This window comes from Bradyrhizobium sp. 154 (assembly GCF_023073875.1).
GTDB lineage: Bacteria > Pseudomonadota > Alphaproteobacteria > Rhizobiales > Xanthobacteraceae > Bradyrhizobium.
The window spans coordinates 1-111,857 of the sequence record NZ_JADPKG010000041.1 but is presented as its reverse complement, the minus strand read 5'-3'; the positions used below and the strand labels follow the sequence as shown (position 1 = coordinate 111,857).

Genomic DNA, 111,857 nt, shown 5'->3' with positions numbered 1-111,857 from the left:
TGCTGGCGGCGCAGTTCGAGAGCTTGCGCGACCCGCTGGTGATCATGATCTCGGTGCCGATGGCGATCGTCGGCGCGCTGATCCCGCTGTTCTTCGGCGTGGCGACGATGAACATCTACACCCAGGTCGGCCTGCTCACCCTGGTCGGCCTGATCACCAAGCACGGCATCCTGATGGTGGAGTTCGCCAATGAGCTCCAGGTCAGCGAGCGGCTCGACCGCCGCTCGGCCATCGAGATGTCGGCGCGCATTCGCCTGCGCCCGATCCTGATGACCACGGCCGCGATGGTGACGGGTCTGATCCCGCTCCTGACTGCGACCGGCGCCGGTGCGGCCAGCCGCTTCTCGATCGGTCTGGTCGTCGTGGCCGGCATGTCGATTGGCACGCTGTTCACGCTGTTCGTGCTGCCGGCGGTCTACGTGGTGCTGGCGACCGACCATCGCGCGGCGGCCGATTCGGAGCGGAACAAGCAAGTCAACGAGCTCGACCTCGGCTCCAACAAGGCCTTGCGGCCGACCTGAGGCTGTAGGCGCGCGAACCAGAGGGCGGCAGCGGTTTCCGTTGCCGCCCTTTTATTGTGTTTTTTGTGCCCCGGCGCGTAGTGAGGCGCCGCACCGGCCATCGGGCGGCCGCTCCCGGGTGCTTGCGAGAGACAAGGTCCGCTCTTCTTGGTAGTTTCCAAGGGATGAGCCTTTCCGTTGTTCCCGACACCCCGCAAGCCAGGACGCTGCCGACCGCGGCAGCGGATGGTGTCCCTGCCGGCGCGGGGATGGGGCAGGGGATCAGGAGCCGGTTGTTCACCAAATATGTCGCGCTGTTCGTGGCCGTGGTCACCGTCGCGCTCCTCGCCAACGGCCTGTTCGAGGTCTTCTTCTATTATCGCGAACACAAGGCCTCGCTGATCCGGGTCCAGCATGAGCAGGCCGAGGCGGCCGCGGCCAAGATCGGGCAGTTTGTCAAGGAGATCGAGAGCCAGCTCGGCTGGACCACGCAACTGCCCTGGTCGGCGGGCTCGATCGAGCAGCGCCGGTTCGACGCGCTGCGGCTGCTGCGTCAGGTGCCTGGGATCACCGAGTTTGCCCAGGTGGATTCGACCGGCAAGGAGCGGTTGCGGGTCTCGCGGCTGGCGATGGATGCGATCGACAGCGGCATCGACCTATCGAGCGACCCAAAGTTCACCGAAGCAGTCGCACACAAGGTCTATTACGGACCCATCTATTTCCGCAGGGAGTCCGAGCCGTACATGACGCTGGCGCTGGCCGGTGCGCGCAAGGATGCCGGCGTCAGCATCGCCGAGGTCAACCTCAAGCTGATCTGGGACGTTGTGTCCCAGATCAAGGTCGGTGAGCGCGGAGTTGCCTACGTGGTCGGACCGGGAGGGCGCCTGATCGCGCATCCCGACATCAGTCTTGTGCTGCGCAACACCGACATGTCTGGTCTCGCGCAGGTGCGCGGCGCTCAAGCCGGGGGCGGCGTCATGCCGGACGCATTGCAGGAGGCGACGAACATTCAGGGGCAGAAGGTTCTGACGGCCTCCGCCCCGATCGCGCCGCTCGGCTGGACAATGTTCGTGGAATTGCCGGTCGAGGAGGCCTACGCTTCGCTCTACGCCTCGTTACAGCGGCTTGCGATCGTGCTGCTGGCGGCTTCGATTTTCGCGGTGCTTGCGGGGATCTTTCTCGCGCGCCGCATGGTCGGTCCGATCCAGGCGCTGCGCAGCGGCGCCGAGCGGATCGGCGGCGGCGACTTCTCCCAGCGCATCTCGATCAAAACCGGCGACGAGTTCGAAGGTCTCGCCGACCAATTCAACGAGATGGGCGCGCGCTTGCAGGAATCCTACGCCGACCTCGAAAACAAGGTCGAACGGCGCACAGCGGAATTGAGCGAGTCCCTGCAGCAGCAGACTGCGACCGCCGACGTGCTGAAAGTCATCAGCCGTTCGGCGTTCGACCTGCAAGCCGTGCTGAACACGCTTGTTGGCTCGGCAGCCCGCCTGTGTGACGCGGACGAGGGAACGATTTTCCGGCCCAATGATGGCGTTTTCTATTTGGCGGCAAGCTGCGGGCTCGGCGCGGAGCAGGAAAACAAGCTTCGGACTTTCGCGTCTGTACCTGAACGGGGAAGTGTGGTCGGCCGCACGCTGCTCGATGGCAAGACGGTTCATGTCCCGGATGTGCAGGCCGACCCGGAATACGCGCCTTCGTCCGCCCGAAGGCGCGCCAACGTACGTACGATGCTGGGTGTGCCCTTGCTTCGAGAGGGCACACCGATCGGCGTGTTCGTTCTGACGCGACACGAGGTGCGGCCGTTTAGCGCGAAGCAGATCGGACTCGCCACGACCTTCGCAGACCAGGCCCTTATCGCGATCGAGAATGTCCGGTTGTTCGAGGAGGTCCAGGAACGGACCAGAGAGTTGTCGCAGTCGCTCGACGACCTGCGCGCCGCCCAGGATCGCCTGATCCAGACCGAGAAGCTCGCGTCCCTCGGCCAGCTCACGGCGGGCATCGCCCATGAGATCAAGAATCCGCTCAACTTCGTCAACAACTTCTCAGCGGTGTCGACCGAGCTGCTCGACGAGCTCAAGGAGACCCTGCAGTCGGCCGCGCTCGACGGCAAGATGAAGGAGGAGGTCGATGAGCTGACCGGCATGCTCAGGAGCAATCTCGAGAAAGTGGTGCAGCACGGCAAACGCGCCGATTCCATCGTCAGGAACATGCTGCTGCATTCGCGCGAGGGCTCCGGCGAGCATCGCGTCGTCGATATCAATGCAGTCCTGGAGGAGAGCCTAAATTTGGCCTACCACGGCGCGCGCGCCGAAAGACCGGCCTTCAACGTCACGCTCCAGCGCGAACTCGATCCCGCCGCCAGTATGGTCGATATCTATCCGCAGGAGATCACGCGCGTCTTTCTCAACCTGATCTCCAACGGCTTCTACGCAACTGCCAAGCGCAAGGAGAGCGCCGTTGACGCCTTCGAGCCGATCTTGCGCGCGGCAACGAAGAACCTCGGCGAGAGAGTCGAGATCCGGATCCGCGACAACGGCACCGGGATCCCGCCCGAGGTGAAGGAGAAGATGTTCAATCCATTCTTCACCACCAAGCCGGCCGGCGAGGGCACCGGGCTCGGCCTTTCCATGAGCCATGACATCGTCGTGAAACAGCACGGCGGCACGATCGACGTGAACACCGAGCCCGGTGTATTCACCGAATTCATCATCACGCTGCCGCGCATGATGGCGGCAAGTGGAACTACTGGAGACAAGACTTGAACGTTTATATCCTGGTCGTCGATGACGAGCCCGACGTCGAGGCGCTGTTCCGGCAGCAGTTCCGGCGGGAGCTGCGCGCGGGACGCTTCCAGATGGAGTTTGCGTCCTCTGCGCCAGATGCGCTGAGGCGCGCGGCCGAAGTTCGCGATCCCTCGCTGATTTTGATTCTCTCGGACATCAACATGCCCGGCATGAGCGGGCTCGACATGCTGCCGAAGGTGCGTGCCGCGCATCCGGATGTTCCCGTCATCATGATCACGGCCTATGGCGATGCCGAAACGCGCCGCAAGGCGATCGAGCGCGGCGCCGTCGGGCTCCTCACCAAGCCGATCGACTTTGCGCTGTTGCGGCAGGAGATCGACACGAGGCTCGAGCAAGCCGCATGACTGCGACCATCCTCTTCGTCGATGATGAACCGGATCTCGAGGCGCTGATTCTGCAAAAATTCCGCAGGCAGATCCGGGACGGGCTCATCGACATCATGTTCGCGCGCGACGGCCTTGAGGCGCTGCAATCGCTTGAGCGGAATCCGCATGTCGATATGGTGGTCTCCGACATCAACATGCCGCGGATGGACGGACTGTCGCTGCTCACGAAGCTTCAGGAGGCCGAGGACAAGAAGTCGACCATCATCGTCTCCGCCTATGGTGACATGAGCAACATCCGTACCGCCATGAACCGCGGCGCGTTCGACTTCCTGACCAAGCCGATCGATTTCGCCGATCTGGAAGCCACGATCGATAAAACCATTCGCCACGTCGAGATGCTGCGCGAGGTGCGGCGGCGCCAGATGGAAGCCGAGCGCGCCCATGCCTCGCTGTCGCGCTTCTTCTCGCCGGAGATCGCAAGGCGCCTGGCGGCGGATGTCGCCGGCGACGGCATGGAGGTGCAGTGGCGCGACGTCGCGACCATCTTTACCGACATCACCGGCTTCACCTCGCTGGTGGAGAGCGCACCGCCCCAGATGCTCGGCGAGCTCCTCAATGAATATGTCGGCGGCATGACCGAGATCGTCTTCGCACATGAGGGGACGGTCACGAAAATCATCGGCGATGCGATCCAGGTGCTCTTCAACGCGCCGGGGGACCAGCCGGATTATGCGACGCGTGCAGTCACTTGCGCACATGATCTCGACGCCTGGGCGGAGGCCTTCTCGGCGCGTTGGAGGGGCAGAGGCGTGAATTTCGGGACCACTCGGATCGGCGTGCATGCAGGCCCGGCGCTGGTCGGTAATTTCGGCGGCAATCGCTTCTTCGACTACACCGCCTACGGCGACACCATCAATATTGCGGCGCGGCTGGAGGCTGCCAACAAGCATCTGGGAACGCGCATGTGTGTCAGCATCAGCGTCGCCACGTCGGCCGATAACTTTCAAGGCCGCCCAATAGGCGAGCTGATGCTGCGCGGACGCAGCGAGCCGCTGCGCGCGTTCGAACCGCTGTCGGAGGCCAAATTCGAAGCGTCGGAAACGGCGCTATATTCCCAGGCTTTTGCCAAGATGGAGGCCGGCGACGTCGCCGCCATGCCGGCATTCGCGGCGCTGGTCGGCATGAACGCCGACGATCCCCTGGCCGGCTTTCACCTGAAGCGCCTGCTCAACGGCGCCAAGGGCATTCGCATGCAACTGGAATAGGAGTCCGTCATGATTCGTGAGTTCTCTGCCGGCAATTATCGTTTCATTCCGTCCGTGTTCCAGTATTCGGCGGGTGCCGCCGCAGATGACGGCTACGAGATCGAGCGCGTCCGGTTCGATCGCCTGGTGCCGCTTGCGGAAGGATTTGCGCTGGCGGCAAAGCTCATCCAGGAGGCAGGGCGGCCGCTCACGGCGTTCTGTGCCTGCGAATTGCGCTCGCCGGCGGCCTTCAGCGAGGAAGGTTTTCGCGCGTTCAACCTGCACTATGTGAAGACGCTGTCGGAATGGGGGATCTTCGACGGCACCAACAATCCCGTGGCACGCAGCAATGTCTGTCCCGAGATCGATCCGCCGTCGGAGCCGTCGTTCTACGCGTTCTCCTTCACGCGCCCGACCCCGTCGAAATCGCCGAGCTTCGTGATCGCCGGCGGAGCCGAGGCTCGCGAGGGCAGCGGCACCTATGTCGAGCGCACGGTACGTTACCGCGACCTCAGCCCGGAAGGGCTGCGGGAGAAGGTACGCTTCACGACGACCGCGCAGATGGAGAACCGGATGGCGGCCTTCGGCTTCGGCTGGAAGGACACCACCGGCGTGCAGGCCTATTCGGTGCATGACTTCCATCACGCGCTGGTCGACGAGTTGGTGCGCCGCGGCGCGTTGCGCTCCGGCCTCACCTGGCATTTTGCCCGACCACCCGTGGTCGATCTGGAATATGAGATGGACTGCCGCCGCGTGATGCGGGAGATCGTCATTTAAGATCCTCATCCTGAGGAGCGGCCGCTAGGCCGCGTCTCGAAGGATGGCTACAGGGACAGTCGGGCCTTCATGGTTCGAGACGCGCGTAAGAACGCGCTCCTCACCATGAGGGACAGCTAGCGCTGGCGCGGGTCGAGCGCGTCGCGCAGGCCGTCGCCAAGCAGGTTCAGCGACAACACCACGAGGAAGATCGCGAGCCCCGGCCAGATCGCCATCCAGGGCGCCTGGGTCAGGAAGCGCTGTGCGGCATTGAGCATGCTGCCCCAGGACGGTGCCGGCGGTTGCTGGCCCAGGCCAAGGAACGACAGCGCCGCTTCGGCGATGATGGCGGCGGCGATCGACAGCGTCGCCTGAACCAGCAGCGCCGGAAGGATGTTCGGCAGGATGTGCGAGAATGCGATCCGCCATGGCGGATTGCCGAGTGCGCGCGCGGCCTCGACATAATCCTCGGCCTTGACGCTCAGCACCTGGCCGCGGGTCAGGCGGATGAAGATCGGGGTGGCCGAAATGCCGATGGCGATCATGGCGTTGCCGAGGCTGGGGCCGAGGAATGCCGCGAGCGCAATTGCCAGGATCAGGAACGGGCAGGCGAGCATTGCGTCCGTGATCCGGCTGATCAGTGCGTCGGTGAAGCCGCCGCGATAGCCTGCGAGGAGGCCCAACGGGACGCCGATGCCGAGCGCGATCGCAACCGAGATCAGGCCCGCGAGCAGCGAGGCTCGCGCGCCGTAGACGACGCGGCTCAGGATGTCGCGGCCGAGTTCGTCGGTGCCGAACCAGTGCGCGGCGGTCGGCGGCTTGCGCACCAGGCTCCAGCTCGTCGCGATGGGATCGAAGGGAACGAGGACCGGCGCAAGCACCGCAAGAAGGATGAACGCGATGATCACGATGAGGCCAAACACAGCGGCCTTGCGCTTGAACAGGCGCCGCCGCGCGCGGCGTGCCGGGCTGTCCAGCTCGTGAGCTTGCGTGAGGGGACTGGCGAGCGTCGTGTCGCTCATGGCACTAGCCCCGCAGCCGCGGATTGACGAGAATATAGGCGACGTCCGCAATGAGATTCAGCGTGATGTAGACGGTGGCTGTCACCAGCACCACGCCCTGCACGACCGCATAATCGCGATTGAACACCGCATCCACAATCAGCTTGCCGAAGCCGGGGATGGAGAAGATCTGTTCGGTCAGCACGGCGCCTGACAGCAGCGTGCCGAGCTCGAGCGCACCGAGCGTGATGATAGGTGTCAGTGCGTTACGCATCGCGTGCTTGAGGATGACCGAGCGTTCCAACAGTCCCTTGGCGCGCGCAGTGCGGACATAGTCGCTCTCCATCACCTGGAGCATAGCGCTGCGGGTGTGCCGCATCAGGATCGCGGCAATTGCATTGCCGAGCACGAAGGCGGGCATGATGGTGGCAGCCAGGCTCGCGCGCCAGTTTTCGGTGAGCGGCACATAGCCCGAGGCCGGCAACCAGCCGAGCTCGATCGAGAACAGGAAGATCAGCATGATGCCGAGCCAGAAGTTCGGCGTGGAGATGCCCCATAGCGCGAAGAAATTGGCGCCATAGTCCCAGACGGTGCCCTTCTTCACCGCCGCGACAATGCCGGCGGGGATGCCGATCAGGAAAGCGATCAGGATTGCCATCGAGCCGAGCTGTAAGGTCACCGGCAGCTTCTGCGCGATCAGCTCGCGCACCGGCATCTTGTTGCGCAGCGATTCGCCGAAATCGCCGGCGAGTACGCCCTTGATCCAATAGGCGTACTGCACAGGGATGGGCTGATCGAGCCGGTACTGATGCCGGATCTGTTCGATCACGGCAGGATCGCGCTCTTCGCCCGCCATCACCAGCGCAGGATCTCCCGGCAACAATTGCTGGAGCGAGAAGATCAGCACCGAGACGAAGAACAGTGTCGGCACGATCTGCACAAGGCGGCGCGCGAGGAACTTCAGCATCCCTTCATTGTCACTTCAGCTTGAGGCCGATAACGCGCACGAGCCCGTCAGGCATCTGCCTGTAGCCTTCGAGCTTCGTCGCATGCGCGATGATGATGCGGCGGTGGTAGAGGTACAGGAGGGGCTCTTCGTCCTGGACCAGCCTCGCCAGGGCTTCGTAACTGGCTTTGCGCTTGGTGGGATCGGTCACCGATCGCGCATCCTCCAGCGCCTTGTCGGCCTGCGCATTGTTCCAAGCGCCGTAATTCTGCGGCGCGCCGCTGTGCAGGAAGACGAAGGTGTTGCCGTCGGGATCGACGCGCCCGCTCCAGGCCAGCATGAAGGCTTGGTAATCGCCGGCCTCAGCCTGCTTCAGCCCGGTTGCGAATTCGGTGACGCGGAGCTTCATGTCGAACCCGGCTTCGGCCGCCATGGACTGGATCACCTGCGCCGGCGTTTCGGTCTCCGCGCCCTTCGATACCAGGAAATCGACGCTGACCGGCGGTGTCACGCCGGCTTCCTTCAGCAGCGCCTTGGCCTTCTCGACGTTGCGGGGACGGACCGGCAGGGATTTCTGATAATAGGGATGATCGGGATTGACCCATTGATTGCCAACCTGAAACTCGCCGTTGAACACGACCTGGTTGATCGCCTCGCGGTCGATGGCAAGGTCGAGCGCCTGGCGCACCTTGGCCGATTGGCTGAGTGGCCCCTTGGCCTTGTCCTTGCCGATGTTGAGCGTGATGCCCTGATACCCGAGCTCGATGGCGGTCGCGACCTTCAGCCGCGAATCCGCGCGGACCTCCTTGAGGTCGGTGGCGAGCACGCGCTCGATCAGGTCCAGTCCACCGGATTTCAGGTTCGCGAGCCGCACCGTGGCATCGACGATCGGCTGGAACACGATACGATCGATGAAGACGTTGTCCTTGTTCCAGTAGTCCGCGAACCTCTCGAATACGATGCGGTCCTGCTGCACGCGTTCGACGAACTTATAGGGGCCGGCGCAGACCGGACGCAGGCCGAACTTATCGCCGGCTTCCTTCGCCGCCTTCGGCGACATCATCATGCCCGCGCGATCGGTGAGCTGCGCGAGCAATGGCGAGAACGGCGACTTCAGTACCAGCTTGATCGTGAGGGGATCGACGACCTCGACGTGATCGACCGAGGCCAGCTCCGGCTTGCGGAACGAGCCGGGAAAGGTGAGGTGGCGTTCCAACGAGAACTTGGCGGCCTCGGCATCGAACGGCTCGCCGTCGTGGAATTTCACACCGGGGCGGAGCTTGATGACGAGCGCCTTGCCGTCGTCGTCCGTTTGGCTCGATAGCGCGAGCTGCGGCACGATGTTGAGCTTCTCGTCGATGTCGAACAGCTTGTCGCAGAATGCGGAGAACACGATCCGGCCGACATAGGTGCGCGCCATGGTCGGATCGAGGATGTCGGGGTCCTCGGCGAGGCCGATGCGCAGCGTGGTCTGGGCTTGCGCTGTTACGACCGACAGCAGGAAGGCGGTGGCCGTTATGGCCAGGCGAAACATGTTCATCGGGCAGTCCCCATTGCTTCGGCTACGTCGTGGTGGGTGCGGTGCCTTGTATACCAACCCCGGAAACCGCTGCGCCTTCCGTCTTTCGGCTGAAAGCCGCGACCAATTTCGCAAGTGCTGGCGAAAACCCGCCGGCTGCCGGCAGGATGGCGTCGGTAGACGGTAGCTCTGCCGTACGGTGACAGGCGGCGGCGTGGCCCGCGCTGTCTGCCAGGAGCTCCGGCGCTTCAATGCGACAGCGCTCGACAACGAAGGGGCAGCGGGTATGGAAGCGGCAGCCCGCCGGCGGATTGAGTGCGCTCGGGATCTCGCCCGTCAATAGGACGGTCGTTCGTTTCGCTTTCGGCTGGGGCAGGGGGATCGCGGACAACAGCGCCCGGCTATAGGGATGGCGGGGCGCTGCGAACAGCGCGTCCGCCTCCGCCGTCTCGACGATCTGGCCAAGATTCATCACCGCCACGTGGTCGGCGATATGCTTGACCACCGCGAGGTCATGCGACACGAAAATATAGGCGAGGCCGAGCCGGTCCTGGAGCTCGCGCAGCAGGTTGAGGATCTGCGAGCGGATCGAGACATCCAGCGCCGAGACCGGCTCGTCGCAGACGATCAGCTTCGGCTCGACTGCGAGCGCACGGGCGATGGCAATGCGCTGGCGCTGGCCCCCGGAGAATTCATGCGGATAACGGCGCTCCAGCCGCGGCTCCAGCCCGACCAGCCGCAGCAGTTCGGCGACCCGCCCGCGCCGCTGCGTCGGCGGCACCAGATCGTGCAGCGCCAGCGGCTCGGTCAGGATCTGGCCGACGGTCATGCGCGGATTGAGCGAGGCGTAGGGGTCCTGGAAGATGATCTGGGCTTCGCGGCGGAAGGCGCGGAGCGCATTGGCGTCGAGGGAGAGAAGATCGCGGCCGTCAAAACGAACCGTACCCGCGTCCGGCTCGATCAGCCGCAGCACCAAGCGGCTGACGGTGGATTTGCCGCAACCGGACTCACCGACCAGGGCCAGCGTCTTGCCGGCCTCGAGCGAGAAGCTGACGCCATCGACGGCCTTGACATGCGCCCGCGCGCGGCCGAACAGCGAGCGTTCGGCGACGAAATGCTTGACCAGGTCTTGGACCTCGAGCAGTGCCATCACGACACCAAACGTTCGAGCGGCGCACGGATGCAGCGCGAGAGGTGGCCGGGGCTGACTTGCAGCAGTGGCGGCGGCGCCCTGGTGCAGGCGTCCAGCACGAACGGGCAGCGCGCGGCGAAGCGGCAACCGGCGGGCAGCCGTGCCATGTTCGGCACCATGCCTTCGATCGTGGCGAGCTGCTCGGCGCGATGATCGAGCCGCGGGATCGAGCCAAGCAGGCCGACCGTGTAGGGATGCTGCGGCGCCGAGAACAATTCGTCGACAGGCGCGCGTTCGACGATCTCACCGGCATACATCACCGCGACCTCGTCGCAGACTTCGGCGACGACGCCGAGATCATGCGTGATCAGGATGATGGCGGCACCGCTCGCCGCCTTCAACTCGCGCATCAGCTCCAGAATCTGGGCCTGCAAGGTGACGTCGAGCGCCGTGGTCGGCTCGTCCGCGATCAGCAGGCGCGGATCGCAGGCGAGCGCCATTGCGATCATCACGCGCTGGCGCATGCCGCCGGAGAGCTTGTGCGGGAATTCGTCGATCCGTCGCTCCGGTGAGGGGATGTGGACGCGGCGCAGGAGCTCGATCGCCCGCTCCCGCGCATTGCGCCGCGAACCGCCGCGATGGCGCTGGATCGTCTCGATGATCTGCTCGCCGATGGTCAGGCTCGGGTTAAGTGAGGTCATCGGCTCCTGAAAGATCATCGCCAGACGGTTGCCGCGCAGGTCGCGTAGCGTCTGGTCCGGCGTCTTCAAGAGGTCGAGCCCCTCGAAGCGGATCGCTCCGGATATCTCCGCGCTTCTCTTCGGCAGCAGGCCCATGATCGCCAACGAAGTCACGCTCTTGCCGCAGCCGGATTCGCCGACGAGGCCGAGCGTCGCGCCATTGGCGACGCTGAGATCGACGCTGTCGACCGCATGCGTGATACGGCCGTCGTCGCCGTGGAAGCGGATGCGCAGATCCTTGATCTCGATGAGTGGGGTGGCGCTCATGACTGTCTTGCGCGGGCTGCGGTGATGCTGGCGTCGATCACGCTGCGATCGGTGTTGCCGGCCGGATTCTGCCGCGTCGGCATGGAGGCGCGGAAGTGCACCCAGAGCTCCTGGCTGACACGCTCGAGCCGTTCGAGCTCCCCCAGCGGATCGGGATGATCGTCGGCCCGAATGTCGAGCGCCGGCCATTCCTCCTCGCCGTGGATCAACAGCGCGGCCGACTGCTTGCCGCGCTTGTCGCCGCCGGCGGCTTCGCCCGCACGCATGGCCGCGAGCAGGCGGCGCGGAAAGGGCAGGCTGTCGTTGGCAATGTAGGTCTTGGCCGTCTCGTCGAGCACGTCGGCTCCCGTCAGCATGTTGCCGGCGATCGAGAAGCCGCTGCCTGCGATGTGCCCGCACCATTCGACGCAATCGCGCCCGGTGTGCGCGGCGATGTCGCCGCTAGCGTCCATGATGTGGATCTGCCGGCTTTCGCGGCCGTCATCGGTCGCGAGCAGGGCGGCGAGCACGTCGTGTGCATTGAGGCCTTCGCGCAGCAGCTTGACACCGTCGATGCCGTAATAGGGATTGACGAAGGCCTGCGTCGCGATGGCGCCGAGGCCGGCGGCAATGTACGGAACACGCGCGCCGACCGCGAAGAAGCGGGTCGCGACGACAATGCCGAACTGGCCGGTGGCAGCATCTCGCGCGATGATCGACCAGGTCATGTGCTGCCTTCAGCGTCCCGCGGCATAGCCCTGCATCCCGCGCGGATTGGCGGCAGCGCGTCGACGGGGGCCGACGCGCGAGGCCGCGGTAAGACGGCCTTCGGACCAGTCGGGACCGACCTCGACGATATGCCCGCGCTCGCGAAGGTTCTCGATCGTGGCCTTTGGCACGCGGTTCTCGACCACGAGCACGCCCGGGCGCGCAGTGCGCGGCCAGAACGAGATCGGAAAATGCTCGGAGTGCCAAGCCGGCGCGTCGATCGCCTCCTGGAGGTTGAGGTTGCAATGGACGTGGCGCAGGAAGAACTGTGTGATCCACTGGTCCTGCTGATCGCCGCCCGGCGAGCCCCAGGCGAGATAGGGCTCGCCGTCGCGCAGCGCCATGGTCGGCGACAGCGTGGTGCGCGGCCGCTTGCCCGGCGCAAGCGCGGCGGGATGGTTCTCCTCCAGCCAGAACATCTGCGCACGGCTGCCGAGGCAGAAGCCGAGCTCGGGAATGATCGGCGAGGATTGCAGCCAGCCGCCCGATGGCGTCGAGGACACCATGTTGCCGGCCTCATCGATGATGTCGAAATGCACGGTGTCGCCGCGCACTTCGCCGAAGCGGCCCACCGTCGGCTCGCCGGCGCCGAGCGCGCCGACCGCCTCGCGCTGGCCCTCGGCACGGCGCAGCCTGACCACGCCACCAAAACCCTCGACCGTGCCGGGCACGAAGTCGAGCGAGGCCTTGTCGGTGACGAGCTTGCGGCGCTCGTCATTATAAGCATCCGACAGCAGCGTCGTGATCGGGATCTCGGTGAATTTGGGGTCGCCGTAGAATTTTTCGCGGTCGGCGAATGCCAGCTTGGCGCATTCGATCTGGAAATGGATGAACTCCGGCCCGGTCGGATCGAGCCCATCGAGCGCAAAGCCTTTCAACAGAGCGAGCTGCTGAAGCGTCACCGGCCCCTGGCTCCAGACGCCGGCCTTGCAGACGGTGTAGCGACCGTAATCGTAGGTGAGCGGCGCCTCGATCGTCGGCTGCCACCGCGCCATGTCGTCCGCTGAGAGGACGCCGCGATGCGGCGAGCCGCTGACGTCCATCACCTCTTGCGTCCGACAGAATTTGTCGATTGCTTCTGCGACAAAGCCTTGCGACCAAGCCTTGCGCGCGCGCTCGATCTCGGCGTCGCGGCCGCCGCCGCCGCTTTCGGCTTCGCTGAGAATGCGGGAGTAGGTCGCAGCCAGTGTCTTGTTGGTGAACAGCGTACCGGGCTTTGGCACTTCACCGTTCGGCAGGTAGACGGCAGCCGAGGTCGGCCAATGCTTGCGGAACAACTGCTCGACGGTCTGGATTGTGGCGCAGGCGCGCTCGACCAGCGGATAGCCGTCACGCGCATAGGAGATCGCGGGCTCCAGCACGTCGCGCACACGCATCGTGCCATAGTCGCGCAGCAGCATCATCCAGGATTCGAAGGTGCCGGGGACGCAAGCGGCGAGCAGGCCGGTGCCGGGCACCATGTCGAGTCCCTCGCTCCTGTAGTGCGCGATGGTGGCGCGCGCCGGTGCGGGGCCCTGGCCGCAGATCACCTCGGTGCGCCCGCGCTTCACGTCATGGACGATGATGGGCACATCGCCGCCGGGGCCGTTGAGATGCGGCTCGACGACCTGGAGCGTGAAGGCTGTGGCGACGCCGGCATCGAAGGCGTTGCCGCCCTTCTCCAGAATGGCCATGCCGACGGCGGTCGCGATCCAGTGCGTGCTGGCGACGACCCCGAAGGTGCCTTCGATTTCCGGTCTCGTCGTGAACGGATCGGGATTGATGTTGCTGGCCATAGGCTACCTCATTTGCGGCGCGCGCAATTGATCACAGGGCCACCCCGCCGCCAAATGCGCAGGTTGCATGGCACGCGCGCGTCACGCCGGGATCGGCGCGGTGTTGACCGCGTGGCAGGCGACGCCGTCGATCAGTTCGGGGGTCTCCTTGCGGCAGCGATCGAACGCCAGCGGGCAGCGCGGATTGAAGGCGCATCCGGGGGGCGGATTGATCGGGTTCGGGATCTCGCCCTTGACTGGAATGCGCTGGCGGCCGCTCATGGCGAGATCAGGCACGGCACCGAGCAGCATCTTGGTGTAGGGCATGCGCGGACGGGCGAACAGCTCGCGTCCTTCCGCGATCTCGACGATGCGGCCGAGATACATCACGCCGACCCGGCTCGCCATGTGGCGGACCACGGCGAGGTTGTGGCTGATGAACATGTAGGTCAGGCCGAATTTGTCCTGGAGGTCGCGCATCAGGTTCAGGATCTGCGCCTGCACTGAGACGTCCAGGGCCGAGGTCGGCTCGTCGCAGACGATGAACTCGGCGTCCGATGCGAGCGCGCGCGCGATCGCGATGCGCTGGCGTTGGCCGCCAGAGAATTCATGCGGAAATTTCAGTCGGTCGTCGGGGTGCAGGCCGACGAGGCTGAGCAGCTCGCCGACGCGCGACTGGATGTCACGCTCACCCTGGATCAGGTCGAAGGCGCGGATCGGCTCGGAGATGATGGCGTCGACCCGGAAGCGGGGGTTCAGGCTCGCATACGGATCCTGGAAGATCATCTGGATGCGGCGGCGCAGCTTGCGGCGTGCGGGAGCCTGTCGCGGATCGGTCATCGACACGCCGTCGATCAGCACGTCGCCGGAGCTCGGCGGCAGCAGGCCGACGACCATCCGCGCCACCGTGGTCTTGCCGGAACCGGATTCACCGACCAGAGCAAACGTCTCGCCCTTCCTGATCTCGAAGGTGACGTGGTCGACCGCCTTGAGATATTCGAGATGCCCGCCTTCGAGCACGCGGTTGAGCCATGGCTTCGACACGTCGAACACCCGGCGCAGATTTCTAGCCTGGACGAACGGTGCGCTCATACCGCGCTCTCCGCCGGCACATTGTCATAGAGGTGGCAGGCGACCGACTGCGCGCCACGTGGGAGCGGCTCCGGCCGCTCCACGCGGCAGCGGTCAAAGGCGAACGCGCAGCGCGGGTTGAACGAGCAGCCCGGCGGGATCGCCGACAGGCGCGGCATCGACCCGGGAATCTGCACGAGGCGCTTGTCGTCTCCGGCCAGCGTCGGGATCGCGCCCATCAGCCCCTTGGCGTACGGGTGTAGCGGGTTCTTCACGACGTCCTGCACGGGACCGATCTCGGCGATGCGGCCGGCATACATCACCGCGACGCGGTCCGATGTCTCTGCGATCACGCCCATGTCGTGGGTCACCAGCATCACGGCCGTGCCGTGGTCGCGCCCGAGCCGCTTGATCAGCGAAATGATCTGCGCCTGCACGGAGACGTCGAGCGCGGTCGTCGGCTCGTCCGCGATGATCAGCTCCGGTTCGGCGCAGATCGCCAGCGCAATCACCACGCGCTGGCGCATGCCGCCGGAGAATTCATGGGGATAGCCGTCGATGCGTTTTTCCGGCGCTGGGATGCCGACTTCGGCCAAGAGTTCGACGGCGCGGCGCCGCGCCGCTTGTTCGGAGAGATTGAGATGGGTTCGGATCGTCTCCACGATCTGGTCGCCGACCCGGTAGAGCGGATTAAGCGAGGTGAGGGGATCCTGGAAGATCATGCCGATGCGCTTGCCCCGGATGCGGCGCATCTCTTCCGGCGGCAGATTGTCGATGCGCAGGCCCGCGAGATGAATCTCGCCGCCGGCGATGCGGCCGGGTGGATCGATCAGACCGATTACCGAGAGGCCGGTGACGGATTTGCCGGCGCCGGATTCGCCGACGACGCCGAGCACCTCGCCCTTGGCAATGTCGAAGGAGATGCCGTCGATGGCGCGCAGCGTGCCGCGGCGGGAGGCGAACTCCACATGAAGATTACGCACGGAGAGAACAGGTACGGTCATGAGCGAGGCGTACTCATCTGAGCTTCGGGTTGAGCGCGTCGCGCAGCCAGTCGCCGAGCAGGTTGATCGAGAGGATCAGCGCTGCCAGCGCAAGCCCCGGGAAGGCGACGATCCACCATTCGCCGGCGAACAGGTAGTTGTTGCCGATCCGGATCAGCGTGCCGAGCGAGGGCATGGTGTCGGGCAGCCCGACGCCGAGGAAGGACAGCGTCGCCTCGGTGATGATCGCAAGAGCGAGATTGATCGTGGCGATCACCAGGATCGGGCCCATCGTGTTCGGCAGCACATGCCGCAGCATGATCTTCGGTGCGGGCAGACCGATCAGCTGCGCGGCGGCGACGTAGTCCTTGTTCTTCTCGACCATCACGGAACCGCGCACGGTCCGGGCGTAACCCACCCAGAAACTGAGGCCGATCGAGATCACCAGCACGACCAGCATGCTGGTGGCATCCAGCCGGTTGCCAAGGATCGATTTGGCGACGCCATTGACCAGCAGCGCGATCAGGATGGCGGGGAAGGTGAGCTGCACGTCGGCGATGCGCATGATCACGCCATCGACTGCACCGCCGAAATAGCCGGCGATCAGGCCGAGCGCGATACCGAGCGCACCGGCGAAGATCACGCCGGCCACACCCACGGCGAGCGAGATGCGCATGCCGTAGAGAATGGCGGAGAACACGTCGCGGCCCTGCTCGTCAGTGCCGAGCAGGAACGGGCTCTGGCCGTCGGCGGTCCACAGCGGTGAAATACGCGAATTCATCAATTGCAGTTGTGCCGGATCGAACGGGTTCTGCACCGCGAGCGCGGATGCAAAGATCGCAAGCAGGAAGAACAAGACCGTGATGGCCGCCGCTACCATGGTGAGCTTGGAGCGCCGAAACGAATAGAAGATATCGCTGTCGAGCGTGCGGCTGAGCCAGCCGCGGGCCGTTTGCGCTGGCTGCGTGCTCTGCCCATTGGAATTGGAGACGACTGCGTCGGACATACAGGCTGCCTTACGTGGCGCGGCCGACGGTCGCGCGTAGACGCGGATCGACCACGGTGTAGAGGATATCGACCACCAGATTGATGGTGACGAAGATCAGCGAGACCATCAGCAGGTAGGCGGCCATGATCGGGATATCGACGTTTTGCACGGCCTGCACGAACAGAAGTCCCATGCCCGGCCATTGGAACACGGTTTCGGTGATGATCGAAAATGCAATAACCGAGCCAAACTGCAATCCCGCCACCGTGATCACGGGGATGAGCGTGTTCTTCAGCGCGTGGCCGAAATGGATGGCGCGGGTGGTCAACCCGCGCGCGCGGGCGAAGCGGATATAGTCGGTTCGCAGCACCTCCAGCATCTCCGCGCGCACCAGCCGCATGATCAGGGTCATCTGGAACAGGCCGAGCGTGATCGCGGGCATGATCAGCGCCTTCAGGCCCGAAAGCGTGAGCAGGCCCGTAGTCCACCAGCCGAGCTTCACCACCTCGCCGCGGCCGAAGGAGGGCAGCCAGCCCAATGTCACCGCGAACAGATAGATCAGAAGAATACCGATCAGGAAAGTCGGCAGCGAGATGCCGATCAGCGAAACCGCCTGGAATAACTTGGCGAGCACGGTGTCGCGCTTGAGCGCCGAATAGACGCCCATCAGGATGCCGAGCACCATTGCAAAGACGGTCGCGCAGATCGCAAGCTCCAGCGTCGCGGGCATGCGCTCCATCAACAGCGTCGAGACCGGCTGGCGGAACTGATAGGACACGCCGAACTTGAATTGCGCGGCATCGGCGAAATAGCGCACGAACTGCACCGGCACGGGATCATCGAGGCCGAGCGACTTGCGCACGGCTTCGCGTTCGGCCGCCGACGTGTCGATCGAGACGATCTGGTTGACGGGGTCGCCGGCGAAACGGAACATCGAGAAGGCGATGATGCCGACGGCGAACATGACGCCGATGGCCTGAACGGCGCGGCGAAGAGTGAAAGCGAGCATGCCTTCCACTGTCCTTGAGTGTGTGTCTGGCCGACGCCTTTGTCAGCCGGAAAAGGAAAGGTCCCGGAGGCCTGATGCTGCCGGGACCTTGTGTTCAACGGAGGCTATTCCTTCTTGGTCGCCCAGTGGAACATGACGAGATTGTCGGCGCGCTGCGGCAGGTTGACCTTTTTCGATACGCCCCAGGCCAGCGCCTGCTGGTGCAGCGGGATGTACGCCCAGTCCTTGTTGGCGATTTCGTAGGCTTGCTTGATCAGCTGGTTGCGCTTGGCGGTGTCGGTTTCAACCAGCACCTTGTCGGTGATGGCGTCGAACTCCTTGTTGCAATAGCCGCCGAGATTGGCTTCGCCGCGCGAGGATTTCGCATCGTCCCGGCAGCCCATGATGTCGTAGAGCACGTTGTGGGAATCCATCGTGCTCGGCGTCCAGCCCAAGAGATAGAACGAGGTCTGGTAGCCGCCTTGCTTGAGCACCTTGGCGAAGTATTGCGCCTTCGGCTGCGCCAGGAGATTGATCTTGATGCCGATACGGGCGAGCATGCCGACGACGGCCTGGCAGATCGCCGCATCGTTTACGTAACGATCGTTCGGGCAATCCATGGTGACCTCGAAGCCATCGGGGTAACCGGCCTCGGTCAGGAGCTTCTTGGCGCCATCGGGGTCGAATTTCGGCCGCGTGAACTCCTTGGACAGCGCGAACAGTTCCGGCGCAATCATCAGAGCTGACGGCGTCGACAGCCCGCGCATCACGCGCGTCTTGATCAGCTCGATGTCGATAGCCTTGTAGAAGGCTTCGCGGACGCGGACGTCCTTGAACGGATTCTTGCCCTTGATGTTGGAGTAGAGCAACTCGTCGCGGGTCTGATCGAAGCCGATGAAGAGGGTGCGCAGTTCCGGCCCTTTCAGCACCTGGGCATTCGGGCTGGAATCGACGCGGGAGATGTCCTGGATCGGCACCGGCTCGATGACGTCGACTTCGCCCGAGAGCAGCGCGGCAACGCGGGTGGCGTCGGAGGCGATCGGAGTGAAGGTGATCTCCTTCAGGTTACCATCCATCTTGCCCCAGTAATTGGGGTTGGCCTTGAACACCGTCTTCACGCCGGGCTGATGGCTTTCGATGATGAAGGGGCCGGTGCCGTTCTCGTGGAGCGAGGCGTAGCTCGGCGTGGTTGCCGCCACCGGCGTCGGATCGACGACGTTGTTCTCCTCGGCCCATTTCTTGTCCATGATATACCAGACATCCCACGACGAATGCAGGATGGGATTGGGCGAGGGCAGGACGAAATCGACGGTGTAGTCGTCAACCTTGACGACCTTGACGTCGGGTGCAAGGCGGGTCTGCATATTGGACCCCTTCTTGCGGACGCGATCGGCGGAGAACAGCACGTCGTCGGCGGTGAACGGATCGCCGTTATGGAATTTCACGCCCTTGCGCAGGTGGAAGCGCCAGCGGGTCGGCTCCGGCGTCTCCCAGCTTTCCGCCAGCGCCGGAATGATCTTGAGATCCTTGTCGCGCGCGGTGAGGCCCTGATAGACGTGGCCGAGATGGGCGTGGGTGGTGCTCTCGTTGAGGGTATAGGGATCGAGCGACTTCAGGTCGCCCTGGTTGGCATAGCGTAGTGTCTGGCTCGACGCCGGCGAGACCGAGAACGCAGCCATACCGGCGAGCGTCGCCACAAACAGACTTCGACCTACTGACATTCTTGACCCTCTCCACACTGCCGTGCCGGTGATTTTTGATTTGTTCGGCCGGCCGATCAATCCATGTTGCCCAGAGTTCTCGACCCGTGCAAGCGCCATTCCAGCAAGGAACGCGCCAAGTTGCACCGCTGTGCAGCAATGCTGATCGTGCCGCCTGGCTTGGGCGGCTTACGACTTTGGACTTGGTTGACCATATTCGGCCGTTGCGGGTCGGGACATGTCGCGCCGGCATCAGGCGCTTGCGTCGCACCACAACTCGCGGCGATACTGCCGGCAGGCCGCTCGAATCTCATCCGGAGGGGACATGAAGGTTAATATCGAAATCGACTGCACTCCCCTCGAGGCCCGCCAATTCTTTGGACTGCCCGACGTGTCGCCGATGCAGACGGCGGTGATGGACAAGCTGCAGCAGCAGGTCCTGAGCAACATCGACAAGGTCTCGCCTGAATCGTTGGTGCAGAGTTGGTTTACATACGATCCCAAGCTCGCCGAACGGTTTCAGGACATGTTCGTCGCGATGGCAGGCCTCGGCGGCACGCGCAGCAGCGACAAGAGGAAATAGTGTCATCAGGGCCGGACGGGACGCGGGATTCCGGCCGGCTTCGTCCGCCGGGTATCGGGCTGCTACTTGCCGAGGCTCGGGGTCTGCTCGAATTCAATGCGAGCCTGCTGCTGTCACCGCTGCTGATGCGCGCGCCCAGGGGCGACGGCCATCCGGTGCTGGCGCTGCCGGGCTTCCTCGCCAGCGATCTCTCGATGGCACCGATGCGACGCTATCTCAGCGAGCTCGGTTATGAGGCACATGCCTGGCGGATGGGCCGCAATCTCGGCGGGCTCGGGCGGATGCGGGATTCGCTGCGCATGCGCTTGGCCGAGATCCACGCCGCGTCGCGTCGCAAGGTCAGCCTGATCGGATGGAGCCTCGGCGGCGTCTATGCCCGCGATCTCGCACTTCAGGCGCCGGAGATGGTCCGCTATGTCGTCACGCTCGGCAGCCCTTTTGCCAACGACGTACGGGCGACCAACGTCACGCGGCTGTACGAGGCGCTGTCCGGCGAGCGGGTCGAGGATTTTGCCGAACAGCGCGAGGCGCTCGCCGGCGATCTGCCGGTGCCCACGAGCTCGATCTATTCGCGTGCCGACGGCATCGTGAACTGGCGGACCTGTCTGCTCCGTCCCTCTGCCCGTGCCGAGAACATCGAGGTGCACCTGGCGAGCCATATCGGGCTCGGGGTCAATCCCGCGGCGCTATGGGCCGTGGCGGACCGCCTGGCGCAATCGGAGGGGGAATTCCGGCCATTTGACCGGGCCGGGCCGTTTGCCATTGCATATGCCCCGGCGGAACAGGCAGTATCGGCCTGACGAGAAGCGCCGACCAAAGGCGCCCGTCTAGTCTTGCGGGAGGGAATTATGGCTGACGGGAAGAAGCTGTCGTCGCTGGACGCGTCGTTTCTCTATCTGGAAACGCCGGAAATGCCGATGCATGTCGGAAGCATGGCAATCTTTCGCCTGCCCGACGACTACAAGGGCGACTTCTTCGAAGACTTCAAGGCCATGATCGTCTCGCGCCTGCACATCGCGCCGATCCTGAAGGCGCGGCTGGAGAAGGCGCCGCTGGACATCGATCATCCCTCCTGGGTCGAGGACGATCAGTTCGACATCGATCGTCACATTTTCCGGGCCAGCCTGCCGCAGCCGCGCGACCGCGCCACGCTCGAACGCATCGTCGGCTGGATGCATGCCAAGCTCCTGAACCGGGCCCGTCCGCTCTGGGAGTTCTACGTGTTCGAGGGCATGAAGGACAACGAGGTCGGCCTTTATTCCAAGATGCATCATGCCGCCATCGACGGGGGCGCCGGTGCAGCCTTCACCAACATGATCTATGACATCTCGCCGATCCCGCGGAAGGTCGATCCGCCGACGGCTGGATCCAAGCCCGGACAGGAGCCGCGCGATATCGCGGCCAACCTGCTCGATTCCTATCAACAGCTTTTCAGCCAGCCGCTCGACGCGTCGGCGGCCGCGAAGAACCTGCAATTGCCGCGTACCGGCAAGAGCGACATCGGCTCGATCCTGTTCGACAATGCGATGTACCAGATCGAGAGCGCGGTGCGGTTTGCCGGCAACATCCCGACGGTGCTCAAGAGCGTCTCCGACGTGCTCGGTAAGGTCGCAGATCCGAAATCGCGCGAGAGCCTCGCCAGCATGGTGTCGCCGCCGACCATGCTCAACAAGACCATCTCGTCGGAGCGGAGCTTCGCCGGCGTATCGATCTCGTTGTCGCGGGCCAAGGCGCTGGCCAAGCAGGCCGGCGGCAAGCTCAATGACGTCGTGCTGGCGCTCGCCTCCGGCGTGGTCCGCCGTTATCTTCAGCAATATGGCACGCTGCCGGCGAAATCGCTGACTGCGGCGGTGCCGATCTCGCTGCGCGAGGAGGGCAACACCGAGGCCAATAACCAGGTGTTCGGCATGATCTGCTCGATCGCAACCAACATCGACAATCCAAAGGCGCGGCTGGAAGCCATCATCGCGCAATCGGCCAAGTCCAAAGAGATGTCGCATCCACTGCGGGCGCTGATGCCGCAGGTCTCCAACATCTCGATGCTGGGTGCCCCGATCATGGTGCAGATCCTGGCGCTGCTCTACGGCCGCTCCAACCTGTCCGACGTGCTGCCGCCGGCCGCCAATATCACGGTGTCCAACGTCCCGGGACCGCGGCAGACGCTCTATGCTGCAGGGGCCGAGCTTCTGCACATTTTTCCGGTCTCGATCTCGACGCATGGGCAGGCGCTCAACATCACCGTGCAGAGCTATCGGGACCAGCTCGATTTCGGCTTCATCGTCGGCGCCAACATCATTCCGCATGTGCAGGTGATGTGCGACATGCTGCCGGAAGAGTTCGCCGCACTGGAGGCGGCCTATGCGCCGCCCGCGGCCGACATCAAGCGCGCTGCGGAATAAGGAGTTCGCGATGATTGAAATGCCGCCGCTCAAGTTCGCGACGACGAACGGAATCCGCATGGGCTATTACGAGGCTGGCCCGGCAGACGACAAGCCGCCGGTCGTGCTGTGCCACGGCTGGCCCGAGCTCGCCTTTTCCTGGCGCCACCAGATCAAGGCACTGAGCGAGGCCGGCATCCGCGTGATCGCGCCCGACCAGCGCGGCTACGGTGCGACCGACCGGCCCGAGCCGGTCGAGGCCTACGACATTGAGCACCTGACCGGCGATCTCGTCGGACTGCTTGATCATCTGCAGATCGATAAGGCGATCTTCGTCGGTCACGATTGGGGCGGCTTCATCGTCTGGCAGATGCCGTTGCGGCACATCGACCGGGTCGCCGGGGTAGTCGGCATCAACACGCCCCACACCAATCGCGCCTGGGCCGATCCGATCGAGCTGTTGCGCGCACGCTTCGGCGACAAGATGTACATCGTTCAATTCCAGGATCCGGCGCGCGAGCCGGACAGGATTTTCGGCAGCCGTGTCGAACAGACTTTCGATGCGTTCATGCGTAAGCCGGTGCCGCGCCCGGCCGACACCCCGCCGGAGGAGGTGGTTGCCGGTGTCGGCGCTTCGCCGCGGCTCAATCTGGCATTTCCGCAGATGATTGCCGGCTATGATGCGAGGCACGATCCGCGTACGCCGATCCTGTCGCCGGAAGAGAAGAAAGTCTTCGTCGATGCCTTCACCAAAACGGGTTTTACCGGCGGCATCAACTGGTACCGCAACATGTCGCGCAACTGGGCGCGCTCCGAAGGGCTCGATCATACGGTCCGCGTGCCGTCGCTGATGATCATGGCCGAGAACGACGCGGTGTTGCCGCCATCCTCCGCTGATGGCATGGACAAGCTGATTCCCGATCTCGAGAAGTATCTCGTTAAGGACAGCGGCCATTGGACGCAGCAGGAGAAGCCGGAAGAGGTCAGTGCCAAGCTGATCGAATGGCGTAGAAGGCGGTTCGGCTAGGCCGTTATTGCGAGCGCAGCGAAGCAATCCAGGAATGTGCCCGCGGAGGCAGTCTGGATTGCTTCGTCGCTTCGCTCCTCGCAATGACGAGATCGACGCCTGAGGCAGGGGGAAGCACTTCTGATGTCATCCAAGAACCGACTGGACCCGATCCCGCATCCGCCGACCAAGCCGGTGGTCGGCAACATGCTGTCGCTGGACTCGGCCGCCCCCGTGCAGCACCTGACGCGGCTCGCAAAAGAGCTGGGTCCGATCTTCTGGCTCGACATGATGGGCTCGCCGATCGTGGTCGTCTCCGGCCACGACCTCGTCGACGAGCTCTCTGACGAAAAGCGCTTCGACAAGACGGTGCGCGGTGCGCTGCGGCGTGTGCGTGCGGTCGGTGGCGACGGCTTGTTCACGGCCGATACCAAGGAGCCGAACTGGAGCAAGGCGCACAACATCCTGCTCCAGCCGTTCGGCAACCGGGCCATGCAGTCGTATCACCCGAGCATGGTCGACATCGCCGAGCAGCTCGTCCAGAAGTGGGAGCGGCTCAACGCCGACGACGAGATCGATGTCGTCCACGACATGACCGCATTGACGCTGGACACAATCGGCCTGTGCGGCTTCGACTACCGCTTCAACTCGTTCTACCGCCGCGATTACCACCCGTACGTCGAGTCGCTGGTGCGCTCGCTCGAAACCATCATGATGACGCGTGGCCTGCCCTTCGAGCAGCTTTGGATGCAGAAGAGGCGCAAGACCTTGGCCGAAGACGTCGCCTTCATGAACAAGATGGTCGACGAGATCATTGCAGAACGACGCAAGAGTGCGGACGAGATCGACGACAAGAAGGACATGCTGGCCGCGATGATGACCGGCATCGACCGCGCGACCGGCGAGCAGCTCGATGACGTCAACATTCGCTACCAGATCAACACCTTCCTGATCGCGGGCCACGAGACCACCAGCGGCCTGTTGTCCTACACGCTCTATGCACTGCTCAAGCATCCGGACATCCTCAAGAAGGCCTATGACGAGGTCGACCGCGTCTTCGGTCCCGACGTCAATGCGAAGCCGACCTATCAGCAGGTGACGCAGCTCACCTACATCACGCAGATCCTGAAGGAGGCGCTGCGGCTGTGGCCGCCGGCGCCAGCCTATGGTATCTCGCCGCTCAACGATGAGACCATCGGCGGCGGCAAGTACAAGCTCAGGAAGGGCACGTTCACCACCATCCTGGTGACGGCGCTGCATCGCGATCCCTCAGTCTGGGGACCGAACCCTGATACCTTCGATCCCGAGAATTTCAGCCGCGAGGCGGAAGCCAAACGGCCGATCAATGCCTGGAAGCCGTTCGGCAACGGCCAACGGGCTTGCATCGGCCGGGGCTTTGCCATGCACGAGGCTGCGCTTGCGCTCGGGATGATCCTCCAGCGCTTCAAGCTGATCGATCACCAGCGCTATCAGATGCACCTGAAGGAAACGCTGACGATCAAGCCGGAGGGTTTCAAGATCAAGGTTCGCCCGCGCGCCGATCGCGAGCGCGGTGCCTTTGGCGGACCAGTCGTGGCAGTGGCTTCGGCACCCAAAGGACGGCGTCAGCCGGCCGCCCGGCCCGGCCACAACACGCCGATGCTGGTGCTCTACGGCTCCAATCTCGGCACCGCCGAGGAACTCGCGACGCGCATGGCCGACCTCGCTGAGATCAACGGCTTTGCCGTGCGTCTCGGCCCGCTCGACGATTACGTCGGCAAGCTGCCGCAGGAAGGTGGCGTACTGATAATCTGCGCCTCCTACAACGGCGCACCGCCTGACAATGCGACGCAGTTCGTCAAATGGCTCGGCAGCGATTTGCCGAAGGACGCCTTTGCCAATGTGCGCTACGCCGTGTTCGGCTGCGGCAACAGCGACTGGGCAGCGACGTATCAGTCGGTGCCGCGCTTCATCGACGAGCAATTGTCGGCACATGGCGCGCGCGCCGTCTATCCGCGCGGCGAGGGCGATGCGCGCAGCGATCTTGACGGCCAATTCCAGAAATGGTTTCCGGCGGCTGCCCAGGTCGCGACCAAGGAATTCGGCATCGACTGGAATTTCACCCGCACCGCGGAGGACGATCCGCTCTATGCAATCGAGCCGGTGGCGGTGACCGACGTCAACACTATCGTGGCCCAGGGCGGTGCTGTCGCGATGAAGGTTCTGGTCAATGACGAGCTTCAGAACAGAAGCGGGCCCAATCCGTCGGAGCGTTCGACGCGCCATATCGAGGTGCAACTGCCGTCCAACATCACCTATCGGGTCGGCGATCATTTGAGCGTGGTCCCGCGCAACGACCCGACACTGGTAGATTCGGTCGCCCGCCGCTTCGGCTTCCTGCCAGCCGATCAGATCCGGCTTCAGGTCGCCGAAGGCCGCCGGGCGCAATTGCCCGTCGGCGAGGCCGTGTCGGTCGGCCGTCTGCTCAGTGAGTTCGTCGAGCTGCAGCAGGTCGCGACACGGAAGCAGATCCAGATCATGGCGGAGCACACGCGCTGCCCGGTGACGAAACCAAAGCTGCTGGCGTTTGTCGGGGAGGAGGCTGAGCCACTCGAGCTCTACCGCACCGAGATCTTGGCCAGACGCAAATCGGTGTTCGACCTGCTGCTCGAATATCCGGCCTGCGAATTGCCGTTCCACGTCTATCTCGAAATGCTCTCGCTGCTCGCGCCGCGCTATTACTCGATCTCGTCCTCCCCGTCGGTCGACCGGGCGCGGTGCAGCATCACCGTCGGGGTGGTCGAAGGACCGGCCGCTTCCGGGCGCGGCACCTACAAGGGCATCTGCTCCAATTACCTGGCGAACCGGCGAGCGGGTGATACGATCTACGCCATCGTGCGTGAGACCAAGGCCGGCTTCCGCCTCCCCGACGAGTCATCCGTGCCGATCATCATGATCGGACCGGGCACGGGACTTGCCCCGTTCCGCGGGTTCCTTCAGGAGCGCGCTGCGCGCAGGGCGAAGGGGACTGCTCTTGGTCCGGCGATGCTATTCTTCGGCTGCCGCCATCCCGATCAGGATTTTCTCTACGCAGACGAGCTGAAGGCGCTGGCGGCAAGCGGCATCACCGAGCTTTTCACCGCGTTCTCGCGTGCCGATGGCCCGAAGACCTATGTGCAGCATCTCCTGGCCGCGCGGAAGGACAAGGTCTGGTCGCTGATCGAGCAAGGCGCCATCATCTATGTCTGCGGCGACGGCAGCAAGATGGAGCCCGATGTGAAGGCAGCCCTTGTCGCGATGCACCGCGAAAAGAGCGGTAGCGATGCCGCGGCCAGTGCACGCTGGATCGAGGAGATGGGCGCGAGCAACCGCTATGTGCTGGACGTTTGGGCGGGTGGGTGACCACGGGCGCGATCGTGCTAAACGTCAGGCATGATTCCCTGGGAAAAGATCGACACCGCGCAAATCCCCGGTTCCGACGGTGAGCTCCGCCTGATGCGGCGCGGCAAGGAGTTCTCCATCAAGCTCGGCAGCAACGAGCTGATGAACAGCCGCTTGTCGGGCTCGGAGGCCGCGCTTGCAACGCTGGCGGCAAAGCAGATCGAGAACGTCGCAAAGCCCGTCGTCCTCATCGGCGGCCTCGGCATGGGTTTTACGCTGCGCGCGGCGCTTGCCGTGCTCGGAGGCAAGGCGAGGATCGTGGTCTCCGAACTTGTGCCTGCGGTGGTGGCCTGGGCACGCGGCCCGATGGCGTCGGTCTTCGGCGACAGCCTCGACGATCCCAGGGTGAGCATCCGGGAGACCGACGTTGGCGAAATCATTCGGGCGCAGCGCTCCGCCTTCGACGCCATTCTCCTCGACGTCGACAACGGGCCGGAAGGGCTGACACGAAAGGATAACGACGCGCTCTACAATGCGGACGGTTTGATGGCGGCTAAGACGGCGCTGCGGCCAGGCGGCGTGCTCGCTGTCTGGTCGTCAGGGCCCAACCCGGCCTTCACCAAGCGCATTGCGAGCGCCGGCTTCGACGTCAACGAAATCAACGTCCGCGCCACCGGCAGAGGCGGCGGCGCGCGCCACGTGATCTGGATCGCGAGGAAGGGCTAGGCGGCTTGCGCCGCCGCGCCATGCGCGTGGTCGTCGATGGCGCCGATGATCTCGGGCCAGAAGCGCATCGGCAGCGCGTGGCCCATGCCTTCGATCATCAACAGCTTGGCGCCGAGAATTGACGCTGCCGTGTCCTTGCCGCCTTCGGGATGGACCAGGGGATCGACGGTGCCGTGAATGACGAGCGTCGGCGTCTTCACCCCATGCAGCCGTTCCTTGCGGCTGCCCGAGGCGAGCGCGGCGCGGAGCTGCCGGCCGACGCCGGCCGGATTGAGTCCGCGTGCGAACACGCGCTCGGCGCGTTCAGGGTCGAGCGCTTCCTCTTCCGGAAAAGACCCGCCGCGCAAGATCTTCCATGTCTGGCCGAAGCGGACCATAAATTCCTCCTTGCTGCGTGGCGGCGGCGCCATCAGCATTGCGGCGGCCTCGCGTGTCGGCGGCGGCACGCGCGGATTGCCCGTCGTCGACATGATCGAGGTCAGCGAGCGTACGCGCTCGGGGAATGATAGCGTCACCTCCTGGGCGATCATGCCGCCCATGGAGGCCCCGACCAGATGCGCCGACTTGATGCCGAGCGCATCCATCAGCCCGACCGTGTCCTTCGCCATGTCGATCAGCTTGTAGGTTGCGGCAACCGGAATCCTGAGGAAGCGTAGCTTCAGCAGCTCGAGCGGCGTCAGCCGCTTGCCGCCGGTCAGATGGCTCGACTTGCCTATGTCGCGGTTGTCGAAGCGGATCACGCGAAAGCCGCGCGCGGCAAGCTGCTCGCAGAATGCATCATCCCAATGGATCATCTGCGCCCCGAGCCCCATGATCAGCAGCAGCGGCTCGGCATTGTCGTTGCCGAAGATTTCGTAGCAGATGTCGATCCCGTTGGCGCGGACGGTCTGGGGCGGCTGATGGACGTTCACGGTCGCTATCCCTTGCTGCTGACCAATGCTGTATTGCACGGTTTCCCGCGGCAAAGAAGCCGTGTGGGCGGCACCGGACCGCTCGCCGGTTGACCGGCCCCTCGCAACGGTGTGGTATGGCCCAAAAGAAGGGCATCGAAGCTCTCGAGATCAGGAGGACGCCGATGACCGACAAGCTCAACGACCCTGTCGCCATGTGGCAGAAGATGATGGGCGAGATGGAGAAGGGGTTCAACTCCTTCGCCAACGAAGCCATGTCGTCGCCCGAATTCTCACAGGCGATGAACCGCGCGGGAGGAGTTGCTGCAGGTGCTCAGAAGCAGCTCGGTGAACTCATGGAGAAGTATCTCGTCGCAATGAACCTGGCGAGCCGGCAGCAGGTCATGGGCCTTGCGGAACGGCTCCAGTCCATCGAAGCCCAGATCGGCGAGATGAGGTCGATGCTGAGCCAGATGGCGGCAAATTCCGGAATCTCGCAAGGCGGCGCCGGCGCCCCACGGCCGCCGCGGACGAAGCGCCCGCCCTCTGAAAACGGAGAGCGGACATGAACGCGGCGACGGGACTTGATTTCGCATCTATCCCGGAGCGCATCCAGACCGAGGTGCAGCGCGCAATCCAGCGCAGCATTAAGGGCGTCGAATATTTCTCGACCTCCGGCCCCACGCTCGGATCGACACCGAAGGACGTGCTGCATTCGCGCGGCACGATGAGCCTCTATCACTACCGGCCAATGTCGGACGAGATCTACCGCGTGCCGGTGCTGATCGTGATGGCCACCACCAACCGTGGCTACATTCTCGACCTCGTCCCTGGCCAGAGCTTCATCGAGTTCCTCTTGAGGCGCGGCTACGACGTCTACATGCTCGATTGGAGCGCGCCGCGGCCGGAGGAGAAGAGCCTGCGGATGGAGGACTATGTCCTCGACTTCATTCCGGATTGCGTCCGCCGTGTGCAAGCCGATTCCGGCGAGCAGGACGTTTCCGTCATCGGCTATTGCTTCGGCGGCGTGCTGTCGCTGCTCTACGGCTCGATCCACAAGGACGGGCCGATGAAGAATCTGATCTGCTTCACTACGCCGATCGACTTCCGCGAGATGAAGCTGTTGTCGAACTTCTCCGATCGCCGCTATTTCGACGTCGACCATCTTGTCGATAGCGTCGGCAACGTGCCGCCGGAGATGATCCTGTCCTCGTTCGAGATGTTGCGCCCGGCCTCGCGCACGGTGAGCCAGATCCAACTTTGGGAGAACATCTGGAACGACGAGTTCGTCAAGTCTTACCGCATGTTCGACCGTTGGGCGACCGACACGCTGCCGCTGGCGGGTGAATATTTCCGCACCATCACCAAGGATCTGATGTGGGACAACAAGCTGTTCAATGACAGCATGTCGGTCGGCGGGCGCGCGGCGAAGCTGGAGAACATCAAGGTGCCGATCCTGCATGCGGTCGCCGAGCATGACCACATCGTGCCTTATGACGCGGCAAAGCACCTGATCGCAAAGATCGGCTCCGAGGACAAGGAAGAAGTGATGTTGAAGGGCGGCCACGTCTCCCTCGTGGCCGGTGCCAATGCGGTGAAGCGGCTGTGGCCGAAACTGGACTCCTGGCTGGGAAAGAGATCGACATGAATGAGCAGCGTTCCTATCCGCGTCACCTCAAGACCGATGCCGGTGATATCGAAATCCGCCTGATGTCGCCTAGAGACGAAGCCGCGGTGCTGGCCTTCGGCCAAGGTCTTCCGTCCCATGATCTGTTGTTCCTGCCGCGCAATATCAGCCAGCCGAAGGTGCTCTCCGCCTGGGTCAAGGAGATCGAGCGCGGCGCGATCACGAGCCTGCTCGCGGTGAGGGACGGCAAGGTCGTCGGCTGCGGCACGCTGGTGCGCGATCCGCATTCCTGGTCGCCTCATGTCGGTGAGATCCGCATGGTGGTCTCGTCCGACGTACGCGGGCAGGGTGTCGGGAAGGCGCTCTCGCAGGAGACCTTTGCACTTGCGCTCGGAGCTGGCCTGGAAAAGCTCTCGGTGCAGATGACGGTCGACCAACAGGCGGCGATTGCCTTGTTCGAAAGCCTCGGCTTCAAGGCCGAGGCTCTGCTGCGCGATCATGTCCGGGACGTCGATGGCAAGACCCACGACATCGTCGTGCTCGGGCACAATATCGCGCAGGTTCAGGCCCAGATGGAGGCCTATGGATTGCCAGGCGCGGTCCAGCATTAAGACGAAGATCGGGCCGAAACGGACCTAATTCGTTCGGGACGGCCGCTGACAAGAGCTCGCGGTGCCCTTTTGGGAGGCTGTTCACGATTCCGTGATACCGCAGTGCAATAAGGTTATTGCATCGCACAATAGTCCATGCCATATATGTCGTGCCCCGGGCCATGCGGACGGGGTGAGCCATAGCTCAGAGCAATGAGGATGGAGAGAACCCCATGACCACCGAAACCAACACCGCCTTCGAGGGCTTCAAGGACGCTTTCAAGAACATCCAGAATCTGGAAGTTCCTGAGGCCGCCCGCGAGTTCGTCAAGAAGACTGCCAACACCGCCAAAGACCGTGCTGCCGAAGCTTTCGCCGGCTCCGAGCGGGTGACCGCCGCCGTCGAGAACGCGGTGACAGAATCCGTCGCCGAGGCCGGCAAGATCAGCCGCAACATTCAGCAGGCGATCTATGAGGACGCCGAGGCGTTCTTCTCGGGCATCGACAAGCTCGCGTCCGCCAAGTCGATCAGCGAGGCCGTCGAGATCCAGTCGAGCCTGCTCCGCGCCCGCGGTGAAGTGTTCGTCTCGCGAGCCAAGGCGACTGCCGACTATTTCGGCAAGCTCGCCGCCAACGGTGCGAAGTCCGCTCAGGACAATTTCGCCAAGGTCTACAACAAGACCGCGTGATACGGCGCCTTGAGACGAGAAACTGATTTTGAGGCCCGCTTCGGCGGGCCTTTGTTTTTTTGCGCCACCGTCACTGCGAGCCACCGGGCCCGCGCAAAGCGCGGCCCCATGACCGGCTCAGCGAACCAAATCCAGAGTCTTTCCACGGAAGCAGACTGGATTGCTTCGCTTGGCTCGCAATGACGAGTACTGTGATGCAGTGATGACTCCACCCGCCGCCTTCTCCTTCGACACCCCTGGTGACGCCAAACGTGCGGCCGAGCTGCGCCGCGTGAAAGCGCTCGCGACGTTGGTTCTGGCCGCGACGCTTGCGCTCTTCATCGTCGCGAAGATCCTGCTGAACGTGCATCCCGTGTTCGGCTTCGTCGCGGCCTTCGCGGAAGCCGCGACCATCGGCGGGCTCGCCGATTGGTATGCCGTGGTTGCGCTGTTCAAGCGGCCGCTCGGCCTGCCGATCCCGCATACCGCGATCATCCAGAGCAACCAGGCCCGCATCGCCGACAAGCTCGGCGAGTTCATCCAGGTGCATTTCCTCGAGGCGGGACCCGTCGAGGCCAAGCTGAAGGAAATCGATTTCGGCTCCTTCGTTGCCGACTGGCTGCGTGATCGCAAGCGCAGCGACGATCTTGCGCGCTTTGCGCTGCGTCTGCTGCCGGAGGCGTTCTCAGCGACGGAAAGCTCGGGCCTGATGACGTTCATCATCCGCCGCATGTCATCGCAGCTCCAGGCGATCGACCTTGCGCCGCTCGCGGCCGGCACGCTGCGCGGCTTCATAGCTGAGGGACGGCACCAGATTCTGTTCGACGATCTCCTGCGCGTGATGCACGAGACGCTAAATCAGAAGGAGACGATGGCGATGATCCGCGAGAAGGTGCGCGCGGAATTGCCGACCCTGCTCAGGCTCTACCGCGCCGACAAGTTTCTGGTGAACAAGATCGTCGCATCCGCCACCGCCTTCTTCAATGAAGTGCGCAGCGATCCCAAGCATCCGTTTCGCGGTGAATTCGACCGCATGGTGCTGACCTTCGTCGAGAGGCTCGGCACCGACCAGGCCTATATCGACCGTATCGCCGGGCTGAAGCGCGATCTGCTGGCGCGCCCCGAGCTTGCCCAACTCGCCCGCACCGTTTGGGCCAACACGCGCTCCTTCATCGAGCGCAGCGCCAGCGGCGAGACGCAGGTGCTCCAGCATCATCTCGCCGGCATGTTCGTTGCCGCAGGCGAAGCGCTCGCGGGCGATGCCGAGTTGCGCGGCGAGATCAACAAGGGCCTGGTGACCGTGCTGCGCAGCTTCGTCGCCGATCAGAAGGGCGGCGTCTCGACTTTCATCTCCGACCAAGTCAAGGCGTGGAATATGACGCAGTTGATTTCTCTGATCGAAATCAATATCGGGCGCGACTTGCAATACATCCGCTTCAACGGCTCGCTGATCGGCGGTCTCGCCGGACTTGTGCTCTACTCCGTCGAATTCCTGGTCCGATTGTTGTGACTTTTGCGTCACGGCCGTTAGCATTAACGCCTGAGCCTATTGTCGCCTTGCGCCTCTCCCGCTTGAATGTCGGGAACCGGCCCCCCTAGCTGATTCATGTTGCGCTGCGGAACGTTCAAGAGGCCGGCGTGTTGGAATCCATGCCCATTTTCCGGCAACGCGGCCGGGCTTTTCAGGAATTCTTCCCAGGGGAACATTGATGACCGCAACTGCCCAGACGCTGCGTCCGCCGTCCCGCTCTCTGATGTTGCTGGAGGGGCGCGCGATCCACGAGTTCGGCGCCTTCCTTGGCGCGCTGCCGCTCTTGAGCCTCGCGCCGCACGGCGATGGGCATCCGGTGCTGGTGCTGCCAGGCCTCGTCGCCTCCGATTCCTCCACGCGCGCGCTGCGCGCGTTTCTGATCAGCAAGGGCTATGCGGTGAGCGGCTGGGGCCAGGGTCGCAACTACGGCCTGCGTCCCGGCGTCCAGCAAGCGATGGTCGATCTGGTCCAGGAACTCAGCGACGCGCATGGCCGCAAGATCAGCCTGATCGGCTGGAGCCTCGGCGGCCTCTATGCACGCCAGCTCGCCAAGATGATGCCGGAGCGCGTGCGCCAGGTGATCACGCTCGGCAGCCCCTTTGCCGGCAATCCGCGTTCGACCAACGCCTGGCGCGTCTATGAATGGGCGAGCGGGCGCAAGGCCGACGAGGTCGATCCGCACTTCGGCGGCGAGCTCGCCGTCCCGCCGCCGGTGCCGACCACCGCCATCTTCAGCCGCACCGATGGTGTCTGCGCCTGGCAGGGCTGCATGGAGAAATCGGGAGCGCAGACCGAGAGCATCGAGGTCGAAAGCAGCCATTGCGGCATGGGACACCATCCCGCCGTGGTCTACGCGGTCGCCGATCGCCTCGCACAGACGGAAGGCCAGTGGCAGCCGTTCGACCGCAGCGGCTGGCGCAGCCTGGCCTATCCCGATCCGCATCGGTGATGCTTCGCCTCTGGCCGTAAGAACGAAACGGGAGAGGAGCAACGGCGTGGTTCCCTCCATTGTCGCGCCCGCTCCAAACGCGCTATGCCTTCCGCATGGCACATCCGTTGTCCCGCATCATCGACCAGCTCAAGCGCGAGCCGTCGCGCACGGGCTCCATCGTCATCACCGTATTCGGTGATGCCATCGTACCGCGCGGCGGTGTGGTGTGGCTCGGTACGCTGTTGGAATTCTTCGAAAGCCTCGACATCGACAGCGGCGTGGTGCGTACCGCGATGTCGCGCCTTGCAGCCGATGGCTGGCTGACGCGCGAAAAGGTTGGCCGCAACAGCTTCTATCGGCTGGCCGAAAAGGGACGCCAGACCTTCGAGGCCGCGACGCGCCACATCTACGATCCGCCGCCGTCCGACTGGACCGGGCGTTTCGAGCTGCTGCTGATCGGCAATGGCGAGGACCGCGACGCCTCGCGCGAGGCACTCCGCAATGCCGGTTTCGGCACTCCGCTGCCGGGCGTATGGGTTGCGCCATCGGGCGTACCGGTGCCCGACGAGGCGGTTGGCGCGATCCGTCTTGAAGTCTCGGCGGAGGATGACAGCGGCCGTCGCCTGCTCAGCGCGAGCTGGCCGCTGGACCGTACCGCGGACGCCTATGTGAAATTCATGAAGACGTTCGAGCCGCTCCGTGCCGCGATCGCGCGCGGCACGGATTTGTCCGAGACCGACGCCTTCACCGCGCGCATCCTCCTGATCCACTATTACCGCCGCGTCGTGCTGCGCGACCCGCTGTTGCCCGAAAGCCTGCTGCCGGCGGATTGGCCGGGCAGGGCAGCGCGTGCGCTTTGTGGCGAGATTTATCGCGCACTGCTGGCTCCGTCGGAACAGTGGCTCGACAGGCATGGAACCAACGAGAGGGGACCCTTGCCGGCGGCGCGGAAGCTTCTGGAACGGAGGTTCGGGGTCTGATATATGTTACAGAAATATCTTGCATGAACTAAATTTTGTTATACATTTCCTCCCAACAAATCGGGAGGATGCGCATGTACACCCAGGCGCTGAACACGGCCGAGACCGACGATCGCGGTCTTGAGGACGCAGCCAGGGCTGCACAATTCCAGGCCCGCATTGATGCCGAGGAGCGCATCGAGCCGAACGACTGGATGCCGGCGGCCTATCGCAAGACGCTCACCCGCCAGATCTCCCAACACGCCCATTCCGAGATCGTCGGCATGCTGCCGGAGGGCAATTGGATCACGCGCGCCCCGACGCTGCGCCGCAAGGCCGCGCTGCTCGCCAAGGTGCAGGACGAATGCGGCCACGGGCTCTATCTCTATGCCGCCGCCGAGACGTTAGGGACCTCGCGCGAAGAGCTGGTCGATGCCATGCTCGCCGGCAAGGCCAAATATTCCTCGATCTTCAATTATCCGACGCTGACCTGGGCCGACATCGGCACCATCGGCTGGCTGGTCGACGGCGCCGCGATCATGAACCAGATCCCGCTGTGCCGCTGCTCCTATGGCCCCTATGCGCGCGCGATGATCCGCGTCTGCAAGGAGGAGTCCTTTCACCAGCGCCAAGGCTACGAGATCATGTTGACGCTGTGCCGCGGCTCGGAGGAGCAGAAGGCGATGGCGCAGGATGCGTTGAACCGCTGGTGGTGGCCGGTGCTGATGATGTTCGGCCCGCCCGATGCCGCGAGCCAGCACAGCGACACCTCGACGAAGTGGAAGATCAAGCGCTTCTCCAATGACGAGCTGCGCCAGAAATTCGTCGATGCCACCGTGCCTCAGGCGCAATATCTCGGCCTCACCATTCCCGATCCCGCCATGACCCAGGATGCCGACGGGCACTGGCGCTACAGCGAGATCGACTGGACCGAATTCAAGCAGGTGCTCGCCGGCAACGGCCCCTGCAATCGCGATCGGCTCGCCGCGCGCCGCAAGGCGCACGAGGAGGGCGCCTGGGTGCGCGAGGCGGCGGCTAGCTATGCCGCCAAGCGCGCGCAGCGTCAGATCGCACAAGCCGCGGAATAGGAGATCACGATGGCCACGCCGAACACGCCGCTGTGGGAAGTGTTCATTCGCAGCCGCAACGGGCTCGCGCACAAGCATGTCGGCTCGCTGCATGCGAGCGACGCGACGATGGCGCTGCAGGCCGCTCGCGACATCTACACCCGCCGCGGCGAGGGCCTGTCGATCTGGGTCGTGCCGTCCACTGCGATCACCGCGAGCGATCCCGCCGACAAGGGCATGATGTTCGAGCCGGCGGAGTCGAAGATCTATCGGCACCCGACCTTTTATGAGGTGCCCGAAGAAGTGGGACATATGTGATGCCGGTCGCCAATATTCAGGTCTCTGAAACGCCGCTGGTGCTCTACGCGCTGCGCCGGGCCGACGATGCGCTAATTCTCGGCCACCGGTTGTCGGAATGGTGCGGGCATGCGCCGATGCTGGAAGAGGACATGGCGCTGTCCAACATCGCGCTCGATCTTATCGGGCAGGCGCGGGAGCTCTATGGCTATGCTGCCAGGATCGAGGGCGAGGACAACGACGAGGACAAGTTCGCTTATCTGCGCGACGTCAGGCAGTACCGCAATCTGCTGCTGGTCGAGCAGCCGAACGGAGACTTCGCTCAGACGCTGGTTCGGCAGTTCTTCTATTCCGCCTTCGCCGATTTCTATTGGCGCGCGATGATGACCTCGCGCGATACGACGCTTGCCGCCATTGCAGCCAAGTCGGAGAAAGAGAGCGCCTATCATCTGCGCCATGCCTCGGAGTGGATCATCCGGCTCGGTGACGGCACGGACGAAAGCCACGCCCGCGCGCAGGCCGCGATCGATCATCTCTGGGCCTTCACCGGTGAGATGTTTGCCGTCGACGAGGGCGAACGCGCCCTGATCGATGCCGACATTGCGGTTGATCCGGCGAGCTTGCGCGGTCGCTGGTTGACGACGTTGTCGGATATCGTCAGCGAGGCGACACTTGAGCTGCCGCAGAACGGCTGGATGCAGCAGGGTGGCCGTTCTGGCCGGCACAGCGAGCATCTCGGCCATCTCCTGTCCGAGCTGCAATCGATGCAGCGCACTTTTCCGGGGCTGACATGGTGACGGCGCTGGATCGCGACACTGACCTGCGCCGGCGCGCCTGGGATGCTGCGGCGAGCGTGGTCGATCCCGAGATTCCGGTGCTGACTATCGGCGATCTCGGCGTGCTCCGTGACGTCGTTCTGGACGGCGATCGCGTCGAGGTCGCGATCACGCCGACCTATTCGGGCTGCCCTGCCATGAACATGATCGCACTCGAAGTCGAGCTCGCGCTGGAACGCGCCGGCTTCCGTCGTCCGAACGTGCGTACGGTGCTGTCGCCGGCCTGGACCACGGATTGGATGAGCGGGGAGGGGCGCGCCAAGCTGCGCGCCTACGGCATCGCGCCGCCGCAGGCCTCAAGCTCGCGCCGCGCGCTATTCGGCGGACAGACCGTCGCGTGTCCGCAATGCGGTTCTGATAAGACCGAACTCTTGTCCGAATTCGGCTCGACCTCCTGCAAGGCGCTCTGGCGCTGCAAGGCCTGCCGCGAACCCTTCGACTATTTCAAGTGTCATTGAGCTGAACGAATGCCAACCCCATCGTCATTGCGAGGAGCTCTTGCGACGAAGCAATCCAGACTGCTTCCGCGGAGAGACTCTGGATTGCTTCGCTTCGCTTGCAATGACGTCGGAGAGACCGAACGAGGGGGCACGTAATGTCAGCAGCCGCACCGCGCTTCCATCGCCTGGCCGTCAACGACGTCCGTCGCGAGGCCTCGGACGCCATCTCGCTGACCTTCGCCATTCCCGGCGAACTCGCTAGCGATTACGCCTTCACGCCCGGCCAGTACCTGACGCTCCGCACGACGCTCGATGGCGAAGAGGTGCGCCGTTCCTATTCCATCTGTTCCGGCCCCCACGACGGCGAGATCCGCATTGCCGTGAAGAAGATCGACGGCGGCGCGTTTTCGAGCTGGGCGGCGGACGAGCTGAAATGCGGCGACGAACTCGACGTGATGACACCGACCGGACGCTTCGGCCTGGTCCCATCGGCGGAGAGCGGGCGCATCCATGTCGGCTTTGCCGCGGGCTCCGGCATCACGCCCATCCTCTCGATCGTGAAGGGCATACTCGCGCGTGAACCGCAGAGCCGCTTCTTCCTGTTCTACGGCAACCGCTCTACCGACAACATCATGTTTCTGGAAGCGCTGGAGGAGCTGAAGGATCGCTTCATCGACCGTCTTTCGATCTTCCACGTCATCTCCGGTGAGGAACAGGACATCGCGATCCTGCATGGCCGGCTCGACGGCGACAAGGTGAGGGTGCTCTTGCGTTCGCTGGTGCCGGCGGAAAGCGTCGACCATGTCTTCATCTGCGGTCCATCAGGCATGAGCGAGGACATCGAGGCGACCTGCCGCGATCTTGGGGTCGCGGAAGAGCGTATCCATGTGGAGCGCTTCGTCTCCGAATTCGGCGGCAAGCCGCGGCCGAAGAAGGCCGTTGCCCCCGACGCGCCACCGAAGGCGGTCGCGTCCCTCATCATCGACGGCAAACGCCGCGATGTGCCTGTTGCCGAGGACGAGGTGATCCTCGATGCCGCGCTCCGCGCCGGCGTCGATCTGCCCTTCGCCTGCAAGGGCGGCATGTGCTCGACCTGCCGCGCCAAGCTGGTCGAGGGCGAGGCGCCGATGGACATCAACTACTCGCTGGAACCCTGGGAGCTGAAGGCCGGCTTTATCCTGACCTGTCAGGCGAAGCCGTCGTCGGAGCGCGTCGTGGTCGATTACGACCATGTTTGACAGTTTTGGCCGAGCAGCAGAGCATGATGGATAAACACTTGCCCGGGAGAAGCGCGTGAACATCAAAGCTGCCCTGTCGTCCGAGGATATCGCCCGCGCCTGTGCTGACGCGATGTGGGCGGAGGACGATGCCTCCAAGGGGCTCGGCATGGAGATCGTCGACATCGGCCCGGGCTTCGCGACGGTGACGATGGTGGTGCGGCCGGACATGGTCAACGGCCAGCGCATCGCCCATGGCGGTTTCATCTTCACGCTCGCCGATTCTGCCTTCGCATTTGCCTGCAACTCGCACAATGAGCGCGTCGTCGCGGCGCAGGGCCAGATCACTTTCATCAGGCCGGGCAAGCTCGGCGATTGCCTGGTTGCGAAGGCTAGAGAGATCACCCGTGGCGGCCGCTCCGGCATCTACGACGTGCGTGTCACTGTCGGCGACACCGTCATCGCGGAGTTCCGCGGGCATTCGCGTGTCATTCCCGGCGCGTGGCTGCCGGCGCAGGATCAATAAGAAAGCAAAGAAAAGAACAACGAAGATGAGGGGAAACGAGGATGGCTCTGACGAGGCTCAAGGAAGGTGGCAACACTTATAGCGCGGAGATGGACGCGCAGGAGCGCGCCTCGCGTGACGAGATCATGGCACTGCAGAAGCAGCGGCTGGCCTGGTCGCTGAAGCACGCCTATGACAACGTCGCGCATTACCGCAACGCCTTCGACAAGGCCGGCGTGCATCCGTCCGACTTTCGCGAGCTTGCGGATCTCGCAAAATTCCCCTTCACCGTGAAGACCGATCTCCGCGACAATTATCCTTTTAACATGTTCGCCGTGCCGCGCGAAAAGCTGGTGCGGGTGCATGCCTCCTCAGGCACCACGGGCAAGCCGATCGTAGTCGGCTATACCCAACGCGACATAGACACCTGGTCGGACGTGATGGCGCGCTCGATCCGCGCCGCCGGTGGCCGGACTGGCATGATCATCCACAATGGCTATGGTTATGGTCTTTTCACCGGCGGACTCGGCGTCCACTACGGCGCCGAGAAGCTCGGCTGCACCGTGGTGCCGATCTCCGGCGGCATGACTGAACGGCAGGTGCAGCTCATCAACGATTTCCGGCCCGACATCATCACGGTGACGCCGAGCTACATGCTGGCGATCCTCGACGAGTTCAAGCGGCAGAAGCTCGATCCGCGCCAGTGCTCGCTCAAGATCGGCATCTTCGGCGCCGAGCCTTGGACCAACGCCATGCGCGGCGAGATCGAGGACGCCTTCGACATGGATGCGACCGACATCTATGGTCTCTCCGAGGTGATCGGTCCCGGAGTCGCGCAGGAATGCATCGAGACGAAGGATGGGCTCCATATCTGGGAGGACCATTTCTATCCCGAGGTGATCGACCCCAAGACCGGCGCGGTGCTGCCCGACGGCGAGAAGGGCGAGCTGGTCTTCACCTCCCTCACCAAGGAAGCGTTCCCGGTGATCCGCTATCGCACCCGCGACCTGACGCGGCTATTGCCGGGTACGGCGCGGCCGGGCATGCGGCGCATGGAGAAAGTGACGGGGCGCTCGGATGACATGATCATCCTGCGCGGGGTCAATCTGTTCCCGACCCAGATCGAGGAGGTGCTGCTCGCCACCGACTGGTGCGGCGGCCACTTCATCCTGGAACTCACCCGCGAAGGCCGCATGGACGAGCTCACCATCATCGCCGAAGCGCGTCCCGAAAGCTGGGACGGTCGCGGGCTTGTCGATCACGCCGACAGGGTATCGACCCAAATCAAGAATACGATCGGGATCAGCTCCAAGGTTCAGGTGGTCGCACCGGCCACGCTGGAGCGCTCGCTCGGCAAGGCCAAGCGGCTCTACGACAAGCGGCCGAAGGATTGACTTGATCGTCTCCAAAGGCGACAAGCCCCGCAAGAAATCACGGGTCTTTCGATGTCGCCAGCCGATGCCAAAACCGTTGAAGCGCGCTGCGTCCGCCTCAATGCCAAGGCCGAGAACGCCGCGGCGCTTGCGCCGGTGGTCGAGCCTCAGACGCTCACGCGTGGTCTGAACGATCTCCTGATCGAGGTGAAGGCTGCCGCAGTCAATCCCTCGGATGTGAAGGCCGCAACGGGCCTGATGCCTTATGCCGTCTTCCCGCGGACGCCCGGCCGTGACTACGCTGGTGTGGTGATCGATGGGCCGGCCGGCACGATCGGCCGTGAGGTGTTCGGCTCGTCCGGCGATCTCGGCATCCGCCGCGACGGCACCCACGCAACCCATCTCGTCGTCGAAGCCGATGCCGTGGTGGAGAAGCCGAAGACGTTGTCCTGGGAGGAAGCCGCCGGCATCGGCGTGCCCTTCGTCACGGCCATGGAAGGCTTTCGCCGCGCCGGCGTGCCGAAGAGCGGCGAGACCGTGTTGGTGTTCGGCGTCAATGGCAAGGTCGGCCAGGCTGCTGTGCAGATCGCGACCTGGCAGGGCGCACGCGTGATCGGCGTGGTGCGCAAGGCAGAAGCCTATGAAGGCCACACCAACGCGCTGGTCGAGGTGATCGATGCCTCCATGAGCGATGTCGCCACGCGCGTGCGCGATTTGACCGGCGGCAAAGGCACAGACGTCGTCTTCAACACGGTCGGCGATCCCTATTTCCAGGCGGCGCACAAGTCGCTTGCCTTGCGCGGCCGCCAGATCCTGATCGCCGCGATCGACCGCATCGTGCAATTCAACATTCTCGAATTCTACCGGGGGCAGCATACATATGTGGGCATCGACACGCTTGGCCTGTCGTCGTCGGCGACCGGCGCGGTGCTGCGCGATCTCGGCGCGGGCTTTGCGAGTGGCCACCTAAAGCCGTTCCCGATCAAGGCGAATGCCGTCTACCCGCTGGAGCGCGCCAAGGACGCTTATGTCGCGGTTGCGGGTTCGTCTCGCGACAGGGTAATCCTGCGGCCATGAAAACGCGTCATTGCGAGCGTAGCGAAGCAATCCAGGGTCTTTCAAGGGCGGCAGTCTGGATTGCTTCGCTGCGCTCGCAATGACGGCGAATGGCGAGAGACCTGAGAACTACCGATGGAACCTGCACAACTCGTCATCCTCGCCGGTCTCGTCATCGGCCTGATCTATGGCGCTGTCGGTCTGCTCAGCGGCTTCTGTCTGATGAGCAGCATGCGCGGTTTTCTGGCGGGGGGCGACGGGCGGCTGGTGCGCACTTATGCGCTGGCGATTGCGGTTGCGATCGCCGCCAGCCAGTTGCTGGCGGGCAGCGGCACGGTCGATCTCGGCAAGTCGATCTATCTGCAACAAACCTTCTCTGCGCCGTCGCTGTTCCTCGGCGGCTTGCTGTTTGGCTACGGCATGGTGCTGTCAAATGGCTGTGGCTCGCGCGCGCTGGTGCTGCTCGGCCGCGGCAATCTGCGCTCCTTCGTCGTCGTGATCGTGCTTGCGATTGCCGCGCAGATGACGCTCAAGGGCCTGATTGCGCCGGCCCGCATTGCGCTGGTTCAGGCGTCGCAAGCTACCGTCAACGCGAATTCGCTGCCGTCGCTGCTGGCCGCGCTTGGTGCCGCTGAACCGGTTTCGCGCGCGCTCGCTGCTGCCGCTGTCGTCGTCGCGCTGATCCTGTTTGCCTTCGCGCAGCCGGCGTTCCGGCGCTCGCCGGGCCAGATCGCGGCCGGCGTCATCGTTGGACTTCTCGTTGCCAGTGGCTGGTTCGCCACCGGCTCTCTCGGCGCCGACGATTTCAATCCGGTGCCGGTGACTTCGCTCACCTTCATCGCGCCGATCGCCGATAGCCTGCAATACGCCATGCTCTCGACCGGCCTGACACTCAATTTCGGAATCGCGACCGTCGCCGGCGTCTTCGCCGGTAGCCTGGTCACGGCGCTCGCGACGGGTCGTTTTCATGTCGAAGGCTATTCCTCGCCCCGCCACATGCTGCGTTCAGCCGGCGGCGCCGCGCTGATGGGAATCGGCGGCGTGATGGCGTTCGGTTGCTCGATCGGGCAGGGGCTCACCGGAATGTCCACACTGGCGCTGGGCTCGTTCGTCGCTGTTGCCGGCATCCTGCTCGGCACGGCGGCGGGACTGCGCGGTGCACTGCGCGTTCAGCCTCTCAAGACGGCAGCCGGGGCCGGCTCACCGGCCCCTTGAGCTACTCCACGGCTTTCGTCACGATGCGGATCTCCGAGGTCAGCGTCCGGTGCACCGGGCACTTGTCGGCGATCTCCATCAACCTCTTGCGCTGCTCGGCATCGAGCGCGCCCTCCATTGCAATGCCGCGCTCGATCTGATCGAGCATCCCCCCTCGCGCGTTTCGCACTCCGCACAGTCCTTGGCATAGATCTTGGAGTGCTTCAGTGTGACCGTGACACGGTCGAGCGGCAGTGACTTGCGCTCGGCATAAAGACGCATGGTCATGGAGGTGCAGGCGCCGAGGCCGGCGAGCAGGAAATCGTAAGGGCCGGGGCCGGCATCCTCGCCGCCGGCGGCCACCGGCTCATCCGCTGTCAGGCGGTGCGGACCGACGGCGATGATCTGGTGGAACTTGCTCTTGCGGGTCTCCTGGACCACGACCTGGCGCGGCGTCTCCGGGAGATCCATCGCCTTCGCGGACTTTGCGGTGTCGACATAGCGGCTGGCCCAGGCCGCGATCACGTCGGCCGCGTAGAGGGCATCGCCGGGCTTCGCCAGAAGATGATCGGCGTGGTCGAGGGAGATGAAGCTCTTGGGGTGCTTGGCCGCGACGAAGATCTTGGTCGCATTGTCGATGCCGACGGTATCGTCGACCGGGGAGTGCATCACAAGCAGGGCTTTGTGCAGACCGGTGACGTCCTTCATCAGCTCATGCTCGACGATATCGTCGAGGAATTCACGCTTGATCCGGAATGTACGGCCGGCCAGCGAAACGTCGACTTCGCCTTGCGCGCGGATGTTGTCGATGTGGTCCTTGAAGAGACCGGTGACGTGGGCGGGATCGGACGGCGCCGCGATGGTCACAACCGCAGTGGCTTCGGGGATCTGTCCTGCTGCCGCGAGGATCGCGGCACCGCCGAGGCTGTGCCCGATCAAGACGGACGGCGCTCTGCGCGTCGCGCGCAGGTGATCGGCGGCGCGCACGAGATCGGCGACATTGGAGGAGAACGTGGAATTGGCGAAATCGCCCTCGCTGGAGCCGAGCCCGGTGAAGTCGAAGCGCAGCACAGCAATGCCCTTGGCCGCGAGCGCGACCGCGATGCGCTTGGCCGCCAGCGTATCCTTGCCGCAGGTGAAGCAATGCGCGAACAGCGCGAAAGCCGTGGGCTCGCCGTCGGGCAGTTCCAGCGCGGCCGAAAGCTGATGGCCGCCTTCACCCCTGAATTGAAAGCGCTCCGTCGGCATTGGACTTCCCCGTCCTTTGTTCAACCTAATCGCCTGAATAGCGCTGCTCGGTCCACGGATCGCCGCGGTTATGATAGCCGCGGACTTCCCAGAAGCCCGGCGCGTCCTTGTTCAAAAATTCGATGGCCTGGAGCCATTTGGCGCTCTTCCAGAAATACAGATGCGGCACGACCAGCCGCACCGGGCCGCCGTGCTCGGCCGATAGCGGCTGGCCGGACCAGCTATGGGCGAGCAGCGCATCCTCGGCGGCAAAGTCTTCCAGCGCGAGATTGGTTGTGTAACCATCATAGGAATGCAGCACGACGAAGCGCGCATCCTCGCGCGGCTGGCAGGCCGCGAGCAGCTCACGCGTCGCGAGTCCTTCCCACTCATTGTCATAGCGCGACCAGGTCGTCACGCAATGGATGTCGGAGGTGAACCGCGCCTGCTTCTGCGCGATAAACTCGTCGAAGGTCCAGAACACGGGATTTTCGATCGCGCCATAGACGTCGAGCCGCCAGCGCTCGCGCGATACCGGCGGCACGACCCCGAGATCGAGCACAGGCCAATCCTTGGTGAGATGCTGGCCGGGCGGTAGCCTTTGGTCTTCAGGCCGCGTGATCTTGCCGGTGAGGAAGCGGCCCTCGCGCGCCCATTTCTCCTTGGTGCGCGTCAGCTTGCTGTCGGATGGCGTCTCGTCGGTCATGGCCTACTCGTGCCGATGCATTGCAGAGGCGTGCTTGGTGTCGCGCATGGTGGAGTAGATGATCAGCGACAAGCAGATGATGCCGGCAAGATAGAAATAGAACCACTCCTCGTGCCCGATGCTCTTGAAGTAGAGCGCGATCGCCGGCGCGGTGCCGCCGAAGATCGAGACCGTGATGGCGTAGGGCAGGCCGACGCCGAGCGCGCGGACATTGGTCGGGAACAACTCGGCCTTCACCACCGCATTGATCGAGGTGTAGCCGGCGACGAACAGCCAGGCGGCGCAGATCAGGATGAACGCGACGAAGGGTGACTTTGTCTCCTTCAGCGTCATCAGCAGCGGCACGGTCGCGAGCGTGCCCGCGGCACCGAAGAAGATCAAGAGCGGCTTGCGCCCGATCCTGTCTGAGATGGCGCCGTAGATGGGCTGGAGGATGGTCGCGAAAATCAACGTGCCGAAGATCACGAAAGTGGTCTGGTCCTCGGTCAGCCCGACCGAAAGCTTGACGAAGGTTTGCATGTAGGTGGTGAAGGTGTAAAACGCCGCAGTGCCGCCGGCGGTGAGGCCGACGACCAATAGCAGTTCGCGCGGATAGCGCAGCAGATTGGTGATCGAGCCGGTCGGCTTCACCACCTTCTTGGCTTCCTCGAACGCTTCGGTCTCGTGCAGGCCGCGCCGCATCACCGCGGCGAAGATCGCGAGAGCCGCGCCGATCGCGAAGGGGATACGCCAACCCCAGTCCTTCAGCTCCTCCGGCGTGAGGAAGACCTTCTGCAGAAGCAGCAGCACGATGATCGCGGTGAGCTGACCACCGATCAGCGTCACGTACTGGAAGCTGGAATAGAAGCCGCGGTGCTTGGGGTCGGCGACTTCGCTGAGGTAAGTGGCGCTCGCGCCATATTCGCCCCCGAGGCTCAGGCCCTCGATCACACGGGCGAGCGCCAGGATCACCGGTGCGGCGAAGCCGATCGTGGCATAGGTCGGCGTCAGCGCGATGATCAGCGAGCCGAAGCACATGAAGACGACAGACAGGGTCAGGGAGATGCGGCGGCCGAAATGGTCGGCGAGATAGCCGAAGAACCAGCCGCCCAGGGGCCGCATCAGGAAGGTCGCCGCGAATACAACGGCGACGTTCAATTGCTGCACGACGGGGTCGTTACCAGGGAAGAACGCGGGAGCGAAGTAGAGCGCGAACGCCGTATAGGCGTAGAAATCGTACCATTCGACGAGATTGCCGATCGAGCCGATGAAGATCGCCTTGATCCGCCGTTCAGCGTCGGCGACGTCAAAATGCCCAGAGGCCGGTTTGGTTGCTTGCTCTGTCACGTCCGGCCTCCCGTACTCTGTTGGAGAGGCCTACATCGCCTTTCCGAGCAGAAATGGCAACTGGCGGGGGCCTCTCACCGTGCCCTGCGACCAGGTCACGGTGCCTGCCGGGTCGAGCGCGAAGTCTGGAATGCGTCTCAGCCATTCCTCCAGCGCAACCTGCATTTCCATGCGCGCAAGGTTGGAACCGACGCAGCGATGGATGCCAAGCCCGAAGGCGGCGTGGCGGTTTTCGCGGCGGTCGATCACGACTTTGTCAGCGTCCGGAAACATCTTGGGGTCGCGGTTCGCCGCCGGGAAGGACAAGAGCACCATGTTGCCCGCCTTGACCGGGCAGCCCGAAATTGTGGTGTCCTGGACCACCTCGCGCGCCATTGTCACCGGCGAATAGGCGCGCAGCAGCTCTTCCACCGCGATCGGGATCAGCCCGGGCTCGGCGATCAGCCGCTCGCGATCGGCCGGCGTTTTCGCAAGATGCCACAGCGAGGAGCCAATCGCGCTCCAAGTGGTGTCGATGCCGGCGATCAGCAGCAGGCGCAGCGAGCCCACCACGTGGGAGTCCTCGAGCGGATTGCCGTCCTTGTCCCTGGCATTCATCAGATAGGAGATCAGGTCATCGGTCGGCTTCGTCTTGCGCGCCTCGATGTGTCCGCTGAAATAGGCGCTCATCTCCTCGACGGCCTGGAGCAGCTTGGTCTCGTCCTTGATGCCGAGCTCGAGGATCATGTGGATCCAGTTGATGAAGAGGTCGCTGTCGCTCTCGGGAATGCCGAGCATATGCGCGATCGCGCGCACCGGAATGTGCTTCGTGTAGCGCGCCGCAGCGTCCACGCTCTTTTCGGCGATGAAGTCGTCGATCAGTTCGTTGCAGATAGCGCGGACCCGCGGTTCGAGCTTCTTCATCGCATCCGGCGTGAACGGCGGCAGCAGCAATTGCTTGGCCGGCTTGTGCACGGGCGGGTCGGAGGTGATCGGCGGGGCGGCGTTCTTGCTGGTGATCTCCGGCCGCACGTCGCGGACGATGATCCGGCGCGAGGAGAAATGCGTGGTGTCGTTGGCGATCTCGCGCACCGCCTCATAGGTCGTCGGCAGATAGCAGCCGAGGAAGCGTTTTGTGTGCACCACCGGACTCGCGGCGCGCAACTGGTCCCAGATCGGGAAGGGATCTTCCGTCCATTGCGGATCGGTGTGGTCGAAATCATGAAACCAGTCGGTGACGGGTGGATGGGCGGCAGGCAGGCTGGCGTCGGACATCTCTAATCCCTCGGGTTCGTGGTCGCTGAAGACAGGCGAGCGGGCGGAGAGCGCGCTACTCCTCGATCACGTCGATTGCGATTTCCGGGCAGTTGGATTTGGCAAGCCAGGCTTTGTCTTCCTGACCCGCCGGGACCGTGCCGTCGCCGGTTTCATGGGCGTTGCCGAATTCGTCGAGCTCGAATAGCTCCGGCGCGAGCGCCTTGCAGCGGGCGTGGCCCTGGCACTTGTCGGGATCGACGTGAACCTTCAGTCGCTCTGTCATCGCGGCTTCCTCGGTCGTTTGCGCGCGAGGCCCGAAGGCGGCGCGTTTCCTCATCTGAGCTCTTCTTAAGTTATATCCTATTACATTCGCGGCAGGCTTCCCCTGTCAAGCGCAAACTTATAGGCTTTGCTCGATATGCGCTCACAACCCATCCGCAAGCCCGAGAAGACCTACCACCATGGCGATCTTCGCGATGCCTTGATCAAGGCCGCTCTGCGCGAAGCGGAACGCGGCGGCGCCGAGGCGATCAGCATCAAGGCGCTGGCCAAGCAGCTCGGCGTCTCGCAGCCGGCGCCGTACCGGCATTTTGCCGACCGCGAGGCCTTGCTCGCGGCGGTGACGGCGGAGGCGTTCCGGCAGCTCAGTGCAATTTTGCGCGAGGCGATGGCAAGCCCGTCGAAGCAATCGAAGCTGTCGCGGCTCGCGCTGGCCACGCTCGACTTCGGCCTCCGTCGCAACGGTGTCTACCGCCTGATGTTCGCCTCGCGCACTGTGTCATGCGCCGCCAAGGGCAGCGAGCTGCACGAGGCGACGCGCGAAACCTTTGCGCTCGTGATCGAGGCCTTGGAGGCTCCGGCGGTCGGTTACTTGCGCGAGCGGCAAGCGCTCAAGATCTGGGCGGCACTGCACGGCGTCGTGATGCTTGCTGAGCAGGGCTTGTTCACCGGCGAGGCGGCGCATGCCACGCGTGAGGAATTGGTCGAGGACTTCGTGAGCGAAACCAAGGCCGCCCTGGCCGTCGCGATCAAGGATGCCCGGCGAAAAAAGAACGGCGCTTAGGCTCCCGCTTTCAGCAGCCTCATCAGCTTGTCGACCGCGCTCTCCGGTGTAGTTACGACAGGGCGGCCGGTGGCCTCGGCGACCAGCGGCGCCGTCGCGGCGATGCTGAACTGCGCGAGCGCAATGACGTCGCAATCGCGCAAGTCGCGCGATGCGTCTGCAATCAGCCGATCGTGCGTGGCGCGATCGCCGCGGTCGAGTGCCGCCAGCGCCCCTTCGGCGAGTTTCGGTACGACCTCGACGGCGGCCGGAAATTCCTCGGGCATCGAGGCCAGGGTCGGCGGGAAAGTCGAGAGCAGGCCGATGCGCTGACCCAAGGTCACGGCACGTTCGATCATGGCCTCGTTCGGCCTCAGCACCGGCATCGGTGCATGCGCGCGCGCGACCGCTTCGATGCAGGGACCGAAGGCCGAACAGGTGAACAAAATCCCATTCGCCCCCGTTGCCGCCGCGTAGTCGCCCAGTGCCAGGAAGCGCTCGGTCATGGTATCGCTGAGCACGCCGTCGCGCGCCAGATCGGCCGACAGGCTGTCGTCGAGCAGGTTCATCAGCCGTACCTCGGGCCAAGCCTTCGCGAACGCCGTCTCGATCGGGGCGATGGAATGCTTAAGGGCGTGGATGAGGGCGATCCGCATATCTTCGCTGCTTCTCCCTCTCCCCGTTCTTTAGGGGGAGAGGGCTGGGGTGAGGGGCTCTATCAGCGCATATGGCGACAGTCGGAGGGTGGAGAGTCCTTCCTCAGCCGGATTGCTGCGTAATCCGACCAAGCGGGGAGAGGTGAACTCCTTACTTGAACGGAATGGCGTACATCAAGCCGCCTTTACTCCAGAGCCCATTGAGGCCACGATCGAGCTTGAGCGGGCTGGCCTTGCCGACATTGCGCTCGTAGATCTCGCCATAATTGCCGGTGGTCTTGATCGCCGTGACCAGCCATTTGTTGTCGAGCCCAAGCCGCGAGCCGAGGTCGCCGGAGGCACCAAGGAGCCGCTGGATTGCAGGCGTCTGCGATTTCGCCATTTCCTCGACATTGGCTTGCGTGACGCCGAGCTCTTCTGCCTCGATCAGGCCGTAATGCAGCCAGGTGATGATGTCGCTCCAGACCTCGTCGCCGTTGCGGGTGAAGGGGCCGAGCGGCTCCTTGCTGATGGTCTGCGGCAGCACGACATAGTCGGCCGGGTTCGGCGCCGCGGTGGTCACTGCACCTGCGAGCGCGGAGGCGTCCTGGGTCATGGCATCGCAACGGCCGCCGAAAAAGGTCTGGTACATGGTGTCGATGCGGTCGAACACCAGCGGCTTCCAGTCGATGCCGTTGGCGCGGCCGTAATCGCCCAGCGTGACCTCATGCGTGGTGCCTTGAGCCACGCAGACGGTGGCGCCCTTGAGGTCCTTGAGCTCCTTCACGCCGAGGTCCTTCTTCACGACGAAGCCCTGGCCGTCGTAGAAGTTGATCGGACCCTGCCGCAGGCCCAGCGTGACGCCGCGCAAGTAGGTCTGGGTCGAGTTGCGGTAGAGTACGTCGATCTCGCCCGATTGCAGCGCGGTGAAGCGATTCTGCGCAGTCAGCGAGACGTAACGCACCTTGTTGGGATCACCGAGCACGCCGGCCGCAAGGGCGCGGCAATAGTCGACGTCGAGACCCTTGTAGTTGCCTTGCGAATCCGGCGCGGAGAAGCCGGCAAAACCGGCGCTGACGCCGCACACCAACGTGCCGCGGCTCTTCACCGTGTCGAGCGTCGCGGCCGAAGCGACAACAGTCGATGCTGCGAGCACGCCCGCTGCGATAACCACTTTCCTAATCATGCTACTCTCCCCTCAGTGATTGACATTACGCAACACGTTGTCGACGGCCGTGCCAAGCCTGTCGACGATCAGGTCGATCTCATCTGCGGAAGCGATATAGGGCGGCGCCAGCAGCACGTGGTCGCCGCGCGCGCCGTCCACGGTGCCGCCGCCGGGATAGCAGCCGAGCCCGTTGGCGAGCGCCTCCGCCTTGATTTTCTGGTGCAGCTTGAGCGCCGGATCGAACGAGGTGCGGCTGGCGCGATCGGCGACGAGCTCGATGGCCCAGAACAGGCCGCGGCCCCTGATGTCGCCGACATGGCGGTGATTGCCGAAGCGTTCGGTCAGCCGCTGCTCGAGTTGTCGTCCGCGCTCCCTGACCCGATCGAGCAGGCCGTCCTCGCGGATCACGTTTTGCACCGCGAGCGCCGCCGCGCAGGCGAGGGGATGCGCCAGATAAGTGTGACCGTGCTGGAACGCGCCTGAGCCGGCGCGGATCGTGTCGATGATCTTGCCGCTCGCGAGCATCGCGCCGATCGGCTGGTAGCCACCGCCGAGCCCCTTGGCGATCGCCTGGATATCGGGCGCGACACCTTCCTGCTCCCAAGCGTGCGTGGTGCCGGTGCGGCCCATGCCGCACATGACCTCGTCGAGGATCAGCAGCGCGCCGTGCCGGTCGCAGATCTCGCGCATGGCCTTGAAGTAGCCGTCCGGCGCGGTCACGGCGCCGGCGGTGGCGCCGACCACGGGCTCGGCGAGAAACGCCGCGACCGTGTCGGGCCCCAGCCGCTGAAACTCGGCCTCGAGCTCGGCGGCAAGGCGCGCGACGAACTGCGCGTCCGCCTCGCCCTCGCGCTTCTCGTGATAGGCGAAGGCCGGCATGACGTGGCTGAACGCAGCCGAGAGCAGCGGCGCGTAGGGCGCGCGTCGCCAGGCATTGCCGCCGGCGGCCAGCGCGCCGAGCGTGTTGCCGTGATAACTCTGCCGCCGCGCGATGAAGTGCTGCCGCTGCGGCTCGCCGCGCTCGATGAAATATTGCCGCGCGAGCTTGATGCTGGCCTCGATCGCTTCCGATCCGCCGCTGACGAAATAAGCGTAGGCGAGACCGCCGGGCTCGTGCCCAACCAGCGCGTCGGCCAGCGCCTCGGCCGGCTCGGAGGAGAAGAACGCCGTATGAGCATAGGCAAGCGTCGCGGCCTGCTTCGCCATCGCCGCGATCACGCGCGGGTGCTGGTGCCCGAGGCAGGAGACCGCCGCGCCGCCGGAGGCATCGATGATGCGCCGGCCATCCTCGGCGAAGAGATAGACGCCTTCGCCGCCGATCGCCTTGGGCGGCGTTTCGCGCAATGAGCGATGCAACACACGGCTGGTGCGGGCGGCCATGGGTCAACCTTTCTCTGGGACGTAAGTGGAGGCCGCAGCGAGTCGCGCCTCGGTACTTTCCAGACGCTTCTTCGCGGCAACCCCGCCGAGCGAGAACGTGACCGCCGCGAGCGACTGCGCGATCGCAATCGCGCCAGTGAGGCTCGGAAAGAAGCCGGGGGAGGAGGCCGCCTCGAACAGCAGCACGTGGTCGGCGCCCTCTGCCATCGGTGCCGAGAGACTATCCGCGATGGCGACCAGTGTCGCGCCGGTACGATAGACCGCCTGTGCGACGCGGACGCTTGCATGCGTGTAGGGCAGGAAGCCGACGACGATGACCGCTTCCCCGGGCCGGAACGCGCCGAGATCGAGGTCGTCGGGCCCGGAAGCGCCGACGAGTTGGACCTGTTCGGGTCGAAACAGTCGCAGCTCGTAGTTCAGCAATTCCGCGACGCTGCGGCAGCTTCGATAGCCGGCGATCCAAATCCGCTTGGCGTCGTGCAGCGCGCGGGCAGCTTCCGCGATCGGCTGCGCCGGGATCCGTCGAAGACCCGCGGCCTCCGCCTGGAGCTTGTCGATGACGAGCGCGACATCGGCGTTCGGCCCGTGCCGACGGCCCTTTGCGCGGCCGGAGAAGGGCGCGGTCTGCGATGGCCGCCGCGCCTCGGTCAGCGCCGCGCGCAATTCCTCCCAGCCGGAATAGCCGATCGCCTTCGCAAGTCGCGTGAACGCAGCAGGATCGGCGCCGGCTTCCGCCGCGAGATCGCGCATGGAACGGGTGGTGGCGTCGTAATCGTTGGCGGCGACGAAGCGTCCGACTTCCTGCAAGCGCATCGGGAGCGATGGCAATGCAATACGCAGCTCGCTCAACGGCGAGGATTTCGCGGGCTCGACCATGAAACATTTGTTGCATGGATTGAAGTTTGGTGCAACAGTTGACGTGCGCTGCCGGAAATCGCTGCCTTTTTGAGAAGGTTTTTGTGCCGTGACATCAGACGTGCCGAGACCGCCGCCACGCCGTCGTTTCATCGGCGCCTTTGGGCGCCGCGAGCTGAAGGGCCTGTTCTGGCAGGTGCTGGTCGTCGGCATCGCGGTAGCGGTCGTCGCTTTCCTTTGGTCCAACACCGTCACGAACCTCTCGGCTCGGCGCATCACGACTGGCTTCGCCTTCCTCGGTCGCGAGGCCGGGATGCCGATCGCCGACAGTCTGCTCGCCTATAATCCGAGAGACACTTATCTCTGGGCGTTCATCGTCGGCGTCACCAACACCTTGCGCGTTGCCGTGATCGGAATCGTGCTCGCGACGATTTTGGGCACGCTGATCGGCATTTCGCGATTGTCGGCGAACTGGCTGCTGTCACGGCTCGCTGCGGTCTATGTCGAGACGCTCCGCGATATCCCGCTGCTGCTTCAGCTCCTGTTCTGGTACGTGTTGATGCAGGCGCTGCCGGCCGCACGCGCCGCGTGGCGACCAGTCGAGGGTGTGTTCCTGTCCAATCGCGGCCTGATCCTGCCGGCGATCCCGTTCGGGCCGGCGCAGCTCGCGGTCCTCGGCACCGCCGTGCTGGGTTGCGCGGTGTTCTATATCGTCCGGCGATCGCTGGTCGCGCAGCAGATGCGCGATGGCAAGCCGCGGTCGGCGTGGCCCTTTGCGGTTGCGCTGGTGATTGCGTTGCCGGCGCTGGCGTCCGTGCTGCTCGGTGCATCCTGGAGCATCGAATGGCCCGAGCTGCGCGGCTTCAACTTTGTTGGCGGGCTGACGCTGGCGCCGGAATATTTCGCGCTGTTGCTCGCACTCGTCACCTACACCTCGGCCTTCGTCGCCGAGATCGTGCGCAGCGGCATCCAGTCGGTGCCGCGGGGACAGTGGGACGCCGCCAACGCGCTTGGCCTGCGCCGCAGCTTCATGCTGCGGCAGATCATCCTGCCACAGGCATTGCGCGTGATCGTTCCGCCGATGACGAGTCAGTATCTCAATTTGACAAAGAACTCATCGCTCGCTGTCGCGATCGGCTACCAGGACGTGGTCTCGATCGCCAACACCACGCTGAACCAGACCGGGCAGGCGATCGAGGCGATCGCGCTGATCATGGCGGTGTTCTTGACCATCAGTCTCGGGATCAGCTTTTTCATGAACTGGTATAATGCGCGCATCGCGCTGGTAGAGCGCTGAGGATGACGGCGATCAGCGATATGCCGGACGTGCCGCGTGCCGCTCGCCGCCCGCAAGTTGGTAATCCGATGCTGCGCTGGCTGCGCAGCAACTTGTTCTCGTCGATTCCGAACGGCATCCTCACGATCGTGCTGCTGGCGGTGCTCGCGAAGGGCGTGATCAGCTTCGTGCAATGGGGCATCGCCAGCGCTGTCTGGCTTACGCCGGCGAATGATTCCAGCGCTTGCCGCGCGGTGCGCGGCATCGGCGCCTGCTGGGCTGTCATCCCCGAAAAGTACCGCTTCATCCTGTTCGGCACCTATCCATTCGACGAACAGTGGCGACCGGCGTTGTCGGTCGTGCTGTTCATTCCGCTGTTCTATCTCTCGACCCGCCGCGCACTGTGGCGGCGCGAACTCGTTTTCATCTGGATCGGTGCACTCGCGCTGATCAGCGTGCTGATGTGGGGCGGGGTGCTCGGGCTCTCGTTCGTCTCGCAGGACCGCTGGGGCGGATTGCCGGTCACGCTGATCCTGGCGACGTTTGGACTCGCGTTCGGCTTTCCGCTCGGCATCCTCGTCGCGCTCGGCCGTCGTTCGAAGCTTCCGGCAATCCGCTCGCTCAGCGTGCTCTATGTCGAGCTGATCCGCGGCGTGCCGCTGGTGAGCCTCTTGTTCATGGCGAGCGTGATGTTTCCGCTGTTCATGCCGAGTGGGTTCAACATCGACAAGCTGTTGCGCGCACAGATCGCGATCATACTGTTCGCGGGCGCCTACCTTGCCGAAGTCATCCGCGGTGGTCTCCAGGCCGTACCGCGCGGGCAGTATGAGGCTGCCGACGCGCTGGGACTGTCCTACTGGCGCAAGCACCGGCTGATCATCTTGCCGCAGGCGATCCGCCACGTCATCCCGCCACTGGTCAACACCTTCATCGCCTTCTTCAAGGATACCAGTCTCGTGCTGATCATCGGCATCTTCGACCTGCTGACGACGGCGAAGACCGCGATCATCGATCCCGCTTGGCAGCAGTTTTCCGTCGAGGTCTATATCTTCGTCGCCGCAATCTATTTTGTCTTTTGCTTTGCGATGTCGCGCTACAGCCGGAGTCTGGAGGCATCAGGCGCGCGGTGACGCTCGGGCCGCGGCGATGCAGCGCATCGCTGAAAGAGCGCTGCGCTGCGTCCGGGCACCAGAGCGAGATTAATTCTTCACCTTCGGATCGATCGGGGTCGTGCCGCGCAGGCCCAATATATCCTCCAGCACCTTCGCGCCTGCAATCACCTGCGCATCTGCGCGCGGTGCGCCGACCACCTGCACGCCGACAGGCAGGCCGGACGCGGTAAAGCCGCAGGGCAGCGACAGCGACGGGCAGCAGGCGAGCGTGATAGCGTAGACGATGCCGAGCCATTCGACATAGTTCTCGAACGTCTTGCCGGCGCATTCGGCGACATAGCGATGCTCGACGGGGAAGGGCGGCACGATCGTCGTCGGCACCAGCAGGAGGTCGTAGGTCTTGAAGAACTCGACGGCGCGCGCGGTCATGCCGACGCGCTGGGCCTCGGCGCGCTCAAGCTGCTCGACGGTGAGCTTGAGGCCTTCCTCGATGTTCCAGATCACCTCGGGCTTGAGCAGGTCACGCTTGGTCCGGAGAAGTTGCGCCTTGCTGATCGCGAAATCGAAAGCGCGCAGCACGTGGAAGCATTCATGCGCCTCGCGCCAGTCCGGATGCGCCTCCTCGACGATGACGCCGGCCTCGGCGAAACGTTCAGCTGCCTTGCGCGTGGTCGCCTTGACCTCGGGATCGACCGGCGTGATGCCGAGATCGGGCGAATAGGCGATGCGCTTCGGCTTCTTGCCGGACTGCGCCGCCGAGAGAAACGAAGTCAAAGGCGCCGGCAGCGACAGCGGATCGGCGGCATAGTCGCCGCTCATGGCATCCAGCAGCAGCGCGAGATCCTCGACGTTGCGCGCCATCGGACCCTGCACGCCCAGATTGCGGTCGATGCCTGCCTTCGGCGTATGCGCGACACGGCCGATGCTCGGCCGCATGCCGACGATGCCGCAGAAGCTCGCCGGGCTGCGCAGGCTGCCGCCCATGTCTGAGCCCTGCGCGAGCCAGGCCATGCCGGTGGCGAGCGCAACTGCTGCGCCGCCGGAGGACCCGGCCGCAGATTTCGAAGTATCCCAGGGATTGAGGGTCGCGCCGAATACCTCGTTGAAGGTGTTGGCGCCGGCGCCGAATTCCGGTGTGTTGGATTTGGCGTAGACGACCGCGCCGTTGGCCTCGAGGTTCTCGACCATGAGGTCGGATTTCGCCGGGATGTTGTCCTTGAAGATCGGCGAGCCCTGGGTGTTCAGCACGCCCGCAACGTCGGTCAGATCCTTGATCGGCACCGGCAGGCCCGCGAGCAGCCCGCGTGCGCCGGCCGGCTTCTGCATCAGCGCCTTGGCGTGATCCCGGGCGCGATCGAAGCACAGCGTCGGCAGCGCGTTGACCTTGCTGTCGACTTCACTGATGCGCTTCTCCAGCACATCCAGCAGCTCGAGCGGGGAGATGTCGCCGGACCGCAATTTGTCGACGACGGTGCACGCGGTTTCGCGAATCAGCTCTTGAGACAATTAGTTTACTCCTGTGCTTCTTCTAGGCTCCCTCGTTGCGAGGAGCGAAGCGACCAAGCAATCCAGACCTTTTGCGTAGAGGCATTCTGGATTGCTTCGCTGCGCTCGCAATGAGGAGGGATAGACCTACCCCCACCCGGCGCTGATGCCGCCATCGACGGTATAGATCACGCCCGACGTATAGCCCGAGCGAGCCGACGCCAGGAACGCCATGAGGTCGCCGATCTCGCGCGCATGCGCAGGGCGCCCGAGCGGCAGACTCTTCTGGAATTCGCTGTAGCGGCTCTCGTCGCCAAATTGGTGCTTTGCCCGCGTCTTGAGCAGGGTGACGTGGCGGTCGGTGCCGACAGGGCCGGGATTGATGCCAACCACACGGATGTTGTCGGCGAGACTTTTTCCACCGAGGGCACGGGTGAACGCCATCAGCGCAGCATTGCCGGCGCTGCCGCAGATGTAATTGCCATCAAACTTCTCGCCGGCCGCGCCGATGTCGTTGACGATCACGCCGCCACCCTTGGCTTTCATCTGCGCGTAGATCTGCCGGGTGAGGTTGATGTACCCGAACACCTTCAATTCCCAGGCGTGCCGCCAGGTCGCCTCGTCGATCTTGTCGATGGACCCGCCGGGGATGTCGCCGGCATTGTTGACGAGGATGTCGATGCCGGCGGCCTCCTTGGCGAGCCGCGCAATGTCCTCGGCTTTGCGCAGATCGACGACACTCGTCGCGGCGTCGATCTGGTGCGCGGAACGCAACCGCTCGGCCAGCGCCTTGAGCTGCTCGCCGCTGCGGGCGGCAAGCAGCAGATGCGCGCCTTCCTCGGCAAACGCCTCGGCGGCGGCCGCGCCGATGCCCTTGGATGCGCCCGTGATCAGGACGCGCTTACCGCGCAGATGCAGATCCATGAGGGGTACTCGCAGGATGGGAACAGGATCAGATCAGTAGGCGCTCGGTCGCGCCACGGTCAACATTGCAGTGCAGCGTTGCACTGCCGCCGCGTTTGGTCCATTGCAGTGCAATCAAAAGGCGGCTGCCGAAACCAACCAAGGACGTTCTCGATGAGCAAGAAACAATACCGGATCGCAGTCATTCCCGGCGACGGCATCGGCAAGGAAGTGATGCCTGAGGGCCTGCGCGTTCTGGAAGCGGCGGCGAAGAAGCACGGCGTGTCCCTGCAATTCGACCATTTCGACTTCTCGTCCTGGGATTATTACGAGAAGCACGGCCAGATGATGCCGGATGACTGGAAGGAGAAGATCGGTAAGCACGATGCGATCTATTTCGGCGCGGTCGGCTGGCCGGCCAAGATTCCGGACCACGTCTCGCTGTGGGGCTCGCTGATCAAATTCCGCCGCGAGTTCGACCAGTATGTGAACCTGCGTCCCGTGCGGCTGATGCCCGGCGTGCCGTCGCCGCTGGCGAATCGCAAGCCCGGCGACATCGATTTCTGGGTGGTGCGCGAGAACACGGAAGGTGAATATTCCTCCGTCGGTGGCCGCATGTTCCCGGACACCGAGCGCGAGTTCGTGACGCAGCAGACGGTGATGACTCGCACCGGCGTTGACCGCATCCTGAAGTTCGCCTTCGAGCTCGCGCAGTCGCGGCCGAAGAAGCACCTGACCTCGGCGACGAAGTCGAACGGCATCTCCATCACCATGCCCTATTGGGACGAACGCGTGGAGGCGATGGCCAAGAAGTTCCCGGGCGTGAAATGGGACAAGTACCACATCGATATTCTCACCGCGAACTTCGTGCTGCATCCGGACTGGTTCGACGTCGTGGTCGGCTCCAATCTGTTCGGTGACATCCTCTCCGATCTCGGCCCGGCCTGCACCGGCACCATCGGCATCGCGCCGTCTGGTAACATCAATCCCGAGCGCAATTTCCCATCGGTGTTCGAGCCGGTGCACGGCTCGGCTCCCGATATCGCGGGGCAGGGCATCGCCAACCCGATCGGCATGATTTGGTCGGGCGCGATGATGCTCGAGCATCTCGGCGAGAAGGAAGCCGGCAAGTCGATCGTCGACGCGATCGAGCGCACGCTCGCCGAACGCACGCTGCGGACGAAGGATCTCGGCGGCAATGCCGACACCGCCGCCTGCGGCAAGGCGGTGGCGGAGATGGTAGACTAGTTCGCTGTTTTACCCTCTCCCCTCGTGGGAGAGGGTGGCTTCGATGCGAAGCATCGAAGACGGGTGAGGAGGAGTCTATCTCCGCAGAAGCAGACCTCTCATTGTGGGTTTTTGCTCGCTGCGAGAACCCCTCATCCGGCGCTTCGCGCCACCTTCTCCCACAAGGGGAGAAGGGAAGACAAGCGTGCCTCGCTCTGCTTAGCCCGCAATCTTCTCAATCGTCGCCTGATCGAGCCCGAACCGCTTTCCGGCGTCCAGAATCTCCTGCCAGGTATTCGGATCCACAGGAATGCCCTCGGCCAGCCGCTTCTTCTTGGTCTCGCGCTCGGGCTCGCCGGCGATCTTCACCTTGTCGACACCCGGGGCGGGGGGCGAGCCGGTGTGCCAGGCGACGAAGCTCTCGACTTCGCGCGCGAGGTTCTCGCCGGTGCCGAGCTTGTTCGGATCGATGATGATCGAGAGCATGCCGTTGAGGACGCGGCGCTTGCTGTCGGCCGGGCCTTTGACGACCTGCCCGCCCGAAAGTGCGCCGCCGAGAATTTCGCACACCAACGCCAACCCAGAACCCTTATGCTCGCCGAACGGCAGGATGGCGCCGTGCGGCGCGATCACGGTGTAGCGCGGGTTCGTGGTTGGCCTGCCTTCGTTATCGATGATGGTGCCGGGATCGAGCGCGACCCCCTTGTTGTAGGCGACGCGGGTCTTGCCCTGCGCAATCTTGCTGGTGGCGAAGTCGAGCACGATCGGCTCGTGGCCTGCGCGCGGGATGCCGACGCAGAACGGATTGGTGCCGTGGCGCGCATCGCTGCCACCCCAGGGTGCCACTATCGGACGCGAGATCACGTTGACGAAGTGGATCGACACCAGCCCGTGCTCAATGCACTGCTCGGCCCAATGGCCGATGCGCCCGATATGGTGCGAGTTGGAGAGGCCGACGACGCACACGCCGTTGCGCTTGGCGCGCTCGGCGCCCAGCTCCATCGCCTCCTGGCCCATCACCTGGCCATAGCCGGTGAGGCCGTCGAGGGTGAGCAGGGGGCCAGTGTCCATCACGATCTTGACGTGCTGGTTGACCGCGAGGCCGCCCTCGGCGACCGCCTCGGCATAGCGCGGAATCATGCCGACGCCGTGCGAGTCGTGGCCTTTCAGGTTCGCCTCGACGAGGTTGGTGGAGACCAATTCGGCTTCGCGATCGGTGGATCCGCCCGCCTTGGCGATGGCATGGATGACGCTGGTGAGCTTCTCTGCCTTGATGGTGCGGTAATCGGCCATTGTTGTTGCTGTTATCCCTTCACGATCCGGCGGCAGTGCTCCCACGCCGCGCCAATCAGGTTCTCGCTCGCCTCCGGCGTGCGGAAGGCGGAATGCGCCGACAGCGTCACATTCGGCAATTTTGTCAGCGGATGGCCGCCGGGCAGCGGCTCGATGTTGAAGACGTCGAGGCCGGCATGCCGGATGTGGCCCGATTTCAGGGCATCGATCATGGCGGCTTCGTCCACGATCGCGGCGCGAGCGGTGTTGATGAGGATGACACCGCGTTTCATCGCAAAGATCTTCTCGCGCGTGATCATGCCGCGCGTCTCGTCACTGAGCAGCAGATGCAGCGACACGACGTCGCTCCTTGCCAGCACGGTATCGAGATCGGTGAATTCTACGCCAGGATGGCTCTTCGGCGAGCGGTTCCAGGCGATCACCTTCATGCCGCTGCCGGACGCAATGCGCGCCACTTCCGCGGCGATGCCGCCGAAGCCGATCAGCCCGAGCGTCTTGCCGGTGAGCTGCATACCGTCCTCGCGCAGCCAATTGCCGCCGCGCATCTCGCGATCCATCATCGCGATGACGCGGGCCGAGGCCCACATCAGCGCGATCGCGGATTCCGCCACCGCCGTGTCGCCGTAGCCCTTGATCAGATGCACGGAGATGCCGAGCTCGGCCAGTTCCTCCGGGTTCATGTAGCTGCGCGCGCCGGTGCCCAGGAACACGACGTGCTTGAGGCCGGTGCACTTCTTTGCGACGTCGGTCGGAAGCGAAGTGTGATCAATGATCGCGATTTCGGCGCCGTCGAGAATCTCCGGATATTGCTCCGGCTTGATATCAGGATTCCTGTGGATCCGCACTTTGGGATCGCCGGGCTTCTCCAGCCGCTCCATGATCACCGCCAGCGTTTCATTGGCGTCGACGAAAACTCCGCGCATGGTTCTCTCCGGTCAGGACGCGACGCCGGCGATCGCCAGCACGGTGTGCATGAGCACGTTGGTCCCCGCGGCACAGTCCGCTTGCGTGGCATCCTCCAATTCGTTGTGGCTGATGCCGTCCTTGCAGGGCACGAACACCATAGCCGCCGGCATGACGGTGTTGAGGTTGCAGGCGTCGTGGCCAGCCCCGGAGGTGATGCGGCGAGAGGAATAGCCGAGCATCTTCGCCGCGTTCTCGACCGTCGCAATCAGCTTGGGATCGAAATGCGTCGGCGGCTTGCGCCAGACCAGGTCGACCTTGACCTCGACCTTGCGGCGCGCAGCGATCTCGGCAATCGCGGCGCGCAAATCGCGATCGAGCGCGTCCATAATGGCGCCATCCGCGCTGCGGCAATCCATGGTGAAGGCGATCTCGCCGGGAATGACGTTGCGCGAGGGATTTGCGATCACGGCCTCGCCGATGGTGCCGACCGCGTTCGGACCATGTTTCTTCGCAATCGCCTCCATCGCCAGCACGATCTCCGACAGTGTCGCCAGCGCGTCGCGCCGCAGCGGCATCGGTGTCGAGCCTGCATGGCTCTCGAAGCCGGAAATCTTGCCGTCGTACCACAGCACGCCCTGGCCGGAATCGACCACGCCGATGGTCTTGCCTTCGGCCTCCAGGATCGGGCCCTGCTCGATGTGCAATTCGACGAAGCAGCGGAGCTTCTGGAAACCGACCGGCTTGTCGCCGCGATAACCGATGCCGTCGAGCGCCTGCCTGACGGTCATGCCTTCAGCGTCCTTGCGCGACAAAATGTCATCGGTGGTGAAATCGCCGACATAGGCGCCAGACGCCATCATCGCCGGTGCGAAGCGCGAGCCTTCCTCGTTGGTCCAGTTGACGATGCAGATCGGCGCTTCCGTCTCAATGCCGGCATCGTTCAGCGTGCGGATCACTTCCAGTGCGCCGAGCGTACCCAAAATGCCGTCATACTTGCCGCCGGTCGGCTGGGTGTCGAGATGCGAGCCGATGCCGACGGGCGGCTTTGTCATGTCGCGCCCCTTGCGCAGGCCGAACATCGAGCCGAGCGCATCGACATGCACCTCCAGGCCCGCGTCTTCGCAGGCCTTGCGGAACCAATCGCGGACCTGCTTGTCCTCGGAGCTGAGCGTCAGCCGCCGCACGCCACCCTTGGCCGTCGCGCCGAACTGCGCGGTCTCGTGGATGGAGCCCCAGAGGCGGACGGGATCGATCTGCAGGTTGGTGGCGGCTCGGCTCATGCGGTCAGTCTCTCAATTGTCCGGCGCCTTTTTCAATGACGCGCCAGCGCGGGCGCGTCAACCGCGAGGCTGCTCTGCGCAATCTGCCGCGCCAGCTCCGCGACGCGCTCGATAGCCACGACGTCGGGCGAGGCGAGCCAGCTCGCGGTGAAGGTCAGCGGCGCGATCGCGAGATCGGTGTCGAGCAGTTGCAGCCTCCCGTCGGCGAGTTCGTTCTCGACGATGGCGTCGGGGATCACGGCGATGCCGAGCCCTTCGACCGCCATGTGGATGACCGTGGCCAGCGAGGCGGAGGCATGCAGTCGGATTGGCGGCAGCTCGGGCCGGTCGAACACCTCGCGCACGACCTCGTAAGGCTTGGTCTTGCGCGGGAAGGTAATGATCGGAAATCGCGCGAGCTCCGCCGGCGTCACCGGCCCCTTGCCGAGGCCGAGCGAGGGGCTGGCGAGGAAACCGATCGGATAATCGGCGAGCACGCGGTTGTGCACGCCGGAAGCGGACAGCGGTCCCACGACGAACGCCAGCTCAATCTCCTGTGCGAGCAGACGCGCGGTGAGGTTCGGCGTGATGTCGACCTCGATCTCCAGCGACAGGTTCGGATAGACCTCGTTCATGCTCTTCACCAGGCGGGGCAGCCAAGTGTGCACGATGGTCTCGGCGACGCCGAGTCGCATCACGCCGCGCATCGCCGAACGGTCGCCGATCTCCGCCATCATCGCGGCGCGCAGCCCGATCAGCTTCTCCGCATAGACCATCATCTGCCGGCCGCTCGGGGTCGGCGAGGCCACGCGATGATCGCGGTTGAGGAGCTTTACGCCCATCTCGCGCTCGAGCTGGGCGATGCGCTGGGAGATCGCCGGCTGGGTCGTGTTGAGCCGTTGCGCGGCGCCCCGAAAGCTGCCGAGCTTCACAACCCAGAGAAATGTCTCGATCGATCTGAAGTCCAGCATTGGAAGGATCTTCCCATTCGGTAAAGAAAATTTATCGAGTTTGATTAGAAACGACGATTAGACTTTATAGCATGCTTGGTGTTGGCTTGTCTTTGTCGAGTTTATAGGCAGGTCGATCCCATGACTGTTTTGGTGGCAGCGCAGCAAACTGAAACGCCCGACACGCTCCCGAGCCGCAAGGCGCGGCTTGCCTATCGCGAAGGGCAGGTCGCCTCCACCGCCGGCGTTGCGCCCGGCTTCGTCCAGGGCAATCTGGCAATCCTCCCGGCGGAATGTGCCAGCGCCTTTCACCGCTTCTGCCAGCTCAATCCGAAGCCGTGCCCGATCATCGGCATGTCCGACGTCGGCAGCCCGCACATCCCCTCGCTCGGCGTCGATCTCGACATCCGCACCGACGTGCCGCGCTACCGCGTCTGGCGTGACGGCGAGATCGTCGACGAGCCGACCGACGTGAAGAGCTACTGGCGCGACGATCTCGTGACCTTCGTGCTTGGCTGCTCCTTCTCGTTCGAAGAGGCGCTGCTCGAGGAGGGAATGCCGATCCGTCACATCGAACAGAACGTGCGCGTGCCGATGTACCGCACCAACATCGCTTGCGGCGAGGCTGGCCCCTTTGCCGGCCCGATGGTGGTGTCGATGCGTCCGTTCAAGCCGGCGGACGTGATCCGCGCGGTGCAGATCACCTCGCGATATCCCGCCGTGCACGGTGCGCCGGTGCATCTCGGCCATCCGCATCTGATCGGCATCAAGGACATTGCCAAGCCTGACTACGGTGATCCCGTTCCGGTCGCCGATGACGAGATCCCGGTGTTCTGGGCTTGCGGCGTGACGCCGCAATCGGTGATCAATGCCGCCAAACTGCCGTTCGCGATCACGCATTCGCCCGGCCTGATGCTGGTGACGGATCTCAAGAACAGGACCATGGCCGTGATTTAATGGGCAGCGTATGCTGCTTGTTCAGGCTTTACCGCATCCATCAATCACTTCATTCGATCAGTCGAAATTCAGTACAGGGAACTTTGCCATGACGATCTCTCGCCGCGACGTGTTGTTAGGAGCTACCGCTACGGCCGCGCTGGTGCCGCTGGCAGCGCGCGCACAGACCTCGGAAGTCGTGATCGGCGTGATCTATCCGTTCTCCGGCGGCAGCGCGCAGCAGGGCGTCGATGCGCAGAAGGCCTATGAAACCGCGCTCGAAGTCATCAACAAGGACACCGATTTCGACCTGCCGCTGGCGAAAGGTGAAGGCCTGCCGGGCCTCGGCGGCGCCAAGGTCCGCCTCGTGTTCGCCGACCACCAGGCCGATCCGCAGAAGGGGCGTGCCGAGGCCGAGCGCCTGATCACGCAGGAAAAGGTCGCCGCCATCATCGGCACCTATCAGAGCGCGGTCGCCGTCACTGTCAGCCAGATCTGCGAGCGCTACCAGATCCCGTTCGTCTCCGCCGACAATTCCTCGCCGAGCCTGCATCGCCGCGGCTTGAAATATTACTTCCGTGCCGCGCCGCATGACGAGATGTACTCGGCCGCGATGTTCGACTTCTTCGATGCCATGAAGAAGAAGGGCACCAAGATCGAGACGCTTTCGCTGTTCCACGAGGACACCATCTTCGGCACCGACTCCGGCAACGCCCAGGCCAAGATCGCCGGCGAGCGCGGCTACAAAATCGTCACCGACATCAAGTACCGTGCCAACTCGCCCTCGCTCTCGGCCGAGGTGCAGCAGCTCAAGACCGCCAATGCCGACGTGCTGATGCCGTCGAGCTACACCACCGACGGCATCCTCTTGGTCAAGACCATGGCCGAGCTCGGTTACAAGCCGAACGCGATCGTGGCGCAGGATGCCGGCTTCTCCGAGAAGGCGCTTTATGATGCCGTCGGCGACAAAGTCGAAGGCGTGATCTCGCGCGGCACCTTCTCGCTCGACCTCGCGCAGAAGCGCCCGATGGTCGGCAAGATCAACGAGATGTTCAAGGCGAAGTCGGGCAAGGACTTCAACGACCTCACCTCGCGCCAGTTCATGGGCCTGATCATCCTCGCCGATGCCATCAGCCGCGCCAAGTCGACCGACGGCGAGAAGATTCGCGATGCGCTGGCGGCGACCGACATCCCGGGCGAGCAGACCATCATGCCCTGGAAGCGGGTCAAGTTCGACGAGATGGGCCAGAACAACGACGCCGACCCGGTGCTGCTGCAATATGTTGGCGGCAAGTTCGTCACCATCTTCCCGCCGCAGGCCGCGATCGCCGAGGCGATCTGGCCGATGAAGTAAGACGCTGCTGAAGCAGGACAGAAGATCGAGGTCGTCGTGAATGCCTCGTCATTGCGAGGAGCGTAGCGACGAAGCAATCCAGACTGCCTCGGCGGTGAGATTCTGGATTGCTTCGCTTCGCTCGCAATGACGGAGCAAACGATGACGTTTCGAACGGGGGATCAGAGGTGACAGCCCAAGCCATTATCCAAAGTCTCGCGAGCGGCCTGCTCATGGGCCTGCTCTATGGACTGATCGCGGTCGGCCTCGCGCTGATCTTCGGCCTGATGGACGTCGTGAACTTCGCTCATGGCGAGTTCCTGATGATCGCGATGTATGTGAGCTTCTTCCTGTTCGCGTTCTTCGCCATCGATCCCCTTTTGTCGGCGCCGCTGGTCGCCGCGGCGCTGTTCGTGTTCGGAGCGGTGGTCTATCTATTGATTGTCCGCTTCGCCATGCGGGCCAAAGCCAATGCCGGCATGGTGCAGATCTTCTCCACCTTCGGCCTTGCCATCGTGATGCGCGGCCTGGCGCAGTTCTTCTTCACGCCGGATTATCGCAGCATTCCGCAGTCTTGGCTCGGCGGCAAGACCATCTCGGTCGCCGGCATCTTCCTGCCGGAGCCGCAGCTGATCGGCGCGCTGGTCTCGATTCTCGCTTTCGCCGGACTCTATTTCTTCATCAATCGGACCGATTTCGGCCGCGCGCTGGAAGCGACGCGTGAGGATCCCGGCGCGGTGGCTCTCGTCGGCATCGACAAGAACCGCGTGTTTGCGCTGGGCTGGGGCCTTGGCGCCGCGCTGGTCGGTCTTGCCGGCGCCATCGTGGCGGTGTTCTTCTACATCTACCCCGATGTCGGCGCGTCCTTCGCGCTGATCGCCTATGTTACGGTGGCGCTGGGCGGCTTCGGCAGCGTGTTTGGGGCCTTTGCCGGCGGGATCATTGTCGGCCTCGTGGAGGCCGTCACCGCCTTGGTGCTGCCGCCCTCGCTGAAGTCGGTCGGCATCTACGCCGTCTACCTGCTCGTCGTCTTCATCCGGCCGCGTGGCCTGTTCGGGTCGATGTGATGGACAATAAATTTGCCGCGCGGCGCCGCCGCGACCTCATCATTGCCGCAGTATTGGCCGGGCTCGCAGCGCTGGCGCCGTTGCTCGTCAAGGACGTCTACGTTCAGAACATCCTCATCCTGACCTTGATGTATGCGGCGCTGTCGCAGAGTTGGAACATCCTCTCCGGCTATTGCGGACAGATCTCGCTGGGACACGCGCTCTATTTCGGCATCGGCGCCTACACCACCGAACTCTTGTTCACCAAGTTCGGCGTGCTGCCCTGGTTCGGCATGCTCGGCGGCGGCGTGATTGCCGCCCTGATCGCGATGGGGCTCGGCTATCCCTTCTTTCGCCTGCGCGGCCATTACTTCGTGATCGCGACCATCGTCATTGCCGAGATCGGCCTGTTGCTGTTCCAGAACTGGGAGTGGGCGGGAGCGGCGATGGGGATCACCATTCCGATCCGCGGCGACAGCTGGCTGAAATTCCAGTTTCTGCGCACCAAACTGCCATACTTTTATTTCGCGCTGGCATTGTGCTGCCTCGCCTGGTTCGTCACCTGGTGGCTGGAGGACTCCAAATGGGGCTTTTGGTGGCGCGCGGTGAAGGACAACCCGGAGGCGGCCGAAAGCCTCGGCGTCGTCGTGTTCAACTCCAAGATGGGCGCGGCAGCCGTCTCCGCCTTCCTCGTCGCCATCGGCGGCGCATTCTATGCGCAGTTCCTTGCCTATATCGATCCTGAGAGCGTGATGGGCTTCCAGTTCTCGCTGCTGATGGCACTGCCGGCCGTGCTCGGTGGCATCGGTACCCTCTGGGGGCCGGTGTTGGGGGCCGCCATCCTGATCCCGATGACGGAGCTGACGCGCTCCTATATCGGCGGTTCCGGGCGCGGCGTCGACCTCATCGTCTACGGCACCCTGATCGTGCTGATCTCGCTGGCGTTGCCGCAGGGTCTGGTGAGCCTGCTCTCACGTACCAAGGCGAAGGGGGCCACACGATGACCGCGCTCCTCGAAACCCGTGGCGTCTGGCAGCGTTTTGGCGGGCTCGTCGCCAACAGCGATGTCTCGATCTCGGTCGGCCGCGGCGAGATCGTCGGCCTGATCGGCCCGAACGGCGCCGGCAAGTCGACGCTGTTCAATCTCATCGCGGGGGTGCTGCCGCCGACGCAAGGCTCGATCTGGTTCGACGGCGAGGATGTTACCCGCATGCCGGCGGCCGAGCGCTGCCAGCGCGGCATCGGGCGCACCTTCCAGGTGGTCAAGAGCTTTGAGACCATGACGGTCATCGACAACGTCATCGTCGGCGCCTTGGTTCGCAACACCGTGATGCGTGAGGCGCGCCGCAAGGCGCATGAGGTGCTCGAATTCACCGGCCTTGCCGCGCGCGCCGATGTGCTCGCAAGCGACCTCGTGCCGGCCGAGAAGCGCCGCCTCGAAGTCGCGCGTGCGCTGGCAACCGAGCCAAAGCTGCTGCTGCTCGACGAAGTCCTCACCGGCCTCACGCCGACCGAGGCGCAGACTGGCGTCGCCTTGGTGCGCAAGGTGCGCGATGCCGGCATCACCGTGCTGATGGTCGAGCACGTCATGGAGATCGTGATGCCTTTGGTCGATCGCGCCATCGTGCTCGACCTCGGCAAGGTGCTGGTCGAAGGCAAGCCTGCTGAGGTCGTCCGCGATCCCAAGGTGATCAGCGCATATCTGGGAGATCGTCATGCTGTCGGTGCGTGAAGTCACGACCGCCTACCAGGGCCTGGTCGCGATCTCCTCGGTCTCGATCGAGGTTCAGAAGGGCGAGATCGTCTGCGTTGCCGGTGCCAATGGCGCGGGCAAGTCGACGCTGCTCAAGTCCATTGCCGGCGCCGAGCGGCCGCGTTCGGGCACGGTGACATTCGACGGCAAGCGTCTCGATGGCATGGCGCAGCATCACATCACGGCCACCGGCATTGCCTATGTGCCCGAGAACCGCCGCTTGTTCCCCCGTCTGTCGGTGCGCGACAATCTGCGCCTCGGCAGCTATCTCTATCGCGGCGAGGCGAACCGTGAGGAGCCGCTCGATCTCGTCTTCCAGCTTTTCCCGCGTCTGGCCGAACGCCTGGAGCAGCGCGCCGAGACGCTCTCCGGTGGCGAACAGCAGATGCTCGCGATCGGCCGCGCTCTGATGACGCGTCCGCGGCTGTTGATGCTGGACGAGCCTTCGCAGGGTATCATGCCGAAGCTGGTCGACGAGATCTTTCAGGCCGTGAAGCGCATCCGCGATGCCGGCATGACCGTGCTGATCGTCGAGCAGCGCATGGCCGAGTGCCTCGAGATCGCCGATCGCGCCTACATCCTGCAAACCGGCCGCGTGCTGATGCAGGGTGCGGCCGCGGAGATCAAAGGCAATCCGGCCGTCCGCAAGGCGTATCTGGGGCTGTAACTGTGGCGTGTGCGGCATTCACGCTCCGCACACTCGGTGTCATCGCCCGCGAAGGCGGGCGATCCAGTATTCCAGAGGCGTCAGTGAAATACGGACAAGCCGCGGCGTACTGGATTCCCCGCCTTCGCGGGGAATGACAGCGCTGGGTGAGGCGGCGTTAGGGCGCCGATGACCGCACGACACTAATGCCCATCCCTATGCTCCGGCAGCGTCACTCCAAACACCTTCACCAGATCCGTCACCTGATCCGGCGAGAGGTATCGTGGGTTCATCCCGCGCAGCAACAGATACAGCTTCGCCGTCTCCTCCAGCTCCTCGGTCGCAAACACGGCCGCTTCCAGCGTGTCGCCGGCGACGACCGGGCCGTGATTGGCGAGCAGCACCGATGAATATTTCCCCGCCAGCCCTTTGATCGCATCCGCGACCGCACGATCGCCAGGGCGATAATACGGCACGAGCGCGGTGGCGCCGCATTTCATTAGATAATAGGCCGTCATCGGCGGCAGCGCGGCGCGCGGGTCGATGTCGGGCAGCATCGAGAGCGCAACCGAATGGGTCGAGTGCAGGTGCACGATCGCGCGCGCGCTCCCGCGCGTGTCGTAGAGCGCAGTGTGCAGCGGAACTTCCTTGGTCGGCGCATCGCCCGAAACCAGCCGGCCCTGATCGTCGAGCCGCGACAGCCGCGCCGGATCGAGGAAGCCAAGCGAGGCGTTGGTCGGCGTCACCAGCCAACCGCCGCCGTCCAGCCTGACGCTGATATTGCCGGAGGAGCCCGGCGTCAGCCCGCGCTCGAACAGCGACCGCCCGAAGCGGCAGATATCCTCGCGCAGCCGTGTCTCGTTGCTCATGGCCGTCATGCCTGCTTGTCTCACGCTTTGGCAGCGCGGCCAAGCCGTGTTATCGGTTCGCCGAGCCGCCGCAAAGGGCGGCGGTCCGGGAAACGTTCGCAAGGGTCAGTTGCATGTCCGCCTCCACGTCACAAAATCAGCGCATCGTCGTGATCGGGCTCGGCTCGATGGGCTTTGGCATGGCGACCTCGCTGAAACGCGCCGGCCATGCCGTCACCGGGTGCGACGTCTCCGACGATGCCGTCGCGCGTTTCGTGGAGGACGGCGGCGCGGGCGCCAAGACGCCGGCTGACGCTGCCAAGGACGCCGACATCGTCGTCAGCGTCGTGGTCAACGCTGCCCAGACCGAAGCCATCCTGTTCGGCAAGGATGGCGCCGCCGAGACCATGCCGAAGGGCAGCGTCTTCATATCCTCGGCCACCATGGACCCGGATGTCGCGCGGCGTCTTGCCAAGCAGTTTGAGGCGACCGGCCGGCATTATCTGGATGCGCCGATCTCCGGTGGGGCGCAGCGCGCCGCGCAAGGCGAGCTGACCATCCTCGCGTCCGGTAGCTCCACCGCTTTTGCCAAGGCGCGTCCAGCTCTCGATGCCATGGCCGCAAAGGTCTATGAGCTCGGTGACGCCGCAGGGCAGGGCGCCGCGTTCAAGATGATCAACCAGCTCCTCGCTGGCGTGCACATTGCCGCCGCCAGCGAAGCGATGGCGTTCGCGGCCAAGCAGGGCCTCGACATTCGCAAAGTCTATGAGGTGATCACAGCCTCCGCCGGCAATTCCTGGATGTTCGAGAACCGGATGCCGCACGTGCTCGATGGCGACTACACGCCGCGCAGCGCGGTCGAGATCTTCGTCAAAGACCTCGGCATCATCCAGGACATGGCGCGCAGCGCCAGATTCCCGGTGCCGGTCTCCGCCGCCGCGCTCCAGATGTTTCTGATGACGTCAGCCGCGGGCATGGGCCGTGACGACGACGCTTCGGTGGCGCGGATGTATGCGCAGGTCACCGGCGTCAAGCTGCCCGGCGACAAGTAGAGCTGAGAGGATTCCGATGCCCCGTTTTGCCGCCAATCTCTCGATGATGTTCACCGAGGTGCCGTTCCTCGACCGCTTCGATGCCGCCGCGCAAGCGGGCTTCACCGCAGTCGAGTTTCTCTTTCCCTATGAGCATCCGGCCGAGGCGGTCGGCGAGCGGCTCAAGCGCAACGGTCTGACCCAGGCGCTGTTCAACCTGCCGCCGGGCGACTGGAATGCCGGCGACAAGGGTTTTGCCGCGTTACCGGCGCGGTTCTCCGATCTGAAGGCGAGCCTGGGGAGGGCATTGCCGTACGCCCAGGCGACTGGCGTCAAGCGCCTGCACCTGATGGCCGGCATCGCCAATCGGGGCGAGCGCGTCGCGATCGAGGCCTTCTACAAATCGGTGACGTGGGCCGCGGAGTTCTTCGCGCCGCACGGCATCGATATCGTGATCGAACCGATCAATGCACGCAACGTGCCCGGCTACTTCCTCAACGATTTCGGCTTCGCCCGCGACCTGATCCAGGAGTTGAGGCTGCCGAACCTAAAACTCCAGTTCGACATCTATCACTGCCAGATCATCCACGGCGACGTCACCATGCGGCTGCGCGAGATGATGCCGATCATCGGCCACATCCAGATCGCCAGCATCCCCTCGCGCAACGAGCCTGACGGCGAGGAGCTGAACTATCCGTTCCTGTTCACTGAGCTCGACCGGCTCGGCTATGCCGGCTTCGTCGGCTGCGAATACAATCCGCGCGGCAAGACAACGGATGGGCTCGCCTGGTTCGAGCCTTACGCGGGAGTGAAGCCGTGATACTTGCGTTGGGCTGCATCGCCGACGACTACACCGGCGCCTCCGACCTCGCCAATACGCTGACGCGAGCGGGCCTGCGTACCGTGCAGACGATCGGTGTGCCCGCGAACGATCTCGCGCTGCCCGAGGTCGACGCCGTCGTGGTGTCACTGAAGAGCCGTTCGATCGACGCCAGCGTTGCCGTGTCGCGCTCACGCGCGGCGGAGACATGGTTGCGCGGCCGCGGCGCGGGCCACGTGCTGTTCAAGATCTGTTCGACCTTCGATTCCACCGATGCCGGCAATATCGGGCCGGTGATGGACGCCTTGCGCGCCGAATGCGGCGAAAGCGCCGTGCTGGTGACGCCGGCCTTTCCGGAAACAGGACGCACCGTCTACCAGGGCAACCTCTTCGTCGGCGCCGTGCCGCTGAACGAGAGCCCGCTGAAGGACCATCCGCTCAACCCGATGCACGATTCCAACCTGGTGCGCGTCTTGGCGCGCCAGAGCAAGACGCAAATCGGCCTCGTCGATCTCGCCACAGTCTCGCGCGGTGCAGACGCCGTGCGGGCGCGCCTGGCCGAACTCGCGGACAAGGGCATCGGTGCCGCGATCATCGACGCCGTGTTCGACCGCGACCTCGAGACGATCGGCCTCGTCGCCGCCGAACATCGGCTCTCGGTCGGCGCCTCCGGCATCGGCCTTGGCCTCGCTCGTGCGCTGGTGTCGACAGGCAAGGTCAAGTCGACGGCGGCAGGCGGGACGGGCGCCGCGGTTGGCGGGCCGGCGGCCTGCCTTGCCGGAAGCTGCTCCCAGGCAACGCTTCAGCAGATCGCCAATGCCGAGCGTGTCATGCCGGTGTTACATCTTGATCCCGAGCAGATCGTCGCGGGGGGCGGCGAAGCGCAGCGGGCGCTGGCCTGGGCGAGACCGCGGCTGGCGGATGGCCCTGTCCTGATCGCCTCGAGCGCGACACCGGAAGCCGTTGCCGCCGTTCAGGCGCGTCACGGCCGCGATGCGGCCGGGCATGCCATCGAGCAGGCCATGGCCGACATTGCCGAAGGCCTGGTGCAGGCGGGCGTTCGGCGCTTGATCGTCGCGGGTGGCGAGACGTCAGGCTCCGTGGTCGACCGGTTGAGGATTCCCGGATTTCTCGTAGGAGTGGAAATCGCGGCGGGTGTCCCGGTGTTGCGCGCGGTCGGTGCAGAGACAGGCGAGATGCTGCTTGCGCTAAAGTCCGGAAATTTCGGTGGCCCGGAGTTTTTCACGGACGCGCTTAAGCTCATGCGCTGAGCGCAGAGCATTGTTAGCTGCCTGTTCATTTCTTTCGGCTTTCCGTACTCGTACGGAGTCGTAGTTAACATCTGCGCAGGTGCTCTGGTGTCGGATGTCGGTGCTGCTCCTTTTGTTTGATTCGTAGTTCCCGGACGCGCACCGGCCAGCACAAAGAGACCCAGTTCATGTTCGCCACTATTTCCATCCGCGCCAAGATCATCAGTGTCGTGGCATTCCTGCTGGTCGCAATGACCGGCATGGGTCTGCTCGCCGTCATGAAGATGCGGTCGATGAATGCCAACACCGTCGACATCACCACGAACTGGATGCCCAGCGTGCGCGTGCTGGGCGAACTGCGCGCCGGCGTGATCACCTATCGCAACGTGATCCGCGAGCACATGCTGTCCGAAACGTTGGAAGAGAAGCTGGCGGCGGAAAAAACGCTTGGGACCGTGATCGAGGCGAATACCAAGCTTCGGCAGTCGTATGAAGCCATGATCACGTCGCTTGAGGAACGGGCGCTCTACAGCGAGTGGTCCAAGCTGTGGGAAGACTACAAGAAGGGCACACAGGAGGTGATGGCCCTGTCGCGCAAGGAGGCCGGCAAGATTCCGCACGAAGCGCACGAGTTGAACAGCAAGACGGTCAACAAGATCGGGCTGCAGGCGGACGAGATTTTGAGGCGGGACATCGAGCTCAACACCAAGGGCGCGGATCAGGCCGCGCGAGACGCTGACGACAGCTATGATCATGCCTTCATGCTGGTCTCACTCATTCTCGGTGCGGCGGTCGTCATTGGTATCGGCGTCAGTTTTTATCTTGTTCGTGACGTCTCCCGGGGCATCAGCTCCATCACCGATCCCATGCAGGCGCTGGGCAAGGGTGACCTCAGTGCCGAAGTCCCGCATCGCGGCGAGAAGACCGAGATCGGCGCCATGGCCGATGTGCTCCAGGTCTTCAAGGAGGCGCTGATCGCCAAGAGGGCGGCGGACGAAGCTGCCGCGGCCGACGCCGAAGCCAAGATCGAGCGCGGCCGCCGCGTCGACAGCATCACCCGCGAATTCGAAACGATGATCGGCGAGATCGTCCAGACCGTCTCGTCGGCCTCGACCCAGCTCGAAGCCTCCGCCTCGACGCTGACCTCGACGGCCGACCGCTCGCAGCGGCTGGCGACCACAGTTGCCGGAGCTTCGGAGGAAGCCTCGACCAACGTGCAGTCGGTGGCCTCGGCGACCGAGGAGATGGCCTCGTCAGTCGGTGAGATCAGCCGTCAGGTGCAGGAATCGGCGCGGATGGCGGGCGACGCCGTCGGCCAGGCGCGCGCGACCACCGAGCGCGTCAGCGAACTGTCCAAAGCGGCGTCCCGCATCGGCGACGTCGTCGAGCTCATCAACACCATCGCCGGCCAGACCAATCTCTTGGCGCTGAACGCCACTATCGAGGCCGCGCGCGCCGGTGAAGCCGGCCGCGGCTTTGCGGTGGTCGCCTCCGAGGTGAAGGCGCTGGCCGAGCAGACAGCGAAGGCGACCGGCGAGATCGGCCAGCAGATATCCGGCATCCAGGCGGCGACGAACGATTCAGTCGGCGCCATCAAGGAGATCTCCTCGACCATCGAGCGCCTGTCGGAGATCTCGTCGGCGATCGCGGCGGCCGTGGAAGAGCAGGGCGCGGCAACCCAGGAGATCGCGCGCAACGTGCAGCAGGCGGCGCAGGGCACCCAGCAGGTCTCCGCCAACATCACCGACGTGCAGCGCGGCGCGACCGAGACCGGCACGGCCTCCTCGCAGGTGCTCTCGGCGGCGCAGATGCTGTCGAACGATTCGAACCGGCTGAAGAATGAAGTCGGCAAGTTCCTGTCCGACGTGCGCGCCGCCTGAGGCACGCGGCCGCATGGCTGCGATGTAGATTTCGCAGTGCGGTAGCAGGGAAGTGAATGCGCGAAGGCCGCCGGAGGTTAGCGTTTCCGGCGGCGCTCGGGTAAAGGGAGATGGGGGTCGCCCCGGGGGCGGATTTCCACATTCTTGCTTGACCTGGAATTGCCTGGCGCATGATTGCTCTGGTCCGTATTGCCCTGAGCCGGCCCTATACTTTCGTCGTGCTCGCGCTGCTGCTGCTGATCATTGGGCCGCTGGCGGCGCTGCGGACACCGACTGATATCTTCCCGGACATTCGCATTCCCGTGATCGGCGTGGTCTGGCAGTACACCGGCCTGCCGCCCGACCAGATGTCCGGCCGCATTACGACGCCGTTCCAGCGCGCGCTGACGACGACGGTCAACGATATCGAGCACATCACTGCCAATTCCTATAACGGTTTCGGCATCATCAAGATCTTCTTCCAGCCCAACGTCGATATCCGTACCGCGAACGCGCAAGTCACCGCCATCTCGCAGACGCTGCTCAAGCAGATGCCGCCTGGCGCGACGCCGCCCTTGATCCTGAACTACTCCGCCTCCACCGTTCCGATCATCCAGGTGGCGCTGTCGGGTGAAGGCCTCACCGAGCAGAACCTCGCCGATATCGGCATCAATCAGCTTCGCACGCCGCTGGTCACTGTGCCCGGGGGGGCGATCCCGTACCCGTTCGGCGGCAAGCAGCGCCAGGTTCAGATCGACCTCGATCCGACCGCGCTCCAGGCCCGCGGCCTCTCGGGCCAGGACGTTGCCAACGCGCTCGCCGCCCAGAACCTCATCACGCCGGTCGGCACCCAGAAGATCGGCCAGTTCGAATACAACATCCAGCTCAACAACTCGCCGCTCCGGATCGACGAGCTCGGCAATCTGCCGATCAGGACCGTCAACGGCGCGATGGTCTACGTCCGCGACGTCGCGAGCGTGCGCGATGGCAATCCGCCGCAGACCAACATCGTCCATGTCGACGGCAACCGCTCGGTGCTGATGATGGTGCTGAAGGCGGGCGCGACCTCGACACTCGATATCATCGCCGGCATCAAGCAGAAGGTCATCGAGGTCAAGGACCAGCTGCCCGACGCACTGAAGATCGGCTTCATCGGTGATCAATCGGTGTTCGTCCGCGGCGCGATCCAGGGCGTTGCCTTCGAAGGTGTGATCGCGGCGCTGCTCACCAGCGTCATGATCCTGTTGTTCCTCGGCAGCTGGCGCTCGACCATCATCATCGCGGTCTCCATCCCGCTGTCGGTGCTGGGTGCCATCATCATGCTGTCGGCGATCGGCGAGACGCTGAACATCATGACACTCGGCGGCCTTGCGCTCGCCGTCGGCATTCTCGTCGACGACGCGACGGTCACGATCGAGAACATCAATTACCATCTGGAGCAGGGCAAGCCGGTCGAACAGTCGATCCTCGATGGTGCCAACCAGATCGTGACGCCGGCCTTTGTGTCGCTGCTCTGCATCTGCATCGTGTTCGTGCCGATGTTCTTCCTCACCGGCGTCGCGCGCTTCCTGTTCGTGCCGATGGCCGAAGCCGTGATGTTCGCGATGATCTGGTCGTTCATCCTGTCGCGCACGCTGGTGCCGACCATGGCGAACTACCTGCTGCATGCGCATGTCCATCACGAGGGCGGGCCGCCGAAGTCGCGCAATCCCTTCGTCTGGTTCCAGCGCGGCTTCGAGGCGCGGTTCGAGCGCATTCGCAGCTTCTATCGTGGTTTGCTCGGCCTCGCGTTGGTGCAGCGTGCGGTGTTCGTGATCGGCTTCCTCTGCGTGGTCGGCGCGTCCTTTGCCCTGGTGCCGTTCCTCGGGCGCAACTTCTTCCCCGCGGTCGATGCCGGCAACATCCTGATGCATGTCCGCATCCAGGTCGGCACCCGCGTCGAGGAGACCGCCAACCAGCTCGCCGACGTGCAGAAGGCGGTCCGCAAGTTGATCCCGGGCGAGATCGAGACCATGACCGACAACATCGGCATGCCGATCTCCGGCATCAACATGACCTACAACAACACCGGCGTGATCGGCCCGCAGGACGGCGACATCCAGATCAAGCTGAAAGAAGGCCATAAGCCGACCGAAGAGCATGTACGCGTGCTGCGTGAGCAGCTGCCGCGATTGTTCCCCGGCGTCAGCTTCGCGTTCCTGCCCGCCGACATCGTCAGCCAGATCCTGAACTTTGGCGCGCCGGCGCCGATCGACCTCCAGATTCGCGGCGCCAATGTCAGCGCCAATTTCGTTTACGCCAATAATCTGCTGGCCAAGGTCCGCAAGATTCCCGGCGTTGCCGATGCGCGCATCCAGCAATCGCCAAACAATCCGACATTCAATATCGATGTTGATCGCACCCGCGCGCAATATGTCGGTCTGACGGAACGTGACGTCACCAACAGCCTCGTCGTCAATCTCGCCGGCTCCTCGCAGGTCGCGCCGACCTACTACCTCAACCCCGACAACGGCGTGTCGTACTCGATCGTGATGCAGACGCCGCAATACCAGATCGACTCGCTCAGCGCGCTTCAGACGCTGCCGATCACCGCGACCGGCAATGCGCAATCGCCGATCCTCGGCGGCATCGCCGACATCAAGCGCTCGACCTCGAGCGCGGTGGTCTCGCAGTACGACATTCAGTCGATGGTGCAGATCTTCGCGACCACGTCGGGCCGCGATCTCGGGGCGGTCGCCGCCGACATCCGTCAGCTGATCGCGGACACCGCAAAGGAGGTGCCGAAGGGCTCGTCCGTGGTGCTGCTCGGTCAGGTGCAGACCATGAACAGCGCCTTTACTGGTCTCCTGTTCGGCCTGCTTGGCGCCGTCGTGCTGATCTATTTCCTGATCGTCGTGAACTTCCAGTCCTGGTCCGATCCCTTCGTCATCATCACGGCGTTGCCGGCCGCGCTCGCGGGCATCGTCTGGATGCTGTTCATGACGGAGACCACGCTGTCGGTGCCGGCGCTCACCGGTGCCATCATGTGCATGGGCGTTGCCACCGCCAACAGCGTGCTCGTGATCTCCTTCGCGCGTGAACGCTACGAGGAGCTCGGCGATCCCGTCGCCGCTGCGCTGGAAGCCGGTTTCGTCCGATTCCGCCCCGTCCTGATGACCGCGCTCGCCATGATCATCGGCATGGCACCCATGGCCTTGGGCCTCGGCGAGGGCGGTGAGCAGAATGCGCCGCTCGGCCGCGCCGTGATCGGCGGCCTGATCTTTGCAACCTTCGCCACGCTGATGTTTGTTCCCGTGGTGTTCAGCATGGTACACAAGAAACAAGGCGCCAAAGCCGCCGCCCCATTGGAGACTGCGCATGTCGCCCACTGAGACCCGCTCCCCGGTGTCGCACCGGAAATTGGGCATCTTCGGCGTGGTGGCGCTGATTGCGGCAGGCCTCGTCGTGGGCACGGGCATCCGTGCCCGCGAGGAGCAGGGCTCCAAGCTGAAGGAATGGACCGATGATCAGGCCATTCCGAGCGTTGCGGTGACCCAGCCCAACGCCAAGGCCCTCAACGCCACCATCGATCTGCCGGGCCGGCTGGAGGCCTATTACCGCGCGCCGATCTTCGCGCGCGTGTCGGGTTACCTGAAGAGCTGGAGCGCCGATATCGGCGCCCGCGTCAAGGCAGGGCAGGTGATTGCCGAGATCGAGGCGCCAGACCTCGATCAGCAGCTCTTGCAGGCCCGCGCCGACCTCGCTAGCCAGCAGGCCAGCGCCAGGCTGTCCGAAGCGACGCTGAACCGCCGCAAGACGCTGGTCGCCTCGAACTTCGTCTCGGCACAGGAGATCGACGAGCGCACTGCCGATCTCTCCAACAAGAACGCTGCCGTGCATTCGGGCCAGGCCAACGTGGAGCGGCTCGAAGCGCTGGCCGGCTACAAGAAGATCACCGCGCCGTTCGACGGCGTCGTCACCGCCCGCGACACCGACGTCGGCGCGCTGATCAATGCCGGCGGCGGGGCGGGTCCGGCTATGTTCGTGGTTTCTGACATCACCAAGCTGCGTGTTTACGTCAACGTGCCCCAGAACTATGTGCCGGCGGTCAAGATCGGCGCCAAGGCCACCATCACGCTCCCGGAATATCCGAATCGGTCGTTCCAGGCGACCGTGGAAGCCTCCTCCCAGTCCGTCGACGTCGCCTCGGGCACCACGCGGATGCAGCTCGGGCTCGACAATTCCAGCGGCGAGCTGATGCCCGGCGGTTATGCCAGCGTGAAGCTCAACTTGCAGCGCGACTCCGCGCCGCTCAGCATCCCCGCCAGTGCGTTGATCTTCAACAGCAATGGCCTGCGCGTTGCGACGGTCAGCCCGGACGACAAGGTACAGTTCAAGACCGTGACCATCGCGCGCGACCTCGGCCGCGAGATCGAACTTGCTTCGGGCATTACAGCGGACGACCGCGTCATCACGGCACCGCCGGACGGCCTGTCGGATGGGGATGCGGTGCGCGTGGTTGGCGCCAAGGCCAAGCCGGCGACTGCGTCGGAGAAGCAGGCACCGAAGAGCTAGGGCGCCTCGTGCCCCGGACGCAGCGCAGCATGAAGTGATGCGCTGCTGAGCCGGCCTCGTCTCGCCTCAAAGCACCGTGTTTCTTGCCGGATCCCGGCTCTGCGGAGCGGCCTTGCATGCCGCACCGCGTCCGGGACACGAGAGCTACGTCACCCGCCACTCCGGCACGCCGTCGGCCGCCATCGTGACCTCGCCGACTGATCCCACCGGCGTGCGATCCATGTTGAGCAGATGTGTCAGCGTCGCCGTGTCGCTCGCTGGAATCCGCGCTAGCGTGCGGCGAGCGTCTGCCGTCCGCAACATCACCACGCCATGCTCGATCTCGCCGCCGCGGCCGTAGAGCACGGTAAAGCTCTCGACCTTGCCCTTGCCAGTTGCCTCCGCGACGAATTCCGGCACGGCCCGCTTGTTGCGGTCGGCTTCCGCCTGCACGCTCGTCTCCTGCACCAGCGCCTCGCGCGGTGGCGTTTTCGACACCACCAGCGCGTGGTGCTTGGTGACAAAGCCGCCCTGGCCGTAGAGCAGACCGAGCTTGGCGCCGTCGCGCACGCGCCGCACCATCGCGCAGGCCGCGTGCGTCATGTAGGTATTGAGCGGGGCGCCGAAGAAGGTGAGGCCGCCGGTCACGGTCGGCTGCACGTCGGCATCCAGGCCAAGCGTGCGCCGCGCCATCTTCGGGACGCACGGGAAGCAGCTGTAGAGCTCGATGGCGTCGAACCTCTTGCCGTCGCCGCCTGCGAGATCCATCACGGCCTTCAGAACCGCGTTCTGCGGATGGCTCTCGTAGAACTGGTCGCGCAGGAGATAGTCGCGCGGCTCCTCCGCCGAGGCGCCGCCGAGCGGATAGACCAGCTTGCCCTCGGCAATGCCCGCCGTACGCGCCTTGGCAACGCTCGTCAGCAGCAGCGCGCCGCCCATGTTGACGCTGGGATTGGCGACCATGAGCTTATTGTAAGGCCATGCGATCAGGCGGTTGTCCGCGGTCGGCGTCGTGATTTCGTCAGGCGCATAGCGCCGCTTCAGCCAGGCATTGGGATTTTGCGCCGCGGCTTCGGAGTAGCGCGACCATAGTGTCCCGGATTCCGCCATCGCCTCGCGCGGCGTCTGGCCCCAATGAGCGGACGAAGCCGCCTCATAGAACGGATAGACGGTGACGGGGCGGAACACGCCGAGTCTCACTGCCAGCGGTTTCTGGAACGCTGCCCCGCGCTTGGGCTCCTCGACGTCGTGCGCGAATGGTGTCCATGGCAGCTTTGTCCCGGCGCGCTCAGCCTTGGTCGCGGTCGATTGCGCCTCGGCGCCGCAGATGGCCGCCACGGTGCATTCGCCCCGCGCGATGCGCTTCGCAGCCTCGTGGATATAGCGGATCGGGCTCTCGCCGCCGACCGGGCCGTAGTAACAATGCGAAGGCGAGATGCCGAGCCGCTGTGCCAGCAGCGCTTCCGGATCGCGATAGCGCCAGCTCAGAAAGTTCACGACGTCAAGCGACTGCACCTCGCCCAGCAGCTTTGCGCCGGCGTCTGCTTCCGCGCGCCGCAGCGCCTGTTCGAGCAGATCGAGCGGCTCGAGGCCATCAGTGATCTCCCTGGGACGGTCGACAATCTCGCCGACGCCGACGATGACGGGGATGCGGTCTGGGGAAACAGTCGTCATTGTTCTTGCTTCTTCACTCTCTGAGATCTCCGACCTCATCCTGAGGAGCCTGCGAAGCAGGCGTCTCGAAGGATAGGCCACGGGCGCTCATGGTTCGAGACGGCGCTTGCGCGCCTCCCCAGCATGAGGGTCCATCATTCCGCCACCAGCGCATTCATGTGCTCGACGGCCTCCGCAAACTCTTGCTTGAACTCCTGCACCACGGCGCCGGCCGACTTCACGCTGTCGATCAGCCCGACGCCCTGGCCGACGAAATAGCTGACGAGATCACGCGCCTTGGCATTGCCGCTCGCCGCCGCGCGGTCGATGGAGTTGAAGGCGTCGCGACTGATGATGCTCTGGAGCGGCATCGGCAGCGCGCCCGGGCTCTCCGGCGCGCGGTCCCAGGCATCGGTCCAGACCGAGCGGAGCTGTCGCGCCGGCTTGCCGGTACGGCCCTTCGAGCGCACCGCGTCGCGTGAGGACGCCGCGATCATCTTCTCGCGAAAAATCTCCGTGGTCTCGGCCTCGACGGTCGCAAGCCACACCGATCCGGTCCAGGCGCCGGCCGCGCCCATCGCCATGCAGGCCGCCATCTGCCGGCCCGTCATGATGCCGCCGGCGGCCAGCACCGGCACCTCGCGGATCGGCTTGATCGCCTTAATCACCTCCGGCACCAGCACCATGGTCGAGACCTCGCCGCAATGGCCGCCGGCTTCCGTGCCCTGCACCACGAGAATGTCGACGCCGGCTGCGACCTGGCGCAGCGCGTGCTCCTTGGCGCCGACAAGCGCAGCAACGGGCACGCCGTGGGTCTTGCCCATCTCGATCATGGCCTTCGGCGGCACGCCGAGTGCATTGGCGATGAGCCGGATCGGATGGCGGAACGAAACTTCGAGCAGCTCCAGCGCCGTCTTGGCGTCGAACGGCTGCGGCTGGTCGGCGGCGACCTCAGTGGTCGTCAGTTCAATGTCGTACTTCTTCAGGAGATCGCGCGCGTAGTTGCGGTGCTCTTGCGGCACGCGCGTTTCCAGGCTCTTCCAGGTGACGTTCTTCTCGCCCGCGGTGGAGATGTTTTCGGGGATCAGCACGTCGATGCCGTAGGGCTTGCCATCGACGTGATCGTCGATCCATCTCAGCTCGCGTTCGAGCGTATCAGGCGTGTGCACGGTGGCACCTAACACGCCAAAGCCGCCGGCGCGGCTGACGGCCGCAATGACGTCGCGGCAATGGCTGAAGGCGAGCAGCGGGAACTCGATCCCCAGCATGTCGCAAATTGGCGATTTCATGGCTCTCTCCCGGCGGTCTTCGCGTTCTCGTTGCTGTCGCGGCGAAGCAAAGCGACGCTAGCGGATCGTCGCTGGCGATGCCATGCCGGATTCGACGGCGCATCTTGCGTGGACACGCCGCGCGATGCTCCACTCGCAGGCTAACTCCTGGTGCATGGAGGGCTTCGGGATGGAGTCCGAAGCGCCGGCGCAGGCGGCAGCCAGGCGAGGTCGCATGACGCCAGCCTGAGGCCCGCGCCGGGCGCAGATCGAGCAGCCCTTGTCATCTGCCATTTGCGGGCTAATTAATGCAGGCGCATCTTTCCGCCGGAGCCTCTCGCATGACCGATACCCCTGCCTACGTGCCGCCCAAAGTCTGGACCTGGAACAAGGAAAATGGCGGGCAGTTCGCCAACATCAACCGCCCGATCGCCGGCCCCACCCACGACAAGGAGCTACCGGTCGGCCGCCATCCGCTCCAGCTCTATTCGTTGGCGACGCCGAACGGGGTGAAGGTGACGGTGATGCTGGAAGAGTTGCTGGCGCTCGGCCATAAGGGCGCCGAATACGACGCCTGGTTGATCAGGATCGGCAACGGTGACCAGTTCGGCAGCGGTTTTGTCGACATCAATCCGAACTCCAAGATCCCGGCGCTGATGGACCGCTCCGGGCCCGAGCCGATCCGGGTGTTCGAGTCCGGCTCGATCCTGTTCTACCTCGCCGAGAAGTTCGGCGCCTTCCTGCCGAAGGACGTCAAGACCCGCACTGAGGCGATGTCCTGGCTGTTCTGGCAGATGGGCAGCGCGCCCTATCTCGGCGGCGGCTTCGGCCATTTCTACGCCTACGCGCCGACCAAGATCGAATACGCCATCGATCGCTTCGCGATGGAGACCAAGCGCCAGCTCGATGTGCTCGACCGGCGGCTCGCCGACAACGAATATCTCGCGGGCAGCGAGTACACCATCGCCGATATGGCGGTGTGGCCCTGGTACGGCGCCCTCGCCAAGGGCTTGGTCTATGGCGCCGGCGAATTCCTCTCGGTGCAGGACTACAAGAACGTGCAGCGCTGGACCGATCAGATCGCCAAGCGCCCGGCCGTGAAGCGCGGCCGCATGGTCAATCGTGTCTCCGGCGATCCCGCCAGCCAGCTCCACGAGCGCCACGACGCGAGCGATTTCGAGACCAAGACGCAGGACAAGCTCTCGCCGGCGATGTAGCGCTTCTTCACCTCTCCCCGCCTGCGGGGAGAGGTCGGATCGCTCTTGCGATCCGGGTGAGGGGGAGTCTCCGCGAGAAGGTGCAGCGTCGACTCCTCTCATCGCGAGCGGCAGGCGCGATCGCATATGACTTTTGGCGGCGTCCGAGCGCGCGCCTCGTCCTTCGAGACGACCGCTTCGCGGTCTCCTCAGGATGAGGCTAAGCGGCACTTGCCCGTTGAAGCTGCTGCCGCGCACTCGGTCCTTCATCCTGAGGGCCCGCCAACGGCGGGCGTCTCGAAGGATGGCCACAAAGAAGGGCTCTCCCAAATGCGACTACCCTGCCGCAAGCGAGGGAGGGAACAGAGAGTGCGGATCACGCCATGCTCAGCTCGTGGCGTCCCACCACCATCCAGTGCACCTCGTCCGGACCGTCCGCAAAGCGGAGGTGACGCACGTCCTGATACATCTCGGCCAGCGGCGTCCAGTGCGAGATGCCGGTGGCGCCGTGCATCTGGATAGCCTGGTCGATGATCTTGCAGGCGCGCTCCGGCACCATGGCCTTGACCATGGAGACCCAGACGCGGGCCTCCTTGTTGCCGAGCACGTCCATCGCCTTCGCGGCCTTCAGCACCATCAGCCGCATCGCCTCGATCTCGCAGCGGGCCTGCGCGATGATTTGCATGTTGCCGCCGAGATGGGCGATCTTCTTGCCGAAGGCTTCGCGGGTGAGGCCGCGCTGCACCATGAGGTCGAGCGCCTTCTCGGCCTTGCCGATGGTGCGCATGCAGTGATGGATGCGGCCGGGGCCAAGGCGGAGCTGCGAGATCTCGAAGCCGCGGCCCTCGCCGAGCAGGATGTTCTCCTTGGGCACCCGGACATTATTGAAGCGCATATGCATGTGGCCGCGCGGAGCGTGGTCCTGGCCGAACACGTACATCGGCCCGAGCACCTCGACGCCGGGCGTATCGCGCGGCACGAGGATCTGCGACTGCTGCTTGCTCGGTGCCGCATCCGGATTGGTCTTCACCATCACGATGAGGATCTTGCAGCGGGGGTCCCCTAAGCCTGAGATGTAGTACTTCTCGCCGTTGATGACCCATTCGTCGCCGACGAGTTTGGCCGTGGTCGAGATGTTCTTTGCGTCGGAGGAGGCGACGTTCGGCTCGGTCATGACGTAAGCCGAGCGGATCTCGCCGTTGAGCAGCGGCTTCAGCCATTTCTCCTTCTGCTCCTTGGTGCCGACGCGCTCCAGAACTTCCATGTTGCCGGTGTCGGGCGCCGAGCAATTCATGGTTTCGGATGCCAGCGGGCTCTTGCCGAGCTCGGAGGCGATATAGGCGTAGTCGAGATTCTTCAGGCCCTGGCCGGTCTCGTCATCGGGCAGGAAGAAGTTCCAGAGGCCTTCCTGCTTGGCCTTGTTCTTGGCCTTCTCGAGCACCTCGAGCTGCTTCGGCGTAAAGCTCCAGCGATCCTCCTTGTTCTCGCCGGCCTTGGCAAACTCGATCGACATCGGCTCGACGGTGTCGCGGATGAACTTCTTGACGTGGTCGTAGAGCGGGCGGACCTGGTCCGACATGCGCAAGTCGTTGAGCTCGTCGCCGGGATTGAGGGTGTAGTTGGTGGTGCGGGGAATGTAGGTGTGCTTTGTCATTGTTCCTCCCGGAGCGCTAGGATTCCGCTGAGCGCAAGAATAGTCGCAGCGCCGCCAAAGTGCGAGCGCGCATTTTTCACGCAGAGCCATGCCACGCGATGGAATATCGCCAAGGCGTTTGAAATGTTGTTTGAATGGTGATGAGGTTTCGCTGCGCTCGCGACAACCTCCGCTGTCATCGCCCGATTCAATCGGGCGATCCAGTATTCCAGAGACGACGGTGATTGAACCGAAAAGCCGCGGCGTACCGGATGCCCCGGTCCCGGCTCCGCTAATAGGCTACGCCGGGCCTACAAGCGCTCTCGGCCGGCGAAGCTTCAGCGGAGACGGCAAGCCGGGGCATGGCCCAGACCTAGTTCGGCATCCGATGCATCGCGCAGATCTTGTTGCCGTCGAGGTCGCGCAAATAAGCGAGATAGAGCTTGCCGCCTGGGCCCTGGCGGACACCGGGCGGATCCTCAATCGAGGTCGCACCGGCCGCGACTCCGGCCGCGTGCCAAGCCTCGACCTGCTCCGGCGAATTGCAGGCAAAGCCGATCGTGCCGCCATTCGCGCAGGTCGCCGGTTCGCCGTTGATCGGCTTCGACACCGAGAACACACCGGTCTTGGTGATGTAGAAGATGCGATGGCCGTCGACCCTGGCCGGCCGCACCTCGAGCGTGCCGAGCAGCTTGTCGTAGAACGCCTTGGCCTTGTCGAGATCGTTGGTGCCGATCATCACGTGCGAGAACATTTGCCCATTCCCTCCGAGTTTGGAGCCCGGATGGAGCGCAGCGAAATCCGGGTCTGTTTGCTTTTGGCTGTCCCGGATTACGCTGCGCTCCATCCGGGTTAACGAGATCAAAACGCCGTATAGCCGCCGTCGATCACGAATGTATCGGCGGTGTGATACGACGACGCCTTGCTCATCAGATACACTGCAATGCCGCCGAAATCGGATGCCTCACCGAAGCGCCGCACCGGAATGCGCGGCATCACGTTGGCGACGAACTTGTCGTTGGCCATGAGCCCCGCGGTCATGTCGCTCTTGATCCAGCCCGGCAGGATCGCGTTCGCGGTGACCCCGTAACGCGCGAGCTCGACGCCGAGCGCACGCACCAGCGCGTTGATGGCGGCCTTGGTCGCCGCATAATGCTCGTTGCGCGCGGTGCCGAAGATCGAGGCGAGGCTCGAGGTCGCAACCAGCCGGCCGAAGGGGTCGCCGGCATTGGCACGCTCGGTCATGTGCTTTGCCGCGGCCTGGAACGCGTGGAATACGCCGTCGAGATTGGTCGAAAACATCGTGCGCCATTCCTGTTCGGTGCGCTCGATGAACGAGCGCCGCCCGCCGCCACCGATGCCTGCGTTGGCAAAGCAGCCGTCAACCCGACCGAACGCGTCGAGCGTCGCCTTCATCGCAGCATCGACCGAGGCCGGATCGGTGACGTCGCAGACGCGGGTGTCAACTTTGCCGGCAAGGCCGGCCAGGCTCGCGGCAGCAGCCTTGTTCTTGTCAGCATTGCGGCCCCAGATCGAGACGTTGCAGCCCTGGCCGGCGAGCGCCTGCGCAATGCCGAGCCCGATGCCGCCATTGCCGCCGGTGATCACGGCGACGCGGCCGGAAAGGTCGAAAAGGTTCATGGCGCGTTTCCTGTTTTGGCCTGCGGCGGATCAGCCGCTGCGCGCAAGATTGCTTGCTATGCTCTGATCACCATGGACAAGACCGCGCCAAAAATCAAATATGCGCCCGGAAAAACAAATTCCGGTCTGCGAAACTGACGCAGGCGGCAAGCTGACGAGGAAACCATGCAGTTCAAACACGTCACGCTCGATCTCGATGGTTCGGTCGCGATCCTCAAGCTCGACCATCAGGAGGTGATGAACGCAGTCTCCTTGGACATGCTGGGCGGCCTTGCCGAAGCTCTGGATGCGATCGAGGAGAAGAAGGATGAGGTGCGCTGCGTCGTTTTGACCGGCGCTGGGCGGGCGTTCTGCACCGGGGCAAATCTCCAGGGCCGCAACAACCAGCCGAAGAAGACCAAGGCCGGCCTGACGCTGGAGACCGGCTTTCATCCGTTCCTGCGCCGCATCCGCAACCTGCATTGCCCGATCGTGACCGCGGTCAACGGTCCCGCCGCCGGCGCCGGCATGAGCTTCGCGCTGCTCGGTGACATGATCCTGTGCGCGCGCTCGTCCTATTTCCTGCAAGCCTTCCGCCGCATCGGTCTTGTGCCGGATTGCGGCTCCACCTGGCTCTTGCCGCGCCTGATCGGTCGGGCGCGCTCGATCGAATTGTCGCTGATGGGCGAGCGGCTGCCGGCCGAGAAGGCATTGGAATGGGGCCTCGTCAACCGCGTCTATGATGACGGCGTGCTGATGGAGGAGGCGATGAAGCTCGCACGCGAGCTCGCCAGCGGCCCGACGGTGGCGCTGTCGCTGATCCGCAAACTCTACTGGGACAGCCCGGAAAATTCTTTCGAGGATCAGCTTAACCTCGAATTCCAGTGCCAGCTTCGAGCGGGCGACACCGATGACTTCCGCGAAGGCGTCGGCGCGTTCCTGGAGAAGCGCCCCGCGCAGTTCAAAGGCAAATGATCGAGGCGGAGCTTTCCCGCAGCGTCGCGCGCTGGTGTCCCGGTGCGACCGGCGTCGCCGGCGCGGCCAAGCTCTCTGGCGGCGCCAGTCAGGAAACGTGGCGCTTCGATATCGTGCATCCCGATGGGCTGATAGGCGCAATCCTGCGCCGCTCGCCGAAGGGCTATGGCGCCGCGCCAACGCGCGCGGCAGGCCTCGCCGCTGAAGCGCAGCTGATGCAGCTCGCCTATGAGGCTGGCGTGCCGTCGCCGCGCGTGATGCATGTGCTCACGCCGGAGGACGATCTCGGCACGGGCTTCATCATGCAGCGGATCGAGGGCGAGACTATCGCCCGCAAGATCCTTCGCGATGAGGAGTTCGCAGCCGCACGGCCGCTGCTGGCGCGGCAGATCGGCGACGTGCTCGCCGGTTTGCACAAGCTGCCGCTGCACAAGCTGCCGGAGCTGCGCCGCATGACCGCGGCGAAGGAGGTCGATGAGTTCGAGCGGGACTATCGCAGCCTGAACTGGCCCAAGCCCGTGTTCGAGCTGGCGCTGCGCTGGCTGCGCGACCACGATCCCGGTCCCTCGGCGGAGGAGACGTTGGTACATGGCGATTTCCGCAACGGCAATCTTATCATCGGCGCCGACGGTATCCGTGCCGTGCTGGACTGGGAGCTCGCCCATCTCGGCGATCCCATGGAGGATCTCGGTTGGGTCTGCGTCAACTCGTGGCGTTTCGGCGAGATCGACAAGCCGGTTGGCGGCTTCGGCTCGCGCGAGGAGCTGTTTGCGGGCTATGAGGCCGCGGGCCGCAAGGTCGATCCGCCGCGCGTGAAATTCTGGGAAGTAATGGGCACGCTGCGCTGGGGCATCATGTGCGGCGGCATGATGCAGCGGTTTCGCGAGGGGCCTGACCATTCCATGGAGCGCGCCATGATCGGACGCCGCGCCTCCGAGACCGAGATCGATCTGTTGCGGCTGCTGGCGCCGCGCGGGAGCTGATGCATGCAGGACGAACCCACGCCGATCGAGCTGACAAAGTCAGTCGCCGATTTCTTGCGCAACGAGATCACGCCGCTGATCTCCGGCCACCAGGCTTTCAAGCTGCGCGTCGCCATCAACATCCTCGATCTCGTGACGCGGCAGCTGACGCGGGAGGAGGGCAGCGATGCGGCGGAGGTGGAGCGGCTGCGCGCGCTGCTGGGCATGGACGGTTCATTGATCGAGCTCAACCGCACGCTCGCGATGCGCATTGCCAAAGGCGAGATCGATCTCGCAACGCCGGGCCTTGCCGAGCACCTCTGGCAGACCACGATGGACAAGCTCGCAGTCGATCAGCCGAATTACGCGTCATACAAGCGAGAGCTGTCGCGAGGCGGGTAGCTCTCTCCCCGTCATTGCGAGCGCAGCGAAGCAATCCAGAGTCTTTCCACGGAGGCGGTCTGGATTGCTTCGTCGCAAGAGCTCCTCGCAATGACGGGGGGAAAGACTCGTTTACTTCCCCACCCATTTCGGTGGTCGCTTCTCCGCAAACGCCTTCGGGCCCTCGATGTAATCCTGCGACGCCACCATCGCCTTCACCGCCGGATACTCCCGCTGCTGCTCGATCGCCTGTTCCAGCGAGACGCCAAGCCCTTTCTGGATTGCCTGCTTCGAGGCCCGTATGGACATCGGCGAGTTCTTGGTGATCATCTCCGCCCAGCGCAGCGCGGCGTCGAGCGCCTCGCCTCGCGGCACCACCTCGTTGACGAAGCCGAGCTCGAGGCCTTCCTTGGCACTGACATGCCGCGCGGTAAGGATCATGCCCATGGCGCGTTTGAGGCCGATCTGCCGTGGCAGGCGGTGCAGGCCACCGGCGAGCGCGGCCAGGCCAACGCGCGGCTCGGGCAGCGCGAAGGTGGCATTCTCCGAGGCAATGATGAGGTCGCAGGCCAGCGCGATCTCGAAGCCGCCGCCCATCGCGACGCCGTTCACGGCGGCGATGATCGGCTTGTCGCAGTCGAACCGCGAGGTCAGGCCCGCAAACCCACCCTTGTCCCAGCCGCGTTTGCCGCCCGCGGCCTGCCACTTCAGATCGTTGCCGGCGCAGAACGCCTTGTCACCGCTGCCGGTGACGATCGCGATCCATTGCTCGGGATCGGCCGAGAAATCGTCGAAGACCTTGTTGAGCTCGAAATGCGCGTCCGTGTGCAGCGCGTTATAGACCTCGGGCCGCGACAGTGTGACGATCGTGATCGGGCCCTTGCGTTCCACCTTGGAAAATTTCAGCTCCATGATCGCTCCCGCATTTTCTCGTGAAGGAATATTGTCGTCATACTAGCGCGCGGGTGCGCTTGAGCACCACCGAAATGCGCAAGCGCGCCTTGCGTGCCTCACACGTCTCGGCTTGCTTGACTTGGATGCGCTCTTCTCCGCTTAATCGTGCGAAGCAAGAATGCGCTTAGCGCCTTAACGCAAAACGAAAAATCATTGAGGGAGAGACCCTTGGATTTCTCATTGCCTGACGATCTCGTCGCCTATCTCGGAGAGCTCGACCGTTTCATCGAGCGCGAGATCAAGCCGCTGGAGGAGGCCGATGACAACATCCGCTTCTTCGATCACCGCCGCGAATGGGCGCGCACCGATTTCGAGAATGGCGGCCTGCCGCGCCACGAATGGGAGGCGCTGCTGCGCAAGGCCAAGGACCTGGCGGACGCCGCGGGTCATCTGCGTTTTCCGGTGCCGAAGCAATTTGGCGGCAAGGACGGCTCCAATCTCTGGATGGCCGTGATCCGCGAGCATTTTGCCGCCAAGGGACTCGGCCTGCACAACGATCTCCAGAACGAGCATTCCATCGTCGGCAATTTCCCCGTTGTCACCATGCTCGACCGCTACGGCCGCGACGATCAGAAGGCGATGATCGACGGCTCGATCAAAGGCAAGTACCGCATCACCTTTGGCCTAACCGAGCCGCATCACGGCTCGGACGCCACCCATATGGAGACGCGCGCGGTGCCGGCGACCCGCGACAACGTCAAGGGCTGGATCATCAACGGCGACAAGATGTGGACGACAGGCATGCATGTTGCCACGCATTGCGCGCTGTTTGCGCGCACGAGCGGCAATCACGGCGATGCGCGCGGCATCACCTGTTTCCTGGTGCCGGCGAAGAGCGACGGCGTCAAGGTCGAGGAGTACATGTGGACCTTCAACATGCCGACCGACCATCCCCGCGTCAGCTTCACGGACGTGTTCGTGCCCGAGGATGCGCTGTTCGGCGAGGTGGGCCGCGGCCTGTCGCTGGCGCAGTGCTTCGTGCACCAGAACCGCATCCGCCAGGCCGCGAGCTCGCTCGGCGCCGCGGTTTACTGCATCAACGAGAGCGTGAAATATGCCCGCGAGCGCAAGCCGTTCGGCAAGGCGCTCGCCGAGAATCAGGCGATCCAGTTCCCGCTGGTCGAGCTCGCCACGCAGGCCGAGATGCTGCGTCTTCTGATCCGCAAGACTGCCTGGGAGATGGACCAGCTCACCGAAGAGCAGATTGAGCGCACGCTCTCTGATCGCGTCTCCATGTGCAATTACTGGGCAAACCGCCTCTGCTGCGAATCCGCCGACCGCGCCATGCAGGTCCATGGCGGCATGGGCTACTCACGCCACAAGCCGTTCGAGCACATCTACCGCCACCACCGGCGCTATCGCATCACCGAGGGCAGTGAGGAGATCCAGATGCGGAAGGTGGCCGGGTTCTTGTTCGGCTATATGGGGCCGGGGAAGCATTAGCGCTAGCACCGTAGGGTGGGCAAAGCGAAGCGTGCCCACCACCTCTCCCGCAATCGTCGAAGAATGGAGGGCGCGGCGCTTTGCGCCTTTGCCCATCCTACGGCACTACGCGGTCAATTCACCCGTCGCTCTTTCCCGGCCCAATACGGCTCACGCAATTGGCGCCGCAAAATCTTGCCGCTCGGATTCCTCGGCAGCGCCGGCAGAAACTCCACGGTCTTGGGCGTCTTGTAGCCAGCGATGCGCTCGCGGGTGAAGTTGATGATGTCGGTGGCTGTGGCCTGCTTGCCAGGCTTCATGACCACCATGGCCTTCACCGCCTCGCCCCATTTGTCGTCAGGCACGCCGATCACGGCGGCCTCCGCGACATCAGGATGATCGCACAACGCACTCTCGACCTCGGCCGGGTAGATGTTCTCGCCGCCCGAGATGATCATGTCCTTGATGCGATCGTGGATATAGAGATACCCGTCCTCGTCCATGTAGCCGGCATCGCCGGTGCGCAGCCAGCCGTCGGAACGAAGCGCAGCGGCGGTCGCCTCGGGCAGGTTCCAATACCCGGCCATGTTGGAGCCCGAGCGCGTCGCGATCTCGCCGACCTGGCGCGGCGGCAGCGGCTTGCCGTCGACGTCCAGGATCGCGATCTCGACGCCCGGCAGTGCCTTGCCGGCCGAGCGCATCCGCTCCAGTCCCTCGATGTGGTCTTCCGGCGGCAGCGCGACGATGGTGCCGGTGGTCTCGGTCATGCCGTACATTTGCACGAAACCGCATTTGAAGACCTCGATGCACTCCTTCAGCAGCGCCGCCGGAATTGGCGAGGCGCCATACAGCATGTATTTCAGCCGCGAGAAATCGACCGTCTTCGCGCGCGGCTGCCGCACCACGAACTGCATTGCCGCCGGCACCATGAACAGCTTCGTGATCCCGGACTGCTCGAAGAAGTCCAGAACCTTGGTCGGATCGAACTCGCGCGCGATCACGCCGCGGGCGCCGTGATAGAGCCCCATCACGCCCCAGCCCGAGCCGCCGATGTGGAAGATCGGCATCGCCACCAGCGAGACATCATCGGTCGACCACCGGTTCCACTCCGGCTTGTCCTCGGCATTACCGGTCTGTACCAGATTGAGGAAGTTCGCGTGCGAGAGCATTGCGCCCTTCGGCTTGCCGGTCGTACCCGACGTATAGAGCTGGATCGCGATATCCTTGGTGTCGATCGGGACCCTCGGATCGTCACCGCTCTGCGTGTCCCGCCAAGCCGCAAAATCCTGCCATTCCGGCGCGCCGCCTTCGGTGGTGATGATTGTACGCAGGCCCGGCAACTGGTCCTTGATTTGGCGAACGAGCGCGATGAACTCCGGCCCGACGAACAGCACCGGCGCCTTGCAGTCCTCGACGATGAAGGCGACCTCGGGTCCCGCGAGCCGCCAATTCACTGGCGCCATCACCACACCGGCCTTCATGGCGCCCATCAACAGCTCGAAATAGATGTCGCTGTTCTTGCCGAGATAGGCGATGCGGTCGCCTTTCTTCACGCCCATTGCGATCAACGCGTGGGCGACCTTGTTGGTGTTGACGTCGAATTCGGCGAAGCTGGTGAGTCGGCCCTCGAACTCGTAGGCAATGGCGCTGCCGCGGCTTTTCGCGCGCTCGCGCACCATGTCGGCGAGATTGGCCAGAGGCTGTGTGGGCATGTTTCTGCCGTCGTCTTGTTCTTATGCCGCAGAGTGTGGCGTCATCCGCGGGTGAAGACAAGACGGGACAAATCAGCCGCGGTTTCGTGTCCCCGAACGCGACGCATCACGAAGTGATGCGCTGCTCAGCCGGGACCCAGCATCCGGCGAGATGGGCCCCGGCGCTCAGCAGCGCACCAGGCCGAAGGCGGCGCGCTGCGCTGCGTCCGGGGCACGGGGGAGATCATCCCCGTTTGGCCCGGTCCTTCTCGTTCTGCGCCATGATGCTCTCGCGCGCGGCTTTCCAGTCGTCGTCGCTCCAGTCCCGGAGCTGGTAGAAATTGCCGCCCATGGCGAGCGCCTGCGCGCCGTCCATGGCGATGGTCTCGCCGTTGATCCAGTCGCAGCCGCCGGAGATCAGGAACACCGCGAGGTTCTGCAGTTCCTCCATGGTGCCGACTCGGCCCATCGGGTTCATCGCCTTGGTGCGCGCGCCGGCCTCGTCGCCGGGCTTGATCCGCTTGCTCATGCCTTCGGTCGGGATTTCGCCCGGCGCGATGGTGTTGAGGCGGATGCCGTAGCGGCCCCATTCGGTGGCGAGCGACATCGTCATGGCGTGGATCGCCGACTTGCTCATCGCCGATGGCACCACGTAAGGCGAGCCGTTGCGCACCCAGGTCACGGTGATCGAGACGACGTTGCCGGGCTGCTTCAAGGCGATCCAGCGCTTGCCGACCGCCTGCGTGACGTAGAACGTGCCGTGCATGACGATGCTGGCGACGGCATCGAAGCCGCGCGGCGAGAGCTCCTCGCTGCGCGAGATGAAATTGCCGGCAGCATTGTTGATGAGATCGGTGAGGGGACCGTCGCGAAAGATGGTCTCGATCATCTCCTCCACCGCGAGAGCGTTGCGGATGTCGACACCATGGCTGGTGACGCGGCCGCCATAGAGATCCATCAATTCGGTCGCGGTCTCGTCGCACACGATCTTACGCCGGCCGCAGATGTGCACCTCGGCGCCGAGCTGGAGGAAGCGCGCCGCCATCGACTTGCCGAGCCCGGTGCCGCCGCCGGTCACGAGAATGCGGCGTCCGGCCAGAAGATTTTCCTTGAACATGGGTGTTTCCCCCGTAGGGATTGTCAGTTAATTGGTCGATTGACTAAATCCGGCCGCCAGCGTCCTGTAAAGCGGCACTGAACAAGAACAGGGGAGAATTCATCCATGGAAGAGCGCGTCTCGATTTTGATCTCGGACGGCGTCGCCGACGTGCGCCTGATGCGCGCCGACAAGATGAATGCGCTGGATCAGGCCATGTTCGAGGCCCTTGTCGCTGCGACCGAGCGGCTTTCGAAGGAAAAGGGCGTGCGCGTCGTCGTGCTGTCCGGCGAGGGCCGCGCTTTCTGCGCCGGCCTCGACATGGGGCGTTTTGCCGCCATGAAGGAGAAGGGTGGCAACGGAATTCCGGGTGGCGAAAATCGTGACCTCACCAAGCGCACGCATGGGCAGGCGAACTTTCCGCAGGCCGCGGTGTGGGGCTGGCGTCAGCTTCCGGTGCCTGTGATTGCGGCCGTCCACGGCGTTGCTTTCGGCGGCGGCTTCCAGCTCTCGCTCGGCGCCGACATGCGCTTCCTCGCACCCGATACGCGGATGTCGATCATGGAGATCAAATGGGGCCTCGTGCCCGACATGGCGGGCACGCCGATCCTGGCAAGCCTGGTGCGCGACGACATCCTGCGCGATCTCACCTACACCGGCCGCATCTTCTCCGCGCAGGAGGCGATGACTTACGGCCTCGCCACCCGCATCTGCGACGATCCGCGCGCAGCGGCCCTGGAAGCCGCGCGCGAGATCGCTGGCAAGAGTCCCGACGCGATCCGTGCGGCAAAACGCCTGCTCAACAATCTCTCGGTCGATCCGGGCCCCGCGCTGCTCGCCGAATCCGTCGAGCAGCAGAAGCTGATCGGCAGCGCGAACCAGACCGAGGCGGTGCGGGCCAATCTGGAGAAGCGCGCGCCGAAGTTTGCGGATTAACACAGACCTCATCCCGACGAGCCGCGCAGCGGCGTCTCGAGGGATGGGCCACGGGCTCTCATGGTTCGAGACGGCGCTTTGCGCCTCCTCACCATGAGGGCGACTTTGAACAAGAAGAAGAACAAATGAGCGAAACGTCTCAATTCCTGGGCATCGTCTCCGGCAACCGTCGCCGCTCTCACGCCGAGGTCGCTGACCGTGCCGACCGCATCGCGAGTGGCCTTGCCGAGCTCGGCGTCAAGCCAGGTGATTGCGTCTGCATGCTGATGCGCAACGACATCGCCTTCCTGGAGGCCGCCTATGCTGCGATGCGGCTCGGCGCCTATGGCGTGCCCATCAACTGGCACTTCAAGCCGGAGGAGATCAATTACATCCTGGAGGATACCGGCACCTCCGTGCTGATCGGACATGCCGACATGCTGCATGCCTTGCGCGGTGCCATATCGAACGGCGTCACCGTGCTCAGCGTGCCGACGCCGCCGGAAATCCTGTCCAATTACAAGATCGATCCGGATCATCTGAAGATTCCGGAGTTCGCGATCGATTTTGAGTCTTGGCTCGCCCAGCAACAACCCTATGACGGCCCGGTCGTGCCGCAGCCGATGAGCATGATCTACACCTCGGGGACGACAGGCCATCCCAAGGGCGTCCGCCGCAATGCGCCGACGCCGGAGCAGCAGGCTGCCGGCGAGCGCATGCGCGCGATGATCTACGGCCTCAAGCCCGGCGCCCGCGCGCTGTTGCCGGGCCCGCTCTATCATTCCGCGCCCAACTCCTTCGGCATCCGCGCCGGCAAGCTCGGGGGCGCACTGGTGCTGATGCCGCGCTTCGAGGCCGAAGAATTTCTCGAACTCATCGAACGATACAGGATCGACACCATCTTCATGGTGCCGACCATGTTCATCCGCCTGATGAAGCTGCCGGAAGAGGTGCGCAGGAAATATGACGTCTCCTCGCTGCGCCACGTCATCCATGCCGCCGCGCCATGTCCGGCCGACGTCAAGCGCGCCATGATCGAATGGTGGGGACCGGTGATCTACGAATTCTACGGCTCGACTGAGTCCAGCGCGGTCACCTTCGCAACCTCGGAGGATGCGCTGAAGAAGCCCGGCACGGTCGGCAGGATCTCGCCCGGCGCGGAACTGCGCTTCATCGGGGATGACGGCCGCGTGCTTCCGGTGGGCGAAGTCGGCGAGATCTATTCCTGCATGGCCGGGATGGCCGATTTCACCTACCACAACAAGCCGGAGAAGCGCGCCGAGATCGACCGCGATGGCTTCATCACCTCCGGCGATGTCGGCTACATCGACGAGGACGGTTACGTCTTCATCTGCGACCGTAAGCGCGACATGGTGATCTCAGGCGGCGTCAACATCTATCCGGCCGAGATCGAATCCGTGCTGCACGCAGTGCCTGGCGTGCATGATTGCGCCGTGTTCGGCATCCCCGATGCCGAGTTCGGGGAGGCGCTGATGGCGGTGGTCGAGCCGCAGGCCGGCATCACGCTCGAGGCCGCCGAGGTCCGGGCGCGATTGAAGGCTTCGCTCGCCGACTACAAGGTGCCGAAGCACATCGAGATCCGCAGCGGGCTGCCGCGCGAAGATTCCGGAAAAATCTTCAAGCGCCGCCTGCGCGATCCCTATTGGGAGCAGGCCGGACGCAAGATCTAGCCGGGTGCGCAAGGCGATACCCGGGACAGTGAGAGCCAAGGTCCCGGATGTCGCCTCGCGCAGCCGGGCTTCGTTTTGTGGGTATCGAGCCGTCTTCGCAGAGACAGATTTCGAACCTATATAGATGGCGTCATCCACCTTCGGATCATCCCATGGCTCCCGTTTCCATCCTGCTCAACCTGCTCTGGATCCTCATCGGCGGCGCCTGGATGGCGTTCGGCTGGCTGATCGCCGCGGTCATCATGGCCATCACTATCATCGGCCTGCCCTGGGCGCGGGCGGCCTTCAACATCGCCGTCTACACGCTGCTGCCATTCGGCTCGAAGGCGGTGCGGCGCGACGAGGTCACCGGGATGAGCGATATCGGCACCGGCCCGCTCGGGGTGATCGGCAATATCATCTGGTTCGTGCTCGCCGGCTGGTGGCTGGCCCTCGGCCATCTCCTCACCGCCCTGGTTCTCGCCGTGACCATCATCGGCATCCCCTTCGCCTGGGCGCATTTGAAGCTCGCAGGCATCGCGCTGTGGCCGATCGGCAAGGTGGTCGTGCCGGCTTAGGCATGGACCTGTCAACGACGGCCTCCGGCGGCAGAGCGGAAGTGGCCCAGCTTGCGGGCCTCGTCGGTTGATGACGCAACTCGGACGTGAACCAAGATGGGAAGCTGTTCGCTCCGCATCGACGCTGGCGATACGGCGCGTCATCTCGTCCGCGCGGGCCGCCACGGCAAGGAGCAATCACTCTCGTCGCTCTCAGGACCGAGCGAGTTGGCTAGGGCGCCACGTCGCACTCAGTTCGTCAATATTTCTTACGGTAATTCCCCGGAGTTGCTGTTTTGTCAAACCCGGTCTGGGATGTGGCATTCGACGCCTCCGCTGTGGGCAACACCCGCGCTGCAATCGAATCGTACATTGAGTTGGAGACGATCATGCGCAACATCGTACTGGTGATGGTATTCGTGGTCTCGCTGGCGGCTCCGGCTTTGGCTCAGAAGCCCGAGATTGAAGCGATCAACACCAAATTTATTGAATTCTTCAACAAGGGCGATTTCTCTGGTATCGGCTCGCTCTATACCGCTGATGCGATCGCGATGCCGCCCGGCTCCTCGTTGGTGCAGGGCCGAGCAGCCATCGAAGTAATGTGGAAAGGCATGGCGGATCAAGTCGGCGACCCGAAGCTCACAACTGTTGACGTGAAGTCGCTCGGCCCTTCGGCGGCACGCGAGATCGGCACGTTTGCTCTGAAGACCAAAGGGCCGACACCGCAGGAAGTGACTGGGAAGTACGTCGTTGTTTGGGAAAAGGTCGGAAATGACTGGAAGCTCGCCACCGACATATGGAACGAGGGCAAGTAGGCCGCCCGTAGGCGTACGTGTCCGTTATTGGGCGAAGTCACGGCTCGTGTCATGGAGGTCCGGCTTTTGCGGCAGAGCGGACCAGATTTTCTCATCCTGAGTTTCGCAGTTTGACCCAGGGCGGACCTCGCTCCGTTGCAGCGCGGTCAACTCCGCAATTGAAATCGAGCCTGCGCGGGCTCGGAACGTAACTCAAGCGGGTATGAGATTAATGACTCGCATTGCTATCTGCGCACGAGACCGAGAAAGTCTCGGCGCGGGTCCACAACGGGGCCGGTCCATGTGGCCGGAATTACATCGAGAAGTTCAACGTCCTGTTCCTATTTCGGCGATAAGGCCACGGCAGCGGTGTATCGTGCCGGCCTCAAGTTCGCGATCGAGCGAGGCTGGCTCGAGTTGCACGAGAGTGACACCTACGTGAAGTTCACCCCAGCCGGCGCCGGTCTGTTCGCTTAAGCTCGGCGCTTCCGCCAGCGGCTTTGCTTCAGCCAGCGGCTTTCGCGTCACATCATCTTCAGACGCTGGACGGCACGTCGTTAGAACAAACGCCGACCTGCTACATTGCCATTCACTGCCGAGGGCGGCACTCGAGACAGGCCGGGGAGCAGCGGCCACGACCAATAAAGCAGCCGCAGCGGCCAGGGAATTTGCGATGACGAGCTTGCGTCCTTTGCGATTCCAAGTTGCGCCGATCATGGCCGTCGCTCCTTTTGCAGGTCAGTGAGGACGCTAGGCCGAGTTTGTTTCGGGATGGCTTCGTGGCCGCGCAAATCGGTCTCGTTCACGCGGCAGTGATGGTTTGGGCGGAGCGGGTCTCTTACTACGCTCCTGGGTGTACAGGTTGCGATCAGCTGCTTCGACGGACGGTGGAACCGCCGGTATGAAATGCCTGCCTCGGACGACCTCAAGGCATCGGGCTTGAAATCTCGGAAATAGTCCGCCCATTCCGTTCGCTCGCCGGCAAGGAGCGCAGCGATATCACGAAGTGCGACTGCCGCGCGGTGGCTGCTGGAGATCAGCCACCACGCGACAGCGCGATCTACCGCGTGGGGTCGATCGCAACAACGGGAGAGAGGGCCAGCGCTGTAATCGCGCGTCCTCCGCTGCTGGCGGTCCGCTCATCGCGTGCCCCTTGGCGCGGCATCAGGACCGGCGCGGATATGCCAGCCGCAGGCGTTTCCTGTTGCGCGTTGGCCGGTCCCAATATCACGAACTGGTGCGGCGTAATCGAAAAGCCCAGGACTTCATACGTCGGTAGTTCTGCAGCATTGGCTCCGACTGTTCCCATCACGAGGGCTGCGGCGGCGGCAAGCGACAAGCGATTCCACATCGTAATCTCCATCGGTAATGGTGGCCCTGACCTCGCGAGTAGACTACCGACCCGCCGCAATGGACCTGTCGGCGCGCGCGTGATAAATTCGCAAAATCGTCGGACCGGGTCTTTTTGCACCCTGAGTACAGGGCCGGCGGATATGGCGAAGGCAAACCTCGCACTTCTTGGCAGTTTCCGGCTCCAAACGGACACCGGAGAGCCCATCCCGTTGGCCACCAAGAAGACGACAGCCCTGCTGGCCTATCTGGCACTGCACCCGGACGACCCGCAGGCGCGACCAAAGCTTGCGGCGCTGTTGTGGGGCGACCACGATGAGGCGCAGGCCCGCGACAGTCTGCGACAGGCGCTGAGCCTTTTGCGCAAGGCTTTGTCGCACATCTGTCCTACCGCATTGGTCGCTCAGGAGGACACCATCCGCCTTGAGCCGGCCGCCCTCGAAATCGATGCAAGGGTGTTCGAGGAGCTTATCGCGGAGCCGGGCGTGGCAAACCTGGAGCGGGCCATCGGACTCTATCGTGGCGAATTCCTCGACGGCTTTCAGGTGTCGGCACCAGAATTTGAAAGCTGGGCAGCGGCGGAACGTCAGCGATTCCGTGAACTCGCCTTGGAAGGCATGGCGAAGCTGCTCGATCATCACCTGTCCGCAGGAGTGATCGAACGTGGCATTCACATTGCGACCCGCCTGCTTGCCGCAGATCCCCTGCAAGAGCGTGTTCATCGCACCCTGATGGGGCTGTATGCCCGGCAGGGCAGACAGGGCGCGGCGCTCCGCCAGTATCGAACCTGCGCCGAACTGCTCTCCAGGGAATTGGGAATTGAGCCCGACGCGCAGACCAAGACATTGCAGCGCCATCTCTTGCGAGAGTGGAACCGTACGCAGCCCAAAGCCTCAGCGATATGTAGTTCGGTGCCACAGGGTGCGGTCGGCTGGATCGATCAAGTGCCCGACACGGAAGGCCTGAGCAGAAGCATTCCGCCATCGGTGCATGCGAATGCCGCGCCGGGTAATCTCCCCGTCCAGGCAACAAGCTTTCTGGGCCGCGACAGAGATGTCGCCAGAGCCGGCCGGATACTTTCCAGCGCGCGGCTGGTCACGCTGACCGGCCCCGGCGGGATCGGCAAGACACGGCTCGCCCTCCAGCTTGCGGCGACGATGCGTGACAACTATCCGGATGGCACGTGGCTGGTGGAGCTTGCCGCTTTCGATGATCCCAATGCGACCGGTCACGCCGTCGCCGACGTCTTCGGCATCACACAACAACCCGGCAAGACGATCGAGCAAAGCGTCGCCAATGCGCTTGCCGGACGGAGCCTGCTTCTCATTCTCGACAACTGCGAGCACTTGATCGATGCGATAGCCGGCCTTGCACGGGAGATCCTGTCAACATGCCCGCATGTCAGCCTGCTGGCGACCAGCCGGGAGACGCTGATGGTCCACGGCGAGCGGACCTACCCGGTGCTTCCCCTCGAGTGCGGCGACGGAATCGATGCGCCAGCGGTGGAGCTGTTCGTGGAGCGCGCGCGATTCGTGGAGCCACACTTCGAACTCAATGGTGACGCCGACACGATCTGTGAAATATGCCGCCGCCTTGATGGCATTCCGCTGGCCATCGAGCTCGCAGCAGCCCGAACGCGGGCAATGAGTCCCACTCAGATCCGCGATCGCCTGCATGAACGCTTCCGTCTGCTCACCAGCGGGTCGCGACACGTCTTGAAGCGACATCAGACGCTGCGCCACGCCGTCGAATGGTCGTATGACCTGTTGTCGCCATCCGAGAAGGCCGTGCTTTCGCGCGCATCGGTATTTTCCGGAGGTTTCGGGCTGGAGGCTGCCGAGCGCATCTGTAGCGGCGGCGACATCGCGGCCGCCGATGTTCTCTATCTCCTGGACTCACTGGTACGAAAATCGCTGCTCAGCGCCAAACGGGTCGGGAATGCAGTTCGCTACAGCCAGCTCGAAACCATCAGACAGTTTGCCGAGGAGCGGCTCGCGATGCTGGGTGAAACAGAGGTCTTTCGGGGCCGCCATGCGCAATTTTTCGCGGAGGATGCTGAGACGCACCATAGGATTTGGCGAAGCCCGCAGCAATTGATGGCTTATGTCTGGCTCGATCAGGAAGTGGACAATTTGCGCGCGGCGTTTCGGTGGGCGAGCAGCCAAGATGATATCGATGTTGCGGCCCGGATCGCATCCAGGGTCCCGAGCATGGCGGTCCTCCGCGTGCGCAGCGAACCGCTCAATTGGCCGACGGAGATCGTCGATGCGGCACGACGCGCCGGCCATCGCCGGCTCGGCGCCCTGCTGACTTATGCAGCAAAAAGGGCCTGGAACCTGGGACGTGTTCAAGAGGCGACGCTCTACGCCGAGGAAGCGACAGCGCTGATAGGCAATGCCAACTTCGACCCGCCAGTCTGGGCGTTCTCTGTTCTGGCCATGATTGCGTCCCGACAGGGCAATGCCGAAAGCGCTGTCAAGTTTGCGCGTGCCGGCGCCGAGCACCCGGCGGACCGACGCGAGCGGCAATGCCTGGCGACGCTTCCTTTTTACCTGGCGATGGCCGGCGCGCATGACGAGGCGATGGCGATCGCCGACGACATCGTTGACAAGGTTGCGGCCGCGCGAACGCCAAGTTCGCTCATCGCGGCGCTGTTTTCCAAGGGAAGAGCCTTTAGCGAGGCCAACCCAAGGTGTGCCCTGGATGCGTTGGAGATGGCCCTTGCTCATGCAAGGACATCCGGTAATCGCTACTGGGAGATCGTCATCATCCCCGCCGTCGCGGAGTTGCAGGTGCGGAGCGGCGATCCGGTCAAGACGTTGCGAACCCTGCCGCGAATGCTCGAGATCTGGGGCCAGTCAACAGAGATAGGTCTTGCGACCCTCACGACCGCCACCCTTATTTTGCTGTTTGAGCGGCTCGGCCACCCGACGGTCGCGGCCACGCTTAGCGGAGCCCTTTCCCAAATGATCCCGTCCACCAGCTTCTTCCAGGAGTTGCCCGACACTCTCGCCCGCGTTCGCGATGTGATGGGCGAGGCCGCCTTCGCGGAGGCCAAGCGGCATGGTGCGGCGATGGCTCACCGCGAGATGGTCGATTATGCGGCAAACCAGGTCCAGCACGCGCTGGCCGCGAGGGGTGCATCCAATGCCGAATGTCGATAAGTCTATCGGCGGATTGGTCAGGAATGAATGGCCGCTGATGGCCCTTAGCTGCCTCGCCCGACCATCCAACGACCGTCTGCTTTCAGCTGGAGAGCGGATTAGGGCCGTGAAGTCTCTTCGCTTCAGCATGTGACCCCAGAGCGGACCTGCCAGTGTGGCGCAGAATGCGAGAGCTGTATGAGACTGTCGCAGTCCCGTTGCGCCCAGAGGTCGCGACCCCCATCACTGGAGTAGGGCGGTACTCCCACGGCAGATGTTGACCCGAAGCCTGACTTGGAAGCCCTCCTACACCGCCATCATCCGCTGGCCAAGACTATGTCGAAATCCGCGACCATCGCGTGCTTCTCGAGGTGGGATGGCGGCTCTTGCAAGTTGACGATCAGTCGGTCGGGGTGCGGAGCCGCGTTGAGCCAGCGGTCGGTCAGGTTTTCGGCTTCGCCAGCGAAATAGAGCTGGGTTACCAGGCGATCGAACTGGCCGTCGACGGTGAGGTGAATGTGCGGCGGCCTGATTTCGCCTTCTGCCGTCGGATAGCGGCCCGGTTTTATCGTACGAAAACTGTAGCAGCCGGACGCGTCTGCGGTCAGGCGCGCGAAACCCTTGAAATTGGGGTCGACCGGCGCTGGGTTCATATCGCTCGGATGACGATATTTCCCTGCAGCGTTTGCTTGCCAGATTTCGATGAGTGCATGCGACACCGGCTCTCCAGAAGGAGTGAGCACGCGCCCCCTGACATAGATGAGCTGGCCCTGCGCCTCGGCGGCGCTGCCCATTGGGCGCGCCAGATTGGTTGCCAGGTCGGGACGTTCCCGAATTGGATAGAACGGGCCGACGATCTGCGGCGGCGTGATCGCAAATGCTGCTTCATCGCGGCGGCCCGTCCGGCCTTTGGGTCCGGCATCGCTCATTAGGGTAGCTTGATGTTCGCGTCCTTGACGATCTTGGCCCAATGGGCAACATCGGACCGGATTCCATCGCCAAATTCTGCGGCGGTGCCGCCGACGGGCACGGCTCCTATCTTGTCGAGCGAAGCGCGGATTTTAGGCTCAGCAAGAACCTTGTTGATCGCTTTGTTGAGCTGCAAGGTGATCTCCGCGGGCGTGCCTCGCCTGGCGGCAAAGCCGATCCAATCGGCCGTCACGAGATCTGGAAAGCCTGCTTCGGCCACCGAGGGAACGCTCTTGAGGGCGGCGATCCGCGCAGGCGCGGCGACGGCGAGGGCGCGCAGCTTGCCGGTCTCGATGAGGTCGATGACCGGAAGCGTGGTCACGAACATGTATTCAACGTTGCCGCCGATCAGATCGGCGATAGCCTGCGAAAACTGCTGATAGGGTACGTGGGTGGCGTGCACGCCGGCCTGCAATGCGAACATCTCGCCAATCAGGTGCGAAGGTGTGCCGAAGCCAGCGGACGCGAAGTTGAGTTTTCCGGGCTTGCTCTTGAGCAGCGCGACCAGTTCGGGCAGGGAATTGACGGGCAACGATGGCGTGGTGACGAGCACCGTGTAGGACGTCGATATCTTGACGACCGGATCGAAATCCGCGTCGGGTCGTGTCTCTGCCTTCGGAAGCAGGGTCGGAGTAACCATCATTGGCAAGCTCATGGTGAGCAGCGTGTAGCCGTCCGCCGGACGGCCGCTTACGTCATTCATTGCGATGGTTTGCAAAGCGCCCGGCCGATCTTCCACGACGAGCCGCCAACCTTCGTTGGCCGCAAGTCCATCGGCCACCAGGCGACTGATGATGTCGGGCGGCGTGCCGGCACTCGTCGGGACGACAATTCGAATGAGGTTGGATGGATAGGTTTGCGCGGCGACCTGACGGGCCGACAACGATGCTGCAAGGGCCCCCAGCAGGAACGTGCGACGGGGCAGGCGGAAGTACGGTATCTCCGACATGGTGCTGCTCCAAAGCTCGCAAGTGAGAAGTCACTATCGATTTGCAGCTTGTTCCTGATACCTATATATGGAAAGTTCTATTTTCCGATCCTTCTATTCCGTTTCGGAAAGGGTCGCATGTTCGACGCATCCCAGATTAGTCAGCGTATCAAGCTGCGGCAGCTGAATGTCTTCATCGCTGTCGTCGAGCACGGGAGCATGGCGAAGGCGGCCGAGCACCTTGCCATTTCGCAGCCCGTCATTTCCAAGATGATCGCGAGCCTCGAGCAAACGCTTGGCCTTCCGCTCCTCGAGCGAAGCCGTCTCGGGGTGGCGCCCACGCTCTATGGCGAGGCGTTGCTCAAACGTAGCATCGCCCTGAGCAACGATTTGCGAAGTGGCGTGGACGAGCTGCAAGCGCTGGCTGATCCGACAACCGGCGAATTGCGCATCGGCAGTACGGAACCTGTGATGGCTGGCCTGCTGCCTGCCATCATCGATCGGCTATCCCGCCAATATCCGAGGCTCGCGCTTCATATCATCGAGGGCGAACCGCCGGAGCTTCAGGACCGGCATCTGCGCAACCACGATATCGATCTGATGATCGGACGGCTGCCGAGCCCGGCGCCGGCTGCTGACACCGATGTGCGGGAGCTGTTGCACGAAAGCGGCGTCGTCGTTGCAGGCTTGAACAATCCGTGGGTGCGGCGGCGCAAGATCCGCCTCGCCGAGTTGGTCAACGAGCGCTGGTGCCTGCCACCGCGCGAAAGTTTTCCGGGCGGCTGGATTGCTAATGCATTTCACGCGTCCGCACTCGAGGTGCCGCGGCCCAGCGTGACCGTGTACTCGATTCTGATGCAGTCGGCATTGCTGTCATCGGAGCGCTTCCTGAGCTTTCTTCCGGCATCGATGCTGCATTTCAGCGCCAAGCGGCTGTCGATGAAAATCTTGCCTGTCGAAATGCCTGCGCAGATGTGGCCGATCGGAATCATCACGCTGAAGGGCCGAACTCCCAATCCAGCGCGGCGGCTATTCATAGACTGCGCGCTGGAGATAGCCAAGCCGCTCGCTGGCAAGCGAACACCCTGACCGGTAAATTCAGGCGATGCACTTCCTAATGGCCCCACAGCGGACTTTACCAGTCGCCATCAAACGCGCAGCGCAAGCACAAATTTGCATCTCGACAGGCCGATTCGAAGCTGCGAAGGGAAAGGGATTGAATTCATTATCTTAGTCGGGGGCGAACGATGATTAGGATCATTCTTTCTGGCGTCGCCTCAGTCCTGTTCATCCAAGCAGCCATTGGTCAACAGTACGGCACCGCAAGTGAGGCGCGCGCCATGCTCGAAAGGGTCGTCTCCGGCATTAAGGCCGACCCGGCTGCAACAATCGAAAAAATCAATAAGAGCGACCCGAGCTTCAGCGACCGGGACTTGTATCCGACCTGCGCGGGCTCGGACGGCAAGATGGTGGCCAATCCCAACCGTGCGCGCCTCGGCCTTGTTCAGAAGGATAGTAAAGACGCCTCGGGCAAGCCGTATGGGGAAGAACTGGCTCGCGCCCAAGAGGGAGTTTTTTCAGAAGTCAGCTATCTATCGCCACGTCCCGGTGCTGACAAAACACCCGTTTCGAAGGTCGCTTTCGTTACCAAAATCGCGGGATACATTTGTCTTGTAGGGTACTCACCATAGGTCGAGTGCCGTCTGGATTTTGCGCTGAGGGTCCTGCCTTCCAAGAAGATTATCCTGCAATCCATTTTGAGGTGTCGGAAATGCGTCGGTCTATTGCCATTGCAACCACGTTGCTCAGCCTTCAGTCAGCCTCGGCGGGTCCAATGCCTCCGGATAAAGCTGAGGCGGTTAAGGCAATGGGCGCTGTGATAAATGCTCCCGAAACGGGAAAGTTGTACGCGCCGCTGCAAGCGAAAGAGCCGTATGAAAATGTAACAGTCGATCGAAACATCAAGTACGGCCAACACGAGCGAAATCTGCTGGACGTGTTTCGGGCAACGACCGCCGAGGCTCGTCCCGTTCTCATCTTCGTTCACGGCGGCGGATATGAGAGGGGCGACAAGCGCGCCGGCTCAAGCCCCTACTATGACAATGTCATGTTGTGGGCGACGAAGAATGGGATGGTCGGAGTCAACATGACCTACCGGCTCGCGCCCGACTATCCCTGGCCCGCGGCGGCGGACGATGTCGCGTCGGCAGTGGCATGGACAAAGGAGAAAATCCGGGACTACGGGGGCGATCCAAACCGCATTTTTCTGATGGGGCACTCTGCCGGGGCATCGCACGTCGGCAGTTACCTAGCGCGCGCAGCCGTGCCCGTGGTCGTCGGTGCAATACTTGTGTCCGGCACATATGACCTTCGCCCCCAAATCGAAGTGGCGGGGCAGAAATCTTATTTCGGCGCGGATACCGAATTGTGGCGGGAGCGATCCTCGCTAAATGGCTTGGCCCAATCAAAGCTGCCATTGTTAGTCGTGCGCGGAGAAATTGATGTTCCGTACTACATCGACCAAGCAGAAACTCTGAAGGCTGCGATGTGCGCTAACAATCACTGCCAAACGTTTGCGGTGCTGAAAGGCCATAGCCACATGTCGGAAATTTACTCAGTGAATACGGAAGACACGACTCTTACAGATACAATCCTCGCGTTTGTAAAGGGACTGAAATAGTCGCGTCTAATTAACGATCATCGGCGGCGGACGAATTCATTTCGCGCGCCGTTCGCGCATTGTCGTGCGGGACTGCGGCACGCCGCGTAAACTTCGGGCATCCTTTCGGTTAACGATGATGGCCGCTACTGGCCCTGAGGCGATCATGCTGCCCGGTGCAACCACAACGGTTCACCGTCACGCCGGACCAGAGCTGATTCACGTCGTACAAGGCGAAGGATGCATGGAGACGCCAGAGGGCAGGCAAATCGGCCGACCGGGAGGCAGCCAGTCATTGTGCGCGCGAACGTCCCGCACAAGCCGACCGCCACGGGCACTGTCGAACGGCGTGCATTGGCGCTCGTCCTGCACGATACGCGGGAACCTTGGGTCAATCGGGCACACGATCACGGCTGGCAAGAAAAAGGACTGTGCAAGGCCGTGGAATAGCTATCGGCACCGAAATTGGAATGACGAAGTCCGCAAGTTGCCCCGTGCCGACCTCAGCTGAGCGCGCCGCGAGGTCCGCTTACTAAAGGTGACCCGAACAAGGCGATCCGAGCGGGCCAAGGCAGCCTTTGACCCAAACCGGACCTCGCGCCTCATCGTGGCTCGCGATTATTGTCGCTACCTTCATCCCAGAGCCATTTTCCGGCAATCACCGCCGTAGCCATCCCGGCTAACTGCGCCGCGATGAAGGCGACCACACCTGCGGGAGCAATTCCCGCGAACGTGTTAGACGTAGCCCGCGCAATAGTAACGGCAGGATTGGCAAATGAAGTCGAGGCCGTGAACCAGTAAGCCGAGGTGATGTAGAGACCGACAGCGTAGGGTATCGCCGACGACGCTCGCGCAACACAACCGAAAATCGTAAGAAGAAGTCCGAAGGTCGCGACCGCCTCCGCAAACCATTGCCCGCCTCCCGAGCGCACAGTCGTCGAGAATTGCCATACCGGCAGGTCAAACATCAGATGCGCGGCCCAGACGCCCGCCATTCCGCCGATGACTTGCATGGCGATGTAAAGCGCTGCGTCAGGCCACGACAGTTCCCTACGCAGGCCGAAAGCAATTGAGACAGCGGGATTGAAATGTGCGCCTGAGATCGGTCCGAAGATTAGGATCAATACAACGAGGATTGCGCCGGTCGGTATAGTGTTGCAGAGAAGCGCGAGCGCGACGTTCCCGCCCGCGAGGTTTTGAGCCATAATGCCCGAGCCGACCACGGCCGCTAACAGGAACGCCGTGCCTAACCATTCGGCGAAGGCGCGCTGTGCAAGCGTCGGCATCAGGTTGCCGAAGATCGTTGACCGCCGCGTTGGGCCGGGAGAAGGTCAAGGACGGCTTCCGAAGGCCTGCATAGGCGCACCGCCTTCGGCGTAACCACGATTGGACGATTTATCAAGATCGGATGCGCCATCATCGCATCAAGCAACTGATCATCAGTAAGGTTCGGCTTGTTTAAACCGAGATCATTGAACGGCGTGCCTTTCTCGCGAAGTACCGACCGCACGGGCACACCCATGCGCTCGATCAGTTGTTTGAGCAGCGCACGTGCCGGAGGTGTTTTCAGGTACTCGATCACGTGCGGCTCGATCCCCGCATTGCGGATCATGCCAAGCGTGTTGCGCGAGGTTCCGCAATCCAGGTTGTGGTAGATAATGACATCCATGATTAGCAGCACGCCGACGCTTTAGCCGTTGGCTGGGGCGCACAGCGCGCGCCGCTCTGCTTCTCGTGCGCGATGCGGGCTTCTTTCTCGCCCGAGCCATCTCCGTAGTTGATGCTTTCGCCGGTCGTCAGAAACGTTTCCCAAGCAATGCCAGCCGGGTCATCGATCCATGACTTCTCAGATTTGGCATAGCAGCATGCCGTCTGGCCTTGCTCAATTACATTGCCGCCTGCGGTGCGCAGGCGGGTATAGACCTCCTGCAATTCCTCGGCGTCCTCGACTTGAATGCCAAGATGATCAAGGCCAGCTTCCCGGCCTCGTGCAGAGATCGCGAAGTTTACGCGCGGATCGTCGAGCATCCACTTTGCATAATCGGATTTGACGACAGCGGGTTGGGCGGCGAACAGCGCCGAATAGAAGCCGATCGATTGGCTGAGATCATCAACGGCGACGTGAACATGCAGGCGTTTCATGGGATCACTCCTTCTAGGCTGGGACCTTCGCGCGCTTGCGCGCAGGCTTACAGGCGACGGCGGGCGTGCATTCGATGGTGCCGCCACAGCAGTTTTCGGTGAGATAGCCGAGCAGTTCATTCATGGTCTCGAATTGTGCAGCGTAGATCATCGAGCGGCCATCGCGGCGCACGGTGACAAGCCCCGCCATCCTTAGCCGATCCAAATGGAAGGTCAGCGTATTTGGCGCGAGGTCGAGAGCCGTTGACACCGCACCGGCCGACATTCCCTCTGGCCCGGCCTGCACCAACAACCGGAATACATCAAGCCGGTTATCTTGAGCGAGAGCAGCTAGGGCTGCTACAACATCCTTCTTTTTCATATTTCAACGAATATGGAAATGATTGGTTAATGTCAAGGATATTTCAGTAATTGCTGAAATACTGCGAGGGCCGCTACTGGCCCGAGGCTGCCGTTCAACAACGAGAGGTGAATGTCGGGTGTCGGAAGGCAACAGACGATTGCCGGGCTGCCACGGCAGAGGTTGACCCAAAGCGGTCATCTCACGTCGCGAAAGCGGGCCTCAAAGTACCCAGTGCTGGGCGATGGCTCATGTCCACTGCAGACATGGGCATTCGAGAGCGAAATGAAGTAGCAATGCACTGAACTTAGTGATTTTAGACTAGCTGAGAAGGCAAAAGAAGGGAAACGGGGCCGTGCATGTACTTTCCACGCTGGGCGGCCTGCTTGCTGGCCTAGTCCTTGGCGTTTTCACCGCATTCTTTCAGCTGATCGGACCGGCTGCACTCGCGCTCGGTGCCCAGCATTTGATGAATTACTCTCTCTCTCCTGAACCTGGCGGTCTATGCGATCCTGCTGTTTCTCGTGTTCTTCCGTGCGCTTGTCGGCAATGACAAGGCAACTCCAACGCAGTTGTTCGATCGATCTTTTGCCCGGCATTTGGCTCATGTATGCGTGGCCAACGTACGGAAGCTAGAGCTTTCCCACCGACGCCCATCTCTTGCTTTTTGCCCAAAGCCGACTTCGTCAACGTGTGCGCATCCGTCATCCGCGTCCTCTGGCCATTAAGGGAGTCTCGACCGCATCGCCGCTGATCGGTAGCGATGGCAGTGTTCTAGGCTTGCTAGCAGATGGTCAATCTGCGCTGTCCGCGAGTTGGTTCAAGGCGTTGGACGGCATGATCCACCGCCGCCACTCGAGGTTCTCCGTCGCACCGAGACCGTGGTAGAATGATTGCGCCAACCATTGTCGTTCAGCACGAACCAGCAGAAGCACTTGTGCCCTGTTGTACGCGCATGTAGCGCCATTTGGCGCATGAGCCTTTGACCGACGCGGCCGCCTCGGCACTCGGGTTCAACATAGAGCCACTTCAGCATCAAAAGCGGTCGCAGAGTATGCATGAACGGGATTTCGTAGTGGACCGCCTTTCCAGCAAGCCACCCTAGCCCCGTATCCGCGACGTAAGCGCCAAACTCAGGGCGCTCGCCGAAGCCACGGCGAAGCAGCTCCGCTTCGGTGAGGCTGAAGTTCTCACCGCGCTCAAAGCTGACGATCCCTCGCATTAGCCGAAGGAACTCCGGGACGTTGCCCTCGTTCATCGGCCGTATCGTGATTGCGGCAGTCGTTGGTTGCTGGAAGTTTGACGTTCGTGATCGGTCGCGGGACGGCTTTCACCTATAAGAATAAGCAGGTCGATTTGAAGACGCTCGGCAAGGACCTTGGTATCCGATGGGCGGTACAGGGCGCGGTGCAGCGGCCCGGAGATCGGGTCCGTATGAACGTATCACTTTCCGACCTGTCGACTGGTCGCGACGTCTGGTCGGACCGCTTTGACGGCGATCGGTCAAATCTTACGGCCCTACAGGAGCAGGTCACGGCTCGGCTCGCCCGCTCTCTCAACGTCGAACTCATCCAAGCCAAAAGCCGGCGCAGCCAAATGGACAGACCAACCAATCCAGACGCTGTGGATTTCAGCATGCGCGGCTGGGCGAAGCGCTATGGCCCACGGACCAAGTTGACGAATGCAGAGGCAAACGACTTGTTCGACAGCGCACTGCGCCTCGATCCGGACAACATAGATGCAATGATCGGCAAGACGTTGTGCATAGCGGATGGCGTGATCTACGGATGGTCATCATCGGTAGTCGAGGACAAGAAGAGGGCGATCAAGCTAATAGATCAAGCTCTTGCAAAACGCCCAGCGATCGCAAATGCGCACGTAGCCAAGGGAAACATTCTGAACTACGGGAATCCTGAGGAAGCTTTACCTGAATACGACGCAGCTTTGGAAATAGATCCTAATTCGCCCGTCGCGTATGCATCCAAGGGGATCGTACTTGTTACGGCGGGACGCGCGGCCGAAGCGTTTTCTCCGATTCAGATCGCTTTGCGCCTAAGCCCCAAAGATCCGCCTGCTGGGACTTGGCGTTTTTTCCTCTGTCACGCTGATGTTCGTCTAGGCCAATACAAGGAAGGTACGTCATGATGGTTGCTTTCCCAACGCCAGCGTCCTTGCCATCGCTATGCCGGGATTCCTTGCTGGTCGACGACCGGCGGCCGGCAGCCTTCCGGCCGATGCGAAGGCGGTTGTGACGATGCGTTCATCCTTCTTCCATCTGCCAAGGCGGACGCGCTCCAACGCCTTCGCATAATTACTCGCTTTGCCGGGCGGGCGAATCACGCCACATGTAAGTCAAGGGGCAGAGCGGAAAAATTCTGATTGACCGAATTCGTATTTTCGGGTAAATCGCAAAACATCCCGGCCCGTCAAAGGGGCGTTTCGCGATCGTCACGATACGTCGGCCGGGATGCGATGGACGCGGCAGCGCCGGCGCGTGACGAGGTGGCAGGGCGGGCTAAGCCTGTGAGCCATCGCGATCCGCGGGATCGACACGGCGCGGTCACAGCGTTTCCTTTCGAGTTCGGGGGCGAGCACGCGCGAGCTTCCGAATGGGTGGGAGGGACGTCCGCGGACGGCAAAAGCGTGTGGTCCTGACGCCCGGGGTCTGTGCGTCAAGTCTTGCGGTGATGTGAGCGGCCCAACCGGACCGCGGCATCAGCCATCGGCAAGGCGACGGGGGCAATAGTGCATCGCTCCCCGGGGAGCAACTGTGTTGAAGTAGACCGGTGATC

101 protein-coding genes and 1 pseudogene are annotated in these 111,857 nt (G+C 63.6%); 57 read left to right on the top strand and 45 right to left on the bottom strand.

The features are described from left to right. The 5 genes from IVA92_RS09090 to IVA92_RS09070 all read left to right on the top strand — a co-directional run. Positions 1-521 (top strand): efflux RND transporter permease subunit (locus IVA92_RS09090; RefSeq protein WP_247279852.1); only part of this gene is annotated, 521 nt, incomplete at its 5' end. Between the two features lie 164 nt (positions 522-685). Further along, on the top strand, positions 686-3,268 hold the full coding sequence (locus IVA92_RS09085; RefSeq protein WP_247279851.1) for an ATP-binding protein: 2,583 nt from the start codon (positions 686-688) through the stop codon (positions 3,266-3,268). Continuing rightward, on the top strand, positions 3,265-3,654 hold the full coding sequence (locus IVA92_RS09080; protein ID WP_247279850.1) for a response regulator: 390 nt from the start codon (positions 3,265-3,267) through the stop codon (positions 3,652-3,654). The genes IVA92_RS09085 and IVA92_RS09080 overlap by 4 nt, the downstream gene beginning before the upstream one ends. After that, positions 3,651-4,901, top strand: a complete 1,251-nt coding sequence (locus IVA92_RS09075; protein WP_247279849.1) for an adenylate/guanylate cyclase domain-containing protein — start codon at positions 3,651-3,653, stop codon at positions 4,899-4,901. Before IVA92_RS09080 ends, IVA92_RS09075 begins: the two co-directional genes overlap by 4 nt. Before the next feature lie 9 nt (positions 4,902-4,910). Continuing rightward, entirely contained in the window at positions 4,911-5,657 is a 747-nt protein-coding gene (locus IVA92_RS09070; protein ID WP_247279848.1) for a hypothetical protein, read from the top strand. Between the two features lie 116 nt (positions 5,658-5,773). On the opposite strand, the gene IVA92_RS09065 is transcribed toward IVA92_RS09070, so the two are convergent. The 12 genes from IVA92_RS09065 to IVA92_RS09010 all read right to left on the bottom strand — a co-directional run bounded on the left by IVA92_RS09065 (position 5,774) and on the right by IVA92_RS09010 (position 19,493). Further along, positions 5,774-6,658: an ABC transporter permease gene (locus IVA92_RS09065; protein ID WP_247279847.1), complete on the bottom strand. Its 885-nt coding sequence runs from the start codon at positions 6,656-6,658 to the stop codon at positions 5,774-5,776. A gap of 4 nt (positions 6,659-6,662) precedes the next feature. Further along, positions 6,663-7,604 carry an ABC transporter permease gene (locus tag IVA92_RS09060; RefSeq protein ID WP_247279846.1) on the bottom strand — a complete coding sequence of 314 codons (942 nt, stop codon included), beginning with the start codon at positions 7,602-7,604 and terminating at the stop codon, positions 6,663-6,665. A gap of 10 nt (positions 7,605-7,614) precedes the next feature. Beyond that, the gene (locus IVA92_RS09055) at positions 7,615-9,123 is read right to left on the bottom strand and encodes an ABC transporter substrate-binding protein (RefSeq protein ID WP_247279845.1); all 1,509 of its coding nucleotides are present in this window, start codon (positions 9,121-9,123) and stop codon (positions 7,615-7,617) included. A gap of 22 nt (positions 9,124-9,145) precedes the next feature. Continuing rightward, positions 9,146-10,252, bottom strand: coding sequence for a dipeptide ABC transporter ATP-binding protein (locus tag IVA92_RS09050; protein ID WP_247279844.1), 1,107 nt, complete (start codon positions 10,250-10,252; stop codon positions 9,146-9,148). After that, positions 10,252-11,241: an ABC transporter ATP-binding protein gene (locus IVA92_RS09045; RefSeq protein WP_247279843.1), complete on the bottom strand. Its 990-nt coding sequence runs from the start codon at positions 11,239-11,241 to the stop codon at positions 10,252-10,254. The genes IVA92_RS09050 and IVA92_RS09045 overlap by 1 nt, the downstream gene beginning before the upstream one ends. Further along, positions 11,238-11,948, bottom strand: coding sequence for a DUF1028 domain-containing protein (locus tag IVA92_RS09040; RefSeq protein WP_247279842.1), 711 nt, complete (start codon positions 11,946-11,948; stop codon positions 11,238-11,240). Before IVA92_RS09040 ends, IVA92_RS09045 begins: the two co-directional genes overlap by 4 nt. A gap of 9 nt (positions 11,949-11,957) precedes the next feature. Further along, the gene (locus IVA92_RS09035; protein ID WP_247279841.1) at positions 11,958-13,763 is read right to left on the bottom strand and encodes a gamma-glutamyltransferase family protein; all 1,806 of its coding nucleotides are present in this window, start codon (positions 13,761-13,763) and stop codon (positions 11,958-11,960) included. An 81-nt stretch (positions 13,764-13,844) separates the two neighbouring features. Continuing rightward, positions 13,845-14,834: an oligopeptide/dipeptide ABC transporter ATP-binding protein gene (locus tag IVA92_RS09030; protein ID WP_247279840.1), complete on the bottom strand. Its 990-nt coding sequence runs from the start codon at positions 14,832-14,834 to the stop codon at positions 13,845-13,847. Continuing rightward, the gene (locus IVA92_RS09025; protein ID WP_247279839.1) at positions 14,831-15,817 is read right to left on the bottom strand and encodes an ABC transporter ATP-binding protein; all 987 of its coding nucleotides are present in this window, start codon (positions 15,815-15,817) and stop codon (positions 14,831-14,833) included. The genes IVA92_RS09030 and IVA92_RS09025 overlap by 4 nt, the downstream gene beginning before the upstream one ends. 13 nt (positions 15,818-15,830) lie before the next feature. Beyond that, entirely contained in the window at positions 15,831-16,802 is a 972-nt protein-coding gene (locus IVA92_RS09020) for an ABC transporter permease (protein WP_247279838.1), read from the bottom strand. Positions 16,803-16,812: 10 nt separating this feature from the next. Next, positions 16,813-17,793: an ABC transporter permease gene (locus IVA92_RS09015; RefSeq protein ID WP_247279837.1), complete on the bottom strand. Its 981-nt coding sequence runs from the start codon at positions 17,791-17,793 to the stop codon at positions 16,813-16,815. A 104-nt stretch (positions 17,794-17,897) separates the two neighbouring features. Continuing rightward, positions 17,898-19,493, bottom strand: a complete 1,596-nt coding sequence (locus IVA92_RS09010; protein ID WP_247279836.1) for an ABC transporter substrate-binding protein — start codon at positions 19,491-19,493, stop codon at positions 17,898-17,900. Positions 19,494-19,797: 304 nt separating this feature from the next. Between IVA92_RS09010 and IVA92_RS09005 the strand changes: the two genes are divergently transcribed. From IVA92_RS09005 to IVA92_RS08980, 6 genes are all read left to right on the top strand, one after another. Then, the gene (locus IVA92_RS09005) at positions 19,798-20,055 is read left to right on the top strand and encodes a DUF6489 family protein (protein WP_247279835.1); all 258 of its coding nucleotides are present in this window, start codon (positions 19,798-19,800) and stop codon (positions 20,053-20,055) included. Then, positions 20,055-20,855, top strand: a complete 801-nt coding sequence (locus IVA92_RS09000; protein WP_247279834.1) for an alpha/beta hydrolase — start codon at positions 20,055-20,057, stop codon at positions 20,853-20,855. Before IVA92_RS09005 ends, IVA92_RS09000 begins: the two co-directional genes overlap by 1 nt. A 48-nt stretch (positions 20,856-20,903) precedes the next feature. Next, positions 20,904-22,454 (top strand): wax ester/triacylglycerol synthase family O-acyltransferase, encoded by a 1,551-nt coding sequence (locus tag IVA92_RS08995; RefSeq protein WP_247279833.1) that lies wholly within the window; start codon positions 20,904-20,906, stop codon positions 22,452-22,454. 10 nt (positions 22,455-22,464) lie between these two features. Then, a complete protein-coding gene (locus IVA92_RS08990) occupies positions 22,465-23,460 on the top strand; it encodes an alpha/beta hydrolase (RefSeq protein ID WP_247279832.1) in 996 nt (331 codons plus the stop codon). A gap of 123 nt (positions 23,461-23,583) precedes the next feature. Continuing rightward, complete coding sequence (locus tag IVA92_RS08985; RefSeq protein WP_247279831.1) at positions 23,584-26,820, top strand: cytochrome P450; 3,237 nt, start codon at positions 23,584-23,586, stop codon at positions 26,818-26,820. Positions 26,821-26,850: 30 nt separating this feature from the next. Next, positions 26,851-27,525 carry a spermidine synthase gene (locus tag IVA92_RS08980; RefSeq protein WP_247279830.1) on the top strand — a complete coding sequence of 225 codons (675 nt, stop codon included), beginning with the start codon at positions 26,851-26,853 and terminating at the stop codon, positions 27,523-27,525. Here the strand turns inward: IVA92_RS08980 and IVA92_RS08975 are convergent. Then, positions 27,522-28,436, bottom strand: coding sequence for an alpha/beta hydrolase (locus tag IVA92_RS08975; RefSeq protein ID WP_247279829.1), 915 nt, complete (start codon positions 28,434-28,436; stop codon positions 27,522-27,524). The two genes, IVA92_RS08980 and IVA92_RS08975, sit on opposite strands and share 4 nt — an antisense overlap. Before the next feature lie 164 nt (positions 28,437-28,600). Between IVA92_RS08975 and IVA92_RS08970 the strand changes: the two genes are divergently transcribed. From IVA92_RS08970 to IVA92_RS08895, 16 genes are all read left to right on the top strand, one after another. After that, complete coding sequence (locus IVA92_RS08970) at positions 28,601-28,984, top strand: hypothetical protein (RefSeq protein ID WP_247279828.1); 384 nt, start codon at positions 28,601-28,603, stop codon at positions 28,982-28,984. Further along, positions 28,981-30,063: an alpha/beta fold hydrolase gene (locus IVA92_RS08965; protein ID WP_247279827.1), complete on the top strand. Its 1,083-nt coding sequence runs from the start codon at positions 28,981-28,983 to the stop codon at positions 30,061-30,063. The genes IVA92_RS08970 and IVA92_RS08965 overlap by 4 nt, the downstream gene beginning before the upstream one ends. After that, positions 30,060-30,653 carry a GNAT family N-acetyltransferase gene (locus tag IVA92_RS08960; protein WP_247279826.1) on the top strand — a complete coding sequence of 198 codons (594 nt, stop codon included), beginning with the start codon at positions 30,060-30,062 and terminating at the stop codon, positions 30,651-30,653. Before IVA92_RS08965 ends, IVA92_RS08960 begins: the two co-directional genes overlap by 4 nt. Before the next feature lie 212 nt (positions 30,654-30,865). Then, positions 30,866-31,321, top strand: a complete 456-nt coding sequence (locus IVA92_RS08955; RefSeq protein ID WP_130214759.1) for a phasin — start codon at positions 30,866-30,868, stop codon at positions 31,319-31,321. Positions 31,322-31,523: 202 nt separating this feature from the next. Beyond that, a complete protein-coding gene (locus IVA92_RS08950; RefSeq protein WP_247279825.1) occupies positions 31,524-32,810 on the top strand; it encodes a DUF445 domain-containing protein in 1,287 nt (428 codons plus the stop codon). A 199-nt stretch (positions 32,811-33,009) separates the two neighbouring features. Then, positions 33,010-33,780: an alpha/beta hydrolase gene (locus tag IVA92_RS08945; RefSeq protein ID WP_247279824.1), complete on the top strand. Its 771-nt coding sequence runs from the start codon at positions 33,010-33,012 to the stop codon at positions 33,778-33,780. A 95-nt stretch (positions 33,781-33,875) separates the two neighbouring features. Beyond that, complete coding sequence (gene paaX, locus IVA92_RS08940; protein WP_247279823.1) at positions 33,876-34,742, top strand: phenylacetic acid degradation operon negative regulatory protein PaaX; 867 nt, start codon at positions 33,876-33,878, stop codon at positions 34,740-34,742. A gap of 74 nt (positions 34,743-34,816) precedes the next feature. Beyond that, entirely contained in the window at positions 34,817-35,809 is a 993-nt protein-coding gene (gene paaA, locus IVA92_RS08935; protein ID WP_247279822.1) for a 1,2-phenylacetyl-CoA epoxidase subunit PaaA, read from the top strand. Between the two features lie 9 nt (positions 35,810-35,818). Continuing rightward, complete coding sequence (gene paaB, locus IVA92_RS08930) at positions 35,819-36,106, top strand: 1,2-phenylacetyl-CoA epoxidase subunit PaaB (RefSeq protein WP_106942621.1); 288 nt, start codon at positions 35,819-35,821, stop codon at positions 36,104-36,106. Next, positions 36,106-36,882: a 1,2-phenylacetyl-CoA epoxidase subunit PaaC gene (paaC, locus tag IVA92_RS08925; protein ID WP_247279821.1), complete on the top strand. Its 777-nt coding sequence runs from the start codon at positions 36,106-36,108 to the stop codon at positions 36,880-36,882. The genes paaB and paaC overlap by 1 nt, the downstream gene beginning before the upstream one ends. Beyond that, a complete protein-coding gene (gene paaD / locus IVA92_RS08920; protein ID WP_247279820.1) occupies positions 36,876-37,379 on the top strand; it encodes a 1,2-phenylacetyl-CoA epoxidase subunit PaaD in 504 nt (167 codons plus the stop codon). Before paaC ends, paaD begins: the two co-directional genes overlap by 7 nt. 137 nt (positions 37,380-37,516) lie before the next feature. Beyond that, on the top strand, positions 37,517-38,599 hold the full coding sequence (paaE, locus tag IVA92_RS08915; protein ID WP_247279819.1) for a 1,2-phenylacetyl-CoA epoxidase subunit PaaE: 1,083 nt from the start codon (positions 37,517-37,519) through the stop codon (positions 38,597-38,599). Positions 38,600-38,654: 55 nt separating this feature from the next. Next, on the top strand, positions 38,655-39,104 hold the full coding sequence (gene paaI, locus IVA92_RS08910; RefSeq protein WP_247279818.1) for a hydroxyphenylacetyl-CoA thioesterase PaaI: 450 nt from the start codon (positions 38,655-38,657) through the stop codon (positions 39,102-39,104). A gap of 41 nt (positions 39,105-39,145) precedes the next feature. Next, a complete protein-coding gene (gene paaK, locus IVA92_RS08905; protein ID WP_247279817.1) occupies positions 39,146-40,477 on the top strand; it encodes a phenylacetate--CoA ligase PaaK in 1,332 nt (443 codons plus the stop codon). Between the two features lie 51 nt (positions 40,478-40,528). Beyond that, positions 40,529-41,533: a zinc-binding alcohol dehydrogenase family protein gene (locus IVA92_RS08900; RefSeq protein WP_247279816.1), complete on the top strand. Its 1,005-nt coding sequence runs from the start codon at positions 40,529-40,531 to the stop codon at positions 41,531-41,533. A 114-nt stretch (positions 41,534-41,647) separates the two neighbouring features. After that, entirely contained in the window at positions 41,648-42,727 is a 1,080-nt protein-coding gene (locus IVA92_RS08895) for a YeeE/YedE family protein (RefSeq protein ID WP_247279815.1), read from the top strand. A gap of 1 nt (position 42,728) precedes the next feature. Here the strand turns inward: IVA92_RS08895 and IVA92_RS08890 are convergent. From IVA92_RS08890 to IVA92_RS08870, 5 genes and pseudogenes are all read right to left on the bottom strand, one after another. Next, positions 42,729-43,954 (bottom strand): annotated as a pseudogene (locus tag IVA92_RS08890) (bifunctional alpha/beta hydrolase/OsmC family protein). A 25-nt stretch (positions 43,955-43,979) separates the two neighbouring features. Further along, positions 43,980-44,639 carry a sulfite oxidase-like oxidoreductase gene (locus IVA92_RS08885; protein ID WP_247279814.1) on the bottom strand — a complete coding sequence of 220 codons (660 nt, stop codon included), beginning with the start codon at positions 44,637-44,639 and terminating at the stop codon, positions 43,980-43,982. A 3-nt stretch (positions 44,640-44,642) separates the two neighbouring features. Next, on the bottom strand, positions 44,643-45,965 hold the full coding sequence (locus IVA92_RS08880; RefSeq protein WP_247279813.1) for an MFS transporter: 1,323 nt from the start codon (positions 45,963-45,965) through the stop codon (positions 44,643-44,645). A 30-nt stretch (positions 45,966-45,995) separates the two neighbouring features. Beyond that, positions 45,996-47,219: a cytochrome P450 gene (locus IVA92_RS08875; protein WP_247279812.1), complete on the bottom strand. Its 1,224-nt coding sequence runs from the start codon at positions 47,217-47,219 to the stop codon at positions 45,996-45,998. A gap of 55 nt (positions 47,220-47,274) precedes the next feature. Further along, the gene (locus tag IVA92_RS08870; RefSeq protein WP_247279811.1) at positions 47,275-47,484 is read right to left on the bottom strand and encodes a ferredoxin; all 210 of its coding nucleotides are present in this window, start codon (positions 47,482-47,484) and stop codon (positions 47,275-47,277) included. Between the two features lie 135 nt (positions 47,485-47,619). Here IVA92_RS08870 and IVA92_RS08865 point away from each other — a divergent pair, with 135 nt between their 5' ends. Then, positions 47,620-48,264: a TetR/AcrR family transcriptional regulator gene (locus tag IVA92_RS08865; RefSeq protein ID WP_247279810.1), complete on the top strand. Its 645-nt coding sequence runs from the start codon at positions 47,620-47,622 to the stop codon at positions 48,262-48,264. Here IVA92_RS08865 and IVA92_RS08860 read toward each other — a convergent pair. From IVA92_RS08860 to IVA92_RS08845, 4 genes are all read right to left on the bottom strand, one after another. Next, positions 48,261-48,899 carry an aspartate/glutamate racemase family protein gene (locus IVA92_RS08860; protein WP_247279809.1) on the bottom strand — a complete coding sequence of 213 codons (639 nt, stop codon included), beginning with the start codon at positions 48,897-48,899 and terminating at the stop codon, positions 48,261-48,263. The genes IVA92_RS08865 and IVA92_RS08860 overlap by 4 nt on opposite strands. Positions 48,900-49,050: 151 nt before the next feature. Continuing rightward, positions 49,051-50,064: an amino acid ABC transporter substrate-binding protein gene (locus IVA92_RS08855; RefSeq protein WP_247279808.1), complete on the bottom strand. Its 1,014-nt coding sequence runs from the start codon at positions 50,062-50,064 to the stop codon at positions 49,051-49,053. Positions 50,065-50,076: 12 nt separating this feature from the next. Next, the gene (locus tag IVA92_RS08850) at positions 50,077-51,426 is read right to left on the bottom strand and encodes an aspartate aminotransferase family protein (RefSeq protein ID WP_247279807.1); all 1,350 of its coding nucleotides are present in this window, start codon (positions 51,424-51,426) and stop codon (positions 50,077-50,079) included. Between the two features lie 3 nt (positions 51,427-51,429). Beyond that, positions 51,430-52,302 (bottom strand): MurR/RpiR family transcriptional regulator, encoded by an 873-nt coding sequence (locus tag IVA92_RS08845; RefSeq protein WP_247279806.1) that lies wholly within the window; start codon positions 52,300-52,302, stop codon positions 51,430-51,432. 88 nt (positions 52,303-52,390) lie between these two features. On the opposite strand from IVA92_RS08845, the gene IVA92_RS08840 reads away from it, so the two are divergent. Both IVA92_RS08840 and IVA92_RS08835 read left to right on the top strand, forming a co-directional pair. Further along, positions 52,391-53,578 (top strand): ABC transporter permease subunit, encoded by a 1,188-nt coding sequence (locus IVA92_RS08840; RefSeq protein ID WP_346015459.1) that lies wholly within the window; start codon positions 52,391-52,393, stop codon positions 53,576-53,578. 2 nt (positions 53,579-53,580) lie between these two features. Next, positions 53,581-54,687 carry an amino acid ABC transporter permease gene (locus tag IVA92_RS08835; RefSeq protein ID WP_247279804.1) on the top strand — a complete coding sequence of 369 codons (1,107 nt, stop codon included), beginning with the start codon at positions 53,581-53,583 and terminating at the stop codon, positions 54,685-54,687. 69 nt (positions 54,688-54,756) lie between these two features. Here the strand turns inward: IVA92_RS08835 and IVA92_RS08830 are convergent, their stop codons facing one another. Further along, positions 54,757-56,175 (bottom strand): amidase family protein, encoded by a 1,419-nt coding sequence (locus IVA92_RS08830; RefSeq protein WP_247279803.1) that lies wholly within the window; start codon positions 56,173-56,175, stop codon positions 54,757-54,759. A 126-nt stretch (positions 56,176-56,301) separates the two neighbouring features. Further along, the gene (locus IVA92_RS08825) at positions 56,302-57,078 is read right to left on the bottom strand and encodes an SDR family oxidoreductase (RefSeq protein WP_247279802.1); all 777 of its coding nucleotides are present in this window, start codon (positions 57,076-57,078) and stop codon (positions 56,302-56,304) included. Between the two features lie 153 nt (positions 57,079-57,231). Between IVA92_RS08825 and IVA92_RS08820 the strand changes: the two genes are divergently transcribed. Next, complete coding sequence (locus IVA92_RS08820; RefSeq protein WP_247279801.1) at positions 57,232-58,305, top strand: tartrate dehydrogenase; 1,074 nt, start codon at positions 57,232-57,234, stop codon at positions 58,303-58,305. A 198-nt stretch (positions 58,306-58,503) separates the two neighbouring features. Here the strand turns inward: IVA92_RS08820 and IVA92_RS08815 are convergent, their stop codons facing one another. The 4 genes from IVA92_RS08815 to IVA92_RS08800 are packed head-to-tail and all read right to left on the bottom strand — an operon-like array spanning position 58,504 to position 62,713. Continuing rightward, the gene (locus IVA92_RS08815) at positions 58,504-59,577 is read right to left on the bottom strand and encodes a malate/lactate/ureidoglycolate dehydrogenase (RefSeq protein ID WP_247279800.1); all 1,074 of its coding nucleotides are present in this window, start codon (positions 59,575-59,577) and stop codon (positions 58,504-58,506) included. A gap of 11 nt (positions 59,578-59,588) precedes the next feature. After that, entirely contained in the window at positions 59,589-60,500 is a 912-nt protein-coding gene (locus tag IVA92_RS08810; protein ID WP_247279799.1) for an NAD(P)-dependent oxidoreductase, read from the bottom strand. A 12-nt stretch (positions 60,501-60,512) separates the two neighbouring features. Then, positions 60,513-61,763, bottom strand: a complete 1,251-nt coding sequence (locus IVA92_RS08805) for a Zn-dependent hydrolase (protein WP_247279798.1) — start codon at positions 61,761-61,763, stop codon at positions 60,513-60,515. A gap of 32 nt (positions 61,764-61,795) precedes the next feature. Further along, positions 61,796-62,713 (bottom strand): LysR family transcriptional regulator, encoded by a 918-nt coding sequence (locus IVA92_RS08800; protein WP_247279797.1) that lies wholly within the window; start codon positions 62,711-62,713, stop codon positions 61,796-61,798. Positions 62,714-62,833: 120 nt separating this feature from the next. Between IVA92_RS08800 and IVA92_RS08795 the strand changes: the two genes are divergently transcribed. The 6 genes from IVA92_RS08795 (at position 62,834) to IVA92_RS08770 (ending at position 68,427) form a co-directional block, all read left to right on the top strand. Further along, positions 62,834-63,649 (top strand): putative hydro-lyase, encoded by an 816-nt coding sequence (locus tag IVA92_RS08795; protein WP_247279796.1) that lies wholly within the window; start codon positions 62,834-62,836, stop codon positions 63,647-63,649. An 88-nt stretch (positions 63,650-63,737) separates the two neighbouring features. Further along, positions 63,738-64,982, top strand: a complete 1,245-nt coding sequence (locus IVA92_RS08790) for an ABC transporter substrate-binding protein (protein ID WP_247279795.1) — start codon at positions 63,738-63,740, stop codon at positions 64,980-64,982. A gap of 167 nt (positions 64,983-65,149) precedes the next feature. Further along, the gene (locus IVA92_RS08785) at positions 65,150-66,028 is read left to right on the top strand and encodes a branched-chain amino acid ABC transporter permease (protein WP_346658121.1); all 879 of its coding nucleotides are present in this window, start codon (positions 65,150-65,152) and stop codon (positions 66,026-66,028) included. Beyond that, positions 66,028-67,011, top strand: coding sequence for a branched-chain amino acid ABC transporter permease (locus IVA92_RS08780; RefSeq protein WP_247279794.1), 984 nt, complete (start codon positions 66,028-66,030; stop codon positions 67,009-67,011). The genes IVA92_RS08785 and IVA92_RS08780 overlap by 1 nt, the downstream gene beginning before the upstream one ends. Then, the gene (locus tag IVA92_RS08775) at positions 67,008-67,739 is read left to right on the top strand and encodes an ABC transporter ATP-binding protein (RefSeq protein WP_247279793.1); all 732 of its coding nucleotides are present in this window, start codon (positions 67,008-67,010) and stop codon (positions 67,737-67,739) included. The genes IVA92_RS08780 and IVA92_RS08775 overlap by 4 nt, the downstream gene beginning before the upstream one ends. Continuing rightward, positions 67,723-68,427 (top strand): ABC transporter ATP-binding protein, encoded by a 705-nt coding sequence (locus tag IVA92_RS08770; RefSeq protein ID WP_247279792.1) that lies wholly within the window; start codon positions 67,723-67,725, stop codon positions 68,425-68,427. Before IVA92_RS08775 ends, IVA92_RS08770 begins: the two co-directional genes overlap by 17 nt. Before the next feature lie 182 nt (positions 68,428-68,609). Here IVA92_RS08770 and IVA92_RS08765 read toward each other — a convergent pair whose 3' ends face one another. Beyond that, positions 68,610-69,284, bottom strand: a complete 675-nt coding sequence (locus IVA92_RS08765; RefSeq protein ID WP_247279791.1) for an aldolase — start codon at positions 69,282-69,284, stop codon at positions 68,610-68,612. Between the two features lie 104 nt (positions 69,285-69,388). Between IVA92_RS08765 and ltnD the strand changes: the two genes are divergently transcribed. From ltnD to IVA92_RS08735, 6 genes are all read left to right on the top strand, one after another. Beyond that, positions 69,389-70,306, top strand: a complete 918-nt coding sequence (ltnD, locus tag IVA92_RS08760; RefSeq protein ID WP_247279790.1) for an L-threonate dehydrogenase — start codon at positions 69,389-69,391, stop codon at positions 70,304-70,306. A 16-nt stretch (positions 70,307-70,322) separates the two neighbouring features. Further along, complete coding sequence (gene otnI, locus IVA92_RS08755) at positions 70,323-71,105, top strand: 2-oxo-tetronate isomerase (RefSeq protein WP_247279789.1); 783 nt, start codon at positions 70,323-70,325, stop codon at positions 71,103-71,105. After that, a complete protein-coding gene (gene otnK / locus IVA92_RS08750; RefSeq protein WP_247279788.1) occupies positions 71,102-72,376 on the top strand; it encodes a 3-oxo-tetronate kinase in 1,275 nt (424 codons plus the stop codon). The genes otnI and otnK overlap by 4 nt, the downstream gene beginning before the upstream one ends. A gap of 167 nt (positions 72,377-72,543) precedes the next feature. Beyond that, a complete protein-coding gene (locus IVA92_RS08745) occupies positions 72,544-74,235 on the top strand; it encodes a methyl-accepting chemotaxis protein (RefSeq protein WP_247279787.1) in 1,692 nt (563 codons plus the stop codon). A 170-nt stretch (positions 74,236-74,405) separates the two neighbouring features. Beyond that, positions 74,406-77,585 (top strand): efflux RND transporter permease subunit, encoded by a 3,180-nt coding sequence (locus tag IVA92_RS08740; RefSeq protein ID WP_247279786.1) that lies wholly within the window; start codon positions 74,406-74,408, stop codon positions 77,583-77,585. After that, on the top strand, positions 77,572-78,768 hold the full coding sequence (locus IVA92_RS08735) for an efflux RND transporter periplasmic adaptor subunit (RefSeq protein WP_247279785.1): 1,197 nt from the start codon (positions 77,572-77,574) through the stop codon (positions 78,766-78,768). The genes IVA92_RS08740 and IVA92_RS08735 overlap by 14 nt, the downstream gene beginning before the upstream one ends. A gap of 144 nt (positions 78,769-78,912) precedes the next feature. On the opposite strand, the gene IVA92_RS08730 is transcribed toward IVA92_RS08735, so the two are convergent. Beyond that, the gene (locus IVA92_RS08730) at positions 78,913-80,421 is read right to left on the bottom strand and encodes an acetyl-CoA acetyltransferase (protein ID WP_247279784.1); all 1,509 of its coding nucleotides are present in this window, start codon (positions 80,419-80,421) and stop codon (positions 78,913-78,915) included. A gap of 134 nt (positions 80,422-80,555) precedes the next feature. Continuing rightward, the gene (locus IVA92_RS08725) at positions 80,556-81,689 is read right to left on the bottom strand and encodes a nitronate monooxygenase (protein ID WP_247279783.1); all 1,134 of its coding nucleotides are present in this window, start codon (positions 81,687-81,689) and stop codon (positions 80,556-80,558) included. Positions 81,690-82,009: 320 nt separating this feature from the next. Here IVA92_RS08725 and yghU point away from each other — a divergent pair, with 320 nt between their 5' ends. Next, positions 82,010-82,885: a glutathione-dependent disulfide-bond oxidoreductase gene (gene yghU, locus IVA92_RS08720; RefSeq protein ID WP_247279782.1), complete on the top strand. Its 876-nt coding sequence runs from the start codon at positions 82,010-82,012 to the stop codon at positions 82,883-82,885. 355 nt (positions 82,886-83,240) lie between these two features. Here yghU and IVA92_RS08715 read toward each other — a convergent pair whose 3' ends face one another. From IVA92_RS08715 to IVA92_RS08705, 3 genes are all read right to left on the bottom strand, one after another. Further along, positions 83,241-84,518 carry an acyl-CoA dehydrogenase family protein gene (locus tag IVA92_RS08715; RefSeq protein ID WP_247279781.1) on the bottom strand — a complete coding sequence of 426 codons (1,278 nt, stop codon included), beginning with the start codon at positions 84,516-84,518 and terminating at the stop codon, positions 83,241-83,243. A gap of 352 nt (positions 84,519-84,870) precedes the next feature. Continuing rightward, the gene (locus tag IVA92_RS08710; RefSeq protein WP_247279780.1) at positions 84,871-85,251 is read right to left on the bottom strand and encodes a VOC family protein; all 381 of its coding nucleotides are present in this window, start codon (positions 85,249-85,251) and stop codon (positions 84,871-84,873) included. A gap of 107 nt (positions 85,252-85,358) precedes the next feature. Further along, a complete protein-coding gene (locus IVA92_RS08705; RefSeq protein WP_247279779.1) occupies positions 85,359-86,138 on the bottom strand; it encodes an SDR family oxidoreductase in 780 nt (259 codons plus the stop codon). 165 nt (positions 86,139-86,303) lie between these two features. On the opposite strand from IVA92_RS08705, the gene IVA92_RS08700 reads away from it, so the two are divergent. The 3 genes from IVA92_RS08700 to IVA92_RS08690 are packed head-to-tail and all read left to right on the top strand — an operon-like array spanning position 86,304 to position 88,456. Continuing rightward, on the top strand, positions 86,304-87,092 hold the full coding sequence (locus IVA92_RS08700; RefSeq protein ID WP_247279778.1) for an enoyl-CoA hydratase/isomerase: 789 nt from the start codon (positions 86,304-86,306) through the stop codon (positions 87,090-87,092). Further along, positions 87,089-88,075, top strand: a complete 987-nt coding sequence (locus IVA92_RS08695; protein ID WP_247279777.1) for a phosphotransferase family protein — start codon at positions 87,089-87,091, stop codon at positions 88,073-88,075. The genes IVA92_RS08700 and IVA92_RS08695 overlap by 4 nt, the downstream gene beginning before the upstream one ends. Before the next feature lie 3 nt (positions 88,076-88,078). Then, positions 88,079-88,456, top strand: a complete 378-nt coding sequence (locus IVA92_RS08690) for a DUF6285 domain-containing protein (protein WP_247279776.1) — start codon at positions 88,079-88,081, stop codon at positions 88,454-88,456. Positions 88,457-88,567: 111 nt separating this feature from the next. On the opposite strand, the gene IVA92_RS08685 is transcribed toward IVA92_RS08690, so the two are convergent. Then, positions 88,568-89,347: an enoyl-CoA hydratase-related protein gene (locus IVA92_RS08685; RefSeq protein WP_247279775.1), complete on the bottom strand. Its 780-nt coding sequence runs from the start codon at positions 89,345-89,347 to the stop codon at positions 88,568-88,570. A gap of 210 nt (positions 89,348-89,557) precedes the next feature. Here IVA92_RS08685 and IVA92_RS08680 point away from each other — a divergent pair, with 210 nt between their 5' ends. Continuing rightward, entirely contained in the window at positions 89,558-90,832 is a 1,275-nt protein-coding gene (locus IVA92_RS08680) for an acyl-CoA dehydrogenase family protein (protein WP_247279774.1), read from the top strand. A gap of 113 nt (positions 90,833-90,945) precedes the next feature. On the opposite strand, the gene IVA92_RS08675 is transcribed toward IVA92_RS08680, so the two are convergent. Continuing rightward, positions 90,946-92,523: a fatty acid--CoA ligase gene (locus IVA92_RS08675; protein WP_247279773.1), complete on the bottom strand. Its 1,578-nt coding sequence runs from the start codon at positions 92,521-92,523 to the stop codon at positions 90,946-90,948. Positions 92,524-92,746: 223 nt separating this feature from the next. Next, positions 92,747-93,619 (bottom strand): SDR family oxidoreductase, encoded by an 873-nt coding sequence (locus IVA92_RS08670; protein WP_247279772.1) that lies wholly within the window; start codon positions 93,617-93,619, stop codon positions 92,747-92,749. Positions 93,620-93,724: 105 nt separating this feature from the next. Here IVA92_RS08670 and IVA92_RS08665 point away from each other — a divergent pair, with 105 nt between their 5' ends. The 4 genes from IVA92_RS08665 to IVA92_RS08650 all read left to right on the top strand — a co-directional run bounded on the left by IVA92_RS08665 (position 93,725) and on the right by IVA92_RS08650 (position 97,555). Continuing rightward, the gene (locus tag IVA92_RS08665; RefSeq protein ID WP_247279771.1) at positions 93,725-94,534 is read left to right on the top strand and encodes a crotonase/enoyl-CoA hydratase family protein; all 810 of its coding nucleotides are present in this window, start codon (positions 93,725-93,727) and stop codon (positions 94,532-94,534) included. Between the two features lie 125 nt (positions 94,535-94,659). Further along, the gene (locus IVA92_RS08660; RefSeq protein WP_247279770.1) at positions 94,660-96,204 is read left to right on the top strand and encodes an acyl-CoA synthetase; all 1,545 of its coding nucleotides are present in this window, start codon (positions 94,660-94,662) and stop codon (positions 96,202-96,204) included. A 152-nt stretch (positions 96,205-96,356) separates the two neighbouring features. Continuing rightward, the gene (locus IVA92_RS08655) at positions 96,357-96,761 is read left to right on the top strand and encodes a YccF domain-containing protein (protein WP_247279769.1); all 405 of its coding nucleotides are present in this window, start codon (positions 96,357-96,359) and stop codon (positions 96,759-96,761) included. Positions 96,762-97,129: 368 nt separating this feature from the next. Then, entirely contained in the window at positions 97,130-97,555 is a 426-nt protein-coding gene (locus IVA92_RS08650; protein WP_247279768.1) for a DUF4440 domain-containing protein, read from the top strand. A gap of 306 nt (positions 97,556-97,861) precedes the next feature. Here the strand turns inward: IVA92_RS08650 and IVA92_RS08645 are convergent, their stop codons facing one another. Together IVA92_RS08645 and IVA92_RS08640 are read right to left on the bottom strand one after the other, a co-directional pair. Next, positions 97,862-98,251 (bottom strand): hypothetical protein, encoded by a 390-nt coding sequence (locus IVA92_RS08645; RefSeq protein ID WP_247279767.1) that lies wholly within the window; start codon positions 98,249-98,251, stop codon positions 97,862-97,864. 343 nt (positions 98,252-98,594) lie between these two features. Beyond that, positions 98,595-98,885, bottom strand: coding sequence for a hypothetical protein (locus IVA92_RS08640; protein WP_247279766.1), 291 nt, complete (start codon positions 98,883-98,885; stop codon positions 98,595-98,597). A gap of 211 nt (positions 98,886-99,096) precedes the next feature. Here IVA92_RS08640 and IVA92_RS08635 point away from each other — a divergent pair, with 211 nt between their 5' ends. Next, positions 99,097-102,048, top strand: a complete 2,952-nt coding sequence (locus IVA92_RS08635; protein ID WP_247279765.1) for a BTAD domain-containing putative transcriptional regulator — start codon at positions 99,097-99,099, stop codon at positions 102,046-102,048. A 296-nt stretch (positions 102,049-102,344) separates the two neighbouring features. Here IVA92_RS08635 and IVA92_RS08630 read toward each other — a convergent pair whose 3' ends face one another. Both IVA92_RS08630 and IVA92_RS08625 read right to left on the bottom strand, forming a co-directional pair. Continuing rightward, on the bottom strand, positions 102,345-102,956 hold the full coding sequence (locus IVA92_RS08630; protein ID WP_247279764.1) for a protocatechuate 3,4-dioxygenase: 612 nt from the start codon (positions 102,954-102,956) through the stop codon (positions 102,345-102,347). Continuing rightward, the gene (locus IVA92_RS08625) at positions 102,956-103,945 is read right to left on the bottom strand and encodes a tripartite tricarboxylate transporter substrate-binding protein (RefSeq protein WP_247279763.1); all 990 of its coding nucleotides are present in this window, start codon (positions 103,943-103,945) and stop codon (positions 102,956-102,958) included. The genes IVA92_RS08630 and IVA92_RS08625 overlap by 1 nt, the downstream gene beginning before the upstream one ends. A gap of 117 nt (positions 103,946-104,062) precedes the next feature. Here IVA92_RS08625 and IVA92_RS08620 point away from each other — a divergent pair, with 117 nt between their 5' ends. From IVA92_RS08620 to IVA92_RS08610, 3 genes are all read left to right on the top strand, one after another. Further along, complete coding sequence (locus tag IVA92_RS08620; protein ID WP_247279762.1) at positions 104,063-105,013, top strand: LysR family transcriptional regulator; 951 nt, start codon at positions 104,063-104,065, stop codon at positions 105,011-105,013. Between the two features lie 158 nt (positions 105,014-105,171). Further along, positions 105,172-105,615: a cache domain-containing protein gene (locus tag IVA92_RS08615; RefSeq protein ID WP_247279761.1), complete on the top strand. Its 444-nt coding sequence runs from the start codon at positions 105,172-105,174 to the stop codon at positions 105,613-105,615. A 143-nt stretch (positions 105,616-105,758) separates the two neighbouring features. Further along, positions 105,759-106,604 carry an alpha/beta hydrolase gene (locus IVA92_RS08610; protein WP_247279760.1) on the top strand — a complete coding sequence of 282 codons (846 nt, stop codon included), beginning with the start codon at positions 105,759-105,761 and terminating at the stop codon, positions 106,602-106,604. Between the two features lie 581 nt (positions 106,605-107,185). Here IVA92_RS08610 and IVA92_RS08605 read toward each other — a convergent pair. From IVA92_RS08605 to IVA92_RS08590, 4 genes are read right to left on the bottom strand one after another with little or no spacing between them, the layout of a single operon-like run. Next, positions 107,186-107,869, bottom strand: coding sequence for an MIP/aquaporin family protein (locus tag IVA92_RS08605; protein ID WP_247279759.1), 684 nt, complete (start codon positions 107,867-107,869; stop codon positions 107,186-107,188). Then, the gene (gene arsC, locus IVA92_RS08600) at positions 107,869-108,252 is read right to left on the bottom strand and encodes an arsenate reductase (glutaredoxin) (protein ID WP_247279758.1); all 384 of its coding nucleotides are present in this window, start codon (positions 108,250-108,252) and stop codon (positions 107,869-107,871) included. Before arsC ends, IVA92_RS08605 begins: the two co-directional genes overlap by 1 nt. Positions 108,253-108,254: 2 nt before the next feature. Then, a complete protein-coding gene (locus IVA92_RS08595) occupies positions 108,255-108,725 on the bottom strand; it encodes an ArsI/CadI family heavy metal resistance metalloenzyme (RefSeq protein WP_247279757.1) in 471 nt (156 codons plus the stop codon). 13 nt (positions 108,726-108,738) lie between these two features. After that, complete coding sequence (locus IVA92_RS08590) at positions 108,739-109,086, bottom strand: helix-turn-helix transcriptional regulator (protein WP_247279756.1); 348 nt, start codon at positions 109,084-109,086, stop codon at positions 108,739-108,741. A 1,287-nt stretch (positions 109,087-110,373) separates the two neighbouring features. On the opposite strand from IVA92_RS08590, the gene IVA92_RS08585 reads away from it, so the two are divergent. Beyond that, positions 110,374-111,210 carry a tetratricopeptide repeat protein gene (locus IVA92_RS08585; protein WP_247279853.1) on the top strand — a complete coding sequence of 279 codons (837 nt, stop codon included), beginning with the start codon at positions 110,374-110,376 and terminating at the stop codon, positions 111,208-111,210. Positions 111,211-111,857: the final 647 nt, after the last annotated feature.

Coding starts and splice junctions, on each gene's coding strand:
- IVA92_RS08660 (WP_247279770.1), top strand. CDS start 94,660: ATGAGCGAAACGTCTCAATTCCTGGGCATCGTCTCCGGCAACCGTCGC.
- IVA92_RS08615 (WP_247279761.1), top strand. CDS start 105,172: ATGATTAGGATCATTCTTTCTGGCGTCGCCTCAGTCCTGTTCATCCAA.
- IVA92_RS08590 (WP_247279756.1), bottom strand. CDS start 109,086: ATGAAAAAGAAGGATGTTGTAGCAGCCCTAGCTGCTCTCGCTCAAGAT.
- IVA92_RS09010 (WP_247279836.1), bottom strand. CDS start 19,493: ATGTCAGTAGGTCGAAGTCTGTTTGTGGCGACGCTCGCCGGTATGGCT.
- IVA92_RS09025 (WP_247279839.1), bottom strand. CDS start 15,817: ATGACCGTACCTGTTCTCTCCGTGCGTAATCTTCATGTGGAGTTCGCC.
- IVA92_RS08685 (WP_247279775.1), bottom strand. CDS start 89,347: ATGGAGCTGAAATTTTCCAAGGTGGAACGCAAGGGCCCGATCACGATC.
- IVA92_RS08625 (WP_247279763.1), bottom strand. CDS start 103,945: ATGTCGGAGATACCGTACTTCCGCCTGCCCCGTCGCACGTTCCTGCTG.
- IVA92_RS08650 (WP_247279768.1), top strand. CDS start 97,130: ATGCGCAACATCGTACTGGTGATGGTATTCGTGGTCTCGCTGGCGGCT.
- IVA92_RS08665 (WP_247279771.1), top strand. CDS start 93,725: ATGGAAGAGCGCGTCTCGATTTTGATCTCGGACGGCGTCGCCGACGTG.
- IVA92_RS08725 (WP_247279783.1), bottom strand. CDS start 81,689: ATGAAATCGCCAATTTGCGACATGCTGGGGATCGAGTTCCCGCTGCTC.
- paaA (WP_247279822.1), top strand. CDS start 34,817: ATGTACACCCAGGCGCTGAACACGGCCGAGACCGACGATCGCGGTCTT.
- IVA92_RS08845 (WP_247279806.1), bottom strand. CDS start 52,302: ATGGTCGAGCCCGCGAAATCCTCGCCGTTGAGCGAGCTGCGTATTGCA.
- IVA92_RS08795 (WP_247279796.1), top strand. CDS start 62,834: ATGACTGTTTTGGTGGCAGCGCAGCAAACTGAAACGCCCGACACGCTC.
- ltnD (WP_247279790.1), top strand. CDS start 69,389: ATGTCCGCCTCCACGTCACAAAATCAGCGCATCGTCGTGATCGGGCTC.
- IVA92_RS08885 (WP_247279814.1), bottom strand. CDS start 44,639: ATGACCGACGAGACGCCATCCGACAGCAAGCTGACGCGCACCAAGGAG.
- IVA92_RS08820 (WP_247279801.1), top strand. CDS start 57,232: ATGAGCAAGAAACAATACCGGATCGCAGTCATTCCCGGCGACGGCATC.
- IVA92_RS08735 (WP_247279785.1), top strand. CDS start 77,572: ATGTCGCCCACTGAGACCCGCTCCCCGGTGTCGCACCGGAAATTGGGC.
- IVA92_RS09055 (WP_247279845.1), bottom strand. CDS start 9,123: ATGAACATGTTTCGCCTGGCCATAACGGCCACCGCCTTCCTGCTGTCG.
- IVA92_RS09005 (WP_247279835.1), top strand. CDS start 19,798: ATGAAGGTTAATATCGAAATCGACTGCACTCCCCTCGAGGCCCGCCAA.
- IVA92_RS08705 (WP_247279779.1), bottom strand. CDS start 86,138: ATGAACCTTTTCGACCTTTCCGGCCGCGTCGCCGTGATCACCGGCGGC.
- IVA92_RS08875 (WP_247279812.1), bottom strand. CDS start 47,219: ATGTCCGACGCCAGCCTGCCTGCCGCCCATCCACCCGTCACCGACTGG.
- IVA92_RS08745 (WP_247279787.1), top strand. CDS start 72,544: ATGTTCGCCACTATTTCCATCCGCGCCAAGATCATCAGTGTCGTGGCA.
- IVA92_RS08960 (WP_247279826.1), top strand. CDS start 30,060: ATGAATGAGCAGCGTTCCTATCCGCGTCACCTCAAGACCGATGCCGGT.
- IVA92_RS08855 (WP_247279808.1), bottom strand. CDS start 50,064: ATGATTAGGAAAGTGGTTATCGCAGCGGGCGTGCTCGCAGCATCGACT.
- IVA92_RS08805 (WP_247279798.1), bottom strand. CDS start 61,763: ATGAGCCGAGCCGCCACCAACCTGCAGATCGATCCCGTCCGCCTCTGG.
- IVA92_RS08670 (WP_247279772.1), bottom strand. CDS start 93,619: ATGTTCAAGGAAAATCTTCTGGCCGGACGCCGCATTCTCGTGACCGGC.
- IVA92_RS09045 (WP_247279843.1), bottom strand. CDS start 11,241: ATGAGCGCCACCCCACTCATCGAGATCAAGGATCTGCGCATCCGCTTC.
- arsC (WP_247279758.1), bottom strand. CDS start 108,252: ATGGATGTCATTATCTACCACAACCTGGATTGCGGAACCTCGCGCAAC.
- IVA92_RS09015 (WP_247279837.1), bottom strand. CDS start 17,793: ATGCTCGCTTTCACTCTTCGCCGCGCCGTTCAGGCCATCGGCGTCATG.
- IVA92_RS08900 (WP_247279816.1), top strand. CDS start 40,529: ATGTCGCCAGCCGATGCCAAAACCGTTGAAGCGCGCTGCGTCCGCCTC.
- IVA92_RS08695 (WP_247279777.1), top strand. CDS start 87,089: ATGATCGAGGCGGAGCTTTCCCGCAGCGTCGCGCGCTGGTGTCCCGGT.
- paaK (WP_247279817.1), top strand. CDS start 39,146: ATGGCTCTGACGAGGCTCAAGGAAGGTGGCAACACTTATAGCGCGGAG.
- IVA92_RS09075 (WP_247279849.1), top strand. CDS start 3,651: ATGACTGCGACCATCCTCTTCGTCGATGATGAACCGGATCTCGAGGCG.
- IVA92_RS08740 (WP_247279786.1), top strand. CDS start 74,406: ATGATTGCTCTGGTCCGTATTGCCCTGAGCCGGCCCTATACTTTCGTC.
- paaB (WP_106942621.1), top strand. CDS start 35,819: ATGGCCACGCCGAACACGCCGCTGTGGGAAGTGTTCATTCGCAGCCGC.
- IVA92_RS08950 (WP_247279825.1), top strand. CDS start 31,524: ATGACTCCACCCGCCGCCTTCTCCTTCGACACCCCTGGTGACGCCAAA.
- IVA92_RS08645 (WP_247279767.1), bottom strand. CDS start 98,251: ATGATCGGCGCAACTTGGAATCGCAAAGGACGCAAGCTCGTCATCGCA.
- IVA92_RS09050 (WP_247279844.1), bottom strand. CDS start 10,252: ATGGCACTGCTCGAGGTCCAAGACCTGGTCAAGCATTTCGTCGCCGAA.
- IVA92_RS08800 (WP_247279797.1), bottom strand. CDS start 62,713: ATGCTGGACTTCAGATCGATCGAGACATTTCTCTGGGTTGTGAAGCTC.
- IVA92_RS09070 (WP_247279848.1), top strand. CDS start 4,911: ATGATTCGTGAGTTCTCTGCCGGCAATTATCGTTTCATTCCGTCCGTG.
- IVA92_RS08655 (WP_247279769.1), top strand. CDS start 96,357: ATGGCTCCCGTTTCCATCCTGCTCAACCTGCTCTGGATCCTCATCGGC.
- IVA92_RS08965 (WP_247279827.1), top strand. CDS start 28,981: ATGAACGCGGCGACGGGACTTGATTTCGCATCTATCCCGGAGCGCATC.
- IVA92_RS08700 (WP_247279778.1), top strand. CDS start 86,304: ATGCAGTTCAAACACGTCACGCTCGATCTCGATGGTTCGGTCGCGATC.
- IVA92_RS09030 (WP_247279840.1), bottom strand. CDS start 14,834: ATGAGCGCACCGTTCGTCCAGGCTAGAAATCTGCGCCGGGTGTTCGAC.
- IVA92_RS08990 (WP_247279832.1), top strand. CDS start 22,465: ATGATTGAAATGCCGCCGCTCAAGTTCGCGACGACGAACGGAATCCGC.
- paaE (WP_247279819.1), top strand. CDS start 37,517: ATGTCAGCAGCCGCACCGCGCTTCCATCGCCTGGCCGTCAACGACGTC.
- IVA92_RS08780 (WP_247279794.1), top strand. CDS start 66,028: ATGGACAATAAATTTGCCGCGCGGCGCCGCCGCGACCTCATCATTGCC.
- IVA92_RS08945 (WP_247279824.1), top strand. CDS start 33,010: ATGACCGCAACTGCCCAGACGCTGCGTCCGCCGTCCCGCTCTCTGATG.
- IVA92_RS08790 (WP_247279795.1), top strand. CDS start 63,738: ATGACGATCTCTCGCCGCGACGTGTTGTTAGGAGCTACCGCTACGGCC.
- IVA92_RS09020 (WP_247279838.1), bottom strand. CDS start 16,802: ATGTCCGACGCAGTCGTCTCCAATTCCAATGGGCAGAGCACGCAGCCA.
- paaX (WP_247279823.1), top strand. CDS start 33,876: ATGGCACATCCGTTGTCCCGCATCATCGACCAGCTCAAGCGCGAGCCG.
- IVA92_RS09035 (WP_247279841.1), bottom strand. CDS start 13,763: ATGGCCAGCAACATCAATCCCGATCCGTTCACGACGAGACCGGAAATC.
- IVA92_RS08970 (WP_247279828.1), top strand. CDS start 28,601: ATGACCGACAAGCTCAACGACCCTGTCGCCATGTGGCAGAAGATGATG.
- IVA92_RS08710 (WP_247279780.1), bottom strand. CDS start 85,251: ATGTTCTCGCACGTGATGATCGGCACCAACGATCTCGACAAGGCCAAG.
- IVA92_RS08850 (WP_247279807.1), bottom strand. CDS start 51,426: ATGGCCGCCCGCACCAGCCGTGTGTTGCATCGCTCATTGCGCGAAACG.
- IVA92_RS08630 (WP_247279764.1), bottom strand. CDS start 102,956: ATGAGCGATGCCGGACCCAAAGGCCGGACGGGCCGCCGCGATGAAGCA.
- IVA92_RS08860 (WP_247279809.1), bottom strand. CDS start 48,899: ATGCGGATCGCCCTCATCCACGCCCTTAAGCATTCCATCGCCCCGATC.
- IVA92_RS08595 (WP_247279757.1), bottom strand. CDS start 108,725: ATGAAACGCCTGCATGTTCACGTCGCCGTTGATGATCTCAGCCAATCG.
- IVA92_RS09085 (WP_247279851.1), top strand. CDS start 686: ATGAGCCTTTCCGTTGTTCCCGACACCCCGCAAGCCAGGACGCTGCCG.
- IVA92_RS09060 (WP_247279846.1), bottom strand. CDS start 7,604: ATGCTGAAGTTCCTCGCGCGCCGCCTTGTGCAGATCGTGCCGACACTG.
- IVA92_RS08810 (WP_247279799.1), bottom strand. CDS start 60,500: ATGCGCGGAGTTTTCGTCGACGCCAATGAAACGCTGGCGGTGATCATG.
- IVA92_RS08895 (WP_247279815.1), top strand. CDS start 41,648: ATGGAACCTGCACAACTCGTCATCCTCGCCGGTCTCGTCATCGGCCTG.
- otnI (WP_247279789.1), top strand. CDS start 70,323: ATGCCCCGTTTTGCCGCCAATCTCTCGATGATGTTCACCGAGGTGCCG.
- yghU (WP_247279782.1), top strand. CDS start 82,010: ATGACCGATACCCCTGCCTACGTGCCGCCCAAAGTCTGGACCTGGAAC.
- IVA92_RS08730 (WP_247279784.1), bottom strand. CDS start 80,421: ATGACGACTGTTTCCCCAGACCGCATCCCCGTCATCGTCGGCGTCGGC.
- paaD (WP_247279820.1), top strand. CDS start 36,876: ATGGTGACGGCGCTGGATCGCGACACTGACCTGCGCCGGCGCGCCTGG.
- IVA92_RS08985 (WP_247279831.1), top strand. CDS start 23,584: ATGTCATCCAAGAACCGACTGGACCCGATCCCGCATCCGCCGACCAAG.
- IVA92_RS08995 (WP_247279833.1), top strand. CDS start 20,904: ATGGCTGACGGGAAGAAGCTGTCGTCGCTGGACGCGTCGTTTCTCTAT.
- IVA92_RS08610 (WP_247279760.1), top strand. CDS start 105,759: ATGCCTCCGGATAAAGCTGAGGCGGTTAAGGCAATGGGCGCTGTGATA.
- IVA92_RS08605 (WP_247279759.1), bottom strand. CDS start 107,869: ATGCCGACGCTTGCACAGCGCGCCTTCGCCGAATGGTTAGGCACGGCG.
- IVA92_RS08825 (WP_247279802.1), bottom strand. CDS start 57,078: ATGGATCTGCATCTGCGCGGTAAGCGCGTCCTGATCACGGGCGCATCC.
- IVA92_RS08770 (WP_247279792.1), top strand. CDS start 67,723: ATGCTGTCGGTGCGTGAAGTCACGACCGCCTACCAGGGCCTGGTCGCG.
- IVA92_RS08955 (WP_130214759.1), top strand. CDS start 30,866: ATGACCACCGAAACCAACACCGCCTTCGAGGGCTTCAAGGACGCTTTC.
- IVA92_RS08620 (WP_247279762.1), top strand. CDS start 104,063: ATGTTCGACGCATCCCAGATTAGTCAGCGTATCAAGCTGCGGCAGCTG.
- IVA92_RS08775 (WP_247279793.1), top strand. CDS start 67,008: ATGACCGCGCTCCTCGAAACCCGTGGCGTCTGGCAGCGTTTTGGCGGG.
- IVA92_RS08870 (WP_247279811.1), bottom strand. CDS start 47,484: ATGACAGAGCGACTGAAGGTTCACGTCGATCCCGACAAGTGCCAGGGC.
- IVA92_RS08765 (WP_247279791.1), bottom strand. CDS start 69,284: ATGACGGCCATGAGCAACGAGACACGGCTGCGCGAGGATATCTGCCGC.
- IVA92_RS09065 (WP_247279847.1), bottom strand. CDS start 6,658: ATGAGCGACACGACGCTCGCCAGTCCCCTCACGCAAGCTCACGAGCTG.
- IVA92_RS08715 (WP_247279781.1), bottom strand. CDS start 84,518: ATGACAAAGCACACCTACATTCCCCGCACCACCAACTACACCCTCAAT.
- IVA92_RS09040 (WP_247279842.1), bottom strand. CDS start 11,948: ATGACCTGGTCGATCATCGCGCGAGATGCTGCCACCGGCCAGTTCGGC.
- IVA92_RS08690 (WP_247279776.1), top strand. CDS start 88,079: ATGCAGGACGAACCCACGCCGATCGAGCTGACAAAGTCAGTCGCCGAT.
- IVA92_RS08640 (WP_247279766.1), bottom strand. CDS start 98,885: ATGTGGAATCGCTTGTCGCTTGCCGCCGCCGCAGCCCTCGTGATGGGA.
- IVA92_RS08815 (WP_247279800.1), bottom strand. CDS start 59,577: ATGGCCGATTACCGCACCATCAAGGCAGAGAAGCTCACCAGCGTCATC.
- IVA92_RS08980 (WP_247279830.1), top strand. CDS start 26,851: ATGATTCCCTGGGAAAAGATCGACACCGCGCAAATCCCCGGTTCCGAC.
- IVA92_RS08675 (WP_247279773.1), bottom strand. CDS start 92,523: ATGCCCACACAGCCTCTGGCCAATCTCGCCGACATGGTGCGCGAGCGC.
- IVA92_RS08835 (WP_247279804.1), top strand. CDS start 53,581: ATGACGGCGATCAGCGATATGCCGGACGTGCCGCGTGCCGCTCGCCGC.
- IVA92_RS08865 (WP_247279810.1), top strand. CDS start 47,620: ATGCGCTCACAACCCATCCGCAAGCCCGAGAAGACCTACCACCATGGC.
- paaC (WP_247279821.1), top strand. CDS start 36,106: ATGCCGGTCGCCAATATTCAGGTCTCTGAAACGCCGCTGGTGCTCTAC.